108 protein-coding genes, 1 tRNA gene and 1 pseudogene (2 of these 110 running past the window's edge) are annotated in these 112663 nt (G+C 65.8%); 55 read left to right on the plus strand and 55 right to left on the minus strand.

Annotation, left to right across the window (positions count from 1 at the left end; translation table 11 throughout):
- A protein-coding gene (gene trhA, locus AC1RAA_RS01560) for a PAQR family membrane homeostasis protein TrhA (RefSeq protein WP_070059305.1) crosses the window boundary here: on the minus strand, positions 1–223 show its beginning. The gene continues 401 nt to the left of window position 1, outside the view; 223 of the gene's 624 nt are visible here — the first part of the coding sequence; the start codon lies at positions 221–223; its stop codon lies beyond the left edge, outside the window.
- A gap of 205 nt (positions 224–428) precedes the next feature.
- On the opposite strand from trhA, the gene AC1RAA_RS01565 reads away from it, so the two are divergent.
- Positions 429–1424: a sialic acid TRAP transporter substrate-binding protein SiaP gene (locus AC1RAA_RS01565; RefSeq protein WP_492726137.1), complete on the plus strand. Its 996-nt coding sequence runs from the start codon at positions 429–431 to the stop codon at positions 1422–1424.
- On the opposite strand, the gene AC1RAA_RS01570 is transcribed toward AC1RAA_RS01565, so the two are convergent.
- Positions 1421–2440 (minus strand): AraC family transcriptional regulator, encoded by a 1020-nt coding sequence (locus AC1RAA_RS01570; protein ID WP_369632415.1) that lies wholly within the window; start codon positions 2438–2440, stop codon positions 1421–1423. The two genes, AC1RAA_RS01565 and AC1RAA_RS01570, sit on opposite strands and share 4 nt — an antisense overlap.
- Positions 2441–2581: 141 nt before the next feature.
- On the opposite strand from AC1RAA_RS01570, the gene AC1RAA_RS01575 reads away from it, so the two are divergent.
- Positions 2582–3373: a crotonase/enoyl-CoA hydratase family protein gene (locus AC1RAA_RS01575; protein ID WP_255221122.1), complete on the plus strand. Its 792-nt coding sequence runs from the start codon at positions 2582–2584 to the stop codon at positions 3371–3373.
- 9 nt (positions 3374–3382) lie between these two features.
- On the opposite strand, the gene AC1RAA_RS01580 is transcribed toward AC1RAA_RS01575, so the two are convergent.
- Positions 3383–4807 carry a GTPase/DUF3482 domain-containing protein gene (locus tag AC1RAA_RS01580; protein ID WP_492726140.1) on the minus strand — a complete coding sequence of 475 codons (1425 nt, stop codon included), beginning with the start codon at positions 4805–4807 and terminating at the stop codon, positions 3383–3385.
- Complete coding sequence (locus AC1RAA_RS01585; protein WP_492726142.1) at positions 4804–6192, minus strand: DUF2868 domain-containing protein; 1389 nt, start codon at positions 6190–6192, stop codon at positions 4804–4806. Before AC1RAA_RS01585 ends, AC1RAA_RS01580 begins: the two co-directional genes overlap by 4 nt.
- Before the next feature lie 435 nt (positions 6193–6627).
- Here AC1RAA_RS01585 and tssE point away from each other — a divergent pair, with 435 nt between their 5' ends.
- The gene (gene tssE / locus AC1RAA_RS01590) at positions 6628–7218 is read left to right on the plus strand and encodes a type VI secretion system baseplate subunit TssE (protein WP_492726145.1); all 591 of its coding nucleotides are present in this window, start codon (positions 6628–6630) and stop codon (positions 7216–7218) included.
- A gap of 62 nt (positions 7219–7280) precedes the next feature.
- Entirely contained in the window at positions 7281–9161 is a 1881-nt protein-coding gene (gene tssF, locus AC1RAA_RS01595; RefSeq protein WP_062475631.1) for a type VI secretion system baseplate subunit TssF, read from the plus strand.
- On the opposite strand, the gene AC1RAA_RS01600 is transcribed toward tssF, so the two are convergent.
- Positions 9158–9751 (minus strand): TetR/AcrR family transcriptional regulator, encoded by a 594-nt coding sequence (locus AC1RAA_RS01600; RefSeq protein ID WP_492726148.1) that lies wholly within the window; start codon positions 9749–9751, stop codon positions 9158–9160. The two genes, tssF and AC1RAA_RS01600, sit on opposite strands and share 4 nt — an antisense overlap.
- Before the next feature lie 85 nt (positions 9752–9836).
- On the opposite strand from AC1RAA_RS01600, the gene AC1RAA_RS01605 reads away from it, so the two are divergent.
- Positions 9837–10265: a VOC family protein gene (locus tag AC1RAA_RS01605; protein WP_492726150.1), complete on the plus strand. Its 429-nt coding sequence runs from the start codon at positions 9837–9839 to the stop codon at positions 10263–10265.
- Between the two features lie 7 nt (positions 10266–10272).
- On the opposite strand, the gene AC1RAA_RS01610 is transcribed toward AC1RAA_RS01605, so the two are convergent.
- Together AC1RAA_RS01610 and AC1RAA_RS01615 are read right to left on the minus strand one after the other, a co-directional pair.
- Positions 10273–12129 carry an ABC transporter ATP-binding protein gene (locus AC1RAA_RS01610; RefSeq protein WP_172438282.1) on the minus strand — a complete coding sequence of 619 codons (1857 nt, stop codon included), beginning with the start codon at positions 12127–12129 and terminating at the stop codon, positions 10273–10275.
- Positions 12130–12223: 94 nt separating this feature from the next.
- Positions 12224–13159 (minus strand): LysR family transcriptional regulator, encoded by a 936-nt coding sequence (locus AC1RAA_RS01615; protein WP_159277324.1) that lies wholly within the window; start codon positions 13157–13159, stop codon positions 12224–12226.
- Between the two features lie 100 nt (positions 13160–13259).
- Between AC1RAA_RS01615 and AC1RAA_RS01620 the strand changes: the two genes are divergently transcribed.
- On the plus strand, positions 13260–14087 hold the full coding sequence (locus AC1RAA_RS01620) for a DODA-type extradiol aromatic ring-opening family dioxygenase (protein WP_492726152.1): 828 nt from the start codon (positions 13260–13262) through the stop codon (positions 14085–14087).
- A gap of 31 nt (positions 14088–14118) precedes the next feature.
- Positions 14119–14997 (plus strand): alpha/beta fold hydrolase, encoded by an 879-nt coding sequence (locus AC1RAA_RS01625; protein ID WP_492726154.1) that lies wholly within the window; start codon positions 14119–14121, stop codon positions 14995–14997.
- A gap of 3 nt (positions 14998–15000) precedes the next feature.
- Here the strand turns inward: AC1RAA_RS01625 and AC1RAA_RS01630 are convergent, their stop codons facing one another.
- Entirely contained in the window at positions 15001–15840 is an 840-nt protein-coding gene (locus AC1RAA_RS01630) for an aldo/keto reductase (protein WP_492726156.1), read from the minus strand.
- 170 nt (positions 15841–16010) lie between these two features.
- Positions 16011–17138 (minus strand): ABC transporter substrate-binding protein, encoded by a 1128-nt coding sequence (locus AC1RAA_RS01635; RefSeq protein WP_492726158.1) that lies wholly within the window; start codon positions 17136–17138, stop codon positions 16011–16013.
- Between the two features lie 111 nt (positions 17139–17249).
- On the opposite strand from AC1RAA_RS01635, the gene imuA reads away from it, so the two are divergent.
- The 4 genes from imuA to AC1RAA_RS01655 all read left to right on the plus strand — a co-directional run bounded on the left by imuA (position 17250) and on the right by AC1RAA_RS01655 (position 23699).
- On the plus strand, positions 17250–18047 hold the full coding sequence (imuA, locus tag AC1RAA_RS01640) for a translesion DNA synthesis-associated protein ImuA (protein ID WP_307693945.1): 798 nt from the start codon (positions 17250–17252) through the stop codon (positions 18045–18047).
- Positions 18016–19359 (plus strand): Y-family DNA polymerase, encoded by a 1344-nt coding sequence (locus AC1RAA_RS01645; RefSeq protein ID WP_307693944.1) that lies wholly within the window; start codon positions 18016–18018, stop codon positions 19357–19359. Before imuA ends, AC1RAA_RS01645 begins: the two co-directional genes overlap by 32 nt.
- Positions 19352–22702 carry an error-prone DNA polymerase gene (locus AC1RAA_RS01650; RefSeq protein WP_492726160.1) on the plus strand — a complete coding sequence of 1117 codons (3351 nt, stop codon included), beginning with the start codon at positions 19352–19354 and terminating at the stop codon, positions 22700–22702. The genes AC1RAA_RS01645 and AC1RAA_RS01650 overlap by 8 nt, the downstream gene beginning before the upstream one ends.
- 70 nt (positions 22703–22772) lie before the next feature.
- Positions 22773–23699, plus strand: a complete 927-nt coding sequence (locus tag AC1RAA_RS01655; protein WP_492726162.1) for a hypothetical protein — start codon at positions 22773–22775, stop codon at positions 23697–23699.
- 10 nt (positions 23700–23709) lie between these two features.
- Here the strand turns inward: AC1RAA_RS01655 and AC1RAA_RS01660 are convergent, their stop codons facing one another.
- The 4 genes from AC1RAA_RS01660 to AC1RAA_RS01675 form a co-directional block, all read right to left on the minus strand.
- On the minus strand, positions 23710–24726 hold the full coding sequence (locus AC1RAA_RS01660) for a phosphotransferase enzyme family protein (RefSeq protein WP_492726164.1): 1017 nt from the start codon (positions 24724–24726) through the stop codon (positions 23710–23712).
- 78 nt (positions 24727–24804) lie between these two features.
- Complete coding sequence (gene thpR / locus AC1RAA_RS01665) at positions 24805–25410, minus strand: RNA 2',3'-cyclic phosphodiesterase (protein WP_492726166.1); 606 nt, start codon at positions 25408–25410, stop codon at positions 24805–24807.
- Positions 25411–25446: 36 nt separating this feature from the next.
- Positions 25447–25683, minus strand: coding sequence for a hypothetical protein (locus AC1RAA_RS01670; RefSeq protein ID WP_070059288.1), 237 nt, complete (start codon positions 25681–25683; stop codon positions 25447–25449).
- A gap of 78 nt (positions 25684–25761) precedes the next feature.
- Entirely contained in the window at positions 25762–27030 is a 1269-nt protein-coding gene (locus tag AC1RAA_RS01675) for an SGNH/GDSL hydrolase family protein (RefSeq protein WP_492726168.1), read from the minus strand.
- A gap of 110 nt (positions 27031–27140) precedes the next feature.
- Between AC1RAA_RS01675 and AC1RAA_RS01680 the strand changes: the two genes are divergently transcribed.
- Positions 27141–28049 carry a LysR family transcriptional regulator gene (locus AC1RAA_RS01680; RefSeq protein ID WP_492726170.1) on the plus strand — a complete coding sequence of 303 codons (909 nt, stop codon included), beginning with the start codon at positions 27141–27143 and terminating at the stop codon, positions 28047–28049.
- Positions 28050–28051: 2 nt separating this feature from the next.
- Here the strand turns inward: AC1RAA_RS01680 and ku are convergent, their stop codons facing one another.
- Positions 28052–28966 (minus strand): non-homologous end joining protein Ku, encoded by a 915-nt coding sequence (gene ku / locus AC1RAA_RS01685; RefSeq protein WP_095947520.1) that lies wholly within the window; start codon positions 28964–28966, stop codon positions 28052–28054.
- 33 nt (positions 28967–28999) lie between these two features.
- Positions 29000–31543 carry a DNA ligase D gene (ligD, locus tag AC1RAA_RS01690; protein ID WP_492726171.1) on the minus strand — a complete coding sequence of 848 codons (2544 nt, stop codon included), beginning with the start codon at positions 31541–31543 and terminating at the stop codon, positions 29000–29002.
- 246 nt (positions 31544–31789) lie between these two features.
- On the opposite strand from ligD, the gene AC1RAA_RS01695 reads away from it, so the two are divergent.
- From AC1RAA_RS01695 to AC1RAA_RS01725, 7 genes are all read left to right on the plus strand, one after another.
- Positions 31790–32050, plus strand: a complete 261-nt coding sequence (locus AC1RAA_RS01695) for a hypothetical protein (protein WP_492726173.1) — start codon at positions 31790–31792, stop codon at positions 32048–32050.
- A gap of 7 nt (positions 32051–32057) precedes the next feature.
- Entirely contained in the window at positions 32058–33233 is a 1176-nt protein-coding gene (locus AC1RAA_RS01700; RefSeq protein ID WP_492726175.1) for a DUF3182 family protein, read from the plus strand.
- Complete coding sequence (locus AC1RAA_RS01705; protein WP_354347656.1) at positions 33217–33993, plus strand: alpha/beta hydrolase family protein; 777 nt, start codon at positions 33217–33219, stop codon at positions 33991–33993. Before AC1RAA_RS01700 ends, AC1RAA_RS01705 begins: the two co-directional genes overlap by 17 nt.
- Positions 33994–34105: 112 nt before the next feature.
- Positions 34106–34381: a hypothetical protein gene (locus AC1RAA_RS01710; protein WP_492726177.1), complete on the plus strand. Its 276-nt coding sequence runs from the start codon at positions 34106–34108 to the stop codon at positions 34379–34381.
- Between the two features lie 152 nt (positions 34382–34533).
- On the plus strand, positions 34534–34758 hold the full coding sequence (locus AC1RAA_RS01715; RefSeq protein ID WP_062472399.1) for a hypothetical protein: 225 nt from the start codon (positions 34534–34536) through the stop codon (positions 34756–34758).
- Between the two features lie 46 nt (positions 34759–34804).
- Positions 34805–34878 (plus strand) — tRNA-Gly (locus AC1RAA_RS01720).
- Between the two features lie 173 nt (positions 34879–35051).
- Positions 35052–36278, plus strand: coding sequence for a tyrosine-type recombinase/integrase (locus AC1RAA_RS01725; RefSeq protein WP_159277301.1), 1227 nt, complete (start codon positions 35052–35054; stop codon positions 36276–36278).
- 487 nt (positions 36279–36765) lie between these two features.
- Here AC1RAA_RS01725 and AC1RAA_RS01730 read toward each other — a convergent pair whose 3' ends face one another.
- The gene (locus AC1RAA_RS01730) at positions 36766–37665 is read right to left on the minus strand and encodes a LysR family transcriptional regulator (RefSeq protein ID WP_159277300.1); all 900 of its coding nucleotides are present in this window, start codon (positions 37663–37665) and stop codon (positions 36766–36768) included.
- Between the two features lie 99 nt (positions 37666–37764).
- Between AC1RAA_RS01730 and AC1RAA_RS01735 the strand changes: the two genes are divergently transcribed.
- From AC1RAA_RS01735 to AC1RAA_RS01745, 3 genes are all read left to right on the plus strand, one after another.
- Positions 37765–38094, plus strand: coding sequence for a nuclear transport factor 2 family protein (locus tag AC1RAA_RS01735; protein WP_159277299.1), 330 nt, complete (start codon positions 37765–37767; stop codon positions 38092–38094).
- Positions 38091–38873, plus strand: a complete 783-nt coding sequence (locus tag AC1RAA_RS01740; protein ID WP_062472393.1) for an SDR family oxidoreductase — start codon at positions 38091–38093, stop codon at positions 38871–38873. The genes AC1RAA_RS01735 and AC1RAA_RS01740 overlap by 4 nt, the downstream gene beginning before the upstream one ends.
- A 266-nt stretch (positions 38874–39139) precedes the next feature.
- On the plus strand, positions 39140–39919 hold the full coding sequence (locus AC1RAA_RS01745; protein WP_139701817.1) for an alpha/beta fold hydrolase: 780 nt from the start codon (positions 39140–39142) through the stop codon (positions 39917–39919).
- Between the two features lie 861 nt (positions 39920–40780).
- Here the strand turns inward: AC1RAA_RS01745 and AC1RAA_RS01750 are convergent.
- Positions 40781–41269 carry a hemerythrin domain-containing protein gene (locus AC1RAA_RS01750; protein ID WP_139701815.1) on the minus strand — a complete coding sequence of 163 codons (489 nt, stop codon included), beginning with the start codon at positions 41267–41269 and terminating at the stop codon, positions 40781–40783.
- Positions 41270–41502: 233 nt separating this feature from the next.
- On the opposite strand from AC1RAA_RS01750, the gene AC1RAA_RS01755 reads away from it, so the two are divergent.
- A complete protein-coding gene (locus AC1RAA_RS01755) occupies positions 41503–41721 on the plus strand; it encodes a hypothetical protein (protein WP_062472384.1) in 219 nt (72 codons plus the stop codon).
- A gap of 142 nt (positions 41722–41863) precedes the next feature.
- On the opposite strand, the gene AC1RAA_RS01760 is transcribed toward AC1RAA_RS01755, so the two are convergent.
- From AC1RAA_RS01760 to AC1RAA_RS01790, 7 genes are read right to left on the minus strand one after another with little or no spacing between them, the layout of a single operon-like run.
- Positions 41864–42301 (minus strand): ester cyclase, encoded by a 438-nt coding sequence (locus tag AC1RAA_RS01760; protein ID WP_235926634.1) that lies wholly within the window; start codon positions 42299–42301, stop codon positions 41864–41866.
- A 41-nt stretch (positions 42302–42342) separates the two neighbouring features.
- Complete coding sequence (locus AC1RAA_RS01765; RefSeq protein ID WP_159277297.1) at positions 42343–42897, minus strand: VOC family protein; 555 nt, start codon at positions 42895–42897, stop codon at positions 42343–42345.
- A gap of 23 nt (positions 42898–42920) precedes the next feature.
- The gene (locus tag AC1RAA_RS01770; protein WP_070059279.1) at positions 42921–43688 is read right to left on the minus strand and encodes an SDR family NAD(P)-dependent oxidoreductase; all 768 of its coding nucleotides are present in this window, start codon (positions 43686–43688) and stop codon (positions 42921–42923) included.
- Entirely contained in the window at positions 43681–44652 is a 972-nt protein-coding gene (locus AC1RAA_RS01775; RefSeq protein WP_159270766.1) for a Bug family tripartite tricarboxylate transporter substrate binding protein, read from the minus strand. Before AC1RAA_RS01775 ends, AC1RAA_RS01770 begins: the two co-directional genes overlap by 8 nt.
- A gap of 37 nt (positions 44653–44689) precedes the next feature.
- Positions 44690–45472, minus strand: a complete 783-nt coding sequence (locus tag AC1RAA_RS01780; RefSeq protein WP_070059277.1) for an SDR family NAD(P)-dependent oxidoreductase — start codon at positions 45470–45472, stop codon at positions 44690–44692.
- Positions 45469–46521, minus strand: a complete 1053-nt coding sequence (locus tag AC1RAA_RS01785) for a LacI family DNA-binding transcriptional regulator (RefSeq protein WP_159277296.1) — start codon at positions 46519–46521, stop codon at positions 45469–45471. Before AC1RAA_RS01785 ends, AC1RAA_RS01780 begins: the two co-directional genes overlap by 4 nt.
- The gene (locus AC1RAA_RS01790; protein WP_159277295.1) at positions 46518–47138 is read right to left on the minus strand and encodes a carboxymuconolactone decarboxylase family protein; all 621 of its coding nucleotides are present in this window, start codon (positions 47136–47138) and stop codon (positions 46518–46520) included. Before AC1RAA_RS01790 ends, AC1RAA_RS01785 begins: the two co-directional genes overlap by 4 nt.
- A 790-nt stretch (positions 47139–47928) precedes the next feature.
- On the opposite strand from AC1RAA_RS01790, the gene AC1RAA_RS01795 reads away from it, so the two are divergent.
- The 3 genes from AC1RAA_RS01795 (at position 47929) to AC1RAA_RS01805 (ending at position 49178) form a co-directional block, all read left to right on the plus strand.
- Positions 47929–48264 (plus strand): hypothetical protein, encoded by a 336-nt coding sequence (locus AC1RAA_RS01795; protein WP_159277294.1) that lies wholly within the window; start codon positions 47929–47931, stop codon positions 48262–48264.
- Positions 48265–48314: 50 nt separating this feature from the next.
- A complete protein-coding gene (locus tag AC1RAA_RS01800; protein WP_062472360.1) occupies positions 48315–48752 on the plus strand; it encodes an Hsp20/alpha crystallin family protein in 438 nt (145 codons plus the stop codon).
- Between the two features lie 63 nt (positions 48753–48815).
- Positions 48816–49178 carry an Hsp20/alpha crystallin family protein gene (locus tag AC1RAA_RS01805; RefSeq protein WP_070059545.1) on the plus strand — a complete coding sequence of 121 codons (363 nt, stop codon included), beginning with the start codon at positions 48816–48818 and terminating at the stop codon, positions 49176–49178.
- A gap of 198 nt (positions 49179–49376) precedes the next feature.
- Here the strand turns inward: AC1RAA_RS01805 and AC1RAA_RS01810 are convergent.
- The 5 genes and pseudogenes from AC1RAA_RS01810 to AC1RAA_RS01830 form a co-directional block, all read right to left on the minus strand.
- Positions 49377–49523 (minus strand): annotated as a pseudogene (locus AC1RAA_RS01810) (IS3 family transposase); the annotation flags it as partial.
- An 81-nt stretch (positions 49524–49604) separates the two neighbouring features.
- Positions 49605–49877 carry a hypothetical protein gene (locus AC1RAA_RS01815; RefSeq protein WP_095744407.1) on the minus strand — a complete coding sequence of 91 codons (273 nt, stop codon included), beginning with the start codon at positions 49875–49877 and terminating at the stop codon, positions 49605–49607.
- Between the two features lie 10 nt (positions 49878–49887).
- Entirely contained in the window at positions 49888–50196 is a 309-nt protein-coding gene (locus AC1RAA_RS01820; protein ID WP_139701812.1) for a hypothetical protein, read from the minus strand.
- A gap of 227 nt (positions 50197–50423) precedes the next feature.
- Positions 50424–51227 (minus strand): alpha/beta fold hydrolase, encoded by an 804-nt coding sequence (locus AC1RAA_RS01825; protein ID WP_070059271.1) that lies wholly within the window; start codon positions 51225–51227, stop codon positions 50424–50426.
- Positions 51228–51245: 18 nt separating this feature from the next.
- Positions 51246–52268, minus strand: a complete 1023-nt coding sequence (locus AC1RAA_RS01830; RefSeq protein WP_159277293.1) for a tripartite tricarboxylate transporter substrate binding protein — start codon at positions 52266–52268, stop codon at positions 51246–51248.
- Positions 52269–52333: 65 nt separating this feature from the next.
- Here AC1RAA_RS01830 and AC1RAA_RS01835 point away from each other — a divergent pair, with 65 nt between their 5' ends.
- The gene (locus AC1RAA_RS01835; RefSeq protein WP_159277292.1) at positions 52334–53269 is read left to right on the plus strand and encodes a LysR family transcriptional regulator; all 936 of its coding nucleotides are present in this window, start codon (positions 52334–52336) and stop codon (positions 53267–53269) included.
- 325 nt (positions 53270–53594) lie between these two features.
- Here AC1RAA_RS01835 and AC1RAA_RS01840 read toward each other — a convergent pair whose 3' ends face one another.
- Complete coding sequence (locus AC1RAA_RS01840) at positions 53595–54488, minus strand: LysR family transcriptional regulator (RefSeq protein ID WP_139701809.1); 894 nt, start codon at positions 54486–54488, stop codon at positions 53595–53597.
- A 394-nt stretch (positions 54489–54882) separates the two neighbouring features.
- Here AC1RAA_RS01840 and AC1RAA_RS01845 point away from each other — a divergent pair, with 394 nt between their 5' ends.
- Together AC1RAA_RS01845 and AC1RAA_RS01850 are read left to right on the plus strand one after the other, a co-directional pair.
- The gene (locus AC1RAA_RS01845; RefSeq protein ID WP_492726185.1) at positions 54883–56772 is read left to right on the plus strand and encodes a hypothetical protein; all 1890 of its coding nucleotides are present in this window, start codon (positions 54883–54885) and stop codon (positions 56770–56772) included.
- A 40-nt stretch (positions 56773–56812) separates the two neighbouring features.
- Positions 56813–57271, plus strand: a complete 459-nt coding sequence (locus AC1RAA_RS01850; protein ID WP_159277290.1) for a LysE family transporter — start codon at positions 56813–56815, stop codon at positions 57269–57271.
- Between the two features lie 253 nt (positions 57272–57524).
- On the opposite strand, the gene AC1RAA_RS01855 is transcribed toward AC1RAA_RS01850, so the two are convergent.
- Together AC1RAA_RS01855 and AC1RAA_RS01860 are read right to left on the minus strand one after the other, a co-directional pair.
- A complete protein-coding gene (locus AC1RAA_RS01855) occupies positions 57525–57905 on the minus strand; it encodes a VOC family protein (RefSeq protein ID WP_082818216.1) in 381 nt (126 codons plus the stop codon).
- A gap of 50 nt (positions 57906–57955) precedes the next feature.
- Positions 57956–58366, minus strand: coding sequence for a hypothetical protein (locus AC1RAA_RS01860; RefSeq protein WP_159277289.1), 411 nt, complete (start codon positions 58364–58366; stop codon positions 57956–57958).
- Positions 58367–59110: 744 nt separating this feature from the next.
- Here AC1RAA_RS01860 and AC1RAA_RS01865 point away from each other — a divergent pair.
- A complete protein-coding gene (locus tag AC1RAA_RS01865; RefSeq protein WP_235926633.1) occupies positions 59111–59464 on the plus strand; it encodes a DUF4148 domain-containing protein in 354 nt (117 codons plus the stop codon).
- Positions 59465–59571: 107 nt separating this feature from the next.
- Entirely contained in the window at positions 59572–60975 is a 1404-nt protein-coding gene (locus tag AC1RAA_RS01870) for an MATE family efflux transporter (RefSeq protein WP_159277288.1), read from the plus strand.
- Between the two features lie 164 nt (positions 60976–61139).
- Here AC1RAA_RS01870 and AC1RAA_RS01875 read toward each other — a convergent pair whose 3' ends face one another.
- The gene (locus AC1RAA_RS01875) at positions 61140–62609 is read right to left on the minus strand and encodes an efflux transporter outer membrane subunit (RefSeq protein WP_492726186.1); all 1470 of its coding nucleotides are present in this window, start codon (positions 62607–62609) and stop codon (positions 61140–61142) included.
- Between the two features lie 96 nt (positions 62610–62705).
- On the opposite strand from AC1RAA_RS01875, the gene AC1RAA_RS01880 reads away from it, so the two are divergent.
- From AC1RAA_RS01880 to AC1RAA_RS01900, 5 genes are all read left to right on the plus strand, one after another.
- A complete protein-coding gene (locus AC1RAA_RS01880; RefSeq protein ID WP_139701802.1) occupies positions 62706–63323 on the plus strand; it encodes a TetR/AcrR family transcriptional regulator in 618 nt (205 codons plus the stop codon).
- Between the two features lie 84 nt (positions 63324–63407).
- Positions 63408–64523, plus strand: a complete 1116-nt coding sequence (locus AC1RAA_RS01885) for an efflux RND transporter periplasmic adaptor subunit (RefSeq protein ID WP_159277286.1) — start codon at positions 63408–63410, stop codon at positions 64521–64523.
- Positions 64520–67597: an efflux RND transporter permease subunit gene (locus AC1RAA_RS01890; RefSeq protein WP_159277285.1), complete on the plus strand. Its 3078-nt coding sequence runs from the start codon at positions 64520–64522 to the stop codon at positions 67595–67597. Before AC1RAA_RS01885 ends, AC1RAA_RS01890 begins: the two co-directional genes overlap by 4 nt.
- A 40-nt stretch (positions 67598–67637) precedes the next feature.
- Positions 67638–68444, plus strand: a complete 807-nt coding sequence (locus AC1RAA_RS01895) for an oxidoreductase (RefSeq protein WP_159277284.1) — start codon at positions 67638–67640, stop codon at positions 68442–68444.
- A gap of 59 nt (positions 68445–68503) precedes the next feature.
- Entirely contained in the window at positions 68504–69418 is a 915-nt protein-coding gene (locus tag AC1RAA_RS01900; protein ID WP_070059261.1) for a LysR family transcriptional regulator, read from the plus strand.
- A 532-nt stretch (positions 69419–69950) separates the two neighbouring features.
- On the opposite strand, the gene AC1RAA_RS01905 is transcribed toward AC1RAA_RS01900, so the two are convergent.
- The 6 genes from AC1RAA_RS01905 to AC1RAA_RS01930 all read right to left on the minus strand — a co-directional run bounded on the left by AC1RAA_RS01905 (position 69951) and on the right by AC1RAA_RS01930 (position 75766).
- The gene (locus AC1RAA_RS01905; RefSeq protein WP_070059260.1) at positions 69951–70952 is read right to left on the minus strand and encodes an NADP-dependent oxidoreductase; all 1002 of its coding nucleotides are present in this window, start codon (positions 70950–70952) and stop codon (positions 69951–69953) included.
- A 108-nt stretch (positions 70953–71060) separates the two neighbouring features.
- Complete coding sequence (locus AC1RAA_RS01910; protein WP_159277283.1) at positions 71061–71891, minus strand: alpha/beta fold hydrolase; 831 nt, start codon at positions 71889–71891, stop codon at positions 71061–71063.
- A gap of 11 nt (positions 71892–71902) precedes the next feature.
- Positions 71903–72889: an acrylyl-CoA reductase (NADPH) gene (gene acuI / locus AC1RAA_RS01915; RefSeq protein ID WP_159277282.1), complete on the minus strand. Its 987-nt coding sequence runs from the start codon at positions 72887–72889 to the stop codon at positions 71903–71905.
- A 34-nt stretch (positions 72890–72923) separates the two neighbouring features.
- The gene (locus AC1RAA_RS01920) at positions 72924–73712 is read right to left on the minus strand and encodes an SDR family NAD(P)-dependent oxidoreductase (protein ID WP_070059257.1); all 789 of its coding nucleotides are present in this window, start codon (positions 73710–73712) and stop codon (positions 72924–72926) included.
- A 60-nt stretch (positions 73713–73772) separates the two neighbouring features.
- Positions 73773–74867 carry an alkene reductase gene (locus tag AC1RAA_RS01925; protein WP_139701796.1) on the minus strand — a complete coding sequence of 365 codons (1095 nt, stop codon included), beginning with the start codon at positions 74865–74867 and terminating at the stop codon, positions 73773–73775.
- Positions 74868–74920: 53 nt separating this feature from the next.
- Positions 74921–75766 (minus strand): alpha/beta fold hydrolase, encoded by an 846-nt coding sequence (locus AC1RAA_RS01930; protein ID WP_159277281.1) that lies wholly within the window; start codon positions 75764–75766, stop codon positions 74921–74923.
- A gap of 132 nt (positions 75767–75898) precedes the next feature.
- On the opposite strand from AC1RAA_RS01930, the gene AC1RAA_RS01935 reads away from it, so the two are divergent.
- The 7 genes from AC1RAA_RS01935 to AC1RAA_RS01965 all read left to right on the plus strand — a co-directional run bounded on the left by AC1RAA_RS01935 (position 75899) and on the right by AC1RAA_RS01965 (position 83708).
- Positions 75899–76504, plus strand: a complete 606-nt coding sequence (locus AC1RAA_RS01935) for a TetR/AcrR family transcriptional regulator (RefSeq protein ID WP_159277280.1) — start codon at positions 75899–75901, stop codon at positions 76502–76504.
- Between the two features lie 146 nt (positions 76505–76650).
- On the plus strand, positions 76651–77670 hold the full coding sequence (locus tag AC1RAA_RS01940) for an AraC family transcriptional regulator (protein ID WP_159270786.1): 1020 nt from the start codon (positions 76651–76653) through the stop codon (positions 77668–77670).
- Between the two features lie 149 nt (positions 77671–77819).
- Positions 77820–79214: an MFS transporter gene (locus AC1RAA_RS01945; protein ID WP_492726188.1), complete on the plus strand. Its 1395-nt coding sequence runs from the start codon at positions 77820–77822 to the stop codon at positions 79212–79214.
- Between the two features lie 13 nt (positions 79215–79227).
- Positions 79228–79968: a nitroreductase gene (locus tag AC1RAA_RS01950; RefSeq protein ID WP_159277278.1), complete on the plus strand. Its 741-nt coding sequence runs from the start codon at positions 79228–79230 to the stop codon at positions 79966–79968.
- Positions 79965–81617 carry an AMP-binding protein gene (locus AC1RAA_RS01955; RefSeq protein WP_159277277.1) on the plus strand — a complete coding sequence of 551 codons (1653 nt, stop codon included), beginning with the start codon at positions 79965–79967 and terminating at the stop codon, positions 81615–81617. Before AC1RAA_RS01950 ends, AC1RAA_RS01955 begins: the two co-directional genes overlap by 4 nt.
- A complete protein-coding gene (locus AC1RAA_RS01960) occupies positions 81610–82056 on the plus strand; it encodes a MaoC family dehydratase (RefSeq protein ID WP_159277276.1) in 447 nt (148 codons plus the stop codon). Before AC1RAA_RS01955 ends, AC1RAA_RS01960 begins: the two co-directional genes overlap by 8 nt.
- Positions 82057–82115: 59 nt before the next feature.
- Positions 82116–83708 (plus strand): tannase/feruloyl esterase family alpha/beta hydrolase, encoded by a 1593-nt coding sequence (locus AC1RAA_RS01965; RefSeq protein WP_159277275.1) that lies wholly within the window; start codon positions 82116–82118, stop codon positions 83706–83708.
- 493 nt (positions 83709–84201) lie between these two features.
- Here AC1RAA_RS01965 and AC1RAA_RS01970 read toward each other — a convergent pair whose 3' ends face one another.
- Genes AC1RAA_RS01970 through AC1RAA_RS02000 form a run of 7 tightly spaced genes read right to left on the minus strand, consistent with a single transcriptional unit; the run spans position 84202 to position 91912 of the window.
- Positions 84202–85062 carry a fumarylacetoacetate hydrolase family protein gene (locus AC1RAA_RS01970; RefSeq protein WP_492726191.1) on the minus strand — a complete coding sequence of 287 codons (861 nt, stop codon included), beginning with the start codon at positions 85060–85062 and terminating at the stop codon, positions 84202–84204.
- Positions 85063–85083: 21 nt separating this feature from the next.
- Positions 85084–86016 carry a VOC family protein gene (locus tag AC1RAA_RS01975; protein ID WP_062472329.1) on the minus strand — a complete coding sequence of 311 codons (933 nt, stop codon included), beginning with the start codon at positions 86014–86016 and terminating at the stop codon, positions 85084–85086.
- The gene (locus tag AC1RAA_RS01980) at positions 86013–86996 is read right to left on the minus strand and encodes an alpha/beta hydrolase (protein WP_492740531.1); all 984 of its coding nucleotides are present in this window, start codon (positions 86994–86996) and stop codon (positions 86013–86015) included. The genes AC1RAA_RS01975 and AC1RAA_RS01980 overlap by 4 nt, the downstream gene beginning before the upstream one ends.
- An 8-nt stretch (positions 86997–87004) precedes the next feature.
- Entirely contained in the window at positions 87005–88342 is a 1338-nt protein-coding gene (locus tag AC1RAA_RS01985) for an amidohydrolase family protein (RefSeq protein WP_492726195.1), read from the minus strand.
- Positions 88339–89850, minus strand: a complete 1512-nt coding sequence (locus AC1RAA_RS01990) for an FAD-dependent monooxygenase (protein WP_492726197.1) — start codon at positions 89848–89850, stop codon at positions 88339–88341. Before AC1RAA_RS01990 ends, AC1RAA_RS01985 begins: the two co-directional genes overlap by 4 nt.
- Before the next feature lie 13 nt (positions 89851–89863).
- The gene (locus AC1RAA_RS01995) at positions 89864–90838 is read right to left on the minus strand and encodes a Bug family tripartite tricarboxylate transporter substrate binding protein (RefSeq protein WP_390344562.1); all 975 of its coding nucleotides are present in this window, start codon (positions 90836–90838) and stop codon (positions 89864–89866) included.
- 30 nt (positions 90839–90868) lie between these two features.
- On the minus strand, positions 90869–91912 hold the full coding sequence (locus tag AC1RAA_RS02000; RefSeq protein WP_159277269.1) for a porin: 1044 nt from the start codon (positions 91910–91912) through the stop codon (positions 90869–90871).
- A gap of 135 nt (positions 91913–92047) precedes the next feature.
- Here AC1RAA_RS02000 and AC1RAA_RS02005 point away from each other — a divergent pair, with 135 nt between their 5' ends.
- Positions 92048–93001, plus strand: coding sequence for a LysR family transcriptional regulator (locus AC1RAA_RS02005; protein ID WP_492726198.1), 954 nt, complete (start codon positions 92048–92050; stop codon positions 92999–93001).
- A gap of 662 nt (positions 93002–93663) precedes the next feature.
- Here the strand turns inward: AC1RAA_RS02005 and AC1RAA_RS02010 are convergent.
- Complete coding sequence (locus tag AC1RAA_RS02010; protein ID WP_492726200.1) at positions 93664–95094, minus strand: carotenoid oxygenase family protein; 1431 nt, start codon at positions 95092–95094, stop codon at positions 93664–93666.
- Positions 95091–96155: a MerR family transcriptional regulator gene (locus AC1RAA_RS02015; RefSeq protein ID WP_492726202.1), complete on the minus strand. Its 1065-nt coding sequence runs from the start codon at positions 96153–96155 to the stop codon at positions 95091–95093. The genes AC1RAA_RS02010 and AC1RAA_RS02015 overlap by 4 nt, the downstream gene beginning before the upstream one ends.
- A gap of 343 nt (positions 96156–96498) precedes the next feature.
- Here AC1RAA_RS02015 and AC1RAA_RS02020 point away from each other — a divergent pair, with 343 nt between their 5' ends.
- The gene (locus tag AC1RAA_RS02020) at positions 96499–96813 is read left to right on the plus strand and encodes a hypothetical protein (RefSeq protein ID WP_492726204.1); all 315 of its coding nucleotides are present in this window, start codon (positions 96499–96501) and stop codon (positions 96811–96813) included.
- Positions 96814–97300: 487 nt separating this feature from the next.
- On the opposite strand, the gene AC1RAA_RS02025 is transcribed toward AC1RAA_RS02020, so the two are convergent.
- Entirely contained in the window at positions 97301–97621 is a 321-nt protein-coding gene (locus AC1RAA_RS02025) for a helix-turn-helix domain-containing protein (protein WP_235926630.1), read from the minus strand.
- Between the two features lie 177 nt (positions 97622–97798).
- On the opposite strand from AC1RAA_RS02025, the gene AC1RAA_RS02030 reads away from it, so the two are divergent.
- From AC1RAA_RS02030 to AC1RAA_RS02065, 8 genes are all read left to right on the plus strand, one after another.
- The gene (locus tag AC1RAA_RS02030; RefSeq protein WP_159277263.1) at positions 97799–98212 is read left to right on the plus strand and encodes a zinc ribbon domain-containing protein; all 414 of its coding nucleotides are present in this window, start codon (positions 97799–97801) and stop codon (positions 98210–98212) included.
- Between the two features lie 37 nt (positions 98213–98249).
- Complete coding sequence (locus AC1RAA_RS02035; RefSeq protein WP_159277262.1) at positions 98250–99458, plus strand: toxin-antitoxin system YwqK family antitoxin; 1209 nt, start codon at positions 98250–98252, stop codon at positions 99456–99458.
- Positions 99459–99673: 215 nt separating this feature from the next.
- Positions 99674–100129: a hypothetical protein gene (locus tag AC1RAA_RS02040; protein WP_216850712.1), complete on the plus strand. Its 456-nt coding sequence runs from the start codon at positions 99674–99676 to the stop codon at positions 100127–100129.
- Positions 100130–100275: 146 nt separating this feature from the next.
- Positions 100276–101112: a YqaJ viral recombinase family nuclease gene (locus AC1RAA_RS02045; protein ID WP_492726206.1), complete on the plus strand. Its 837-nt coding sequence runs from the start codon at positions 100276–100278 to the stop codon at positions 101110–101112.
- A 390-nt stretch (positions 101113–101502) separates the two neighbouring features.
- Positions 101503–102030 (plus strand): hypothetical protein, encoded by a 528-nt coding sequence (locus tag AC1RAA_RS02050; protein ID WP_159277260.1) that lies wholly within the window; start codon positions 101503–101505, stop codon positions 102028–102030.
- On the plus strand, positions 102027–102257 hold the full coding sequence (locus tag AC1RAA_RS02055) for a hypothetical protein (protein WP_159277259.1): 231 nt from the start codon (positions 102027–102029) through the stop codon (positions 102255–102257). Before AC1RAA_RS02050 ends, AC1RAA_RS02055 begins: the two co-directional genes overlap by 4 nt.
- Positions 102258–102387: 130 nt before the next feature.
- Positions 102388–103134 carry a DUF7227 family protein gene (locus tag AC1RAA_RS02060; protein ID WP_159277258.1) on the plus strand — a complete coding sequence of 249 codons (747 nt, stop codon included), beginning with the start codon at positions 102388–102390 and terminating at the stop codon, positions 103132–103134.
- Positions 103135–103540: 406 nt separating this feature from the next.
- Positions 103541–103981 carry a helix-turn-helix domain-containing protein gene (locus AC1RAA_RS02065; RefSeq protein ID WP_159277256.1) on the plus strand — a complete coding sequence of 147 codons (441 nt, stop codon included), beginning with the start codon at positions 103541–103543 and terminating at the stop codon, positions 103979–103981.
- Positions 103982–104413: 432 nt separating this feature from the next.
- Here AC1RAA_RS02065 and AC1RAA_RS02070 read toward each other — a convergent pair whose 3' ends face one another.
- Positions 104414–105172 (minus strand): helix-turn-helix domain-containing protein, encoded by a 759-nt coding sequence (locus AC1RAA_RS02070; RefSeq protein WP_492726207.1) that lies wholly within the window; start codon positions 105170–105172, stop codon positions 104414–104416.
- A 53-nt stretch (positions 105173–105225) separates the two neighbouring features.
- On the opposite strand from AC1RAA_RS02070, the gene AC1RAA_RS02075 reads away from it, so the two are divergent.
- The gene (locus AC1RAA_RS02075) at positions 105226–105648 is read left to right on the plus strand and encodes a VOC family protein (protein WP_492726208.1); all 423 of its coding nucleotides are present in this window, start codon (positions 105226–105228) and stop codon (positions 105646–105648) included.
- Between the two features lie 63 nt (positions 105649–105711).
- On the opposite strand, the gene AC1RAA_RS02080 is transcribed toward AC1RAA_RS02075, so the two are convergent.
- Both AC1RAA_RS02080 and AC1RAA_RS02085 read right to left on the minus strand, forming a co-directional pair.
- A complete protein-coding gene (locus AC1RAA_RS02080) occupies positions 105712–106920 on the minus strand; it encodes a lactonase family protein (protein WP_492726209.1) in 1209 nt (402 codons plus the stop codon).
- 709 nt (positions 106921–107629) lie between these two features.
- Positions 107630–109045, minus strand: coding sequence for a DUF3987 domain-containing protein (locus tag AC1RAA_RS02085; RefSeq protein WP_159277253.1), 1416 nt, complete (start codon positions 109043–109045; stop codon positions 107630–107632).
- A 951-nt stretch (positions 109046–109996) separates the two neighbouring features.
- Here AC1RAA_RS02085 and AC1RAA_RS02090 point away from each other — a divergent pair.
- Entirely contained in the window at positions 109997–111112 is a 1116-nt protein-coding gene (locus AC1RAA_RS02090; RefSeq protein ID WP_159277252.1) for a YagK/YfjJ domain-containing protein, read from the plus strand.
- Between the two features lie 192 nt (positions 111113–111304).
- Here AC1RAA_RS02090 and AC1RAA_RS02095 read toward each other — a convergent pair whose 3' ends face one another.
- The 3 genes from AC1RAA_RS02095 to AC1RAA_RS02105 all read right to left on the minus strand — a co-directional run.
- Positions 111305–112045, minus strand: coding sequence for a hypothetical protein (locus AC1RAA_RS02095; protein WP_492726210.1), 741 nt, complete (start codon positions 112043–112045; stop codon positions 111305–111307).
- A gap of 154 nt (positions 112046–112199) precedes the next feature.
- The gene (locus tag AC1RAA_RS02100) at positions 112200–112457 is read right to left on the minus strand and encodes an AlpA family phage regulatory protein (protein WP_159278343.1); all 258 of its coding nucleotides are present in this window, start codon (positions 112455–112457) and stop codon (positions 112200–112202) included.
- Between the two features lie 26 nt (positions 112458–112483).
- A protein-coding gene (locus AC1RAA_RS02105; protein WP_235926620.1) for a helix-turn-helix transcriptional regulator crosses the window boundary here: on the minus strand, positions 112484–112663 show its end. 843 nt of this gene lie beyond the right edge of the window; 180 of the gene's 1023 nt are visible here — the last part of the coding sequence; the start codon falls outside the window, past its right edge; its stop codon occupies positions 112484–112486.

The following is a 112663-nucleotide window of genomic DNA, read 5'->3' on the forward strand; positions in this document are numbered from 1 at the left end:
GGTCGGCGCGCTCCCACAGGCGCTTGCTGCGGCCGCGCGTGCTGTGAAAGAGCGTGGAGGCCGCGTACAGCGCCACGGCCGAGAGCGAGAACACCAGCCCGCCCGCGATGCGCGCCGGATCGCCCGTGGGCAGCGTCTTGGCGAGCAGCAACGCGGCCGCCGGCAGCGCGAGCAGCAGGCCGAACAGGTGGCTGTAGCCGTTGAGTCGTTCGCCGGGGTACATGAGGTGCTGAGGTGCGGTGAGGAGGTGGGCGCGTCGGGCGCACGCGGATGCTAGGGAAGGGCCATGACTGCCCCGTGACCGGGCAAACCCTCTCTGGCTTCTGGTTGCAAATGTTTACATTCAGCGGCCGGGATGCGTTCCCGACACCCGCCGCGTGCTTTGGCGCACCCGCGCCGGCGGGCCTTCTCACCGCGAGGGACTGCCGATGAAAAAACGTTTGATGTCGTGGCGCCGGGCTGCTGTCCTGTGCGTCGCCATGGGGAGCGCCGCTGTCGCTGGTGCGCAAGTGCAGCAGTTCAAGTGGGGCCATATCTACGAGCCCGCGAGCATCTTTCACCAGCAGGCCGAACTGGCGGCGCGCAAGATCGCCGAGCAGTCCGAGGGCAAGATCAAGATCGAGGTGGTGCCCGCCTCGAAGCTGGGGCAGGAGCGCGACTACGCGCTGATGCTCGCCAACGACGCCATGCAGATCGCCTACGTCGGGCAGGCCACGCTGGCCGAGGGCTATCCGCCGCTGGGCCTGGGCAGCTACCCCTTCGCCTTCAAGGACCTGGACCACGTGCGCAAGTACCTCGCGAGCCCGCTGCTCGCGGACCTGATGAAGGGCTACAACGAGCGCAGCGGCAACCGCATGGTCGCGTCGGTCTACTACGGCGCGCGGCAGGTGACCTCGGGCAAGCCGCTGCAGCGCCCCGAGGACTTTCGCGACCTGCGCCTGTACGTGCCCGACGCCGCGGCCTACCAGCTCTTCGCCACCGCGCTCGACGCCAAGCCCGTGTCGCTGCCGTTCAACAGCCTGTACGGCGCGCTCAAGAAGAACGAGGTCGAGGCGCAGGAGCATCCGCTGGGCACGGTGCGCGCCAAGCAGCTGTACGAGGTGCAGAAATACGTGCAGCTCACGGGCCACATCTACGACACGCTGGGCATCGTCATCGGCAAGGCGGCCTGGGCCCGGCTCACGCCGGCGCAGCAGGCGATGGTGGAGAAGACGCTGGCCGACACGGCCAAGTGGACCAACGTCGGCGTGATCGCCAGCGAGCTGGAAGACGAGCAGTTCCTGCGCGGCAAGGGCATGACGGTGCAGCCGGTCAACCGCCTGCCGCTGCTGGAGCGCGTGACGAAGCGCTCCACGCCCGAGCAGATGGGGGCGCGGCCGGGCGACTTCGCCAAATTGCAGGCGCTGGCCGGGGCGGCGAACTAACCCGCGCGCTGGCGGTAGCCGCGCGGCGTGCTGCCGGTCCACGTGCGAAACGCACGGTGGAAGGCCGGCGTGTTGTCGAAGCCCACCGAGGCGGCGATGCGGTCGATGGGCTCGCGTGTCTTCACGAGGCGCTGGATCGCCAAGTCGCGCCGCACCTCTTCCTTCAGTGCGCGAAAGCTGGTGCCCTCGGCCGCGAGCTGGCGCGACAGCGCGCGCTCCGACATGTGCACCGCGCGCGCCGCCGCGCCCAGCGTGGCGTCCGAGGCGAGGTGCGCGGCGACGAACTCGCGCACCGTGGCGCTGGTGGTGTCGTGGTCGAAGGTGACGAAGATCCAGTCGTCGGGCGCGCGGCGCACGAAGTCGAGCAGCTCGGCGCGCGTGCGCTGGAAGGTCTGGCGCAGCACCGGTTCGGCAAAGCGCACGGAAGAAGTGTCTTGTTCGAACTGCAGCGGGCCGGGGAACAGGTTGGCGTATTCGTCGAAGCGCGCCGGACGCGGGAACGCAAAGCCGACGCCCAGCACCGGCAGCTGCCGCCCCATGAGCCACGAGGCCACGCCGTGGATCAGCTTGACCATCAGCGCATGGCCGAAGGGCGTGGTGGGCCGCGCGGCCGCTTCGGGGTGCGGCGCGATGGCGATCGTGGCCACGCCGTGGGCGCGCGTCATGCGCAGGCGGTGGTCGTCCAGCAGCAGGTTCCAGAAGCGCGTGAAGCGGTACATGGCGACCATGAGCGAGGGCGCATCGAGCAGGCTGAGCCCGAGGTACTTGAGCGCGCCCGCGCGGATCGGGCGCGACCACAGGCCCAGCATCTCGTCGCCCATGAAGAGCGACACGCACTCGTACATGCGAACGAACTGCTCGCGCGTGACGCGCGCGCCGTCCTGGCGCAGCAGCTGCGGCGAGAGGCCGGCCTGCGCGGCCAGCATGTCGATGTCGCGCGGGCTCAGCTGACGGCGCGCGCCGCTCAGCAGGTGCTGCAGGAAGCTGACGGCGACGGTGGCGCGCTCTGGCGGCATGGCGGGTTCAAAAAGACGGTTGGCGGAATCTGCAAATGAATGGGCGCGATCTGCAAGCAATGGCGCGGCGCCCAGGGCTATCGTAGCCCTGAAGCGCCCCATTCCGGTGGCGGAACCCGCAACAACCCAAGGAGCCCTGCCGTGATCGAACGGAACGTCACCCTGCACATGGACGAAGAGGTCGCCGTCGTGACCCTGAACCGTCCCGCCAAGCGCAACGCCATCGACGAGGCCACGCTGGCCGCGCTGGACGCCGTGTTCTCCGCACTGCCGCGCGAGGCCAAGGCCGTGGTGCTGACCGGCGCGGGGCCGCATTTCTGTGCCGGGCTCGACCTCAAGGAACACCACGACAAGGAGCGCACGGCGGTCGACTTCATGCGCGTGTGCCAGCGCTGGCACAGCACCTTCGACAAGATCCAGTACGGCGGCATCCCGGTGGTCGCGGCGCTGCACGGCGCGGTGGTCGGCGGCGGGCTCGAACTGGCGGCGGCCACGCATGTGCGCGTGGCCGACCCGTCGACCTACTTCGCGCTGCCCGAGGGGCAGAAGGGCATCTTCACCGGCGGCGGCGCGACGGTGCGCGTGGCGCGCATCATCACGCCGGGCCGCATGGTCGAGATGATGCTCACCGGCCGCGTGCTCGACGCCCGCGCCGGCAAGACGCTAGGCCTGGCGCACGAGATCGCCGCCCCCGGCGAGAGCCTGCGCGCCGCGATGGTGCTGGCCAAGCGCGTGGCGAAGAACGCAGCGCTGTCGAACTACGCGATGGTGACGTCGATCAGCCGCATCGCCGACATGTCGGCCACTGACGGCATGTTCGCCGAGTCGCTGATGGCGGCGGTGGTGCAGACCGGCGGGGAAGTGCAGACGCGGCTGGGGGCGTTCGTCGACAAGTCGCTCGCCAAGGTCACGCCCGAACAGGTCGCGGGCTGAGGCGAGGCCTCAGGCGTCGAAGGCGCGCCGCAGTTCGATCGACAGCGTGCCCGCCAGCGCCTCGCGCTGCGGCGCGGGGCGCCAGGAGCTGCGCGTGAGGGCACCGGTCGATTCCCATTCGGGATGGCTGCGCGCGGGCTGCACGGCGCGCACGGCGCCGGCGGCAGCACGCATCAGCGTGTCGTCCTCGTCCGCCGACGGAGCCTCGGCCCGGATGCGTTCCACGGCCGCATGGCCGCGCCGTTCCAGCGCCTGCGCCAGCTGCAGCTGCCAGGCCGCGAGCGTGAACAGCACGCTGTCTTCCACCGTGAGCTCGTGCATGTCGCGCAGCTTGTTGGCCAGCTTGCGCCCGAGCGGCCCCCAGCCCTGCGACACCGCGCCGCCGATGGCGCCGCCCAATGCCGCGCCCGCGCCCAGCGACAGGCCCGCCACTGCGAGGTCGGCCACCACGCCCACGGCGGCGCCGATGACCGCGCCCTTGCCCAGGCGCAGGCCCGCGTCCTTCATCGCCTCGGGGTTGAAGAAGTCGAGCGTCCAGCGGCCTTCGATGATCGGCAGCGGCGCTTCGTCGGCGTCGCCCTGGCGAAAGCCGTAGAGCGCGAGCAGGTCGTCGGTGCAGCGCTGGGCCTTGTCGAACACGTCCTTCTGCACGCTGGCGACCAGCGCCTGGCGGCGCGTGGCGTCGGCGAACTCGGTGGCGGGCACGGTGCGGCGGATGGCCGCGGCATCGACCAGCAGGTCCGCGATGCGCGTGCAGGCCGACTGGCGGCGCGCGTCGGCCTCGGCGTCGAGCGCGTCGACCACGCCGCGCAGCGCGTCGCGGCGGTCGCGCAGCAGCGTGGCCAGGTCGTTGTAGAGGTCGTGCTCGGCGCCCACGAAAGGCGCCGCCGCATCGAAGCGCACCTGCACATGCAGGCCGTAGGCCGAGAGCAGTTCCTTCCAGGCCGGCTCGCGGCTGGCGGCATCGCGCACGAAGTTGAGCACCGGCAGCACCGGGCGCGCGCAGGAGTTCAAGAGCTCGATCTCGTCGCGGAACTTGGGCAGCACCGGCTCGCGCACGTCGATCACGAGAAAGGCGGCGTCGATGTCGAGCATCGCGCGCAGCACCTTGGCCTCCTGCTCGAACACGCCCTGCGCCTCGGGGCCCTGCAGAAAGCGGCGGATGCGCTCGGGCGGCGTGGCCTGCTGGGCGGTGTCGAGGCCGGCCAGGTGCTCGCGCAGCGCGACCGCGTCTTCCAGGCCCGGCGTGTCGAGGAAGCGCACGGCCGGCTCGCCGTTCACCTCGAGATCGACCGACTCGACATGGCGCGTGGTGCCGGGGCGCTGCGACACCTCGCCGAAGTTCACGCGCCGCGTGAGCGTGCGCAGCAGCGAGGTCTTGCCCGCGTTGGTGTGGCCGACGACGGCAATGCGGATCGGAGTCGGGGAGGTCATGCGGTGGCGGTGCCTTCCGTGAAGACGGCATCGAGCCGGTCGCTCGCGACCACGTGGGCGAGCCCTGCGTCGCGCAGCCAGTCGCGCCAGCGCTGCGTGGCAGCGGCGTTGGGCGCATCAGCCAGCCAGAGGCGGCATTCGCCGCAATGCGCCAGCACCTCGCGCAGGAAGCGCTCGGTGCCGCGGTCGGGGCTCGAGGCCGCATGGCAGACCAGCAGCACGGTGCGCGGGTGGACCTGCGCGAGCTGGTCGAGCAGCGCGCGGCGCGCCGGGGCGCTGCCGTCGATGCGGACCGCCGGTGCGGGCAAGCCGGCGGGCGGCCAGGGCAGGTCGGGCGGCAGTTCGAAGCCGACGACGAACAGGCCGTCGTGCTGCTCGGAGGCCGGCAGGCCCGTGGGCGCGGCGGGGTGCGCGCGGCCCGGGTCGGCATCGACGATGGCGGGCGGCGCCAGCGCGGCGAAACGGGCCAGCAGCTTGCGGTAGTAGGGCGCCTGCCAGTCGGGCTGCAGCGCGGGGCGGCGGTGGCGGCAGACGGCGGCGCTGAGCAGCACCAGCGCCAGGCGCGGCAGCAGGCCGTACACCGCGATGCAGCCGGTGAGCCACAGCGCCCAGGTGCGCTGGGCCGCTGCGACTGGGGTGGCCGATTGCACGGTGGCCGCATCGGGCACCGGAAAACCGAACTGCGCCGGCAGCCAGCCCAGCGCCTGCACCACGCGCACGAAGAAGGCCGGCTCGAGGATGGTGGTTTCCCAGCTCAGCGTGTAGCTGCGAAAGGCGAGGGCGAACAGCATCGCGGCCAGCACCACGGCGAACGACAGCGCCCAGATGCCGTGGCTCACGAGCCCGAAGGCCCAGGGCAGCAGGCGCGCACGCGTGAGCAGCCCCGTGGCCGCGCGCACCAGTTGCGGCGCCTGGCCGCGCTGGCCGCCCGCCACGCGCGCCGTGAGTGACAGCCACAGCCAGCCCAGCGAGGCCGTGCCGAAGGTGCCCGACGGCAGCCACAGGCCGGCCAGCCACAAGAGCAGCGTGAGCGCATGCAGGCCCAGCAAGCTGACGAGCGCGACGATCACGTTGATGTGGCGGTCGTTGCCGCCGACCACCTGGCCCGCGAGGCCCAGGCCCGCGATCACGACCAGTGCCACCAGCGCCAGCAGCACCCACGGCGCCCATTGCCGGCCGCGCGCGAGTTCGGCCTGCAGGCCCATGCGCTCGCCGAGCTGGCGGGCGCGTTCAACGATGCGGGTGGGGCCGTCGGCTGCGCGCGAGGCCGCGGTGCGAAGGGCCGACGCGTCGTCGAGCGGGCCGTTCTGTTCGGACCATCGGACCGCCTCGGTGATCACCGCATCCGGAAAAGCAGGTGCGCGCAGCGCGGTGGTGGTGATCAACAGGGTCCCTTCTTCTTCGCCAATGACGCCCCGGCGCAGCAAAGCGGCGGGGCGCGCAAATTATGCCCGGCGCATGCAGAAGGCCTGCCCAAGAGAAACGGGGCCGCGAACGGCCCCGTGGCGCTGCGCTTGCGGATTCAGCGCAGGCCGAAGAACGACAGCACGGCGACGACGACCACGACCAGGCCGACGATGTAGATGATGGAATTCACGCGAAGGCTCCTTGTGGTTGGCGATGACCCAGCATCGGGCGCCCGCCGGCGCGCGGGTGTCGGCGGGGGGCGGTGCGTGCTGTAGGACTCGCGAAGCGCGGATGCGACGACAAATGCCCGGCGCGGGCGTCCGCATTCGAGCTAGGCCCGCTGTGTGACCATTGTTTGCAATGAGCGGCGGGCATCCACGCAAGACTCTGCCCCTTCCAGAAAAGGCCAGGTCATGCGGCTCACCGAGCAATCCCCGTTCACAGGTTCCCACCCCGCGCACCCCGGCGCCCGCGCGCCCCGCGGGCCCGATGCACCCGCCGCACCGCGCGTCAACGCGCAGCTGCTGCCCACGCTGTTCGACCGCCTGCGCGACGAGGCGCCCGGCCGCGGCGCCGAGCCGCCGTCCGAGTACACGGCCACGCCGGCCCGGATGCGCGAGATCATCCAGCGCGACCTGGCCCTGCTGTTCAACACCACCAACGCCGAAGACCTGATCGACCGCACGCGCCATGCCGATGCGGCGTCTTCCACCGTCAACTACGGCGTGCCGCCGCTGGCCGGCAGCTACCTGTCGGAGCGCAAGTGGGCGGACATCGAACGCATCATCCGCCGCGCGATCCGCGACTACGAGCCGCGGCTGATTCCCGACAGCGTGCAGGTGGTGCCGCTCATGAAGGAAGACGGCGCGGCCGAGGCCTACAACGTGCTGCTGTTCGAGATCCGCGCGCTCATTCATCTGAAGCTGTACCCGCTGGCGTTCACGGTGCAAAGCGCGGTCGATCTCGAAACCAACCGCATGCGCATCGTCGGCGCGGCGGACTGAAGCCTGTCTGTCTCTTTTTCATTTCTCCTTTACTTCAACCACGCCAGGGAAGGCTCACCGTCATGGACCCGCAACTCCTCGAGTACTACAACCGGGAACTCGTCTACATGCGCGAGGCGGCGAGCGAGTTCGCCGCCTCGCACCCCAAGATCGCCCGCCGCCTGGGCATGCACGGCATCGAGGTGGCCGACCCGTACGTGGAGCGGCTCATCGAGTCGTTCAGCTTCATGTCGGCGCGCATGCAGATCAAGCTCGACGCCGAATTTCCGCGCTTCACGCAGCGCCTGCTCGAGGTGCTGTACCCCAACTACCTGAGCCCCACGCCGTCGATGGCCGTGGCGCAGCTGCATCCCAGCGTGAAGGAGGGCGACTTCACGCGCGGCTTCGTGGTGCCGCGCGGCACGGCCTTCCATGCACGCGTGCCCGCGGGCGAACAGACGCCGTGCGAGTTCCGCTCCAGCCAGGACGTGACGCTGTGGCCCTTCGAGATCGCCGAGGCGCGGCTCACCGGCGCACCGCCCGACATCCCGGCGCTGGAGCGCTACGTGCCGCCGCATGTGCAGGTGACGGGCGCGCTGCGCCTGCGGCTGCGCATCGTGGGCGAGATGGGCTTCTCGGCACTGTCGGGGCTCGACCGGCTGCCGATCTACCTGCGCGGCAACGAGCAGGTGGCGTCGCACCTGTTCGAGCTGCTGCACACCTCGGCGGTCGCGACTTTCATCGGCGAGCCCGGCCAGCTGATGGACCGGCCGCACGTGGTGACCGAAGGCGCGCTGGTGCACGAAGGGCTGGGGCCGGGCGAAGGCCTGCTGCCGCTGGCGTGGAACACCTTCCACGGCCACAACCTGCTGCATGAGTACTTCGCGTGCCCCGAGCGCTTCTACTTCTTCACGCTCACGCAGCTTGCGCCGGGGCTGGCGCGCATTCCCGGCAAGGAGGTCGAGATCGTCGTGCTGCTGAGCAAGCCGCCCGGCGCGCTGGGGGCGCTGGTCGATGCGGCGCAGTTCGCACTGTTCAGCACGCCGGTGGTCAACCTGTTCGAGCGGCGCACCGACCGCATCGAGCTCGACAGCGCGCAGACCGAGTTCCATCTCGTGCCCGACCGCTCGCGGCCGATGGACTTCGAGGTGTATTCGGTGCAGCGCATCGCCGGCCAGCAGGCGCGCACCACGGCCGAGATCGACTTCCGTCCGCTCTACCAGACGCTCAACGAAGACGAGGGCAACCACGGCCGCTACTTCTCGGTGCGGCGCGAACCGCGGCTGGTGTCCGAAACGGCGCGCAAGTACGGCACGCGCACGCCGTACATCGGCACCGAGGTGTTCCTGTCGCTGGTCGACCAGCAGGAGGCGCCGTACCCCGAGAGCCTGCGCTATCTGTCGGTGAAGGCGATGCTCACCAACCGCGACCTGCCGTGCCTCGTGCCGCGCAACGGGCAGGCCGACCTCGCGGTGGCCGATTCGATCCCGGTGTCGGCCGTGGGCCTCATCCGTGCGCCGAGCACGCCCAAGTCGCCGTTCGCGCAGCGCGAGATCGCGTGGCGGCTGATCCGCCAGCTGGGCTTCAACCACCTGCCGCTGGCCGATATGCCGCACCGCGAAGGCGCACAGGCGCTGCGCGACATGCTGCGGCTGTTCGTCACGGCCGACAACGACGTGCTGCGCCGGCAGATCGACTGCCTCGTCGGCTCGCGCATCGAGCCCGTGACGCGGCGCCTGCCGGGCGCGGGGCCGCTGATCTACGGGCGCGGCGTGCAATGCACGCTGAGCGTCGATGAAGAAGGGTTCTCGGGCACGAGTCCGTACCTGCTGGGGCTGGTGCTGGAGCACTACCTGGCGCGGCACGTGAGCATCAACGTGTTCACGCAGACCACGCTCGAATCGATGCAGCGCGGCACCGTCGCCAAGTGGCCCGTGCGCATGGGCGGTCGAGGCGCGGTCTAGTTCCTCTTGGGCGGGAGCGCCTGCTCCAGCAGCCACAGCATGGCCGCCCGCACCTTGGCGGCATCGGCGCCGGCGTCGATCTCCAGCGCCGCGCGGTCGAAGGCGGCCGACAGCAGGCGGGCGAGGGCGTCGAGCGACACCTCGCCGCGGCCCATGCCGGCGCGCGCCAGCCCCTGGCGCAGCGAGTTCGCCGAGGTGGCGTCGTCCATCGACATCATTTCCGCCAGGCCCAGCACGGCGGGCCCGTCGATCAGCAGCAGCCGGGTGCGCCCCGGCACCGTCATCGCCTTCAGGTAGGCCTCGCTGCCCACGAGCAGGGCGTCGCGCGGGCCGAGCTCGTCGGGCGTGGCGGCATCGATGTCGGCCGCGACCGCCTGCGCCTCGAGCAGCAGCACCTGGCGGAACAGGTCGCGCTTGTCGTTGAAGTGGTGGTACAGCGCCCCGCGCGTGATGCCGGCGGCCATGGCGATCTCGGGGGTCGAGGTGTCGCCGTAGCCCTTGCTGACGAAGAGCGTGCGGGCCGCCTCGGTCAGCGCGAGGCGGGTGGTTTCGGTGCGTTCGCGGTTGGTGCGTGCCGGGGTTTTGACCATGCCCCTAATTTACATGCAGTCTGTTTGTGGATTAATATTTAACTTACATGCAGTTTGTATGTTTAATCCACGAAGGAGCCACCCCATGAAAGTGACGAGCTATTACCCGGTGATCATGACCAACGACGTGGCCGGCACCGCGGCCTTCTACCAGGCGCATTTCGGGTTCATGTCGCTGTTCACGACCGACTGGTATGTGCACCTGCAGCTGGCGGACGATGCCTCGGTGAACCTTGCCGTGCTCGACGGCAGCCACACGACCATTCCCGCCGAAGCGCGCGGGCAGGTGGCGGGCGGGCTGCTGCTGAACTTCGAGGTGGAAGACCCCGACGCGGAGCACGAGCGCCTGAAGGTGGCCGGCCTGCCGATCCTGCTGTCGCTGCGCGACGAGGCTTTCGGCCAGCGCCACTTCATCACGCGCGACCCGAACGGCGTGCTGATCGACATCATCAAGCCGATCCCGCCGAGCGGGGAGTTCGTGCAGCAGTACGAAGCCGGCGCGCTGCCGACCTGACGCCTGCTCAGGCGCGCAGGGCTTCGTCTTCTTCCAGCCCGTCGCCCAGGAAGCCGCCGCTCTGGTGCGCCCACAGCCGCGCATACAGGCCGCCCTGGGCCATCAGCGTGCGGTGGTCGCCTTCCTCGACCACGCGGCCTTCGTCGAGCACGATGAGCCGGTCCATCGCGGCGATGGTCGAGAGCCGGTGCGCGATGGCGATCACGGTCTTGCCTTCCATCAGCGTGTACAGGCTCTGCTGGATCGCGGCCTCGACCTCGGAGTCGAGCGCGCTCGTGGCCTCGTCGAGCAGCAGGATCGGCGCGTCCTTCAGCATCACGCGCGCAATGGCCACGCGCTGGCGCTGGCCGCCCGAGAGCTTCACGCCGCGCTCGCCCACGTGCGCCTCGTAGCCGCGCCGTCCGCCCGCGTCGCCCAGCGTCTGGATGAAGTCGTGCGCTTCGGCACGCCTGGCGGCGGCTTCGATCTGCGCCAGCGTGGCGTCGGGCCGGCCGTAGGCGATGTTGTCGGCCACCGAGCGGTGCATCAGCGAGGTGTCTTGCGTGACCATGCCGATGTGCATGCGCAGCGAATCCTGCGTGACCTTCGAGATGTCTTGCCCGTCGATGAGGATGCGGCCGCTTTCCAGGTCATGGAAGCGCAGCAGCAGGTTCACCAGCGTCGACTTGCCGGCGCCCGAGCGGCCGACCAGGCCGATCTTCTCGCCGGGCTTGACCACGAGGTTCAGGTCGTCGATCACGCGGCGGCCTGCATCGCCATAGCGGAAGCTCGCCTGCTCGAAGCGCACCTCGCCGTGCGGCACGTCGAGCACCGTGGCATGGGGCGCGTCGAGCACCGTGCGCGGGCGCGACAGCGTCTTCATGCCGTCCTGCACCGTGCCGATGTTTTCGAACAGGCTGGTCATCTCCCACATGATCCAGTGCGACATGCCCTGCAGCCGCAGCGCCATCGCCGTGGCGGCGGCCACCGCGCCCACGCCCACCGTGCCGTGCGACCACAGCCACAGTGCCATGCCGGCCATGCCGGCCGTCAGGCCCATGCTCAGCGTGTGGTTGACGATCTCGAAGGCGCTCACCAGCCGCATCTGGCCGTAGCCCGTCTTCATGAACTCGCGCATCGCGTCGCGCGCAAAGCCGGCCTCGCGCTGCGTGTGCGAGAACAGCTTGACGGTCGCGATGTTGGTGTAGGCGTCGGTCACGCGCCCGGTCATGAGCGCGCGCGCGTCGGCCTGCGCCTTGCCGACCTTGCCCAGGCGCGGCACGAAGTACACCAGCGAGGCGATGTACAGCGCCAGCCAGATGACGAAGGGCCACACCAGTTGCGCGTCGAGCACGCCCACCAGGATGATCATGGTGGCCACGTACACGCCCATGGCCACGAGCACGTCGGCCAGCACGAACACGGTCTCGCGCACGGCCAGCGCGGTCTGCATCACCTTGGCCGTGATGCGGCCCGCGAACTCGTCCTGGTAGAAGGCCATGCTCTGGCCCAGCATCAGGCGGTGGAAGTTCCAGCGCAGGCGCATCGGCAGGTTCACCGCCAGCGTCTGGTGCTTCACGATGGTCTGCAGCGCCACCACCCCGATGCTGATCACCAGGAATGCGGCCAGCCACAGCAGCGTGTCGCCGCGCTCGGCCCACAGCTTGGACGGCACCTGGCCGCCGAGCCAGTCGACGATGCGCCCGAGGATCGCGAACAGCGCGGCCTCGAAGGTTGACATCACCGCCGTGAGCACCGCCATCGCGGCGATCTTGCCGCGCACGCCGTGCGTGCAGGCCCACAGGAAGGCAAAGAAGCCCTGGGGCGGCAGCGTCGGTTCGGCGGCGGGGTACGGGGGAAGGAGTTTTTCGAAAAAGCGGAACAAGGAATCGGTCTCCAGCAGAGCCTTCGAATGTAGCCCTGCATGCATGACCTTGCCCCGAAAAGGTGCGTTCGCGGCCGGTGCCTTCAGCAACCCTTCAGCTGCGTCGTGTCTTGGTGTCGTCGGCGCGTGCTGCCTTTGTTTCCATGCCCCCCAGGCGCGCGCTCAGGAAGTCGATGAAAGTTCGCAGCTTGGGCGACATGTACTGCCGGCTCGTGTATACGGCGAACAGCGTGACCGGCGTGGCCTCGAACGCGGGCAGCAGCCGCACCAGCCGGCCCTGCGCCAGGTCGTCGTCGATGAGCCAGACGGGCAGGTACGCGATGCCCATGTCGGCGCGCACCGCGTGCAGCGTGAGCGTGGTGTCGTCGGAGCGCATCGCGGGCGTGAGCCGCAGCGGGAACATGCGCCCGCCAGGCCCCTTGAGCGCGAGGTTGTCCAGGTTCACGTAGCTGGGCACGATCGCGCCCAGCTTCGCGAGGTCGGCCGGCACCGCGGGCAGGGCGCCGTGGCGCTTCAGGTAGGCCGGCGTGCCCGCAAGATGAAAGGGCACGCGGCACAGCGGCCGCGCGATGAGCGCGGGCGAGGGCTCCTGTGTGGCGCGCAAGGCCAGGTCGTAGCCGTCGGCCGCGAGATCGACCTTGCGGTTCTCCAGGTGCATGTCGACCAGCACCTCGGGGTACGCCGCACGGTAGTCGGCCAGCACGCGCGCAAAGCGCGGCGTGGCGCACCACACGGGCGCGCTCACCTTGAGCTGGCCGCGCGGCGCGTCGCTGGTCTGGCCGATGGCGGCTTCGGCCGCATCGAGCAGGTCGAGCGCGCGGCGGCTCTGTTCGTACCAGGCGGTGCCGGCCTCGGTCAGGCTCAGGTGGCGGCTCGAGCGGTGCAGCAGCCGCGCGCCCAGCGATTTCTCGAGCTGCGCCACGTGCTTGCTGGCCATCGGCGCCGACAGGCCCAGGCGCTCGGCCGCCGCCACGAAACTGCCGGCCTCGACGACCTCGCGGAACACGCGCAGGCTGGTCATGCGGTCCATCGATGATTTCCTGTGAAGAAAGGATTCGATGCATCGTAGCCTGTCGATTTCCTGAAAGGAAATGTCTACAGTCGATCCAACGCCTTCAAGGAGCATCGACTTGACCCACGACAACACCACGCTTTCCCGCCTGCCCACGTACTTCATCTCGCACGGCGGCGGCCCCTGGCCCTGGATGAAGAAGGAGATGGGCGCCACCTACGACCAGCTCGCTGCCTCGCTGGCCGACATGCCGCGCCAGATCGGCCGCACGCCGGCCGCCATCCTCATGGTCTCGGCGCACTGGGAGTCGCCCGTGTTCACGGTGCAGGGCAACCCCAAGCCGCCGATGATTTACGACTACGGCGGCTTCCCGGCCCACACCTACGAGGTGCGCTACGCCTCGCCCGGTTCGCCCGAACTCGCGCAGCGCGTGCAATCGCTGATCGCCGCCGCCGGCCTGCCGGCGCAGATCGATCCCGAGCGCGGCTACGACCACGGCATGTTCTCGCCGATGGCCGCGATGTACCCGAACGCCGAGGTGCCGGTGGTGCAGCTGTCGCTGCGGCGCGGGCTCGACCCGGCCGAGCACCTGGCATTGGGCCGCGCCATCGCGCCACTGCGCGACGAGAACGTGCTCATCGTCGGCAGCGGCCTGAGCTATCACAACCTGCGCAACTTCGGCCCGCAGGCGCACGGCGTGTCGAAGGCCTTCGGCGACTGGCTCGACGAGACGGCTGTGCAGGCCACGCCGCAGGCGCGCGTGCAACGCCTGCAGGACTGGGCCTCGGCCCCGTCGGCGCGCATGGCGCACCCGCGCGAGGAGCACCTGATTCCGCTGATGGTCGCGGTGGGTGCGGCCGAGGGCGACGTCGGCGAGCGCGTCTACCACGAGGACGCCTTCATGGGCGGGCTCGTGGTGTCGAGCTACCGGTTCGGCACGGCCTGAAGGCACGCGGGCCGCGCGGCAGAATGAAGCCATGCCCACGCCCGCTCTTCCCACCCCCGACGAATCCGCCGAAGCCCGGCGCCAGATCGCCCGCATCGAAGCCCTGTCCACCTCGCACGACCCGGTGCACGACGGCATTCGCGTGCGCTGGCGCCGCTTCGGCACCGACACGACGAAGCCGCCCATCGTGCTGCTGCACGGCGGCCACGGCAGCTGGATGCACTGGCTGCGCAATGCCGAGGCGCTGTCGGCGCAGCGCACGCTGCTCCTGCCCGACATGCCCGGCTTTCACGATTCCGACGCGCTGCCACGCGTGGCGCCCGGCGAAGACGCCCTGGTGCCGCTCCTGGCCGCGCTCGGCGGCACGCTCGATGCGCTCATCGGCGCCGGCACGCCCATCGACCTGGGCGGCTTCTCGTTCGGCGGGCTCACCGCCGCGCGCTTCGCGGTGCGGCGCGGCGCCATCCGCCGGCTGGCGCTGATGGGCAGCGGCGGCCATGGCACCTTGCGCCGCATGACGGTCGAGATGATCAACTGGCGCGCCGCCCCCGACCGCGAGACCGAGCGCGCCGCGCTCATGCACAACCTGGGCGCGCTGATGCTGCATGCGCCCGCCGCCATCGACCCGCTGGCCTTCGAGATCCACGACCTCTCGTGCCACGGCACGCGCTTTCGCAGCAAGGAGGTGTCGCTCTCGGGCGGGCTGCAGGCCGCGATCGACACGCTGGGCGTGCCGACGCTGCTGCTGTGGGGCGAGTTCGACGTCACCGCCGATTCGCGTCCGCTGGTGGCGCAACTGGCCAGCGAAGGCCCCGGCCGCGAAGGCGTGGTGATCGACGGCGCGGGGCACTGGGTGCAGTACGAGCGCGCCGACGCGGTCAACGCGCAGCTGGTGAAGTTCTTCGGCTGAGGTTCACAGGCCCAGCGCGCCTGCATGCTGGCGCCAGAAGGCCGCATCGGGGAAGGTGCCGACCCCGACCCCGACCCCGGCCGCGGCGTTGTCGGCCATGTGCTCCGCACGGCTCGTGCCCGGGATCGTGCATGTCACCGCCGGGTGGCTCAGCACGAACTTCAGCAGCACCTGCGCCCAGCTCGTGCAGCCGATCTCGCCGGCCCAGGCGGGCAGCGGCTTGTCGCGCAGGCGCCGCAGCAGGCCACCGCCGCCGAAGGGCATGTTGACGATCACCGCCACGCCGCGCTCGGCCGCGAGCGGCAGCAGGCGCTGTTCGGCATCGCGCGCATCGAGCGAGTAGTTGATCTGCAGAAAGTCGAGCGTCTCGGCGCGCAGCACGGCCTCGACTTCGTCGTAGGCCGAGGCGGTGTAGTGGGTGATGCCGATGTAGCGCACGCGGCCCTTCTCCTTCCAGCCGCGCAGCGTGGCGAGGTGAATGCGCCAGTCGACGAGGTTGTGCACTTGCATCAGGTCGATCTCTTTCGTGCGCAGCCGCGCGAACGATTGCTCCATCTGCGCGATGCCGGCTTCGCGGCCCGAGGTCCAGACCTTGGTCGCGAGGAAGGGTTTGGCGCCCGGCCTGGCGGCGGCCAGCAGTTCGCCGGTGGTTTCCTCGGAGCGGCCGTACATCGGCGAGCTGTCGATCACCGTGCCGCCGGCCGCGAAGAGCGCGTCGAGCACGCCGGGCAGGCGCTGGTACTCGTCGGTGCCGGGGCGCTGGTCGAAGCCGATCCAGGTGCCGCAGCCGACGACCGGCAGGGCTTCCTTCGTGGAGGGAATGGGGCGGGTGGTCATCTGCATCGCGGGCCTGCGGGGTGGCTGCTGGGCGAAGGAGGGGAGCGCGGCACCTGCGCACAGGGCTGCGCCCAGTCGGAGCAGCCGGGCGCGCGTGAGGGCGTAAGGGTGTGCGTTCGTGAGGGGCGTCGTCACGAACGAAATTCTGCGCCCGCGAGGCCGGCGGGCGGAAGGGCTCAGCGCAGGTAGCGCCCGTCGGCCTTGAGCATCGACAGCTCGGAGAAGGTCAGCCCGCGGTGCTCGCCGGGCCGGTACGACACGGCGATGCCGCCGAGGTCCAGCGTCTTGAACGACTCCAGGCCCTTCTGCAGCGACTCGGGCGTCGGGTTGGCGCCCGCGCGCTTCAGGCCTTCGACCATGACCTTGGCCGTGACGTAGCCCTCCAGGCTGGCGTAGCTGAACTCGGTCATGCCGATCTTCTTCATCGCCGCCTGGTACTCGGCAATCACCGGCATCGCGCTGTTCCACGGATAGGGCACGACCTGCGAGATGACCACGCCGGCCGCGTCCTTCTTGATGTCCTGGAACAGCTTCTGCCCGTTCAGGAAGGAGAACGAATAGAAGGCCGTCTCGCCGCCGGTCGCGCGGTAGGCCGCGATGAATTTCGCCGCCACGTCGTTGGTGGCCGACAGCACCACGGCCTTGGGCTTGAGCTTGGCCAGCTCGGCGGCGCGTTCGGCCGCGTCGGAGCCGTCGTTCTTGATGGCCACGCTGCCGACCATCTTGTCGCCGCGTTCGGCAATGAACTTCTGCGTGCTCTCCATCGCCGAGCGCGCGCCGGGGTTGTCGTTGTGCGCGAAGGCGATGCGCGACAGGCCGATGGTGAACAGGTGGTTCACGATGCGGCTGTATTCCTCGTCAAAGCTGATGCGCACCGGAAAACCGAACTCGCTGAACTTCACCACCGGGCCCGCGCCCGTGTACGGGCCGACGACGGGAATCTTCAGCTCGTTGGCCGCCTTCAGCGCGCCGACCGCCGACGAGGTGCCGATGGGCATCAGCACGCCCACAGCGCCGTCGCGCGCGAAGGTCTTGACGTTCTCGGCGCCCTTGGCGGGGTCGTAGGCGTCGTCGAGCTGGCGCAGCTCGACCGGGCGGCCGTTGACGCCGCCGCTCGCGTTCAGCGCGGTGAACATGGCACGGATGCCCACCAGCGGCTCGGTCGACAGCGATGCGAGCGGGCCGGTCTGCACGTAGGTCTGGCCGATCAGGAGCGGCTTGGCGGGCTGGGCCGAGGCGGGCGCCCCCGCGAAGACGAGGGCGGCGAGGGCCAGAAACCGCAGGTGAATCTTTTTGTGTCTCATGGTCACTAATTGTTAATAAACCGATCTTAAGGCGCGGGCCTTCGCAGGTAAATCGATCGCTGGTTGCGACCTGGGAAATACTGTATAAAAATACAGTTAACAACTGCAATCATGGGCCTCCCTTTCCTCGACTCCTTTTCCACCGCCGCGGGCCGCGGCGTCTGGCACGCCGACGAACTCGGCCTGGCCGACGCGCAGGTCGTGGCCACCGGGCATGCCGCGCTCGACGCCGAGCTGCCCGGCGGCGGCTGGCCCGTGGGCGCGATGACGGAGCTGCTGCAGGCCACGCCCGAGGCCCATGTCTGGCGCCTGCTGCTGCCCGCGCTGGCGCAGGCCGTGGAAGCGCGCGGCGGGCCGGTGGTGCTGGTCGGCGCACCCTACGAACCCTGCGGCACCGCGCTGGCGGCGCAGGGCTTGCCGGTGGAGGCGCTGATGTGCGTGCGCAGCGACGCCCCGGCCGCGCGGCTGTGGGCCTGCGAGCAGGCGCTGCGCTGCGCCGAGATCGCTGCCGTCGTCGCCTGGCTGCCGCAGGCCCGCGTGGGCGAGCTGCGGCGGCTGCAGCTGGCCGCCGCGCAGCACGAGGTGCTGCTGTTCGTGTGCCGGCCCGAGTCGGTGGCGCTGTCGGCCTCGCCCGCGCGTCTGCGCCTGCGCGCCGAGCGCTGCCCGGACGACCCGGCGCAGATCGCGCTGCACCTGCTCAAGCGCCGGGGGCCGCCGCTGGCCGCGCCGGTGCGGGTGCCGGCGCGCAATGCCCGCATGAGCGCGTTGCTGGCCGCCGCCCGCGTGCGGCGCCAGCTGCGCCTGCAGCCGGCCGTGACGCCGGCCGCCGCGCCGTCGGCCACGGTGGTGCGCATCGACGCATGGAAAGGAGGCCCGGATGCACTGGATCGCCTTGCAGTGGTCGTCTGAAACCGAGGACGCCGACGCCCCCGACATGCCCCCGCCCGAAGCCCTGGGCTGGTGGGCGCTGCAGTTCACGCCGCACGTCGCCTGGCAGGACGAGGCGCTGATGCTCGAGGTCTCGGCCTGCGAGCGCCTGTGGGGCGGTCGCGCGCCGCTGATGCGCCAGCTGCTGGCCCTCAACCCCGCGCCCGACGCGCGCATGCGCGGCGCGCAGGGCGCCACCAGCCTGATCGCGCTGGCGCGGCTGCGCCTGTTCGCGCGCAACGAGCACCGGCCCGCCGACGTGCCGGCCGGCCTGCCGCTGGACACGCTGACGGCCGCGCAGGGCCACCTCGACCTGCTCGCGCGCCTGGGCTGCCGCACCTGGGGCGAGGTGGCGGCGCTGCCGCGCGGCGGGCTGGCGCGGCGCTTCGGTGCCGGGCTGCGTGAGGCGCTCGACATCGCCTGGGGCCTGCGCCCCGAAAGCCACGCCTGGCTCACGCTGCCCGACGTGTTCGAGCAGAAGCTCGAACTGCCCGCGCTGGCCGAGACCGGGCCCGAACTCATGTGGTCGGCCAACCGCCTGCTCTCGGCGCTGCAGATCTGGCTGCGCGCCCGCCAGCGCGGCGCGCGCGCGCTCGAGCTGCAGTGGACGCTCGACCTGCGGCGCCTCAACGGCGTGACCCTGCCGCCGCACCAGCAGCTCACCGTGCGCACGGCCGAGCCCACGCAGGACATGGCGCACCTGCGCCGCCTGCTGTCCGAAAAACTCGCGCTCACCACGCTGGCCGCGCCCGCGAGCTGGCTGAAGCTGCGCACGCTCGAAACCGATCCGCTGGCCGGCGCCAGCACGAGCTTCCTGCCCGAAGACAACCGCAAGGGCGACAAGCTGCACGAGATGGTCGAACGGCTCAGCGTGCGGCTCGGCGCCGACCAGGTGGTGGTGCCGCTCGCGCAGGCCGACCACCGGCCCGAGCGCCAGCAGCGGTGGCGGCCCGCGCTGCAAAAAGAGAAAACGCCTGCACCCGACAAGGCCCGCAAGGACGCCGCCTCGCAGCCCGATGCGATCTACCCGCCCTGGCTGCTGCCCGAGCCCTTGCGGCTCGAGATGGACGGCGAGCGCCCGTGCTACTGCGGGCCGCTGCGCAAGCTGGTCGGGCCGCAGCGCGTCGAGGCCGGCTGGTGGGGCGGTGAAGAAGACGGCGGCCAGCCCGCGATGCGCGACTACTACGTGGCCGAAAGCCCCGAGGCCGGCCTGGTGTGGATCTTTCGCGAGCGGCCCGCCACGCGCTTTTCGTCGGGCGAGGTGCGCTGGTACCTGCAAGGCTTCTATGCCTGACCTGAGCGGCAAGGAAGAGCGCAAGCGCCAGCCCGCCAAGGTGCATGTGCTGCCGCAGCGGCTGCGCCCGGCGCCGGGCCTGCCCGGCTATGCCGAGCTGCACTGCCTCACGAACTTCAGCTTCCAGCGCGGCGCGTCGACGCCCGAAGAGGTGGTCGAGCGCGCCTACCACCTCGGCTATGCGGCGCTGGCCATCACCGACGAGTGCTCGGTGGCCGGCATCGTGCGCGCGCATGTCGCGTTGCGCGATCTGCCCGTCAAGCTGGACACCTACGAGCGCGAGCACCCGGACGAACCGCCGATCCCGCGCCACCCCGAATTCCGTCTGCTGTTCGGCAGCGAGTTCCGCTTCGAGCGCTTCAAGCTCGTGGTGATCGCGAACGACACCGAGGGCTGGGGCAACCTCTGCGAGTTCATCACCGCCGCGCGCAACACCGAGCTGCCCAAGGGCGAGTACCGCGTCGATTGGGACACGAGCGACGTCGCCTCGCTGCAGCGCTGCCAGGTGCTTTTCGTGCCGCACCGTCCGCCGGGAGGCATGCCGGATGCGGCCACCGTGCAGGAGGACCTGGCGGCGGCCAGGGCGCTGTACGGCGACAACCTCTGGCTGGCCGTGGCGCTGTTCAACGAACTCGACGACGACCTCTGGCTCGTCACGCTGATGCAGGCGGGCGAGCAGGCCGGCGTGCCGCTGGTCGCGGCCGGCGACGTGCACATGCACGCGCGCGGGCGCAAGCCGCTGCACGACGTGCTCACGGCGGTACGCGAAGGCCGCACGGTGGCCGAGTGCGGCTTCGCGCTGCAGTCGAACGCCGAGCGGCACCTGCGCCAGCGGGTGCGACTGGCCGAGCTGTACCTGCCCGCGATGCTGGCGAACACGCTGGCGGTGGCGCAGCGGTGCCGCTTCGATCCCGAGGTGATCCGCGAGACCTACAAGTACCCGCTGGAAACGCTGGGCAGCAACGAGACGGCGACGCAGACGCTGGCGCGCAAGACGTGGGAAGGGGCGCAAAGGCGCTACCCGAACGGGATTCCTGATGGCGTGCGAGCCCAGGTGCAGAAAGAGCTGGACCTGATCAGGGAGCTTGAATACGAGATGTTCTTCCTCACCGTAGAGAACATCGTCCGCTTTGCGCGCTCACAGAAAATTCTTTGCCAGGGTCGCGGGTCATCGGCCAATTCCGCTGTCTGCTATTGCCTCGAAATCACCGCAATCGACCCCGAGAAAGGCCACCTGCTGTTCGAGCGCTTCCTGAGCCGCCACCGCAAGGAACCGCCCGACATCGACGTCGACTTCGAGCACCAGCGGCGCGAAGAAGTCATCCAGTACATCTACGAGAAGTACGGCCGCGAGCGCGCCGCCATCGCCGCCGTCGTCATCTGCTACCGCTCGCGCAGCGCCTTGCGCGACGTTGGCAAGGCCATCGGCATCGACGAGCGGCTGGTCGACGAGTTCGCCAAGGACCACTACTGGTTCGACGACACCGTGCTTGGCGAGCAGCTCGACAAGGCTGCCGCGCGCGTCGGGGTGAAGGAAGACCGGCTCAAGCTGATGCAGTGGATCGAGCACACGCAAAAGCTCAAGGGCTTTCCGCGCCACCTGAGCCAGCACGTCGGCGGCTTCGTGCTCACGCACACCAAGCTCACGCGGCTGGTGCCGGTCGAGAAGGCGTCGATGAAAGACCGTTCCGTCATCCAGTGGGAGAAAGACGACCTCGAAGCCATGGGCATGCTCAAGGTCGACGTGCTCGCGCTGGGCATGCTCAGTGCGATTCGCCGCGGGCTCGATCACATGAACCGCTGGCGGGGCTCGATGATGGAGATGCACCACATCCCCAACGACGACCCCAACGTGTTCGACATGATCTGCGACGCCGACACCATCGGCGTGTTCCAGATCGAGAGCCGCGCGCAGATGTCGATGCTGCCGCGCCTGAAGCCGCAGACGTATGAGGACCTGGTGATCGAGGTGGCGATCGTGCGGCCCGGGCCCATTCAAGGTGGCATGGTGCATCCGTACCTCAAGCAGCGTGAGCGTGTGGCCAAGGGCTTGCCGATCACCTACGAAAAGGAAGAACTCCGACCTGCCTTGGAGCGGACCTTGGGCATTCCGATCTTCCAGGAGCAGGTGATGCAGATCGCGATGATCGCGGCCAAGTTCACGGCAGACGAGGCCGATCAGCTGAGGCGCGCCATGGCTGCATGGAAGCGCAAGGGCGGACTCGGGAAGTTCCACAAGAAGCTCGTCGATGGCATGAAGGACAACGGCTACAAGGAAGCCTTCGCCGAAGCCATCTTCAAGCAAATCATGGGCTTTGGTGATTACGGCTTTCCCGAAAGCCACGCAGCGAGCTTCGCGCTGCTGGTCACCATCAGCAGCTGGCTCAAGAACTACGAACCCGCCTGCTTCCTCGCCGCACTGCTCGACTCGCAGCCGATGGGCTTCTACAGCCCCTCGCAGCTGGTGCAGGACGCGCGCCGCCATGGCGTCGAGGTGCGGCCGGTCGACGTCACGTGCAGCGAGATCGACACCACGCTCGAAGCCCGTACGGCCGATGCGCCGCGCATGCCGCCTGGCACCGACACGCGCTACGCCGAGCGCCTGGGCAACGAGAACCAGCCGGCGGTGCGGCTGGGCCTGAACCGGGTCCTGAGCCTCAGCGAAGCCGGCGCCAGGCGTTTGCTCGCAGCGCGCGCACAAGCGCCTTTCACCAGCACCGAAGACCTGGCCCTGCGCGCCGAACTCGAAGGCAAGGACATGGCCGCGCTCGCGGCGGCCGATGCGCTGATGTCGCTCTCGGGCCATCGGCGCCAGCAGGTGTGGGATGCCACGGCGCAGCATCGCTCGTCGGCCCTGCTCAAGGGCGTGCCGATCCACGAACAGGCGCTGCTGTTGCCCGCCGCGCCCGAGGGCGAAGAGATCGTCGGCGACTACGCGGCGCTGGGCCTCACGCTGCGCCGCCATCCGCTCGCGCTGCTGCGCCCGCGTCTGGCGCGCATGCGGCTCCTGAGCGCGGTGGAGTTGCGCGCCGCGCGCAGTGGCCAGACCGTACGCGCCTGCGGCATCGTCAAGGGCCGGCAGCGGCCCGGCACCGCCAACGGCACCATCTTCGTCACGCTGGAGGACGAGACCGGCAACGTCAACGTGATCGTGTGGAGCCACGTCATCGAGGCCTGGCGCGAGCCGCTGCTCAAGTCGCACCTGCTCGCGGTGCAGGGCACCTGGCAGCGCGACGACGACAGCGGCGGCAAGGTGCAGCACCTGATCGCCACCGGCTTCAAGGACCTCACGCCGCTGCTGGGCCGGCTGGCGCAGAGCAACACCAGCCGCGACTTCCACTGAGGCATTGCGAATGCAACCGATCGTTCCATGCCTCGCGCCGCCCCTCACTTTTCGCTAACCTGTTCCTCCCATGTCCGCACTCGCCGCAACCGCCGGATTTGCCCTTGCCGATGAGGTCGTCGCCACGCCGATCGGCCCGCCGCCGCCCGCGCCCGATGTGCCCATGCCACCACCGCCGCCGCCCGTGCTGCCGCCCGAAGGCGATCCGCCGCCGGTCATGCCCCCGGTGACGGACCCCGGTTTTCCGCCGCCGGTGACCGACCCACCGCCCCTGCAGACGGCCGTGCCCTTCGGCAAGCCGCACGCACGGCGCCTGCGCGAGATCTACCGCTCGGCCGGCTGGCCCTGCTGCGACACCATCGAGGTCGAACTGCTCGCGGGCGGTTTTCTCGAACGCGTGCGCAGCGCGCTGGGGCACGAGACGCTGCGCGTGACCGACGCGGGGATTGCGCGCATCGCCACCACGCTCACCGTCAACCGCGCGGCGCTGTCGCCGCACGAGGCGCTGGTGGAGCGCGTGGCGCGCGAGATGACGCGCGGCGGCCGCATCGCCTGGCGCGGCCTGGGCCTGCGCGCCCGGCTGCCGCCGCTGGAAGAGGGCGGCAAGCCGCGCTGGTGCATGGCGCGGCCCGACGTGTTCTCGATCCGCAACACCAGCGTCGAGGCCTATGCGCATCCCATCGTGCACGAGGTGAAGGTCAGCCGCGCCGACCTGCTGGGCGACCTGCGCAAGCCCGACAAGCGCGCGGCCTATCTCGACCTGGGCGGCGAGTGCTGGTACGTGCTGGGCAACGACGCCAAGGGCCGCTGCATCGCGTCGCCCGACGAGATCCCGGCCGAATGCGGCGTGATGGTGCTCGAGGGCGAGCGCCTCGTGGTGGCGCGCGCCGCGGTGCACCGCGCCTTCGAGCGCATTCCTTTTTCGGTCTGGCTGGCGCTGGCCAAGGCGCAGCCCGTGGCGGGCTTCGAGGACGACGCGCAGGACCTGCTGATCTGACGGATGCTCGTCAGGTGATGGCGTCGTAATCGCGGTGCGCGACGGCGACCACGTTGCCCGGCTCGAACTGGCTCGCCATCTGGCGCAGGCCTTCCTCGCGGTCTTCGCGGCTGGCCTGCGGGTCGAACATCTGGTCGCAGAACTCGAGCAGGTCGCGCACGATGCGTTCGTGGCGGTAGTAGGCGAGGGCGAGCGTATCGACCGCCTCGCTCGTGCCGTAGCCCTGGAAGAACAGCGCTTCTTCGCGCGGCTGGTTCCACACGCCGCCGACCCCGCCGCCGATGAACATCAGGTCGCGCTCCTTCGGCGCGAGGATCAGCGTGTCCCAGTCGACGATGCACAGGCGATCGTCGTCGCCCAGCAGCACGTTGCCTGCATGCAGGTCGGCATGGCACAGCACCTGCGGCAGCGACTTCTCGAGCAGGATCGAGGCAAGCTGTTCGCTGCGGTAGACGATCGAATCGATCTCTTCGTCGTGCGCCTCCCAGAAGGCGAGGAAGTGCGCCACCAGATCGTCGCCCGCCACGCCGTTGATGAAGCGGCGCTGGTAGCGGCGCACGCCTTCGCGCCAGTGGTGCGAGTAGCTTTCGCGCGGCAGGCCCGCCCGCAGCGATTCGGGCAGCTCGGTGCGGTGGATGGCGCTCAGCGCGGTGCCGAGCAAGGTCCATTGCCGGTCGGTCGGCGTGCGCGTGAAGCCGTCGACGCCGTCGAAGAAGGGGTAGAGCGCCCAGTCGAAGCCATGGTCCTGCACGCTGAGTCGCCGCGTGCGCGTGAGCAGCGGGGCCATCACGGCGTCGATGTCATAGGTGTGGTGCAGCACGGCCGGCACGTCGACCACGGCGGGTGTGAAGCCGCCTCGGCGCAGCTTGAGGAAGTACGTGCGGCCGTCCGATGCCTCGATGCGGAACGCGGCCGAATCGACGTCGGCGCCCAGCGGCAGGAACTCGGCGCGTGTCGCCTGCAGGCCGTAGGTTTCGGCGAGACGCGCTTGAATGGCGTCGGGGGCGATATCGGGTGGTGTCAGCATGCGGCGGGCGTGGCGTGGGTTCGATGGGCGCCGAAAATTGTCTCACCCGATAAGGCCACGAAAGCCGGCCCGCCGTTGTCAGACGGCGTCTTCTTTGTCTTCTTCGTCGGCCTCGTAGGTGGCCAGCACCTTGTGCTCGACGGGATGCGAAGTGAACGAGCGCACGAGCAGGAATTTCCTCACGCGCCACGGGATCGGCGGCAGGCGCATCGGGTAGGCCGCGCCCTCGGTGCGGCGGGCGATGGTGATGTGCGGTGTGAACGTCGGCGTTTCCGTGACGATGCCCGCCTTCTGGACGGCACGGCCGATGTCCGCATGCAGGGTGCGCAAGGCGCCGTGCTCGGCGGGCTGCAGCACCGCGATGTCGTTGCGCCATGTGCGGGAGCTGTCCAGCACGAGGCTCATGGGCCGCACCCGAACCTGGGCGAGCGCTTCACGCAGGCGTTTCTCGACCTCCTTGGACTGGTCGCCGAAGCAGTGGAGCGTCAGGTGCAGTCGCGGGCTGCGAGGAAAGTAGTGGCCCTTGGGCCAGATCCATTCCTTGCGGTGCGCTTCGATCGCCGCTTGCACCTCGGGCTCGGGAAACAGCGCGATGAGAAGGTGGCGTTGCCTCTCGAAAGCGGGGGAGTCCCAGTCGGGTTCGGGCCCGTTCGCAAACGCATCGCCACGGTTGAAGTCGTCCATTGCAGTTCTCCGGGGGAAGAAGGATGAAAAGGCGGCTCAGGGCTCCGGCGGCCACCAATGCGCGGCCGTCGTCCGGATGACGCGCGCCGCCTGAACGCGGATGTCATCCTGTTCGTTGCTGTCGTCGTGGCCGTGCTCCCGCGTCACGCGGAAGGGCCAGTTCGAAATCCGGCCTGTCTTGCCGGTGGTGCGCGAACGCGACTGCAACGGATGCTGTCGCGAGGAGAAAAAAAGCACCTGCGCCGAGGGCGCAGGCGGGTTGGCGGTGGTCATGGCGTCGCCTCGAATGTTGTTCTTGGAGACGAGCCATTCTAGAGAAAAGACTGTATTTATGTACAGTATATTTGCAGTCTATCGAAGATCGTTGCCCAGCAAGGCGTCGAGGTCGATGGCCGCCGCCATCGCCTTGTAGCCGGCGTCGCCGGGATGCAGGTGGTCGCCCGAATCCATGGCGGCTTTCAGCCGGGTCGGCCGGGCCGGGTCGCGCAGCAGGGCGTCGACATCGACCACCGCATCGAAGGCACCGCCTTCGCGGATCCAGCGGTTGACGGCCTGGCGCACGGTGTCTTTCTCGGGCGAGTGGTGGCCGGCCAGCGGCGTGCCTTCGAGCGCACGTTCATTGGGCGGAATGGTGACGCCCACGATGCGCACGTTGTGGGCGTGGGCCATTTCGATCAGCTGGCGAAAGCCCTGGATCACGGCCTCGGCGCGCACCGCGGGTTCCTGCGGCGCAAAGGGACCACCGGGCCAGCCGATGTCGTTGGTGCCCAGCAGCACGACCATCGCGCGCACGCCGGGCTGCGCGAACACGTCGCGGCCCGCGCGTTCGAGCGCCGCGCGGCCCATGCCGTCCTTCAGCAGCCGGCCGCCCGAGATGCCGGCGTTGAGCACGCCCACGCCGCGCGGCGCGAGCCGTTCGGCCAGCGCGTCGGGCCAGCGCGTGTGGGCGCCGGGCGTCGAGCCGTTGCCGTCGGTGATCGAGTCGCCCAGCGCGACGACGGTGACGGGCGCTTGCGGCGTCTCGACGATCAGGCCGCTCACGTAGACGCGCGTGCTCCACGGTGTGGCGGCGGCCGGCAGTCGCGCCGCGGCGCTCAGGTCGCCGTCGGCGATGTACAGCGTCTGCCGCGCGTCGAAGTGAAAGCCCGCGGGCTGGCTGGATTCCGGCAGGTAGAGCGACACGGCCACCTCGCTCAGCGCGGGCAGCGGCAGGTCGACCGGGTCGCTCACGAGGCGCGCACCGGGCGGCAGCGTCACGTCGCTGCGGCCGCTGAAGCGCAGCACGCGGTCGCTGCCTTCGACGATGGCCGAGCCGCTCGCATGGCGGGCCACGCGCGCCGCGCCGATGCGCAGCGGCGTGGTGCCGCCTTCGTTGCTGATCACCACGCGCAGCCGCGTGCCGCCGATGCTCAGGCGCGCCACCTGGCGCAGCGTCTGCCGCTCGAAGCGGGCGGGAATGCCCAGGGGCAGCACGAAGCTTTCGTCCCACAGCGGCTGGGTGGCGGCCATCCAGCTGGGGCTCCAGTGAGTGGGCGCGGCCATGGAAGCGGTGGCGGCGCCCGCGAGGGAAAGGGCGAGCGCGCCCTGGCGCAGGAGGGAGGTGAGTCGCGAAGCGGTCATGTGAATGTCCTCAGGTGAAAGAAGTGTCGATGGGCGAACTTTCTTTCATTCGAATCGCGAGGGGTAGAAGGCAGAATGGCATGCATCAAATTCCTGATTCGAATGACCCCATGGACACCCTTCGCGCACTCTCCGCCTTCGTGCACAGCGTCGAGATCGGCAGCCTCTCGGGCGCGGCCCGCGCGCTCGACACCACGCAGCCCACCGTGAGCAAGCTCGTCGCGGGGCTGGAGCGATCGCTGGGCGTGCGGCTGCTGCGGCGCGCGGCCACCGGCCTGAGCCTCACGGAGGAGGGCCAGCGCTTTCACGAACGCGCGCGCCGCATGCTCGAGGACTACGGCGACGCCGTGGCCGATGCGCGTGCGCAGGTGCAGCAGCCGCGCGGCCTGCTGCGCCTGAGCGCGCCGGTCACGCTGGGGCAGCGGCACCTCAACGCGATGGCGGTCGAGTTCCTGCGGCTGTACCCCGACATCGAACTGGAGCTGGTGCTCGACGACCGCTTCGTCGATCCGCGCGAGGAGCGCATCGACGTCTCGCTGCGCGTCGGCGGCGCGCTGCCGCCCGACCTCGTCGCGCGCCACCTGGGCAGCTGGCCGCGCGTGCTCGTCGCGTCACCGGACTACGTGGCCGCACGCGGCAAGCCGCGCACGCCACAGGACCTGCTGGTGCACGACTACCTGCGCTACGCGGCGGGCGACGACGGCGTGCTGCTCACGGGCCCCGACGGCGCGGTGGCCGTGCCGGTGCGCAGCCGCTACCGCGTCAACAACGCCGTGGCGCTGCTCGACAGCGTGCTCGCGGGCGCGGGCGTGTCGTTGCAACCCACGTGGATGGTCGCGGACCTGCTGGCGCAGGGGCGGCTGGTGCGCGTGCTCGCGCGGCACACGGGGCCGGCGCAGGAGCTGCACCTGCTCTATGCGCCGCGCCGGCAGCTGCCGCTGCGCGTGCAGGTGCTGGTCGACTTCCTGGCGCAGCGCGTGGCGGCGCTGCCGGGTGCGGCGAAAGCGCCGCGGCGTTAAGCCTAAGCCGCCTTGCGGGCCACGCTCTTCGCGCGTTTGGCCGCCGCAGGCTTGTGCGCGGTCTTGCGTGCAGAAGCCGTCGACTTCGCCGCACGCTTCTTCGCCGCAGGCGGCGTGCGCTTGCCGCTGCGCAGGCTGCGCGCGAGCAGCTCGGTCAGGTCGATCACCTCGGCGCCGCCCTCAGGTGCTTCTTCTTCCGGCTGCACCACCGTCTCCGTGTCGCCCGCCTTGACCTTCTTCTCGACGATCTTCATCACGGCGTGCTTGAACTCGTCCTTGAATTCGTCAGGGTTCCACGGGCCCGACATGTCGCCGACCAGCTGCTCGGCCATCTTCATCTCGGCGGCCGACAGCTTCGCGCCCTTGATGCCGGCGGCCGGCAGGTCGAGCCCGTCGGCGTCCTTGATCTCGTCACCCCAGCGCAGCAGGTTGAGCACCAGCACCTTGCCGAAGGGAATCAGCAGCGCCAGGTGCTGCTTGGTGGCGATCACCACCTTGGCCAGGCCGACCTTGCCGGTCTTCACCAGCACCTCGCGCAGCAGTGCGTAGACCTTCTGGCCCTTGTTGATCGGCGCGAGGTAGTAGGGCCGCTCCAGGTACACGAAGGGAATTTCTCCGACGTCGAGAAAGCGCTGGATCTCGATGGTCTGCGTGGTGCGCGGGTAGACGGCCTCGATCTCCTTGGGCGAGATCACGACGTACTTGCCGTCTTCGTACTCGAAGCCCTTCACGATCTGCTCGCGCGCGATCTCCTTGCCCGTGCGCTTGTTGATGCGCTTGTAGCCCACGGGGTCCATGCTGCGCTTGTCGAGCCAGTCGAAGTCGATGCCCTGTTCGGTGCTGGCGGTGTGCAGGCCCACGGGGATGTGGACCAGCCCGAAGGTGATGGCGCCTTTCCAGAGGGTTCTCGTGGCCATGGTGTGCTTCCTTCCTTGTTCGTGGGTTCGTGGCTATCGCTTGAAGCCGAGCCGCTTCATCGCCTCGCCCAGCGGCTGGCGCGTGGTCCAGTAGTCGGCCCAGGGGTCTTCGGACTGGAACGACAGGTGTTCGCGCGCGGTGGAAATGGTCCAGTGGGCGCCGCTCTTGAGGCCGGCGAGGTCGTCCCAGCGCACCGGCATCGACACGCCCATGCCGGGCCGCGCCCGCGCCGAGTAGGCCGCCACCGTGGTCGCGCCCACGCCGTTGCGCAGGTAGTCGGCAAAGAGCTTGCCGACGCGGTTCGAGGGCCCGCTCTTGGCCACGAACTTCGACGGGATCACCTGGGCCATGTGCTGCACGATGGCGCGCGAGAAGGCCTTCACCGTGTCGTTGTCGTAGTGCATGCGCAGCGGCACGACCACGTGCAGGCCCTTGCCGCCGCTGGTCTTGAGCCATGACGCCAGGCCCAGCTCGGTGAGCAGCGTGCGCATCAGCAGCGCGCCTTCCTGCACATGCGCCCACGGCGTGCCTTCGCCCGGGTCGAGGTCGAAGATCATGCGGTTGGGCCGGTCGAAGTGCGTCGAGGTCGCGTTCGAGGTATGGAACTCGATCACGTTGAACTGCGCCGCGTTCAGCAAGGCCTCGCGCGTGCCGACCTCGAGCATCGACGGATGGCCGGGCCACAGGGCCGGGTCGAGCTGCTTCACGCCGGCGATGTGGACCTTCTCGGCATGCTTCTGGAAGAAGATTTCTCCGCCCACGCCCTGCGGCCCGCGCACCAGCGCGCAGGGGCGGCCCTTCAGGTGCGGCAGCATGTCGTCGGCCACCGATTCGTAGTAGCGCGCGAGGTCGAGCTTGGTGCGGCCCGAGGCGGCATCGATCACGCGCTCGCCGTGGCTGACGGCGACGCCGCCGACGGTGGAGGCTGTTTTCTTCGATGAGGTCTTCATGGCCTTCGTGCCCTTTGCACGTGAAGCAGGGGCGATGTCGCGGGGTTCTTCATGCACGATCTCCGAGGCCGGCTTGTCGTCGCGCATCGCCACGAAGGACGCGTGGCGGACCTGCCCGTCCGGCGTCCATGCGGCGAAGCGCACCTCGGCCACGAGCCTGGGCTTCACCCAGTGCCGCGTGCCGCCCGGCCGGCGGCGGCCGGGCTTGGCCTCGCCGCCGGTGAACGGCGCGTGGTCGGTGTCGAGCGCGGCGAGCTGGCGGCGGATGTCGCGCGCTTCGCGGTCGTTCCAGCCGGTGCCGACGCCGCCGACCGACACCAGCTCGCCGTTCCTTGCGTGCACGCCCAGCATCAGGCTGCCGATGCGCGTCGGGCTGTCGGTGCGCAGCGTGTAGCCGCACACCACGAACTCTTGGCGCCGGATGCACTTGAGCTTGAGCCAGGTGTCGCTGCGGCGCGAGACATACGGCGCGTCGGCGCGCTTGGCGATCACGCCCTCGAGGTTCATGCGGCAGGCCGATTGCAGGATCGAGTCGACATCGGCCTCGAAGTCGCTGCTGAAGCGCAGGCGGCGCGTGGCGCGTGCGTCCATCAGCTGCTTGAGCAGCCCGCGGCGCTCGGCAAGCGGTGCGTGGCGCAGGTCGAAGCCTTCGAAGAAGGGCACGTCGAACAGGAACATCACGATCGGGTCGGCGCGCTCGCGGTCGAGTGCGTTCTGCAGCGCGTTGAAGTCGGGCGTGCCGTCTTTGTCGGGCACGACGATCTCGCCGTCGAGCCAGGCGTTGCCGATGCCCAGGCGCTCCAGCTCGGCCACCAGCTTCGGCAGCTTCGCGCTCCAGTCGTGGCCGCCGCGCGTGAGCAGGCGGGCCTTGCCGTTGCCGATGCGCGCCATGAGGCGGTAGCCGTCGAACTTGATCTCGAAGATCCAGTCGCCGGGCGCGCCTTCGGGCACGCCGGTGGCGAGCGTCGCGAGTTGCGGTGAGAGTTTGGCGGGCAGGCGTGCCTTCACCGCGCCCGTGGCGGGCAAGGCGGGCGATGTGGGCGCGGCCTTGGCCTTGGCCTTGGCGGTCTTGCGCGCTCCGGCCACGCTGTCGGGCAGCGCGGACACCACGTCGTACTCGGCATGCGAGCGCGCGAAGGCATCGCGCTTCTTGAACAGCAGCCAGGGCTCCTGCCGCTCGCCGCCCTTGGCGATCCTGACGAGTTCCCACAGCCCTTCGAGCTTCTGGCCACGCAGCCGGAACGCGAGCTTGCCCGCGGCCAGGCCCTTGCGCGGATCGCCCACGGGCTCCCAGGTGCCGTGGTCCCACACGATGACGTCGCCCGCGCCGTAGTGGCCTTCGGGAATCGTGCCCTCGAAGCCGGCGTACGACAGCGGGTGGTCTTCCACATGCACGGCCATGCGCTTGTGCGCGGGGTCGAGGCTCGGCCCCTTGGGCACGGCCCACGATACCAGCACGCCGTCGAGTTCGAGCCGGAAGTCGTAGTGCAACCGCCGCGCCGCGTGCTTCTGGATCACGAAGGCGGGCGCGTGCGGCCGGGCCTTGCCGCCTTCGGCGGGTTCGTCGGTGACGGCGAAGTCGCGCTTCGCCTGGTAGGTTGCGAGGGGCGTGTCGGAACGGGCCATGGCCTCTGGTGTGCCCGCATTCGGGCCGCGCCGCATCGGCCAAGTGCCCGGTCTTCGTGTGGGCCAAGGCCGCACGCGCGCGCGAAGGCGGAGCGAGGCGCAGGCGGGTGCCAGACGGGTCCCACGCGCAGGCGCTGTGCCCTCCGACCGGCGTGCCGCGCGATCCGCAGAACATGGAGGCACTGCAGCCGCCAACCCGGAGGAGGCAGCCATGTGAGCCCGTGTGCATCGCACCAAGGAGACCCCATGACTTCGAAGCAGACCCCCGACCCGAAGCCGGCGAGCCTGGACCAGAACCCGCCGGAGAAGTTTCCGTTTCCCACGTCCGAGAACCACGGCAAGCCACCCACCGAGCCCGCCAAGCCGACCGAGCAGCCGTCCAGCGAGGAAGCGCTCGACAGCGGCGTGGAAGAGTCCTTTCCGGCGAGCGACCCGGTGTCGGTCACCGTCACGAAGGTCAAGCTGCCATCGGGCGATGCGGACAAGGACAAGAAGGCCGACGCCTGAGGCCCCGATGGACCTGCGCCTGAACACCGTCATGGCCGCGGAACCCGCCACCGGCCCGGCCACGCGCCGCGTCGTCACCTGGGACGTGCGTCCGCAGGGCTACTGCAGCGAACACGAGCACGCCACGCGCGCCAACGTTGCGCAGCGCCTGGCGGCGCTCCAGGGCTGGGCGTTCGCGGGCGCCTACGACGCCAGCCAACCGGGGCCGGACCCGCTCTACTTCGTGCCGAGCGACACGCTCACCGACCCGCACCAGGCGCGCGCCATGGGCATCGCCGGCGTGGACGACCTCTTCGGCGGCGTGGTGCCGCATGCCTTCGTCGCCACCAAGGCGATCAGCCATCCGCTCGTCGGCCCCGACGCCGTGCGGCCCCTGGGCTGGTCGGCGCGCGTCGCGGTGGAGATCGGCGATGCCGCCTTGCCCGGCTTCACCTGCTTCAGCCTGGACGAGGCGCGCGTTGCGGGGAGGGCGCTGCTCGACATCGGCCGCGTGCGCCTGAAGCCCGTGACGGCGACCGGCGGGCGCGGCCAGCAGGTGGTCGACGGCATCGATGCGCTCGAGCGCTGTCTCGATGCGATGGACGACCGCGCGATCGCCACCGAAGGCCTCGTGCTCGAAACCAACCTGGAACAACCCCAGACCTACAGCGTCGGGCAGCTGATCGTGGCGCAGCGCCTCGTCAGCTACTGCGGCGAACAGCGCCTCACGCGCGACAACGCCGGGCAGGAGGTCTACGGCGGCTCCGACCTGCTGCTGGTGCGCGGCGACTTCGACGCGCTGCTGGCCCGCGTCGATCCGCCGCCACCGCTGTGCCGCGCGATCGAGCAGGCGCGGCGCTACCACCGCGCGGTGATCGACTGCTACCCCGACTTCTTCGCCTCGCGCGTGAACTACGACGTGGCGCAAGGGCTCGACGGCCAGGGCGACTGGCGCTCGGGCGTGCTGGAGCAGTCGTGGCGCGTCGGTGGCGCCACGGGCGCGGAGATCGCGGCGCTCGAAGCCTTTCACCAGGACCCGGCGTGCCAGCGCGTGCACGCGTCCTGCTTCGAGGTGTACGGCGAGGCCGCCCGCGTGCCCGCCGGTGCCATCGTGGCCTACCAGGGCAACGACCCCGAGACCGGGCCGCTGTGCAAATACACGGTGATCAAAACCACCGCCACCCCGCATGCCGACACGCCATAGTTCCATCGACATTCCCGTGGACGGCCATCACATCGAGGGCACGCTGTTCGCCGCGTCCAGCATGGTGCCGGGCGTGCTGCTGGTGCACGGCTGGGACGGCAGCCAGGAGCAGTACCTCAAGCGCGCGCAGGAGATCGCCGCGCTCGGCTGCGTCTGCCTGACCTTCGACCTGCGTGGCCATGCGCGCCATGAAGGGCTGCGCCAGCAGGTGACGCGCGAAGACAACCTGCGCGACGTGCTCGCCGCCTACGACGCGCTGGTGGGCCACCCGACCGTCGACCCCGCGGCCGTCGCCATTGTCGGCAGCAGCTACGGCGGCTACCTGGCCGCGCTCGTCAGCGCGATGCGGCCCGTGCGCTGGCTCGCGCTGCGCGCGCCCGCGCTGTACCGCGACGGCGAGTGGGACACGCCCAAGGGCCTGCTGAGCCGCTCCGACCTCGTGGCCTACCGCCGCACGCTCGTCGGGCCCGACGACAACCGCGCGCTCGCGGCCTGCGCGGCCTTCACCGGCGACGTGCTCATCGTCGAATCGGAAGACGACCAGACCGTGCCGCACCCCGTCATCGAGAACTACCTCGCCGCCTTCAAGCGCGTGCGCTCGGCGACCTACCGCACCTTGTCCGGCGCGGACCACGCGCTGTCGCGCCTGGAATCGCGCCAGGCCTATGGCGCGCTGCTCGTGTCGTGGATCACCGAGATGACGCTGGGCGCCAAGGCGACGTCGACGCTCACCAGGCCGGTGTCGAGCGGCTCGGCCTGAGGCACGCGCCGAGGCTGTAGGCCGCTTCCTTCCCGAACATGCGCGCCAGTCCATCACCATGCGCCGCGTCGCGCGCGCCGAATCTTGACCCCATGGTGACGGAGACAAAGAGATGGACTTCGAAGGCATCTACTGCTTCGATACGGCCACGGTGCGTTTCGCCGTGTACCCCGACGGTCCCGACGGCGCGCGCGTGCTGGCGCAGATTTCGCAAGACGTGCTGCACGATGCGCTCGGCGCGAAGGAAATCGGCGAGCACACGCTGCATGCCTGCAAGCGGCATTTCGACGTGATCTCGGCGGCGGCGGTGGCGCGCTTCAGGGCCGATCCGCACGGGCCCATCGTGCTGGCCTGCGGCGATTTCGCACGGATGCGTGCACGGCGGTGAGACGCGGGCGGCGAGGCGCTGTCGGGCGAAAGTTCTCGCACGCCGCTCGCACCGTGCGACCTGTCGATTTGGTTACAAAAGCAGCCCATCCGGGCTGCATTTTCGGGGGTGCAACGACCTAGACTGCGCCTCGTTTCCTCAGGAGCCTTCCCATGCCCATGGACTTTCTGGAGCGCATCGAAGACGCGTCGTTCCCGATGGCGGTCCGCGACGAAGCCGACATCCACTGCGCGACGATGCTGGTCGCCGCGCACCTCATCGAAGCCGTGCTGCCACCGGCCGCCAGCGGCACCGGCCCGCGCGTCGCCGTCGTCCTGCTCATCACGCCGCAAGGGCGCGCGGCGCTGCGGTTGCGAAGGGATGCGCTGCAGACCTGAGCGTGTGCCGTGTGCGAGTGAACTGACGTTAGAATCCGCGCCTGCTGCGGGTGTAGTTCAATGGTAGAACGGCAGCTTCCCAAGCTTCATACGAGGGTTCGATTCCCTTCACCCGCTCCAGTTGACGTTCCGAGGCATTCCTAGAGGATCCAAGAATCTCTTGAAAATCAAGGGGTTACGGTTAAGAAGGGTCCGAGAGAAGCCTACGCGATCCAAGCGAAGCCAACGCCTCCACGGGGCACGGCACGGGGAACATCGGTATATTTGGCTCAGACCCAAAGCCTTGTTCCCCTATGCTCACAGAACTCGCCTGCAAAAACGCTTCGTGCCCCTCTGACAAGAAGCGCGCGCGCCTCAGTGATAGCGGCAATCTCTACCTGGAAGTCGCGTCCAACGAATCCAAGCGCTGGTTTTGGAAGTACACGGTTGGCGGCAAGGAGAAGCGGCTCGCGATTGGCAGCTACCCCGCGGTCAAGCTCAAAGATGCGCGAGCGGCTCGTGATGACGCGCGCAAAGTGCTGCAAACCGGTGCTGACCCCACCCAGCGCCGCCGCCTAGACAAGGCAAAGGTCCGCGCGACCGCAGTGACAACCTACGAGAAGGTCGCTCGTGAATTTCACGCGCTCAAGCAGCGGGAGTGGAGTGAGGCGCACAGCACCAAGTGGTTGCGCCTGCAAGAGAGCAATCTTTTTCCCTGGATTGGTGGATTGCCTCTGGGCGAGATCACCGCAAACGTCTTGTTAGAGCCGCTGCGCCGAGTCGAGGGGAAGGGGTTGAATGAGACGGCGGTTTCCCTGCGCCAGTACGCCGGGCAAGTCTTTCGGTATGGCATCGCGACGGGGCGCTGTGAAGATGATCCGGCCACCAAGCTGCGGGGAGCGTTGGGGGCGGTGATCGTAAAGAACATGGCTGCTGTGCTTGATCCCCAGAAGGCGGGGGACCTCATGCGCGCGATTGACGGCTATCGCGGACTGCCCGCAACAAGAGAAGCGCTGCTCTTGTCCGCTCTACTTTTTCAGCGGCCCGGCAACATCCGCGCGATGGAATGGAGTTGGGTCGACTTCAGTGGCAGCCAGGTCGTCATACCGGCAGCATCGATGAAAAGGACGAAGCAGGCAAAGCTCAATGGCGAGCCTCACCTCGTTCCCCTCGCCCCTCAAGCGGTTGATTCGTTGAAGCGTATGAAAGTCCTGACCGGACATGGGCGCTACGTTTTCCCCAGCTTGCTTACAGGCGAGAGGCCGATGTCGGACAACACGGTTAATACCGCACTGCGACGGATGGGGTTCAATAACACGGAAATGACTGCGCATGGTTTTCGCGCGATGGCGAGAACGATCATGGTTGATCAGCTCCGCGTCAATCCTGAGGTGATTGAAGAGCAGCTGGCGCACGGCAAAAGCGGGCCTTTGGGGACCGCGTACAACCGCACCCAGTTGAAGGAACAGCGCCGCGAAATGATGGTGCTCTGGGCGAATTACTTGGATCAACTCCGTCTGTCCAAGCCGGCTCTCTCTTGAGGGCTCGTGTTTGCGAAAAACACGGTGCTGATATCACGCAATGCTTCGCTTTTTCTCGTGAAGCTTGCCAAGAGGCTGAGGCTGTATCAGCGCCCCGCGAGCGGCGCCTGCTGAAAGACGCTTTCAGACTGGTTGCAGTCAGTCGGTATGGCCCGCTGAACGTCTGCTGTGCGTCTCAATCGAGTCCTCCGGCAGCGCGTCGATCCGCCTCGCCGCGGCGGCAAGGCGGACGGATCTGCGCCGCTCAATCGACGCTCGCTCAGATTTCCGTCTGCTCCGAGATCTCTAGGGAACGTCTGATCAAGTCCGCCGATGAACGATCGGAACGTTGATCACGCCTCGCAGCCGGAGATTGCCAAGCTGCTCACGAGCCATGCGGAGTTCCGGCTGCCCGGCTCCTATCCGCGGAAATATTGAAGTCACCATCGAGCGACGCCGGCAGGGCCTGCCCGGCCCCCGGTCTGATCGCCGGGAAGAGAAAGTCCGCTCAGGGGTCTTTCTCCAGCATGCAGTCGATGAAGGCGCGCAGTGCGGCAGGGAAGTGGCGCCGGCTGGGGTGGTACAGGAACAGGCCAGGCCTTGCAATCGACCAGTCGGCGAGAACCTCCACCAGTCGCTCCTGGGCGAGCAGTGCATCGACGCGTTCGCGATCGAAGGCATAGACGATCCCCAGCCCTTGGAGTGCCGCAGCGACGCCAGTGTCCGAGTGGTTGGTGACCAAGGGTCCTTCCACCGCCACTTCGATCCGCTTGCCCTTTTTTTCGAACTCCCAGCGGTAGGCACTCCCGTCGCCCTGCAGGCGCCAGTTGATGCAGGCGTGGCCGTGCAGGTCGGCGGGGGACCGCGGTTTGCCGCGACGCTCCAGATAGTCCGGGGATGCCACGGCCACCATCTTCACGTCCGGCGTCAAGCGCACTGCGATCATGTCCTTCTCCAGCTTGCCCCCGACGCGGATGCCCGCATCGAAGCGACCGGCGACGATGTCGCTCAGGCCGTTGTCGACCACGATGTCCAGTGTCACTTCCGGGTGCGTCCGGTGAAACCGGCCCAGCCGGGGGCCGATCACCTGCCAGGCGGCCATGCCGAGGGTGTTGATGCGCAGCGTGCCGCGCGTCTGACCCGCCATCGCGCTGGCTTCATTCACCGCATCGGCCATGTCCCGGAAGAGCGGCGCGATGCGCCCGTACAGCTGCGCCCCGGTAGCGGTGGGGGCCACGCTGCGGGTCGTGCGGTTCAGCAGCCGCGTACCCAGCCGGGTTTCCAGCTGTCGGATGGTCTGACTCAGCGCCGAAGCAGACAGCCCCAGATGCTCGGCGGCGCGGGCAAAGCTCGCGCGTTCCACCACGGCAGCAAAGGCCTTGAGCTCGGCAAACTCCGATCCGCGCATTCTGTATTTCCTTCTACATAGCTCGTGAAGATTCTAGGCGATTCACTTATTGATGATCGACGCGCATCCTGAGGTCTTCACATCCAAGGAGTCGTCACCATGAGTACCCTGATCCTTCCCGCTCCGATCGCCGCCTACTTCGCGGCCGATCGGCAGAACGCCGAGGCCCTGGCCCGCTGTTTCACGCCTCAAGCCATCGTGAAGGACGAGGGCCGCACCCACACCGGCCGCCGCGCCATCCAGGAATGGAAGAGCGCGACATCCACGCAGTACGCGTACACGGTCGAGCCATTTGCGCTGGACTACGCGGGGGAGTTCCAGGTCGTGCGGGCGCACGTGGCCGGCAATTTTCCCGGCAGTCCGGTCGATCTTCGATATCGCTTTCGCCTCGAACGCGGCCTGATTGCGTCGCTGGAGATCACGGCATGAGCTTCGATCTTCAACTCCAGGGCCAGCGCGCGCTGGTCACCGGCGGCACCAAAGGCGTTGGCGCCGCCGTCGTTCAAGGCCTGCGCGACGCCGGTGTGCAGGTGATGACCACGGCCCGCGCCGCGCCCGCGCGGCCCATCGGGGGCGTGGTCCATGTGACCGCCGATCTGGCGACGGCTGAAGGCGCCGCCAAGGTGGCGCACTCGGTGCTCGGGCATTGGGGCGGCCTCGACATCCTGGTGCATGTGGTCGGCGGCTCCAGCGCACCGGGCGGCGGCTTCGCGGCCCTGGACGATGCCCAGTGGTTCGCCGAACTGAACCAGAACCTCATGCCGGCCGTGCGGCTCGATCGTGCGCTGCTGCCCGCCATGCTCGCGCAGGGCTCTGGCGTCATCGTCCACGTCAGCTCGATCCAGCGCCTGCTGCCACTGCCGGAATCGACGACCGCGTATGCGGCGGCCAAGGCGGCCTTGTCCACCTACAGCAAGGCGTTGTCGAAAGAGGTGACGCCCAAGGGCGTGCGCGTGCTGCGCGTGTCGCCCGGATGGATCGAGACCGAAGCGTCGGTGGCGCTGGCCGATCGCCTGGCCCACCAGGCCGGCACGGATTACGAGGGTGGCAAGCAGATCATCATGCAATCGCTCGGCGGCATTCCGCTGGGTCGACCGGCCAGGCCGCAGGAAGTTGCCGACTTGATCACGTTCCTTGTGTCACCCCGGGCGGGCTCGATCTCAGGGTCGGAACACCTGATCGATGGCGGGACCGTCCCGACGGTCTAGGCAAGGCCGCGGCCATCACCGGCACGGTACGAAAGCAGCTGGCTGCACACGCGTGCGATGGCGAGGGACTGCGTGCGTGGCAACGCTTCCCGCGCGCCATTCGGACCGAACAGCTTTATTGCGCATCTGCAGCGTGTCACGAAACGCAGTTTTGAAGAACAGCAATTCTTGCGCGCAAAGCTTCAACTTTGGCGTGATATTCGCAACCCTGTTCAACACGTTCTTTCCTACCATTTCGCTTCTCCCATCCACTCATAGGACATCCCATGAACTCACTGATTCGCAAGCTTTTGATCGCAGCTGCGACAACCGCCAGCATCGTCGGTCCCGGTGGCGGCGCCCATGCCCAACAGGTGCAGGCGAAAAACGTCGTGCTGGTGCATGGCGCCTTTGCCGATGGTTCGGGCTGGCGCGGCGTCTATGACGAGCTCATCGGCCGAGGCTACCGGGTCACCATCGTTCAGAACCCGCTGACGTCTCTGGCCGACGACGTGGCGGCGACGCAGCGCGCGCTCGCGCGCCAGGACGGTCCTACTATCCTCGTGGGTCACTCGTGGGGGGGCACGGTCATCACCGAAGCGGGCATCCATCCGAAGGTGGTGGGTCTTGTCTATGTCTCCGCGCTGTCGCCCGACGCCGGCGAGACCACAAGCGAACAGTACGCGGGATTCACGGCCCCCGACTTCGTGATCGACACGCAGTCGGACGGATTCGGATTCGTCAATCGGGAGAAGTTCAAGATCGGCTTCGCCGGCGATGCCAGCGATGCGGACGCCGCGTTCCTGCGTGATTCGCAGGTGCCGATCAACATGTCGGTGTTTGCGACCAAGCTCAATCACGCCGCATGGCGGACCAAGCCAAGCTGGGCGGTGATCGCGACCGAGGACAGGGCCTTCGACGTCCGGATGTTGCACAAGATGGCCAAGCGCATCGGCGCCACGGTTCAGGAGGTCAAGGCAAGCCATGCGGTATTCATGACCCAGCCGAAGGCAGTCGCCGACGTGATCGATCGAGCTGCCAGGGAGGGAGGGCGCCGGGCCCAGTGATTCCCTTGAATGCGAGATGGCCGTTGCGCGCTCGCTTCGTCTAAAGCTTGGCCATCAGCTCTCGAAGCTTCACTTCGTCAGAAGCAAGCGCAGCAAGTTCCAGCGGGGTGCGTCTTTGGCTGCCATCCAGCTTCCGCGGACGAAAGTCGATGACGCAGATTGACCCGAGTGCAAAGCCGTCGGTGTCATGGACCGGCGCCCCTGCATAGAAGCGAAAATGGGGGGTACTGGCGACCCCAAGGTTGCAGACTTGCACGGCTCGGCCGTTCACTATCTCGAAGGACGCTGCGGCGTCCCCCAACCGCACGCGGTTCAAGAAGTTTGTGACTGCGAGCCTGCCGGGCCACGTGCCACCGGATAACCAGCCACCCGCCGAATTTGCGAGGACGGTCCTCGAGCTCAGGGCCAACCAGCGTGGGTGGAAATTGGTGCCCGTACTCAGCCCCTGACCGCGGAATTGGCTCCGGCGTTCGGTCTCGCTGCCCCATTGGGCGCGCCCGGAGCATCAGTGCGGTGGACGATGGCGCATCCCATCCAGTTCTCTGGAGCTGGCCGGTTGAGCATCTTGAAGGGCCAGGGCTCGATCGATGGAGCGCCGCGAAAACACTTGCGATTGCCCGCAGTTCATGCAGCGATACATCTGAACCCGGGGTAACAGGCGAAGCCATGCCTGCCCCGGGACACTTTCCAGATGCTTGATGTTGCACGAGCATGCAAAGTACGGAAGCTTCATCGCGATACCGGGTGGGCGCAACATTCCTGTGGAATTGCGAAGTTGCGGCTTGGTGAGGGCCAGCATTGACGGCTGCGTCTTTGCGAAGGGGCGGCGGAACGCTTCCAGGAAGGGGGCCTAGGGGCAGTCTAGGCCGTGAGGGCCATGTCCGCCATCAATTCTTCTTTGCGAGTGGTGAGTTGCTCGCGCATGGCAACCAGGTCGAGTCCCCGCGCGGCACGCGCTTTGGGGAACATCTCGTTGCGCTCTTCCTTGACGTGGTGGTCGATGTACTCGCCCAGGACCTTCACCTTCGCATCGAACATCTCATCGACTTCGGTCGAATCCTGGATCTGCGCAATTAAGTCTTTGGCGCTCGCATGTTCAACCTCGGCTTCGTCGAGCAGTTCAGTTTCCTTGATGGCTTCGCGCACTGCTGGATAGAGGATCTCTTCTTCGAGTTGCGTGTGAACGGTCAACTCCATGCAGATCTGCAGTGCAAGATCTCGCTTCTTCTCCGAGGCGCTGGCAGCTTTTGAGCTGGCAAGCTCCTCGTAGGCGGCGAACATCTTCTTGACGTTCTTGTGATCGGTGTCGAGTAGCGAGCATGCATCGGGTTCATGGCGCTTGGCTGTCATCGGGGTCTCCTGGTCGGTGGGTCCCCAACATCTCAGGGGTGGGTGCTTGTGGGCGTAGGACGGCGTCGCTGCGGGAAGCCGTCAATGTGCTGAGGCTCTCCGGTGCGTGAACTGTGGGCTCAGCCCCAGGAGCGGGAGAAGTCCGTTCTGCTCATGGAAGAGAGAAGGGCCTTGCGGGGATTGAGGGAGGTCCTTTGACCTAAACTGAGCCGCTTCGAGAAAGGGAGCGCTTCATGCCGATGGATTTCCTCAAGAAGGTCGAACACGAAACGTTGCCGCTGACCGTGACCGACCCCATGGACATCCGCAACGTCGCGGTGCTGGTTGCCGCGGGGCTTGTCGAGGCGATCCTTCCAGAAGAGGCTGAAGCCCATGACCTGCCAGCGGTTGTTCTGCGAATCACGCCTCATGGCCGGGGCGAGCTTGAGCGGATGCGCGACAGGCCGCTGTGAGAGCCTGCGCAGCGCAGGAGAAACATCACTCGGTGTTGAGTGCAAGCCGCCAAGACGATAGCGCACAGCCAGTGAGCAGGAGGTTGGGTGGCTTCCCGCCTCCTCTCGACGCGCGCAGCCGAGGCGAAGCGCGAGAGGGTCGTCAGATCAACCCGAGCGCGCGCAGCTTCGCATCGGGTGCGGAGTAGGGCCGCTCGCACACGATCTTGTCGGAGCCTGGTGCGAACTCGAAACTTGCCGCCAGGCGGATCCGGAATTTCCGGCCTGTGGCATCGAACACCTTGTCGTTGGCATGCAGCGGCCCGAGGTGCGTTCCGCTGAGCCAGAACTCGACCAGTACCGTGTCCTGGTCGGCGGCGATGGCGATGATCTCGTTGGCCAGGTCGGGAAAGGGCGTGCGCGAGCTGCGGAAATAGCCGCGCACTTCTTCCTCGCCGTCGAACACCACGCCGCTGCCGTGCATCTCGTAGCGGGGATGCTCGAAGGTGTCGATCACCGCATCCCACTCCTGCGTGCACTCGAGCGCCATGTGATCGCGTACCGTCTTGATGCGTGCCGCTTGAAGGGTTGTGGTCTGCACGGAATCTCCTGCTGGTTGCTGAGCGGGGTATGCCATGGCCGTCATGGCGTGGGCGCGGCGCCGGTTGCGCCCATGCGGCGTATCGGATCCTTGCCGTCCCACCCTTCGGCTGCACGCCGGATCTGATGGAAGTACTCGCCCTTGCCGCCGGCCATCTCGGAGATTTCGAACATGCCACTGGGCAGGTCGGGATGGACGAAGTAGGCGAAGCGCCCCCGCATCCCCATGCGGCCGCTGTGCCCCTCCATGTAGCCCATCGACAGCAGGTGTTGCACGGCCTTGTCGAAGCCGTCGTCGGTCCAGTAGGCCAGGTGCTGGGCGCCCTCGCCGCCGCGGCGCAGCGAATCGAGGTAAAGCGACGGTGCGTCGTCGCGCTGCTGGATCAGTTCGATCTGCAGGTCGCCGGAATTGGCCAGTGCAATGGACAACCTGGGCAGGCGCGAGGGCTTGCCGTAGTAGGTGAACTCGGTCGTGCCGACTTCTTCCTTGTAGAACCACGGACCCACGCCCAGCGTGCGTGACCAGTGGGCCATGGCCTTCTCAATGTCGTGGACGACATAGCCGACCTGGCGGGCGCCGCCGAACAGCATGCTCATTGAATGGACTCCTTGGGGCGTGGTCAGCGCATGTACGCGCCGCCGTTGACGTCGAGCGTTGCGCCGGTCACGAAGGACGACAGGTCGCTTGCCAGGTACAGGCACGCGCCCGCGATGTCTTCGGGCTGGCCGACACGGCTCAGTGGAAAGGTCTTGCCCAGCGCGTGCTTGTTGTCGTCGGAGTTCGCGCCGCGCGAGAAGTCCGTCATGATCAAGCCCGGCGTGATGGCGTTGGCGCGAATGCCTTGGGGGCCCAGTTCCTTGGCCATGGCGCGCATGAGGCCCAGCACGCCGGCCTTGGCGGCGCAGTAGTGGCTGCCGCCGAACACGCCACCGCCTTGCTGCGCGGACATCGACGAGATGCAGATGATCGAGCCGCTGCGTTGTTCGATCATGGTGGGGATCACGCACTGCGACATCTGGAGGGTGCCGCGAAGGGCAATGCCCACGACCTGCTCGAAGTCCTCGGCGCTCACGTCCAGCACACCGCGTTTTTGTGTGATGGCAGCGTTGTTCACCAGCACGTCGATGCGGCCCGCCCATTGCAGCACGCGCGCCACGGCCGCCTTGCAGGCGCCGGCATCGCGCACATCGCAGCCGATGCCGATGTGCTCGACGCCGAGGGATTCGGCAGCGACCTGTGCCTGCCCTTCGTCGAGGTCGAGCAGCGCCACCCGGGCACCGTGGCGGGCGAACAGCCGTGCGGTCGCCAGGCCGATACCGCGCGCACGGGACGCACCGGTGATCAAGGCCACGCGGCCCTGCAGCAGGGGAAGGGCCGCGTCACTCATTGCTGATGTTCGCGGCCTTGGCGATCTGCCGCCAGCCCTCGATGTCTGCGGCGGTCATGGCGCGCAGTTCGTCGCCACCGACGAACGCGGCGGTGATGCCCAGGTCCAGAAGACGCGCCTTCACGTCCGGCATCTCGACGACCTGCTTCAGCGCGGCGGAGAGCTTGGCGACGATCGGCTTGGGGGTGCCCGCGGGTGCGTACAGCGCCCAGCGCAGCGCGCCCATGCGCTTGCCCGCGAAATCGATGCCTTCGTCGTCGTAGCTCGAGACGTCGGGCAGACTGGGCGAGCGCGAGGTGCAGGCGGTGATCGCCTTGACCTTGCCGGACTTGACCATCGGCGAGCCCGATGCCATGTCCACGTAGGCCAGCTTGACGTGGCCACCCAGCATGTCGGTCTGGATCTGCACCACCGATTTGTAGGGGATGTGGCTCATCTGTGCCTGCGTGCGCAGATTGAAGAGCTCCCCGCAAAAGTGACCGGTCGAGGCGATGCCCCAGCTCGCGTATTGCACGCTGCCGGGCGACTTCCTGGCCAGCGCAATGAGCTCCTTGGCGTTGTTTGCCGGGAAGTCGTTGGTCGCGATAAGCAGGATAGAGGCGGTGCCGACCTGCCCGATGGGTGCGAAGTCCTTGACCGAGTCGTACGAGAGCTTGGGATTGCTCGCGGGCAGCAGCACGTGCGTGGTCGCGCCGCCCAGTCCGATCGTGTAGCCGTCGGCCGGCGCCTTGGCGACGAAGTCGGTGGCAATGGCACCGCTGGCGCCCGGCTTGTTGTCCATCACGAAAGCGCCCTTGACCAGGGGCGCCATCTTGTCGGCCAGGAGCCGGCCGAGCGCGTCGCCGCCACTGCCTGCGGCCGAGATCAGGACGAAGCGGATCGGCCGCGACGGATAGTCCGAGGGCGCCTGGGCATGGGCGGCGAATGCGAGGCCCGCGAGCGCGGCAATCCACAGTGTGCGCATGGTGTTGTCTCCTTGTCGTTGATGCTCGAATACCCGTCTACAGGGACAGTCCGCCGTCGACCACAAGCTCCAGGCCCGTCACGTAGCTCGATTCGTCGGAGGCGAGGAACAGCGCCGCGTTGGCCACGTCCCAGGCCGAGCCCTGGCGGCCCATGGGGCAGCGCGCGTTGCGTGCCTGTCGGCCGGCCTGCGCCTCTTGTTCGCTCTTGAAAAGGGCCGCGGCATGCGGCGTGTCGATCAGGCCCGGAACGATCACGTTGCAGCGCACCTGGTGCTGCGCGTACTGGCGCGCCACGACGCGCGTCATGTGGTTCAGTGCCGCCTTGGAGGTGCTGTACGACAGGAACTGCATCGGGCTCCACTTGCGGCTCGCGATGGAGGAGACGTTGATGATGGCGCCGCCGCCTTGTCGGATCATGTGAGGCACTACGGCGCGCGCCGTGAGCATGGGGCCCTTGAGGTTGATGGCGTGCACGCGGTCCCAGGACTCCTCCGTCACCTCGATCAGCTCGCCGAATTCCTCGATGCCGACGTTGTGGTGCAGCACGTCGATGCGGCCGAAGCGCGCCAGGCAGTGGTTCACCATCCGCTCGATCTGCTCGCTGCTGCGCACATCGGCCTCGAAGGCCTCGGCGATGCCGCCGATGTCATGAATGCGACGCACCGACGTCGCCGCAGCTTCGGGCGACCGGTCGACGCAGATCACCGTCGCGCCTTCGCGGGCGAAGGTGACGGCGCAGGCGGCGCCGTTGCTGATGTCGGTGCCGATGGAGCCGGCGCCGACCACGATGGCCACCTTGTCTTTCAGACGCTGCGTCATGAGGCCGCTCTCGTTTTCTTGCGGACGGCAGCGGGTGCCTTGGCGACCGGACCGCAGGATTCGCGCAGCACCATCTGGGTGGTGAGCAGGATGCGCTCCTGCTCAAGGGGGGCTGTGCTGTCCAGCCGCCGCAGCAGCAGCTCGGCCACGGCGGTGCCGACCGCTTCCAGGTCCCAGGTCAGCGAGGTGATGGCGGGACTGAAAAGCTGCGACAGGTCGGTGTCGCCGATGCTGACGACACTGACGTCATCGGGCGCCAAACGGCCCGAGTGACGCAGTGCCTGCAGCACGCCCGACAGGATGCGGGTGCCCAGGCACAGGAAGGCCGTGGGCGCCGTGGGGGAGCCCAGCAGCGAGAGGGCCTCGCTGAAGGCGAAGTCCATCGCCGACTTCTCGGCGCGGATCAGCTTGGGGTCGGGCTGCAGACCACGCTCCAGATAGGCGTCCCTGTAGCCCATGATGCGCTCGCGACCCGGACGCAACACGCTGCCGGGCGTCAGCAGTGCGATGCGCGTATGACCGAGGTTCAGCAGGTAGCGCGTGGCCTGAAGCGCGCCGTGGTAGTGGTCAACGTGCACGCCCGCGTTGTTGCCCTGGAAGTCGCGATCGAGCGCGATCACCGGGCCGTGCGCCGCCAGCTGGTCGAGGTAGGCCGGGGTCTCGGCCTGGCAGGGACCGAGGATGAGCCCGTCCACGCGCCGGCGCCGGAACAGGTCGATCAGGGTTTTCTCGCGCTGGTCGTCGTTGTGGGTGCTGGCCACCAGCAGCGCATAGCCCGCCGTCAGCAGGCGCGATTCGACCGCCGTGATGATCCGCGCGTACAAGGGGTTGGCCAGATCCGACACCAGTAACCCGACCACGCCTGTCGAGCGGGTGCGCATGCTCTGCGCCACCGAATCCGGCGTGTAGCCGAGCTCGCGCGCCGCCTTGGTGACCGCTGCGATGGCCTGCTCGCTAACGCGCCCGCTGCGGTTCAGGGCCCGCGAGGCCGTTCCAATCGCAACGCCGGCGGCCTTGGCCACTTCGCGGATGGTGATCTTGGCCTTCATGCCGGCACTTTCGCCTGTGCAAGCGGGGCAGGGAAACGCTCGGCACCGGGCTCGAGCGGCACGGCCGCGCTGTTCAGGAACAGCGCGGCCATGTGATAGAAGCTCGACGCGAAGATCAGCTCGATCACCTGCTCCTGCGGCCAGCCCGCGCCAAGGGACTGCCAGGTCTGATCGGACACCGTGCAGTGGTGGTGCAGCTCATCCACCATGCGCACGATCAGGCGTTCCTTGTCGCTCCACAGGCCTGGCGACAGCGCATGCCAGTCGGCACTGCCGGTGAGCTCGCGCACCTGCGCGGCATCCAGGCCGCACCTGTCCGCGTAGATGCTGATGTGCATGCCCCATTCGTACTCGGACCGCGTGAGCGCGCCGGTGCGGATGATCGCGATCTCGCGGTCCCGTTCGGGCAGCGCGCACTGGAACAGCACCACATGTGCCATGGCCTGGAAGGCCGGGCCGAGCTTGCTGTGATTCGCGAGCGCCAGTCGAAGGTTCAGGGGTGACAGGCCCTTGAAGGCGGTGCTCTGCACGGCTGCTGCCACCTCGGGTTCGTAGGGGGGCGGCCGCAGTGGCAAGCGTGTGGAGGGTGCGAGAAAGGGCGATGCAGAACCGGTCATGACTGCAGTTTGCGGGGGGCGTGGAAACGTTTCTACAGTGATAACCCTGAATTCCCAAAACGAAGGAAATTACGAAGGAGAAAGAAGTGCCGAACGAATGAAAACGGTTCTACATCTTTCCACCGCCTTAGGATCGACTTCAGCCGGATGGCCTTCGCCCCGGAAACAGACGTGGTCCGGCGATGGGAATCCCTGCGACGCCGCGTGACGTCAAGGGCCGGCTCAAGCTGTTTGCAGATGGCCGTTGCGCGCTCGGCCAGCATCGGATGAGCTGCGCTGGACGCGACGCATGTCAGTCTCCGGCCAGCAACCGCTTTCGTTTTCCGGGTTGGGCCGAAGCTCTTGATGTCCGCACACCTGGCGCAGCCTGCTGCAGGCAGAGGGTGCCCGTCGAAAAACGGCTGACGCAGCGACCGCGGCCCCTGGAAAGTGCTTGACCCTCTCGCAACGGCACGGTCTAGGATGCCTTCAACTTGAGAGGGATGTTGCCCGAATACGCCCTGCAGAATCGACGCGCCCAGGCGCGTTAGCGCGTCGGTCCGGCCATTGCGCTGGCGTTCAAGAATCAGAAGTTGTCTGACATGCCTGCGTCGGCGCGGCGCGGTAGCTTTTTGTCTCCGCGGCACCACCGCGGACTTGCTGTAAACCTCAGCCCGGTCGCGTGCGGCCGGGTTTTTTTCGTGTCGGCCTGCGTCTCGCGCGGGTGTCGAAAACCGCCTCTTGAAAATCGATTCGAAGGCTCCTATGTTCGCTTGCGTCGGAAATTGGTCAACCGAAAAGGAGGTATTCAATGGCCATGAACTTGCTCAAGCAAATTGCCGGCTCTCGCTTGCCTGTCTCGTTCTATCGCGCCGCGGACATCGATCAGGTGCGGGTGCTTCGGGCCGCCGGGCTCGTCGTTGCCCTGATCCCCGCGCCCTCGAACTCGCTCGCTCTGTCTGGCTCCCCTTCGGCCGCCCAGGTGCTGGCCATCACGCAGAAGGGGCGCGAGGAGTTGGCGAAATTCTCGTACCCGCAGTCGCGCACCGCGCGCTGGCGACAGCGACCCTCCAGGATCTTTGCACGGCACCGCGCGGACAGCGATGGCGCTGCGCGGCCGACGGGCACGCACGGCCTGCCCCAGTGAGGGGCGGCTCGATTCTGTTCAGGTTCAATTGATTTGACAGGAGGTTTCCCATGTACCGATCTTTCTTCCCGCGCGACATGCTGGCCGAGATGGATCGCCTGCAACGGGACATGCAGCAGGCGTTCGATCTGTCACCCACCATTCGCGGCTACGGCAGCAACGGATTTCCCGCGTTGAACGTGGGCGCCACGCCGCAGGCGCTGGAGATCTTCGCGTTCGCCCCCGGCGTCGACCCGGCCACGCTGGAGATCAACCTCGAGCGTGGTCTCATGACCATCGCGGGCGAGCGCAAGAGCCTGCTTCCCGATGCGCAGGCCAAGGCGGCCGTGCACATCAACGAGCGCTTCGAGGGGCCGTTTCGCCGTGTCCTCACGCTGCCGGACGATGCCGATCCGGAGGCCGTCGAGGCCCGGCTGCGCGACGGTGTGCTGCGCATCACGGTCCGCCGCCGGGCCTCGGCACAGCCGCGGCGCATCGCTGTCCTGTGAAACAAGGAGGTGAACATCATGAGCAATGACGTACAGACCGCATCGCCCAGCGCGCCGGAACCCATGGATCGTGGGCAGGCGCCACGCTATCAGGGCGCGGCCCTCACACCGCCTGTCGACGTGGTGGAAGACGCCGGGGGCATCACGCTCTACGCCGATCTGCCCGGCGTGTCGCGCGACAAGCTGAATCTTCATGTCGAAGCGGAGACCTTGACCATCGAGGCGGAGTCGGGCCTGAGCGTGCCGGATGACCTGAAGACCAGCCACACCGAGGTCGGCCTGGGCCGGTTTCGCCGCGTCTTCACGCTCAGCAAGGAGCTGGACACCGAGAAGGTGTCCGCCGAGCTGGCGCAGGGCGTGTTGAAACTGCGTATCCCCAAGGCCGAGCATGCCAAGCCGCGGCGAATCAATGTCGAGGTCGGATGAGTCGTAAGGCGAGGGCGCCCGCGGGCGCCCTCAAGAGAGCGTCAACCCGCATGGGCGGCAAATGTGCAGCGCTTGCGCTCGCCGGCCGCCCGCGAAGGAGCGTCAGTCCAGACGGACGCGGTTCAGCTCCATCGTGATTGCTGACCGCCCCCGACCCCACAGCGGGCATGGTGGCGCGACCCTGCTCGCTGACCCGGTTACCTTTCTGGCCGTGCGCTTAGTCTTCAGTGAACTGAAGAAGCTCTCCATGGCCGAGCTGCCCCAGACCTCGCCCGCACGGCTCATACTGCAGGAAATACTTGGTTCCTTGAGCAGCTCCTGGAAGTGCTCGCTGGTAACAGCGGACGGTCGGCGCCGACCGCCAATCAAAGGAATCCAGTTGTTCAATTAAGCAGCGCTGCGCGCCGGCCGTAGCTCACCCGCGCATCACCCCGGACTCGGCCGTGCATCGCCGGGCGCGGCAGCGCTCCGCGCGGACCCCGTGATCGCCCACACGTCGACCTTGGATTTTGCGAGGCGTCTCAGCCGGTCTCGGACTTCCTTGGTACGGCGGCCCTGGGTGCCGACGGCGAGCCGGGCCTTGAACTCGTCGTCGGCGAACAAGTCCGCGTGGCCGAAGATCTGGTCGCCGGCGCGGTCGACCTGGATCGCGATATTGAAGCCCCGGTAGGGGATGCGGCTGGACGTCTTCGAACGCATGGCGGCCTCCCTACATCAGGCGGGTGCGGATTGCGTGGGGCAGCTTCGCGCGCCACCGCGACGCGGCACCGCGCCACGGGCCCTGTGCGGCCACGGGGTAGTGGATGCGTTCGAGTTCGGCGCGGCCTTTTTCGGTGATGGCGAGCACCTGGGCGGCGTCGGGGCTGCCCGAGAGGGTGAGGGGATCCGACGGCGCGGGCGTCAGCGCGATCACGAGGCCGGCGGCCCGCAGCAGCTTGATCTGGTCGATCTCCGCCCGGGTCCGGAAGGTCGCCGGCAAGGGGGAGCCGGCAAGTTGTTTGAGCATGTCCATGGCCATGGCTTTGTCCTCCATTTCTCTACGACCAACTTGGAACGGGAGAAAAATAGGACGTCTCAGCAGCGTCTTCAAGGGGCGGTTGCGGAGCGCAAGGCAACAGAATGTATCGGAGCTTTCGAGCACAGGCGAGAGAAGAGCTCCGAGCTGCTCGCCAGCGTGGGCCGGGTCGTGAGCGCGCTTTTGCATGGAGGCAAGCTCCGAGATTCAGAAGTCGCTGCACAGCAGACCTAGGAGTCGGCGCGTCGTCTCAAGAAGTCGAACACCGTCTGATTGAACTCCAGCGGCTTCTCGAAGTACGCAGAATGCGCGGCCTCCTCGACGACAACGACCTCGCTTCCTGGCAGGCGCTGGCCGAGTTCGCGCATGACCGCCGGCGGAACAATCGGGTCTTCGGCGCCAACGAGAAACATCGTCGGGCAAGCCAGCTGGTCGATCTCAGCGACGGCAAGCAGGTTCTCGGGCTGGTTCAGACGCAGTACGGCCTCGCGCCAGGCTTCGGGCTCAATACTGTGAGCGCTCGGGTTGAAGTGGTTGATCTGCGCGTAAAGCGCTGCAAGCGCGGGCTGCGCCTTCAAGAACCAGGCGCCCAGCGAGCGCTGCTCGATGCTTACCGCGGAAACTGTCTTAAAGCGCCGCTCGATGCTGTCGACCAGCGTCGGGTGGTCGATGGCCAGCGACGTGTCGCAAGCGACGAACGCGGCGACGCGCTCGGGATGGCGCAGCGCGAGCCGCAGCCCGATCATCCCGCCAAGCGATTGGCCGACGACCGTCGCACGCTCGATGCCTTCGCGCGCCAGTACCGCCAAGGCATCGCCGACAAAGAGCTCCAGCGAGAACTCCTCCGGCGGCGCCACCGAACGACCGAAGCAGCGGATGTCCATCGTGAGACAGGTGTACTGCGGCGTGAAGGCCGGCAATTGCTGCCACCAGGTGGCGGCGTTCGATCCGGCTCCGTGCAGGAACAGGATCGCCGGGCCGGCGCCGTGGCGCTCGTAGTAGATGTCGCGTTTGTTCGATGTGACAAAAGGCATGAGGGATGGGCTTGGGTTTCAGTTGGCCTTGAGTTGCAGGCTGCGTGTGAGTGCACCCCAGCGCTCGGTATCGCTCTTGACGACGCGCGTGAACTCGTCGGGCGTCATCGTCATCGGCGTGATGCCTTCGGCGTCGAGCTTCTTTTGCAGCTCCGGCCTCGTCATCGCTTCGCGCACTGCTTCGTTGACCTTGCGCACGACTTCGGGCCGCGTCTTCCTCGGTGCCGACAGGCCCACCCAGGAGATCACCGTCAGCTGCTTGTAGCCCAGCTCCTCGAAAGTCGGAACCTGAGGGAGCTCGGGGCTGCGCTTCGGGCTGGACACCGCCAGCACCCTGAGCTTGCCGCTCTGGATGTACTGCATCGACCCGCTCGGCGGAATCACGGTGACAGCGACCTGGCCTCCCAGCACATCCATCAGCGCCGGCGCGCCGCCCTTGTAGGGGATGTGCACGAACGAGGTTTGTGTCGCCTTCTGCAGCAGTTCCATCAACAGATGGCCGGTGCTGCCGGCGCCCGAGCTCGCGTAGTTGATCGCGCCCGGCTCGCGTCTGGCGCGGGCGATCAGATCGGCGAAGGACTCGATGCCGGACTGGCTGTTGACCACCAGCCATTGCGCGCCGCCGCCGATCATTGCGACGTGGGTGAAGTCATTGACGATGTTGAAGGGCACGTTGTCGTACATGCCTTGGGCGATCGTGTTCACCATGCCCGTCATCGTGAGCGTGTAGCCGTCGGGTGGGGCCGCGGCGCCCGCCTGGGCGCCGATGATGTTGCCGGCACCAGGCTTGTTGTCGATCACCACCGGTTGTTTGAGCAACGACGCCAACTCCTGCGCAAGCGGTCGCATGGTGCGGTCGTAGGCGCCGCCGGGCGGGGTCGGCACGATCATTCGGATCGGCTTGGATGGCCAGACCTCGTCCTGCGCATGGGCCGAAAAGGCGCCGAGCAGGCAACAGACAACCGCGAGCAGCGGCCATTTTTTTTTCACGTTTTGTCTCCTGTCGCGTGGCTTGCTGCCCGCCGTTTGTGGAGTTGCCATCATTCCTGAGCAAGCCATCGGCGACAAATTAAAAATGACGCTCTTCCATTAGACTTTCCGATATCTTGAGCCATGACGCGTCCGTCCTCTTCAACCGCCTGCTCGCGCGCGGCAAGTTTCGGCATGTGCAGATCCTCTTGAAAGTGGCAGAGCTGGGCAGCCTCCAGCGGGCGGCGGACTCGATCGGCATGACGCAGTCGTCGGTGACCCAGGGCCTCGCGTACCTGGAACGGCTGCTGGAAGTTCAGCTCTTCGAGCGGCATGCGCGCGGCGCGCGACCCACGCAGGCGTGCGAAGACCTCTTGCCCGTTGCGCGTCGCATGCTGATCGGCGTCGCCGACGGCGCCGAGGTCGTCACCGCGCGACGGCAACGCATCGGCGGCGCCATCCGCCTCGTCGCCTCGGTCGGCGCGATGAACGGGCTCCTGCTCAACGTGCTGCCTCGCTTCGCGCAACGGCATCCGGATGTCACCGTTCACCTCTCGGAAGCCGAAGGGGACGATCAACTGCTGGCCATCGCACGTGGCGAGGCAGATCTCGTGGCATGCCGACGGCCTCCCGTGATCCCGGAAGGCTGGCAGTTCATGCCGGTGCGCGAAGATCGTTTCGCGGTCTTGGCGCGCGCAGACCATCCGCTGGCGCGCAAGCGTTCCCTGGGCTGGCCGCAACTCGCCGACGAGACCTGGCTACTCGCCCCCACGGGTTCGGCCGCCCGTGAGCGATTCGACGAATTGACCGCGAATCTGCCTCACCCGATCCGCACCTATCCGGTCGTCACTCGTTCAACGGCCATGTTGTGGTGGCTCTCGCAGCAAGAAAACCTACTGTCGTTCCTGCCGCTTAGCTTCGTGCGGCCTCTCCTCGATGCCGGTTTGCTGCGCGAGTTGAAGCTACGGCCGCTTTACATGCTCGAGCCACTCGGCTTGATGTTCCCGATCGCAGGACCGTTCGGGGCGTGGCGGCAACTGGTCGACTTTATGAACCCTGAAGTACCGCATTGACAGAGTTTGCGGTGGGCTCGCGGCGCTGCTGTCGATCTGCACCATGGCGCGTGGGGCCAGCCTCGGGTGCCTTGCAGGCAGCGTCCCCTCAGTGCGCGATATCGTGACGTCCTTGGTGTAGCCCGGCAATGAACAGAGGGGATTTGCTTGCAAGCCATGCTGCCTTCGACTGAACCCATGAGTAACTGCTCCGTCTCGCGTCGCTGCCGCGCGCCCCGATGTCCAAGGTTGGCGGCCGTGTCGATCGCGGAAGGGATGATGCCTTCGAGAAGGCCCGGGGGAGCATCAGCACCTTCGACGTTTGCGCCATCCACAACGATGCCGTTCACCCGCTGAGCATCCGCGTCGCGCCCTTGACCAGGGCGTTGTGCAACTCCTGCGTCACGCGCGACGCAGTCAGTACCACCAGCGGCACCATGATCCGCTCCCGCAGCGGCCTGGGCTGTACGCCCGCGTAGCGATGCAACGCAAAGGGCGCAGGCAGGCAGGTGCAGCCACGGCCGGCGCCGATCTGGGCGAAGACATGCAACGGATCGGGTGCTGGCGCCTCGGCCTTCGGCCGAAAGCCATGCGCCGTGTACTCGCGCGTGAACTCGTCGTACATGCGTGTGTTCACGCTGCGACTGAAGCGGAAGAATGGCGGCAGGGACTGCAGGTCCCGCACTGCAATGCGCCGCTGGCGCGCGAGATCCGACGTCGCAGGAACGAAGGCCATGAGGGGGACCTCATCGACCAGGTTGCCACGCAGGCGGTACATCGAAGCCGGCCAGAGCACGATGGCGGCATCCAGCTCGTTGCGCCGAAGGGCCGAAGCTGCGGCAATCGTCGTTGTCGTTTGTACGTCGATCCCGCTCGCATGCCCCGATTCCACCAAGCTCCGTTCCATTGCGGATAGTCGGTTCAAGTGAACCCAGTTCAGAACGCCCAGGCGAAGACGCGGCAGCTTGTTCGCGGACTGGGCCACATGCTCGAGCGTCGCGTCGAAACTGTGCATCAGCTCCGCGAAGCTGCGCATGGCCAGCTCTCCGGCGCTGGTCAGCCGCACGCCGTGCGTATTGCGCTCGAGCAGTTGCAGGCCCAGTTCAGCCTCCAGCTCTGCGATCTGCCGCGACAGGGGCGGCTGCGTGATGGCCAGCCGCTCGGCGGCGCGCCTGAAGTTGCGCTCCTCGGCAACGGCGAGGAAGTAGCGAATCTGGCGGACGGTGACTGGTCTGGTCATCCAAAAAAGGTATCACAAAAAACGCAATTCCCAGTGCGGCCAGCGCTGCCTACAGTCGCGGCCGCAACAAACCGTTGCTGGCCGCGTCGCCTAGGAATGGGCGCCGGCATTGCCTTTTTTGCACCTGACGATGACAACCAAGAAAAGCCCTCTTCCTTCGATATCCGCCTCCCTCTCTTCCCTGGCTCCTTCCCGTGGTCGCCGGAATTTCCTCGGTCGCGCATCCACGGCCGCGCTGTGGCTCGGTGCTCCTTCGCTGCTTGTCGCCTGCGGCGGCGGAGGGGGAGGAGGCAGCGGCCCGCTTGCGGTAGGCGGTGGAGAAGGCCCCCGGACGGACGGAGGGCTTGCGCCCGCAAGCCGCTTCGCCAGCATCCGGGCCGTGGAAGCTGCATGCTTGGATCTCGAATCGCGCAAACTCGAGCCGATCGCCTACCTGACCGAGTTGACGGGGATCATGGCGAAAGACCCGAACTATGTGGAGACAGGCTTTGACGAACGCTCACTGACGGCCTGGGGCACTTTCGCCGATGGCCGCGTGCACATGGTGTCGCACAACTTCAAGCCCACCGGAACTTCGACGCTGACCGCCGCCATCGCTGATACGGGCCAAGCACAAAAGGCGGCGGGGCTGGCTGCCGCCAAGCCGCCGGAACTGCCTAGCGAGCGCAAGGCACGTCTGATGCATTCCTTCTTCACGCCTTTCGACGGCCAGGCAGCTATCGCGGAAATGTCCGGCTGGCTCAGCGCGCATGACTACGCGCTGCAACCAGGCGTCGAGGGTGACGCGCACATTACGACCCTGCGCCAAATCAAAGGGGACGGCTTCTTCTACATCAACACTCATGGCGGCGTGAAGCACACGCGCCATCAGGATACGGGCTCACCGCAGATGTACTCCATCCAGTCGTCCACGCTGATCGACCCCACCCTGGAGGCACAACCCGATTTCCAGGCCGATCTCGCCGCCTTCCGGCTGACCTACTTCACGGCCTACAACGGCCTCGCCACCGTGGACAGCAAGGGCGAGGAGATCATGCTCAAGGACACGCGCTACGGCATCACCGCTGCCTTCGTCGACACCTATTGGGAGTTCGCGCAGGACAGCGTCGTCGTCATCAACGCCTGCAACAGCGCCAACAGCGCCGACAACGACCGGGTGATCGACTTTCTCGTCGCCTGCCACCGTAAGAACGCGGGCCTCTACCTGGGCTGGACGGAGATCTGCTCGCCGCCGGCCGCCTTTGACATACCGAAGTACTGTGTTGACCGGATGCTGGGCGCCAACCTCTTCAAGCCGCACACGCCGAAGCAACGCGCCTTCACGGGCGAAGAAGTGATCGCCCATATGCAGCGCAAGAATCTCAACCACGACACCGGCAACGGCACCAAGACCGGCGCCTACTTCATCGCCAAGCCCAATCCGCGCAGCGCGGTGAGTCACATCCTCTCGCCGTCGATTCACCATGTCGAGGTCGATGAACTGAACGACCAGCTCAACCTCATCGGCGCTTTCGGTCGCAGGCAGGGCAAGGTCTTCGTCGACGGATCGCAGCGCCAGGTGGTGCGCTGGGAGCATGAGCTCGTCGTCTGCGACCTGCCGCGCGTGGGCGCGGGCTCGCGCGGACCGGTGTGGGTGGAGCTGGGTGCGGATCGCAGCAACCGGCGCACCGTCAGCCAGTGGAACATCCGCATCGACACGCACTGGTTCAAGCAAAACTACCCGGGCCTCGCCGTCGACGGGCCGATACGCACGCGCTGGCGAGCCGACGTAGGGCCGGTGCGCGACACCTGTGGCGAGGATGTGAAGCGGCCCGTGCGCTATGCGATCGGCACCTATGACTCCACCATGGAGCTGGCGGCAGGCGGCGCCTTCCACGTGCCGCCGGACTGCACGATCACCTGGAGCGGACAAGCCAGCTTCGCCTCGCAGGTGAAGCTGATGCGAGAGCCCAGCGCCGGCGACCGTGTGATCTTCACCTACCTGCGGATCGACCCCGAATCGAAGCTTGGCGCCATGGGCCTGGCGATGGGCGCGAGCACCGGGCCGTTCGTGGAGCACGGTTGCCGCTCCACCGATACCTTCGCTTCGGCGCTGGGCCTCTTGGATGGTCCGCAGGATTTCGAGGTCACGGGCGCAGCCGCGACGATCCCTCTGCCCGCCAAGAACATTGTGCTCGGCAACGATCTTTCCATCCTCGGCGACGGCCACCTGGACGACAGCCTGCGGCTGCAATGGAGCACCGCGCCGATCGAGTCGCCGCCTGCGGATGCCGAACTGATCTGAGTCTCAGCGACACCCAAACGCTACCAATCCGCATTTCGAAGTGAGCGACACAGGCATAGGAATTGACCTGAGCCAGCAGGTCGATATTTTCGGGCAATTCCAACAGGTCCAGGCTGCCAGCGGCAGTGCAGGCTTGGGATTGTTCATCGCTCAGCGCATTGTCTCGGCCATGGGCGGATCTCTGAACGTCGCAAGCGTCATCGGGCAAGGCACTACGTTTTCTTTCACGCTGAATCCAAAGACCACCTTGTTCTTCGCCGCCTTCCTGCCGCAGTTCATGGACGCTCACGGCAACCCGCTGATGCAGACCGTTGCGCTCGGTGGTGTTTTCGTTGGTATCGCTTGCTGCACCGACGTCATCTACGTGCTAACGGCAAGTCTCGTCGCACCGCGCCTGAGACGAGCTGCTTGGGGCGGCCGCTGGGGTAACCGGCTCGCGGGAACATCATTTATCGGGTTGGGCGTGCTCACGGCCATGGGCACGCGCCCAACACGCTGACGCGCGCTCATCCGCGCCGAACGGCGGCTTATGGCCGACTGTAGCCGGTCGCGCCGCCGTCGTGAACGGGCCCGGAGCGGCCAAATCGCTGAGCGATTTCAAGGTCGTACAGCGGTCGCTCAACGTTTGAGCTAACCGGACCGTTGCGGCGTGTGGCTAAAGGCCCAGAATGAAATGGCGGGACTTTGGCCGCACGCCGCAATGGGTCCGGTTGAGCGAATGCTTAGGCCGCAACCACGCAGTTTCAGTACGGCTAGACCTCATTGCTTACCTCGATCAGGTTCTCGTCGGGATCATAGAAGTAGACGGAAACCAATGCGCGTTGCGCGCCAGTAGCTAGGACTGGCCCTTGCACGACCGGAACGCCTTCGTTTTGTAGGTGCACAAGTACCTGTTCTATAGGTGTTACGGTCAAGAAGCATAGATCCGCAGAACCTGGAGTAGCGTGCTTCACATTCGGATCGACAACAGTCCCCAACTCGTGCAGGTTGATCTTTTGTTGTCCAAAGTGCACTGAGAATCGCCCGGCCTTGAACTCTCTGGCTTCAAAGCCTAGGACACGCTGATAGAAGTCAAGTGTCCTTGGGATGCTTGCAACCGTTAATACCAAATGATCTAGCGCTTCAATCTTCATGGGGGGGGCGGGCTTTCGGGTGACGAGCCACAGGTAGTCGGTTTTGCGGCCTAACGCAAAGGTGAGCGGATGCCGTAGGCGGTCCGCTCGACTGAATGGTTAGGTTGAGCGCCAATAAGAAGAAGCGTACCTAATTTTCGTTCGAGGAAACGAACTATGGAGTTACGCATATGGTTGAAGAAGTCCGTCGTGGATGAGAAAACTATCAAAATTCCGAAGACTCCCACCATGACACGCACCGGTTGTCGATCGGATCGACTACGAAATAGCGACGCTAGAAAGCTTGGCAGATATACCAAGATGGCGGCAACGGTAGCGACTTGAACGGCAAACACGACATTGGCCAACAGGCTCAGGTTGAAGCCCAAGTCCTCATGTACGCGATCCGCAAGACAGGTCATCAGATAAACAACGCTGAAGATACCTTCGGCCAATTTCAAGCTGCGGTATGAGTCTTTCATGCGGATTTCTTCTCTGATAAGACTACTTCTGGGGCGGGTCCTGCTGCTATCGCCAATGACTGGTCTTGGCCGATAGTAGCCATTCGCGCGAGGCCGAGGGATGTCGGGTGTCGCTGCGTACCTGCCACTCGCAGGGACGAGCTGCCGGCCTGGGTGCAGCATGTTCCTACCGTTTGCGGTGCGTTCTCAGCCGCCGATAAGGGAGCATTGACGTGCCTTTGGTTATCGTCGGTTAGGTCTGCGGCGTTCGGCTTCGGGCTCCGGTGCTGGCAGTCCACTGCTCGAGAGAGTCAATGTGCGAATGAGCACTAGCATGGCGACGCGGCGTTGATATCTACGAGCAGATGGGTGCACCCGGGCGAATCGAAGATCTCGTTACAGCAGACAAACGTAAGAGGTTTGATCGCGATGTGACGTGTGAACTAGTTTTCCGATCCGCGCCTGATGTGCGCATGCCGATTTTACGAGCGCAGGTCTTTCCGATTCCTCTCTGGCGATCAATCTCAGGACGAACGACTGGAACGCGCGCTCCAGACGTTCGGGCGCGCGACTTGATTCTCAAAGCCCGCCGGGACGGGCATGCTGGAAGGCCCGTTGCTGCGATGCAGAAGGTTTCGGCTACGGAAACGTGGCGTGTCTTGATCGCATGACTGCCGAAGTCGAATTTGGCGCAAGACTTGATCTGCAGGTTCTCGAGACGAGACCCGCAAGCGTTTTTCTCCAACCTTTTTCTTTGGAACCTCCATGAATCTCACGACAGCCATGAAGATCGTATCGGCCCCTGTTCTGACCCTCCTGGTCGCGGCCGGCGCCCACGCAGAGGCGTACGACGGTGTGCACAAGGCCTTCTCCAGCAAGACGCGCGATGAGGTGAATGCCGAGGCCGTGCGCACCGCCAAAGCGCCCGACCAGAACGTGGTTCGCGGTTCTCGCGGTCCCGAGACCATGGCTGTTTCGACGGCGCGTTCTCTCGTTGAAGCCGAGGCCGTTCACTACAACCTGCGGCCCGACCAGAATGTCGGCTCCGGCTCTCGTGTGAACAGCAAAGTTATTTCGACGATGCCGCACCCGGCCGATCTGCGCGCCAAGGCCAATTGAGCAACGACTGCTTCACGCTCCGCGTGCGGTAAGAAAAAAACGGTCGGCAGGAGAGCCCGAAGTTGCGGGTGCCCATCACGCACATGCCAGCCAAAGGTGGACACCTGATGACAACTTCCCTCACTGCTGACGCCGCCAGAGCCTTGGAGCCAGCCCCTTTGCCCGCCAAGGTCAACTCGGGCGTCGCCAACCCCTTGCTGCACGCGCCGCTGCTGCCGCTGTTGATTCGCCTCGCGGTGCCCACGGTCGCCGTGATGCTCATGCAGACGGTGCTGAGCGTGGCAGAAACCTACTTCGTGAGCGGGCTGGGTGTCGACGCTATCGCAGCGGCCTCGTTAGTCGTGCCCGTCATGTTGCTTATGACCATGGTCTCCAACGGCGGTGTCGGAGGCGGGGTTTCTTCGGCGGTCGCGCGGGCGCTCGGCGGCGGGCGGCAAGACGAAGCCGAAAGTCTCGTGTGGCACAGCGTCGTGATCGCGATCATCGCAGGCGGACTGTTCGCCTTGGCTGTGATCGCCGCGGGTCCGATGCTCTACCGTGAACTGGGTGGAACAGGCGCGTCCTTGCAGCAGGCGATTCGATACTCGGACATTCTCTTTGGCGGCGCGGTGCTGTTCTGGATTCCGACGTTGCTGCAGTCAGCCTTGCGAGGTGCGGGCAACGTCAGAACTCCAGCACTGATCATGCTCGGCGGCGTTGGCGTCGGGCTCATTATTTCTCCCGTCCTGATCCTGGGTTGGCTGGGGTTTCCGCGGATGGGCGTCGCCGGTGCGGGCGTGGCGCAGGTGCTGTGCAGTGCAGGCTCGCTCGTGGCGATCGTTGCCTCCATGCGATCCGCGGGCTCGAGGCTTCGACTTCGTCGGCACCCGCTACGGCGTGATCACTTCGGTGCCATCCTTGGCGTTGGCTTGCTGTCGACCCTCAACGCGGCGATGACGACGCTTTCAATTGCCGCGATCACGGCGGCTGCAGGCGCCTTCAACGTGTCGACGATCGCGGGCTACGGTATCGCGTCTCGACTGGAAATGTTGCTGGTTCCCGTGATGTTCGGCTTCGGCACCGCCGCCGTCGCCGTGGTTGGAACCTGCATTGGCGCCGGCGATGTGGTGCGTGCGCGGCGCGCTGCGCTGGCGAACGCATTGTTCGTTGCTGGGTTGCTCGAAGTGCTGGGCCTCGGCGTGGCATTCTTTCCTGGACTGTGGATGTCTCACTTCGCGAGCGACCCCGACGTATTGGCCGTCGGGGGGCAGTACCTGAGGGTGATGGGCCCGGTGTTCGGCTTCATTGCCGTCGCGTTGTCACTGTATTTCGCGGGGCAGGGCGCGCGGCGCGTCGGCTGGCCGCTTGCGGCCGGTGTCTTGCGCTTCGTGTGCGCGCTGTCCGCAGCGGCGCTGGTGTTCGCGGGGAGGCTCAGCCTCGAGTCTGCCTTCCTGCTGGTGGCTGGGGGCGCCATCGTCGGCGCCGCAGTGACGGTGTGTGGCTTCGCCCGGGGAGATTGGGGAAGACGCTAGAGTCACTCGCTTCGTGCTGCGGCACAGGAGGTTTGTAGCTGTACATCTGTGCGATGTCGCTGCGTCTCTCTGTCCTTCGGCGTGGAGGTCGGACGAACCGGTGTTTTCGAACGCAACGGGTGAGTCTGTCGGATCGCCCGGGTTGCCGGGACGTATTCAGTGTCTCAATGCGGACGGATTGCCACCGCTTCGAGGGGTTCAGCCTGCCAGCCGCCACCCAGCGCCTTGAACGCGCTGACCGCCGCGCGCGCCGACTCCGTTTGCGCTTGCGCTCTTGCATCGGCCACGCGCAGCAGGCTCTCGTCCGCTTGCAGCACTTCGATCAGGCTGATGACGCCTCGCTGATAGGCCGCGAACGATGCCCCTCGCGCGCGACCGAGCGATGCCTCGCCCTGCGCGAGCAAGGCGGCTTGTTCTTCACGCTTGACCAGGGCGGAGAAGGCGTTCTCCACGTCTTCGGTCGCACGCAGTGCAGCGAGCCGGTAGGCTGCGAGCAACTCCGCGTCCTGCCCCTTGGCGAGTGCAATCTGCGCGTCGATGCGCCCGAAGTCGAACAGCCGCCAGCGCAGGCCGAGCAGGGCCGCAGCCTGGCTGGCGCCGCCGGTGAACAGATTGCCGCTGGCCACGGACGTGGCGCTGCCGATCGTTCCCCCCAGTGAGAGTTTCGGGTAGTACTCGGCCATGGCCACGCCAATGCGCGCGTTCGATGCCGCAAGGCGCCGCTCGGCAGCGATCAGGTCGGGCCGCCGCCGCAGCAAATCGCCGGGTGTTCCGGTGGCGCCGATGCGCGGTGCGACAGGAATGACACCCCCCGCCGCCAATTCGGAGCGGTGCGCGCCCGGCGTCGCGCCCAGCATCACGTCGAGCGCGTTCATGGCCGCGGCCTCGCCCGCCTCCAACACTGGCACAGATGCACGGACCTGCGCCAGGGCACCTTCGGCTTGCCTCAGTTGGAGTTCGGCGGCCAGCCCCTTGCCGTAGAGGAGGTTGATCTTCGACAGCAGGTCCTGCTGCGTGGCGACTTGCCGCCGTGCCACGTCGAGGCGGGCCTGTAGACCGCGCAGCGTGATGTAGATGTCTGCGGTCTGCGCGGCCACGGCCAGGCGCGTGGCGGTCGCGCCGGCCTCCGATGCCTGGTAGTCGGCCAGCGCTGCCTCGCGTCCCCGGCGCAGGCCGCCGAAGATGTCCAGCTCCCAGCTTGCGCCGAGACTCGCTTCGTAGGCGTTGCCGTAGCGATCGAACCCTGGCTGCGAGTTCAGGACCTGGCCCAGTGGCGTCTCCACCGACTGGTAGGCCCTGGCAGCTTGTCCGCCGAGATTGCCCGAGGGCAGCAGCGCCGCATTCGCCGCACCGAGCCCGGCCCGGGCCTGCGTCACGCGGGCGGATGCCTGCGCAAGGTCAAGATTCTGTTTCAGCGCGAGTTCGACATAGCGGGCCAGTCGTGCATCTCCGAAGCCGGTCCACCAGGCCACCAGCTCGGCGGTGGCGGTGGCGGTGGCGGATCGCTGGTCGAGGGCTGTCGCGCCGATGAATCGGTCCGGCAGGCTCGGGGCAGGTCGGACATAGTCAGGCCCGACAGCGCAGCCTGCGAGGAGGCTGAACAGCAGGGGCAGGGCAAGAGTACGTTGGGACATGGGTTGCTCCGGGACGGCGGACAGGAAAAGGTGTGTGACTATAATTCAATATGGTCACTTGTTGTCGTTTGTTTGTCCGGGCGGTAAGCTCTGGTCATGAGCAATGCAACTTCTTCTCCGCCTGTAGCGCGGGGGCCGGCCGATCACGACGTGCGCGCGCAGATCGTCGTCGCGGCCACCGAGCACTTCAGCCAGTACGGGTACGAGAAGACCACGGTTTCCGACCTCGCCAAGGCCATCGGCTTCTCCAAGGCGTACATCTACAAGTTCTTCGAGTCCAAGCAGGCGATTGGCGAAATGATCTGCGCGAACTGCCTGCGCGAGATCCAGGAGGGCATCCGCGTGGCGGTCGACGGGGTCGAAAGCCCGCCCGAGAAGCTGCGCCGTATGTTCAAGGCCATTGTCGATTCGGGCCTGCGCCTGTTCTTCCAGGACCGCAAGCTCTACGAGATCGCCATCTCGGCGGCCAGCGAGCGCTGGCCTTCGGCCATTGCCCATGAAGAGTGCATCCGGCAGATGCTCATCGAGCTGCTGAAGCAGGGCCGCGAGTCGGGCGACTTCGAGCGCAAGACGCCGATCGACGAGGCGGCGGCGGCCATTTATCTGGTCATGCACCCCTATATCAACCCCGTGATCCTGCAGCTCAGCGCTCATTACACGGACCAGGCGCCGGCCCAGCTGTCGGGTCTGGTGCTGCGCAGTCTGTCTCCTTGAAGATATAAATCGACTGTGACCATTGACTAAAATGGTCACTGTTATCAGAATCGGGGCCCTGATCGATTCGTCTATGGGCCCCTCATGCACTCGCGCCGCTTCCTTACATCTGCACTTGTCTGCGCCTTGCCGTTCGCGCTGGCCGCCTGCGACGACAAGGCGCCGCCCGATCCGCGCACCCAGGCGCCGTTGGTGCGCGCAGCCACCGTCCAGACGGCCGCGTCGGCATCGCGCTCGTTCACCGGCACCGTGGCCGCGCGGGTTCAAACCGACCTGGGTTTCCGCGTCTCCGGAAAGGTGCTGGAGCGCTTCGTGGACGCGGGCCAGACGGTCAAGCGCGGGCAGTTGCTCATGCGCATCGACCCGGTCGACCTGAGGTTGGCGGCGCGTGCCCAGCAGGAGGCTGTCAGCGCTGCACGGGCGCGTGCAAAGCAGGCGAGCGACGAAGAAGCGCGTTACCGCGATCTGCGCGGCACCGGCGCCATTTCCGCCTCGGCGTACGACCAGGTCAAGGCGGCGGCGGATGCGGCCCAGGCCCAGCTCGGTGCGGCCGAAGCGCAGGCCGAGGTTGCGCGCAATTCCAGTCGTTATTCGGAACTCGTTGCCGACGCGGACGGCACGGTGCTCGAGACGCTGGCCGAGCCTGGCCAGGTCGTCAACGCCGGGCAGCCGGTGGTCCGCTTGGCGCAGGCCGGGCGCAGGGAGGCCGTGGTCCAGTTGCCGGAAACGCTACGTCCGGTCATCGGCTCCGTCGGCCAGGCCACGCTGTTCGGCAGGGAAGGTGTTGCGGTGGCCGTCAAGCTCAGGCAACTCTCCGATGCAGCCGACAAGCTCACGCGCACCTTCGAGGCGCGCTATGTGCTTGATGGCGAGATGGTCAACGCGCCACTCGGGGCCACGGTGACGGTTCACGTCGGGGATGGCAAGGTCGTCGCGAAGAACGGTGTGCAGGTGCCCATCGGCGCCCTGTTCGACGCCGGCAAGGCGCCGGGGGTCTGGGTCATCACCGGTGATCCGGCGAAGGTGCACTGGCAGCCGGTGACGGTGGAGTCGCTGGAAGACGACCGCGCCCAGATCACGGGCGAGCTCAAGCAGGGCGATCGCGTGATCGCACTCGGCGCGCACCTGCTGCGCGAGGGTGAAGAGGTGCGCGTTGCCGGCGCGGCCGCGGCGCCTGCGGGTGGCGGAGCCCGTCCATGAGCGAAGGCCGTTTCAATCTGTCGGCGCTCGCAGTCCGTGAGCGCGCGATCACCCTGTTCCTGATCCTGCTGATCTCGCTGGCCGGCCTCGTCGCTTTCTTCAAGCTGGGGCGCGCGGAAGACCCGGCCTTCACGATCAAGGTGATGACCATCATCACGGCCTGGCCCGGCGCCACGGCGCAGGAAATGCAGGACCAGGTCGCCGAGAAGGTCGAGAAACGCCTGCAGGAACTGCGCTACTACGATCGCGCCGAAACCTACACGCGGCCCGGTCTCGCGTTCACCACGCTGACCTTGCAGGACAGCACGCCACCCTCCAAGGTGCAAGAAGAGTTCTATCAAGCACGAAAGAAGGTCGGCGACGAAGCGGGCAATCTTCCGGCGGGCGTGATTGGCCCGATGATCAACGACGAGTACGCCGACGTCACCTTCGCCCTCTTCGCACTCAAGGCCAAGGGAGAGCCGCAGCGCGTGCTGGTGCGCGATGCGGAAACGCTGCGCCAGCGGCTGCTGCACGTGCCGGGCGTGAAGAAGGTGAACATCGCCGGCGAGCAGCCCGAACGGATCTACGTCGAGTTCGCGCACGACCGGCTGGCCACACTGGGCATCGGCCCGCAGGATGTGTTCGCCGCGCTCAATGCCCAGAATGCGCTGAGCCCGGCCGGGTCGGTAGAAACCAAAGGTCCGCAGGTCTTCATTCGCCTGGACGGTGCCTTCGACACCTTGCAGAAGATCCGGGACACGCCGGTGGTCGCGCAAGGGCGCACCCTGAAGCTGTCGGACGTCGCCACGGTCAAGCGCGGCTATGAAGACCCAAGCACCTTCATGATCCGCAGCGGCGGCGAACCGGCCCTGCTGATCGGCGTCGTGATGAAAGAGGGTTGGAACGGGCTCGACCTGGGCAAGTCGCTGGACGCGGAAGCCCGCGCCATCAATGCCGAACTGCCGTTGGGCCTGAGCCTGTCGAAGGTCACGGACCAGTCGGTCAACATCGCCGCATCGGTCGACGAATTCATGATGAAGTTCTTCGCGGCCTTGCTGGTCGTGATGCTGGTGAGCTTCCTGAGCATGGGCTGGCGCGCGGGCCTGGTTGTCGCTGCAGCCGTGCCGCTCACGCTGGCCGTGGTCTTCGTGGTAATGGCCGCCACCGGCAAGAACTTCGACCGTATCACGCTCGGTTCGCTGATCCTGGCGTTGGGCCTGCTGGTGGACGACGCCATCATCGCCATCGAGATGATGGTGGTGAAGATCGAAGAAGGCTACAGCCACATCGCTGCATCGGCCTATGCGTGGAGCCACACGGCGGCGCCGATGCTCTCGGGCACGCTGGTCACCGCCGTCGGCTTCATGCCCAACGGCTTTGCGCCGTCGACAGCGGGCGAGTACACGAGCAACATGTTCTGGATCGTCGGCATCGCGCTGATCGCCTCCTGGGTCGTCGCGGTGGTGTTCACCCCGTACCTGGGCGTGAAGCTGCTGCCGAACTTCAAGAAAATCGAAGGCGGCCACGCCGCGATCTACGACACGCCGCGCTACAACCGCCTGCGTCGCGTGCTCGAGCGCGTGATCGCACGCAAGTGGCTGGTCGCAGGCGCCGTTATCGCGCTGTTCGTGCTGTCCATCCTCGGCATGGGTGTCGTGAAGAAGCAGTTCTTCCCGATCTCTGACCGTCCCGAGGTCCTGGTCGAGGTGCAGATGCCCTATGGCACGGCCATCACGCAGACCAGCGACGCGACGGCGAAAGTCGAGGCCTGGCTGTCTAAGCAAGCCGAGGCACAGATTGTCACCTCCTATATCGGCCAGGGCGCACCGCGCTTCTTCTTCGCCATGGGCCCGGAACTCCCGGACCCGTCCTTCGCCAAGATCGTCATCCGCACAGCCAGCCAGGAAGAGCGTGACGCCCTGAAGCTGCGGCTGCGCGAGGCCATCGCGCAGGGCTTGGCGCCCGAGGCGCGGCTGCGGGTGACCCAACTGGTGTTCGGCCCGTACTCGCCGTTCCCGGTGGCCTACCGTGTCACGGGGCCGGATGCAAACGAATTGCGGAAGATCGCGGCCGACGTGCGTCAGGTCATGGATGCGAGCCCGATGATGCGCACCGTCAGCACCGACTGGGGCACCCGCACGCCCGCGCTGCACTTCACCTTGAATCAGGACCGTCTGCAGGCCGTGGGCCTAAGCTCCAATGCCGTGGCGCAACAACTGCAGTTCCTCTTGAGCGGCGTGCCAGTGACGACCGTGCGCGAAGACATCCGCACCGTGCAGGTCGTCGCCCGTTCGGCGGGCGACACGCGTCTCGACCCGGCCCGCATCGCGGACTTCACGCTCGCCGGTGCCGGCGGTCAACGCATTCCGCTGTCGCAGGTCGGCCAGGTCGAGATGCGCATGGAAGAGCCGGTCATGCGGCGACGCGACCGCGTGCCCACCATCACGGTGCAGGGCGACATCGCCGACGGAACGCAGCCGCCGGACGTGTCGAACGCGATCACCAAGCAGCTGCAGCCGATCATCGAAAAGCTGCCCGCGGGCTACCGCATCGTCCAGGCCGGCTCCATCGAGGAATCGGAGAAGGCGACCGCGGCGATGCTGCCGCTGTTCCCGATCATGCTGGCGGTCACGCTTCTGATCATCATTCTCCAGGTGCGCTCGATGTCGGCGATGGTCATGGTGTTCCTTACCAGCCCGTTGGGACTGATCGGTGTGGTGCCAACTCTGCTCATCTTCCAGCAGGCATTTGGCATCAATGCGCTGGTTGGGCTCATCGCGCTGTCGGGGATTCTGATGCGCAACACGCTGATTCTGCTGGGGCAGATCCACCACAACGAGCAGGAGGGGCTGGACCCTTTCCACGCGGTGGTCGAGGCGACGGTGCAGCGAGCGCGGCCCGTGATCCTGACGGCGTTGGCGGCGATCCTCGCGTTCATTCCGCTGACGCATTCGGTGTTCTGGGGCGCATTGGCGTACACGCTGATCGGCGGCACTTTCGCGGGGACGATCCTGACACTGGTGTTCCTGCCGGCGATGTATTCGATCTGGTTCAGGATCAGGCCAGGCAACGCGACCCAGCCCGCGCACTGATGCGCTTCATCATCATTCATCAAGATCGAAGGAACCAGTCATGTCGAGTTCATCAGTCGTCGTAGTGACTGGCGCGTCCTCGGGCATCGGACGTGCCGCCGCGGAAATGTTCGTGGCGCGAGGCTGCCGGGTTTTCGGCACCGTTCGCGAGTTGCGCAAAGCACCCGCGCTGCCTGGTGTGGAGTTCATCGAAATGGACGTCCGCGACGAAGGCTCTGTCCAGAGGGGCATCGAATCCGTCATCGACCGGGCCATGCGCATCGACGTGCTGGTCAACAACGCGGGAATGATGATCATCGGCGCGGTCGAGGAAACCGCGACAGCCGAGGCTGCAGTGCTGTTCGATACCAACGTTTTCGGCATGCTCCGCACGACGCGCGCGGTGCTCCCGTACATGCGTGAAAAACGCCGCGGGCGAATCGTCAACGTGAGTTCCGTGCTCGGTGTGCTTCCGGCTCCGTACATGGGACTCTATGCGGCCACCAAGCACGCAGTGGAAGGGCTGTCGGAGTCGCTGGACCATGAAGTGCGCCAGTTCGGCATTCGTGCCACGCTGGTGCAGCCGGCCTTCACCCGGACCAACCTCGATGCCAATGCGCCTCGTGTCAAGGCGCGGATCGCGGGCTATGACCGCGAACGCGAGCTGGTGACGCTCTCCGTGGCCGAGAGCGTGAGCAGTGCGCCCGAGCCGCACGGCGTGGCGAGCACCATCGTCGAGGCGGCGCTGGGCCCGTGGCGAATGCGTTGCACGCCGCCGGGGGAGGCGTCTCTGTTGACGAAATTGCGCCGCTTCATGCCGGCGGGACCGGTGGATGCGAGCCTGAGGAAAAAACTCGGGCTCGTCTGAGCACCTGTCCGAGATGCTTGTACCGAGCGTCGCCCTGACCAACAAGAAGGAGAACATTTGTGGACAGCCTGGATCTCCTGCGCACATTCAGCGAGGTCGCCACTTCGGGGAGCTTCTCCCGCACGGCCAAGCATCTTTCGCTGTCCAAGGGCACCGTCAGCAAATACATCGCGGCACTCGAGAGCCGGTTCGGTGTCAGATTGCTGAACCGGACCAGCCATGCCGTCAGCCTGACGGACGCTGGCGCCTTGCTGCTCGAAAGAAGCAGGCCCATGCTCGAACTGGCCGACGTCACGCAAGCCGAGCTCCAGGACCGCGCGCGGATCCCCAGCGGGCGCGTGCGCATCTCGGCGCCTTACGGCATGGAACTGACCGAATTGCCGGCATTGATCAACGCCTTTCTTGGCCACTATCCGGAGGTCAGCATCAGTCTCGTGCTCACAAACCGCATGGTCGATCTTGCGGAGGAAGGCGTCGACATCGCGCTTCGCTTCGGCGCGTCAGCCAATGAGAACCTGATCGTTCGAAAACTGGTATCGATGGAGCTCACTGTCTGCGCGGCTCCCGTTTACTGGCGTAAGCATGGTGTGCCAGCTCATCCGGGCGAACTTGCGCATCACATCGCGCTGTTCAGCAGCCATCTGAATCCGCTGCCCAAGTGGCGCTTCGAAGTCGACGGTCAGCCACTCGAGGTCCCGGTCCGTGGACCGTTGGATGCGACGGAAGCCAGTCCGCTCATCCAGGCGGCGCTGCTTGGCGCAGGCGTCGTCTACTTGCCCTCGGTGATGCTCGCGCCTTACGTCGAGAGCGGGCGACTGGTGCCCGTGCTGTCGGAGTTCGTTCGCAGCGACATGTGGCTGTCCGCTGTGTACCTGGAGCGCCGGCACAGCACGGCGGTGCATCGGGCACTGCTGGATTTTCTAGTGAGCCGGTTGAAGCCTACAGGTTCGCGGATGAGGATCGACGCGCAGTGAGCTGGCAACGTGCGAAGGATGCGCGCCTCCCTGCGGGTTGTCACTGAAGCGAGCAGGATCGCGCAACCAGCTTGCTGCGGCGTGACCAGGCGCCCTGATGTCGTCCGCTGGGACGGCCACGTCGTAGTCCAAGTCCTTCGGGATCTCGAAGGTTTCGAACTCCGCGTTTCTGCGGGAGGCCTTTGATGTGGATTCCCACGCTCATTGGCCCCACTTTTCCATCGAACGCTGACCCGCTTCTGCGCACCGATGCGCAGAACCACAGGCGTGCGCGTTGGAATACAGGCGGTTCAAGCGTCAGCGAAAATGTGGGTCCACGCGTCGATGGCCGCACCGATGCCGCTAGATGCGCCGGTCACCAGTGCGCGCTTGCCGATGCGGGCGGTTGTGTATGAACTCAAGGTCGATCTCCTGGTCATGCAGAGCGGGTACAGAACGCCAAGGCCACCGGAGGCTTGCGCGTCGGCCGTGCGATGGCCTGAGTCGGCGGGGCAAGGGCCTGATCAAAGACGCTAGCGCAGGCAGGCGGCAGCTACACCACTTGCACCACGACCTTGCCCTTGGCGCGCCCACTGTCGACGTAGGCCAGTGCTTTGTGGGTGTCCTGAAATGGGAACACTTTGTCGACGACCGGGCGGATGGCGCCTGACTCGATGAGGGCGGTGATCTCTCGCAACTGCGCCCCATCGGCCCGCATGAAGACGAAGGTGTAGTGGCCTCCGTTCTTCTTTGCCTTGTTCCTGATGCTGAAACTCAACAGGCGCAGCACTTGCCTGAGCGGCCAGGCCAGTCCTCGCGCGATGGCGAACGCCGGGGTGGGCGGCCCCGAGATGGAGATGAGATGCCCGCCCGGCTTGAGAACCTGGAGGGATTTGTTCAGCTCGCCGTTGCCGAGGCTGTTCAACACCACGTCGTAGTCGCGGAGCACCGTGGCGAAATCCTGCTGCTTGTAATCGATGACGACGTCCGCGCCCAAGGCCTTCACCCAGGCGACGTTGGCCGTGCTGGTGGTCGTGGCCACGAATGCCCCGAGATGCTTGGCAAGCTGGATGGCAATGGTGCCGACGCCGCCGGAGCCGGCATGGATCAGGACCTTCTGCCCCTTTTTCAGCTTGGCGGTTTCGACCAGCACCTGCCAGGCGGTCAGGGCCACCAGAGGAACGGATGCGGCCTCGACCATGCTGAGATTCTTGGGCTTCAGCGCCAGCGACGATTCCTTGACGGCGATGAACTCGGCGAAGGTGCCGATGCGATCGTCGTCGGGGCGCGCATAGACCTCGTCGCCCGGTTTGAAGCTGCGAACGCGAGCGCCGACCCGCTCAACCGTACCGGCCAGGTCGTTGCCCAGGATCAGGGGGAAGTGGTAGGGAAGAATCAATTTGAATTCGCCGCTCTTGATCTTCGAGTCCAGGGCATTGATGCTCGCCGCGTGGATCTGGATCAGGACGTCATCGTCCCGCACCTCGGGCTCGGGCGTTTCGCCGATGCGGCCAACTTCATTCTTTCCGTAACGATCGATGATGAACGCTTTCATGGGCGACTTTTTTCCAGAGTGTTTGATTGAATGCGCTTCGGGCAGCCCCGCACTACAGGGGGCGGTCGGGAAAGTCGGCCTGAAGCCGGTTGCGAAAGATGCCGTCGTTCAGTCATTGAGAAAGGCCAGCGCCTTGGGCACGAATTCGCCGTGGTACTGGAAAATCCCGCCATGCCCAGCGTCTTTGTAGATGACCAGTTGCGAGCCTGGGATGCGACGCGCCATGTCATGGCTGTTCACAGTGGGCACCATGATGTCGTTGTCGCCATTCGCAATCAACACAGGGATGCGGATGCCGCCCAGATCCTGGGGCACCTGCCGGCCCCAGGCCTTGATGGCCTTCAGCTGTCGCAGGAAGGCAGGGGGCGTCGGCCCCTTGTCCCGATCCGCCTTGCGCTCCTTCAGTCGCTCCAGGAAGGCTTTCGCGGCTTGACGACCGTTGGCCGTGGAGGTGAAGAACAGAAAGGTCTTCGGATCCCGCAGCGTCAGCAGGCCTTTGACTATCAGCGGCCAGGAGACCGCTCCGACCCGTTCGATGCCTGTGCCGCCTGCCGGCCCTGTGCCGGTCAGGATGAGTCGGCGCACCAGGCCGGGGGCTTTCAGCACGATGTCCTGCGCCACGAATCCTCCGAGGGAGAAGCCAAGCAGATCAATCTTCTCGAAGCCCAGTGCGTGGACCAGCGCGATCGCATCCCGCGCCATCGCATCGATGGTCACAGGCGCTGTTCCGCCTGAAGCGCCGATCCCTCGGTAATCGATGGCGATGATGCGATGCCTGCGGGCAAGTCCATCGACGATCCGCGGGTCGAAATTGTCGAGGACCGCGCCCCAGTGGTTGAGCAGGACCAGAGGCACGCCATCGCGCGGCCCCAGGTCGCGGTACGCGAATGCAGTCCCGTCGACATCGATCGAGAGGTTGGGAGCGTCGATGAAGGGCATGCGCGATCCGGTCAGGCGTTCACATCCACGATGGTGCGCCCCTGGACCTTCCCTGCGAGTACCTGGCTGGCAACGTCAGGAACCTCTGCCAATCCGATCACCTTGGTGGTCCGTGCCAGCTTGTCCAGGTCCAGGTCGCTGGCCAGACGCGACCACGCCTGCAGCCGCGCAGGCTGCGGCGCATTGACCGAGTCGATACCGGCGAGGGTGATGTTGCGCAGGATGAAGGGCAGGACAGATGCCGGCAGGTCCGCGCCCTGTGCGAGCCCGAAGGCCGCGACCACGCCGCGATACCGGGTCTGCGCCAGGACGTTTGCCAAGGTATGGCTGCCGACCGAATCGATGGCCCCGGCCCATCGCTCCTTGGCGATCGGTGCGCCCGCTTCGGACAGGGTGTGACGGTCGATGATGTCCGCCGCGCCCAGCGCACGCAGGTAATCGGATTCCTCGAGACGCCCGGTCGACGCGATCACGCGATAGCCCAGGCTCGACAGCAGCGCGATCGCCACGGAGCCGGCGCCGCCATTGGCGCCCGTCACCAGGATGTCGCCGTGCTCGGGCGTCAGGCCACCATGCTCGAGCGCGAGCACCGACAGCATGGCGGTGTACCCGGCGGTGCCGATGGCCATGGCATCCCGGGTCGAAAACACCTCGGGAACCTTGACCAGCCAATCACCGCTCACCCGCGCCTTTTGCGCAAAGCCGCCGTGGTGCGTCTGGCTCAGTCCCCAGCCGTTGGCCAGCACACGGTCGCCGGCTGCGATGCCGGGATAAGTCGACGACTCGACGACACCGGCAAAGTCGATGCCCGGAATCAGCGGAAACTGGCGAATGACCGGTGACCGGCCACTGAGCGCCATCGCGTCCTTGTAGTTCACCGTCGAGTACTCGACCGCGACGGTGACGTCGCCCGGCATCAGGTCCTCTTCCTTGAAGTCGACCAGGCTGCTTGAAATGGTGTCGCCGGTCTTGCTGGCGAGCAGTGCCTTGAATGTCATGTGCTGTTCCTTCCGTTCTGGCGTTCTTGCCGTTTCAGGCGGCGGTTCGATAGCGCTCCGCCACGTGCGCCTGCCGAATGTCCGCGACCAGGGCCTGACGTGCCGTGTTCAGCACCTCCCAGCGCGCGGCATCGTGCAACGGCGGGATGGTCACGAGTTCACGGCGGTCGAATCCGGTCAGCGCGGCATCCACCAGCTCTTCTACTCCCATCAGGTCGGGCATCGCACGGGTATCGATGCCCGCGCGCTCCCAGATCTCGGTGCGGGTGCCGGCCGGCAACACCGCCTGCACGTAGACGCCCTTGGGCGCGAGCTCCAGGCTCAACCCCTGGGACAGGAACAGCACGAAGGCCTTGGTCGCGCCGTAGACCGACATGCCGAACTCGGGCGCCAGGCCGACCACCGAGCCGATGTTGACGATCGCGCCTTTGCCGGCCTGCACCAGGCGCGGGGCGATGGCGCTCGCCAGCCTCACGAGTGCGGTGGTGTTGAGGCTGACCAAGCGGGCGACATCGTCTGTCGACTGGTCGATGAACGGGCCGGACAGTGCGGCCCCGGCGTTGTTGATCAGGGTCTCGATCCTGGCGTCCTCGCGCAGTCGCGTCTCGACGGCGGCCAGGTCGCCGGGTTGGGTCAGATCGGCCGCAAGGATATCGACGGCAGCGCCGGTTTCCTCACGCAGGCGCGCCGCGAGCGTTTCCAGCCGCGCCTTGTCGCGCGCCACCAGCACGAGGTCGTGGCCGCGGCGTGCGAAGCGGTCGGCATAGATGGCGCCAATGCCGGTCGAGGCGCCCGTGATGAGAACAGTGGAATGAGAGGTCATGTGTTTTGCTCGTGATCGAAAGGGTGAGTCCATGCCGCGACATGCAGCGTGGAAAAACGACTACCGGACGCTGGAATCAGCGAGGGTCGGATAGTCGATGTAGCCTTTGGCGCCACCGCCATACAGCGTGGTGGGGTCCAGCGCGGCGAGGGGTGCGCCGATCTCCAGCCTTTCGACCAGATCGGGGTTGCTGATGAAGGGGCGGCCGAAGACGAACAGGTCGGCCTTGTCCTCGATCAGGCGGGCGTTGGCCAGTTCGAGGTCATACCCGTTGTTGGCCAGGTAGGTGTTCTTGAAGCGAGTGCGCAAGGCGTCGAAATCGAACGGTGCGGCATCGCGCGGCCCCCCGGTGGCGCCTTCGACCACATGCAGGTAGACGATGCCCATCGCATTGAGTTGCTCGGCGATGTAGTCGTACTGCGACTGCGGATCGCTGGACGAAATGGCGCCGGCCGACGACACCGGCGAGAGGCGCACACCGGTGCGCTCGGCACCGATTTCCTTCGCCACGGCGGCCGTGACTTCGAGCAACAGGCGCGCGCGGTTCTCGATGGAGCCGCCGTACGCGTCCGTCCGGGTGTTGGCACCGTCCTTGATGAACTGCTCCAGCAGGTAGCCGTTGGCACCGTGGACCTCGACGCCGTCGAACCCCGCAGTGATCGCATGGGCCGCAGCCTGGCGGAAATCCTCGACGATGCCTGGAATCTCATCCAGGGTCAGGGCACGTGGCTCGGAGACGTCATGAAAACCGTTGTTGACGAAGGTCTTGGTCGCGGCGCGGATGGGGGAGGGGGCCACCGGCGCGGTGCCACCAGGGCGCAGGTCGACGTGGGAGATGCGGCCCACGTGCCACAACTGCACGAAGATCCGCCCGCCCTTGGCATGAACGGCGTCGGTCACCTTGCGCCAGCCGTCGATCTGCTGCGGCGTGTACAGGCCCGGGGTGTCCTGGTAGCCCTGGGCATCGGCCGAGATCTGGGTGGCCTCGGTGATGATCAGGCCCGCCGAGGCGCGCTGACCGTAGTAGGTGGCGGCGTACTCGCTGGGCACCAGACCCGCGCCTGCCCGATTGCGCGTCAGCGGCGCCATCACGATGCGGTTGGACAGTTGGAGTGAGCCAAGTGTGTAGGGCTCGAAGAGCGTCTTGTCAGTCATGCTTGTTTGCTGTGTCGTCGTTGATCGGGCGGGGACGGGGATGCGCTACGGCATCACTCCTCGAGGAACTGGATCGCGTGTTGCAGGAAGCGCTCGGGATACTGGAACTGCGCGCCGTGTCCGGCGTCGGGATAGATCAACAGCTGCGCGTTGGGAATGTTCTGCGACAGATGCCAGGAGTTGATCGTGGGAATCATGATGTCGTCGACGCCGTTGAGCACCAGGGTCGGCTGCGTGACGGCGTTCAGGAAGGCATAGGGGTTCGCACCCGGTAACGGCTGCAGGTAGGCGGCGTGCGCCTCGGCTTGGGCTTGAGCGACGGCCATCGAGCTGGGCGGGTCCTGATCGACGCGCTGGTGGCGGCGCTCCCAGAAGGCCAGGCCTGCCTGCTTGGCAGCCTCCGAGCGGCCGAAGAACAGGTAGAGAAAGTCATCCGCGGTCGGTACGGGGTTCGGCGCGACCTCCAGCACCCTGGGCTCCATCTTCGGATCGCCGCCGCGCAGTCCGGTGCCGAGCAGGACGAGCTTGCGAACCAGTTGCGGGTGACGCAGCACGACCTCCTGCACCTGGAAGCCCCCGATTGAGAAACCAAGCAGATCGACCTGGGACAGACCCAGCGCCCGGATCACCAGGGCGATGTCGTCCGCCATGTCTTCGATCCGGTTGCGGGGCGTGCCGGTCGAGGAGGCAATGCCGCGACCGTTGTAAAGGATGACCTCGCGGCCTGCGGCCAGACCATCGGTCAACAGGGGATCCCAGTGGTCCAGGCCGCCGCGGAAATGTTGGACGAAGAACAGAGGGGGCTGTCCGCTGGAGGTGTTGCCCCAGCGGCGATAGGCGAATTTTTCGCCATCCACTTCGACGAAGCGGGTGGGTGCGGTCAGGTGGGTATCGCTCATTTTCGGAAGCCTTCCAAGGTAAGTTGGCTTAATGATGTCGATCATCATCTTTGATGTCAAGGACTTTGATGATGATCGACATCAATGTATATTCATGGCTTCACCGATGGCACATCTAGAGAGGTCCTGGACATGAAGGTCACCAAGGCGCAGGCACAGGCGAACCGGGCGCACATCGTCGAGACGGCCTCCACGCTGTTTCGCGAGCGTGGTTACGACGGGGTGGGGATTGCGGACTTGATGGCGTTCGCAGGCTTCACCCACGGCGGGTTCTACAAGCACTTCGAATCCAAGGCCGACCTGATGGCGCAAGCCGCGACCTGCGGTTTTGCGCAGACGGCCGCCAAGGCCGAAGGCGTCGATGCGATGGCATTTGTCCATCACTATCTGTCCCGTGAACACCGAGATGCACCGGGTGACGGTTGCACGATGGCCGCCCTGTGCGCAGATGCTGCGCGCCAACCGGAGTCGATCAAGACGGCGTTTGCGACCGGCATTGAAAACCTGCTGATGACCCTGGGAAACCAGTTCGACGCGCCAGAGGAGGACGATCAGGGCGGCGACGCACGCGCCAGGCGGATCGACCTCATTGCGCAGGCAGTCGGTGCCATCGTGCTGTCGCGGGCGTGTCCTGACGACTCGCCACTGGCCGATGAAATTCTGGATGTCTGCCGCAGCGCCGTCCTGTCGAGGCTTTCCTCGATGACGCCTGGCGCTTCCGGTTCCCAGAGCACCTAGTCGCACAACTTCCGCGACAGCCCACGACAGAGGTCGGCGGCATCTCATTGCTGCGGACGCTGCGGGTCCCCTGAGGCCGCATCCTGCACAGCGCGAAACGCGCTTATAAAGAGCTCGCCCCACCACTGATTCTTGAGCGAGTGCGTATGAAGTCTGCAGGCTTGAAGGGAACCGTGTCCATTGAACTGGTGCACGAGGCGATCCACGCCGCGGCGCTGAGAAACATGGACATCAGCAGCGTCCTCGAAAGCGCCAAGATCGACCGCGAGCTGTTGAACGCGCCGCGCGCGCGCATCTCGGCGGCGGCGTACTCGCAGATGTGGGTGGCGCTGGCCGACCTGATGGACGACGAGTTCTTCGGCCTGGACAGCCACGGGCTTCGCCGCGGCAGCTATGCGCTCATGACGCGCGCCGCCGTCAACGCCGACAACCTCGCGCACGCATTGCGCCGCATCCTGAGGTTCCTCCACGCCACGCTGGACGATTTCCGCGGCGAGCTGGTCTGCGACGGCGACGAGGCGCGCGTCGTGCTGCATGACGGCGGCGTGCTGCGCCGGCTGTTCGGCTACGGCACCTGGTTCATCTTGGTCCATGGCCTGGCCTGCTGGCTCGTGCACCGGCGCATTCCCCTGCGCGAGATGCAGTTCCGATGCCCGCCGCCCGGCGACGACAGCCACTACCGAACGCGCTTTTGCGAGAGCGTGAAATTCAATGGCGAGACCACGCACATCAGTTTCGCAAGCGATCTGCTGGACCTGAAGATTGCGGAGTCGCCCGCCACGGTCGACAACTTCCTGAGGGAAGCGCCGGCCAACCTGCTGGTCAAGTACCGTAACGACGCCAGCACCAGCGCCCAGGTGCGCAACAGGTTGCGAAGCCAGATGCCCGAGGCGTGGCCCGAACTCGAAAAGCTCGCACAGGAACTCTGCGTTTCCGGCACCACGCTGCAACGCCGCTTGCAGCAGGAGGGCGTGAGCTACCAGCGCGTGAAGGACGACCTGCGGCGGGACATCGCCATCGACCTCTTGTCGAGCGCGTCGCTGACGGTGGCCGAAGTCGCTGCCCGCACCGGCTTCCAGGAAACCAGCGCCTTCCATCGCGCCTTCAAGAAATGGACAGGCGTCAGCCCGGGCGCCTATCGCTCGTCCGCACCCGCGCCGCAATAAGCCGAAGCTCCGGCGTCCGGCAGGGATGCCGACATGTCCGAACGCCCCATCCAGATCGAGACGCGCGGGCATGGAAGCGTGCCGCCTGCAGAACTAACCTCCCGTCGACATCGCATCTCGCGACAGATCAAACGACAGGAGACGAAAACATGCAGCAGGCCGGCAAGCAGGTCGATATTCACGCGTTGGCGGGGCCCTCCCGGTTCAACGGCTTTCACGGGCTCGTGCTCTGGTGGTGCGTGTTGATCCTGGTCATCGACGGCTATGACCTGGCGGTCGTGGGCGCCGCGCTGCCATCGATCATGAAAGACATGGGCGTCGATGCCACGAGCGCCGGCGTCATGGCCGGGTCGGCGTTGTTCGGAACCATGCTGGGCGCGATCTTCCTGGGCACCCTGGCAGACCGCATCGGCCGCCCTCGCATGATCGCGGTGTGCGTGGCGCTCTTCAGTGTCTTCACGGCGCTGACTGGGCTGGCCACCGAACCCATCGGCTTCAGCGTCGCCCGCTTCATCGCGGGCCTCGGCATCGGCGGGGTGTTGCCCATCGTGACCGCGCAGATGGGCGAGTTCGCACCGGCGAAGCTGCGTACGCGCCTGGTGACGATGGTTTTCGCGGGCTACTCCGTGGGCGGCATTCTGGTCGCGCTCACCGCCAAGCAGCTCATCGAGAGCCATGGATGGCAATGGGTGTTCTATGTGGCCGGCTTGCCCGTGCTGCTGATTCCGCTCATCCTGAAAACGATGCCCGAATCGCTGTCGTTTCTTCTCAAGAAGGGTGACCAGCGGCAGCTCGGGGAGATCGCGGCCAAGCTCGCGCCGGAGCAGCCGAACGCAGCCGGCACCGTGTATGTCGGCGCGTCCACCGACCGCCTGCACGACGCGCCGGTGCGCACCCTGTTCGACGCCGGACGCGCGTTCAGCACCGTGATGATCTGGGTGGCTTTCATGACGGGGCTGTTCATGGTCTACGCGCTGAACTCCTGGCTGACCAAGCTCATGGCCATGGCGGGATACAGCTTGGGCTCGGCCCTGAACTTCGTGATCGTCTTCAACGTCGGCGCGATCGTGGGCGCGATCGGCGGCGGTCTGCTGAGCGACAAGTTCAACATCAAGCATGTGCTGGTGGCGTTCTACGTGGTCGGGGCTGCGTCGCTGGCCGCGCTCGCGTACACGAAATCGACCGAGCTGCTGTTTGTTGCCGTGTTCGTGGTGGGTGCGTCCACGCTCGGAACGCAACTGCTGGCCTATGCCTACGCTGGCGATTTCTATCCACCGGCCGTGCGTTCGACCGGCGTCGGCTTCGCCTCGGGTGTCGGCCGCATCGGCGCCATTGCTGCGCCGATTCTGATCGGCTGGCTCGTGTCGCTGAGCCTGCCCATCGAGCAGAACTTCATGGCGATCGCGCTGGCCGGCGTCATCGGCGCGGCAGCGGTCTCGTTCGTGAACCAGTCGCGCGCCGCGTCGACTCAGGCCAAGGCCGCGCGCGCAGCCACCGGCGAAGCGAGCCGTGTGGACGGGGCGATTCGCCCGGCTTCGAAATAGCAAGGAAACCTCAATGAACCGAATGATGGCGCCGCCGCTGGAGGCACACGCGCTGCAAGGAGCGGTCGACTGGGCCATTGCCACTCGGCGCAGCGTCAGGGCGTTCTTGCCCCGGCCGGTGCCCCGGGAAGAGGTCGAGGCGATCCTCTCGACGGCGCGCTACAGCGCCTCCGGAATGAACATGCAGCCCTGGCATGTGCATGTGCTGACGGGGCCTGCCAAGGCCCGTCTGTCGGCGGCGATTGCCGTGCTCGACGACGATCCCGGCCGGTCGGGCGAGCTGCTTGAGCCCTACGACTACTACCCGCGGGAATGGTTTTCGCCGTACCTGGAGCGGCGCCGCAAGGTCGGCTGGGACCTCTACGGATTGCTCGGCATCGCCAAGGGCGACAAGCAGCGCATGCACCTGCAGCACGGTCGCAACTACCGCTTCTTCGATGCGCCCGTGGGCCTGTTCTTCACGGTGGACCGTGAACTCCAGGAAGGCAGCCTGCTGGACTACGGCATGTTCCTGCAGAGCGTGATGGTGGCCGCACGCGGCCGCAACCTTCACACCTGCCCACAGGCCGCGTTCCTGAAATTCCATCGCCAGATCGCGGACCTGCTGAACATTCCCGTCGGCCAGATGCTGGTTTGCGGCATGAGCCTGGGCTACGCCGACACCTCGTCGGTCGAGAACTCACTCGTCACCGAGCGCGAGCCAGTCTCCGCGTTTACGACCTTCCACGACACCTCCAAGGAGACCACCGCATGAGCGCGCCATCCTATGCACGGGGCCTCGAACGCTGCGCGGCAAATCATGTGCCGCTCACGCCGCTGGGCTTTCTCGACCGCGCGGCGCTCGCGCATCCGAACCGCGTGGCGGTGGTGCACGGCGAGCTGACGCGAACCTGGGCGCAGACGCGCGAGCGCTGCCATCGCCTGGCGTCCGCGCTGGCGATGCGAGGCATCGAACCGGGCGACACCGTCTCGGTGCTCGCGCCCAACACGCCGGCCATGCTGGAGGCCCACTTCGGCATTCCGCTGGCCGGCGCGGTGCTCAACGCAATCAACCATCGCCTGGATGCCGAAGGCATCGCGTTCATCCTGCGCCACGGCGAGTGCAAATTGCTGATGGTCGATCGCGAGTTCGCCGCCACGGTGGCCGCAGCGCTGAAGCTGCTCGACCGTGCGCCTGCGGTCATCGACATCAACGACCACCTCGCACCACCCGGCGAACCCATCGGCGAGACCGACTACGAATCGCTGCTGGCGAACGGAGACCCGGACTTTGCCGGTCGCTGGCCCAGCGACGAGTGGCAACCCATCGCCCTGAACTACACCTCCGGCACGACCGGAGACCCCAAGGGCGTGGTCGCCAGCCATCGCGGCACCTACCTCATGAGCCTGCTGCAGATCACGAACTGGGCGATGCCACGGGCGCCGAAGTACCTGTGGACCTTGCCCATGTTCCACGCGAACGGATGGTGCTTCACCTGGGCCGTGACTGCGGCGGCGGGCACCCATGTCTGCCTGCGCCGGGTGTCTGCCGACGCCGTGCTGGAGGCCATCGAGCGCCATCAGATCGATCACCTCTGCGCAGCGCCGGTCGTGATGGCGATGCTCGCGGACGCGGCGAAAGATACCCGGCTGCCGCGCCCCGTGCGCGTGCTGACGGCCGGCTCACCGCCGCCGCTCGCCGTGCTGAACGCGGTGCTGGCGATGGGCTTCGACGTGGAGCACGTCTTCGGAATCACGGAGGTTTCCGGCACGCCGGTGAGTTGCGTGTGGCAGGACGGCTGGGACGACCTAGCGCCCGCCGAGCAGGGGGCGCTGCGCGTGCGCCAGGGCGTGCGCGCCGCCATGTTCGAAGGCCTCATGGTCGGCGATGCCGACACCCTCGAACCCGTCGTGCCCGACGGCAAATCGGCGGGCGAGCTCATGCTGCGCGGCAACACCGTGATGATGGGCTACTTCAAGAACGAGGCGGCAACGCGCAAGGCGCTCGCCGACGGCTGGTTCCGCACCGGTGACGTCGCGGTCCTGCATGCCAACGGGTATGCGCAGATCACCGACCGGTCGAAGGACGTGATCATCTCGGGCGGCGAGAACATCTCGTCGGTCGAAATCGAAGACGTCGTCCATGGACACCCGGCGGTGCTGCATGCCGCCGTGGTGGCGCAGCCCGACCCCAAGTGGGGCGAGGTGCCGTGCGTGTTCATCGAGCTGAAGGCCGGTGTCGCCGCGCCCACCGAGCAAGAGATCATTGCGTTCTGCCGCGAGCGGCTGGCGCACTTCAAGTGTCCGCGCCGCGTGATCTTCATCCCCTTGCCGAAGACGGCCACGGGAAAGATCCAGAAGTTCCGCTTGCGCCAGCAGGCCGGAAGCCAGGACGCCATCACCCGGCTCGCGAGCCATGGTTGAGTGCGAAGCGGCCGCGGCCCTGGGGCCTGTCGGGCCCGGCTATCGCTTCTCGCGACCCCACACCTTCGACGAAGCGCAAGTGCGTGCCTTCGCGCTGGCCGCGGGAGACGAGAACCCGCTGCACCACGATGCCGCGTTTGCACAGGGCACGCGCTTCGGCGGCTTGATCGCCAGTGCGACCCACACCACCTCGCTGCTGATGGGGCTGACCGCCAGTCACTTCGCTACGAGGGGGGAGGTGCTGGGCATGAACTTCTCGGTCGACCTGCTGCGTCCCGTACGGGCGAGCGAGACGGTACTCATCGAGTGGCGCGTGACGTCGATGGCCGCGCATTCGAAGGGCGGCTGCGTTCTCGAATTGCAAGGTGCGATCAAGAGCGCAGACGACAGGACCAGCGTGCTCGCGCAGGGCACGGTGCTTTTCACGCCCGCCGCATGAGTGCTTTCCGCGCCAGCGTGCGCGTTCACGGGGGCATTGCCCCAACAAGGAGACAAAGAATGAAGATAGCCCCTCTCACATGCCGACGCGACACCCACCGGCGCATCATCTCGTGGTCCGTGGTGGCTGCTGCGGCGCTGCTTGCTTCCTGCGGCGGCAGCGGCAGCGGTGGTGGCAACTCGCCACCCGCGCTGTTCCCGTCCGCTGCCGGAAGCGCGCAGGCCGCGTGCAACAGCTTCCTGAGCCGGGCCTTCGAAGGCGCCACGATCACGCAGGCGACGCTGACGCCCCAGACAGACACCACGCCGGAGACCTGCATCGTGCGCGGCGAGATGCCGCCGGAACTCGCCTTCGAAGTCAAGCTGCCCAGCAGCTGGAACCAGCGTGTCCTGTTCATCGGCGGCGGCGGCTTCGACGGCGCCATCTACCCCAGCGCCTACAGCCCTGGCGTCGCGGAAAGCGGCTACGCGACCATCGCGACGAACCATGGACACGATGCGGCCAAGCATCCCAATGGCTCCTTCGCTATGGACCCCCAGTTGCTTCAGGACTACGCAGACGGTGCCGTGCCCAAGGTGCTTGCATCGGCGAAGGCCGTGCTCCGCTCGCGCTATGGCGAATCGGTCGGCCGCTCGAAGTTTGTCTACGAGGGCTGTTCGGGCGGTGGGCGTCAGGCGTTGATCCAGGCGCAACGGCATCCCGACCTGTTCGACGGCGTGATTGCGCGCGCCCCGGCCAATGCCTACACGGGCCAGTTCCTCTGGTATCAAAAAATACTCAAGCAGCTGGCCCAGCCCGAGGCGGGCCTGAGCATCCCGAAGGTCAAGACCCTCGCGAACTTCATGCAGTCCCAATGCGATGCACTCGACGGCCTGAAGGACGGCATCATCAGCCACCCCGAGGCCTGCAAGCCCGATCTGGCCAAGCTCCGATGCACGGGCGCCGACGCAGACTCTTGCCTGACCGACGCGCAGCTGGCGTCCGCCAAGGTCCTGTACGAGCCCACCGATGTGGCGGGTGGTCGCTACACATGGCCGGCCTTTCCCTATGTCGGCGGCGAGACCGCCGACGACGCATCGTGGCAGGCCATCGGAGGCACCACGTTTCAGATTCTCGGCGGCGACTACATGAAGTACTTCGTGGCGCAAGACCCGTCCGCAGACCCGCTGAACGTCGACCCGCTGCAGTACACGAACCGACTCGACCACCTCGCCCGATTGATCGATGCAGTCAACCCCGACCTGAGCGGGTTCCGGGCCCGCAACGGCAAGATGCTGCTCATGCACGGCACCACCGACTGGCTGATCACGCAGAACAACACCACGGACTACTACCGCAAGGTCGTCGCCGCAGCGGGCGGGCAGGCCGCGGCCGACCGGTTCGTCGAGTACTACGTGCTGGCAGGCAACGACCACTGCGCCGCCACGCCGGCAGGCGGCAAGGGCCCGGACAGCGTCGACCTCATCACCCCGATGTTCGACTGGATCGAAACCGGCACCCATCCCAGCGCCCGCGAGATCGTGGCCACGCGCAGCGTCGAGCCGGGCAAGGGCATGCAGCGGCCGATGTGCAGGCACCCGCAGTTTCCAAAGTACAACGGCACCGGCGATCCCGACGCGGCGTCCAGCTTCACCTGCACGTCACCTAGCTAGGCGTCGTGGCGCTGTGTACGCAGCAGTGTTGGCACAGGCTGGTCTGTGAAGGCATTCGCGAAGAGAACGCGCGTCGCCCGTTCTGGGTGGCGCGGGAAGGATTCGACACGCGCTGATGCATTCAATGGATACGGTGTCCTCCTGCTGGTTTCTCGCACCCTCTGGCCGCCGAAGCGCGCAACTTCGGCGGGCGGCGAGGGCATGCGTCGCGGCGTACTGACCCTACCTACGAAGCCCGATCTGGACTGAGCCCCGCAGCGATTCACACTGCCTTGGTTGTCGGGTATTGGCCTCGTTGCAGACATCGATTGTTCCGATCCCGACTAGGGCAATCGCTGCATAGCCGCCCTTGGGGTATACCCCCTTCAAATGGGTTGCCGACGTTCGAGAGGCTCGGCTTGAGAGGAGCTGTCCGTCAAGAACGAGCCGCTCCCCATTTGCGCGCGGCACGCCTGCCATTGTTCCCGCGGCTGCGGAGCAGGGCGATCAGGCCTCAGGCCCACACTTCGTCGATCACGGGGTTTTGCAGAATGCCTATGCCTTCGATCTCCACTTCGCAGACGTCGCCCGGCTTGAGCCAGATCTGCGGCGTGCGCGCCAAGCCCACCCCCGAGGGCGTGCCGGTGATGATCATGTCGCCCGGCTGCAATTCCATGCCTTCCGAGCACGCAGCGACCAAGGTCGCCACGTCAAAGATCATGTCGCGCGTGTTGGCACTTTGCAGCACCTCGCCGTTCAGGCGACAGGTCAGCTGCAGGCCGCTGGCGCCCGTCGGCAGTTCGTCTGCGGTGACGAACTCGGGGCCGAAGCCGCCGCTGCGATCGAAGTTCTTGCCCCACAGCCATTGGCCGGAGCGGAACTGGTAGTCGCGGATGGAACCCTCGTTGAAAATGGCGTAACCGGCCACGTGCGCCAGCGCATCCTCCTTGGCGATATAGCGGCCGGCCTTGCCGATGATGGCCACGAGTTCCGCCTCATAGTCGAACTGCGTGGAGACCCGCGGGCGCACCAGGGGCTCGCCGTGTGCGACCCATGAAGAGGGAAAGCGCTGGAACAGGACCGGGTGCTTGGGCGGCTCGAAGTTGCTTTCCGAGGCGTGATCGACGTAGTTCAGGCCGATGGCGAAGGCCTTGGAGGGGTTCTGAAGCGGCGGCAGCAGTTTCAGCTCGGCGAACGCCAGGTGCTGCGTCGCGCGGGCGGCGGCATCCTTCACTGCGCTCAGTCCGTCGGGGTGCTTGAGCAGCGCGTCCAGCGTCGACGGCAATCCGACTTCGGTGAGGTTGACGACCTGCGAACCGGTTCGCAGCCCCAAGGCGGGCAGGCCGTTGCTGGCGATAAAGGCGATGAGTCTCATGGTGTGGCTTTCAAGGCCGGCTTATGCCGGCTGCTCCAGGTTGGTGATGAAATCGGGGGGGAGCGAAGGCCCCCACACATACAGCGAGTCTTCTGGCGGATGGTCTGCCGCGGGCCACTCGCTGTCGGCCGGCACGTAGTCGATGTCGTGCGAATACTCGGCATAGCTGCCCCACGGATCGCGCACGTAGTAGAAGTAGTTCGACCCGAGCACGTGCCGCCCCACGCCCCAGCCTCGCCCATGGCCGGCATTGCGCATCTGCTCGGAGCCGCGCCCGACCTCGTCGATGCTGCCCACGTCCCAGCTCGAATGGTGCAGGCCGGCCGCGTGCGACTTTGCGAAGGCCACCAGATGATGATCGGAGCCATGGGCTCCATGCAGGAAGGCGATCAAGTCGCCGGAATGATCGGACAACCGCAGGCCCAGGATTTCCTGCGAGAAGCGGATCATTCGCGGCACGTCGGGCGTGAAGAAAAGCACGTGCGACAGGTAACGGGGGCGAACCTGCAGCGCGCGGCTGCGCGCTGGCGCGGCGCCATGGCCCGGTGCGACGGGCGGTGTCACGACCGGGCGGGACTTGTGCGAGGGCGACACCTTCGACGCTGCCACGAGCTGCAGGTGTGTGCCGTCCGGGTTGCGCAGCCAGACGCCCTCGGCATCGCCCAGCGGGTGCGGCTGTGCCTCGAGGCCAGCCGTGACAATGCGTTCCCGCAAGGCATCCAGCTGATGCGCATGCACGCCATAGCGCACGTACTCGAGCTGCTTCGACCGGCCCGATGCATGGACCCAGGCCCAGCAATGCGGATGGCCGAAGGTGTGCAGCGCCAGGCGGTTGCCTTCGCGGCGCACGTCCAGGCCGAAGGCGCGGTAGAACTGCTCGGCCTCATGCAGGTCGGGCACGCTGAACACGAAGCGGTCGACCGAATGGACCGACGCATGGGGGGCTTGATTCATACCTCAGCCTCCTTTGTGTCGTCGGGGCGGGCACGCAGGGTCGCTGCGAAGCAGCTGCAGATTTCGTCATTGGCGCGCCGTGCAGCCTCTGAGACCTCGAAGAACCCGAAGAAGGGATGGAACATGTCTTCGTAGCGCAGCACCTGCGTGGCAATGCCAGCCGCCTGCAGCCGCGCCGCATAGGCCAGCCCCTCGTTGTACAGGGGGTCGCACCCTGCCACGGCAATGACCGTGGCGGGCAAGTCGCCCAAGTCTGCGCAGTGCAGGGGAGACGGAGGAAAGTCCGTCGCACGGTCCGCTGCCGTGCCCAGGTAGAGCCGCGCCACCTCCCGCAGGTCGTGCGGCGTGAGCATTGGATACGCACACCCATCGTTTCTCTCGAGCCTGACCGTGTCGCGTGCGAAATCGACGCCGGGCACGATGAGCAGCTGACCCGCGAGCGCAAAGCCGCGGTCGCGAACCTGGATAGCCGACGAGGCAGCGAGACTGCCGCCCGCGCTTTCCCCTGCCACGGCCACGCACGCAGGATCGCCACCGAGGGCCACGGCGTTGGCCAGCGCCCACAACGTGGCAGCCAGCGCGTCGTCGTGCGCGGCGGGAAAGGGATGCTCCGGCGCGAGTCGATAGTCCACGGACACCACCACCGCCTCGATGTCGCGACACAGCTTGCGCGCGATGTCGTCCATCAGCTCGACGCTTCCGAGCACGAAGCCGCCGCCGTGGAAGAAGACGACGGTCGGCAGCGACGGCCTGTGCGAATGCGGGCGGTACACGCGCACCGGAACGCGCACGTCTGCGTGCGCGGCAATCGTGTCCTCCACAGACTGCACATCCGGCAATCCGGAGCGCTCGCGCGCGGCAAGGACCGCGGCGCGCATGCGACCGCGCGCCTCGTCCGGCGTGCCGCTGAACGGTGGGGGCGCACCGCGTGCCTGCAGGGCAGCAACCACCACGGCGAGTTGGGGATCAAGCTGCGGCATGGCCGGCATCACATCTCCCCCAGCACGTGTCGTTGCGAGTTGAAGGCGCGGGCGCGCAGCGCGTCGACATCGATGTGCAGCATGCGGCCATTGCGCTTCACCGCGCGTCCGGCGACGTAGACGGAATCGACATTGCCTGGGTGCGCGGCCAGCACGATGGCCCCGACGGCGTCGGACACGGGGGTGAGGTTCAGGTCGTCCTGCCGCACCAGAATGAGGTCGGCCTGCTTGCCCGGCGTCAGCGATCCCGTCTTGTGCGCCAGCCCGGTGGCCTTTGCACCGGCGATCGTGCCGAACTCGAGCACGTCACGCAAGGTGATGGTCGGTGGTGCGTTCGCGGCCTTCGAATGGCCGCCACCCATCCAGGAGCGGTAGTGCGCAAAGGCATGGCGCATCTGCGTGAACATGTCGCCAGCGCATTTCGTTTCGGTATCGCCGCTCAGGCTGGGACGGATCCCGGCGGCTAGCAGCCGGTCGAATGGGATATCGCCGATTCCCTGCGCGTTCAGTTCGCAGTGCACGCCCAACGAGGCCGTCACGCCCGCGTCGGCCATCATGGCCAGTTCGTCGTCCCCGCAGAAGCAGCAATGAACGAAGGTAAGGTCGTCGCCCAGCACGCCGGCCTGGTGCATCTGGGCGATCGCGCGGACCGGTGCATTGCGCGCATACGCGCCCATGTGGATGGTGGAGCGAATGTCCAGTTCGCGCGCCAGGCGCAGGTCCTGCAGCCAGACCTCGCGGCGTGCCATTTCCGGGCCGCGCCCGGCCATCGCCAGCGTCAGCAACTGGTCGTCTGAAGAGAAGTACTGGCTGCGCAGCCTGCGGATGTCCTGCGGATGACCGCGTTCGCTGTCGAACATCCAGGAATGCCCCTCGACCAGCGGCCAGCCATGGGCGAAGACACCCCGGATGCCGGCGTCGCGCAAGGCCAGGATCGCGGCGTCCGCATGCTCCGGTGTGTTCTGGACATGCGACCAGTCCAGCATCGTGGTCGTTCCGCTGTCCAGGGCCGACACCGCGCCCAGCAGGGTGCCGGCATAGACGTCCTCGGTGCGGAAAGCAGCGCCCTTGGCGCCGAGCATTTCCGCGAAGTAGATCTGAGGATCGATGTCCGCATAGCGATGCCGCACGCAGGTTTGCCAGGTGTGCCGATGGGTGTCTACGAAGCCCGGCATGACGATCATGCGTTGCGCGTCGATGCGCTCGGCCGCTTCGGTCTCGATGTGGGGGGCGACCGCGACGATGCGCTCGCCTTCGATCAGGACGTCGCCGCGGCGCAGGTCGCCGATGGTGGGGTCCATGCTCAGGACCCAGCCACCGGCCAGGAGGGTGCGGTGGGTGTTCACTGCTTGCTCCGCGTGAGCCAGCGGCCCAGTTGCGCCTCGACCTCACCGGCCCGTGCCAAGGCGCTGCTGGCCCAGGCGACGTAGCCGTCCGGGCGCACCAGGATGCCCGTCACGCCGTCCATCTCTGCCGGTACACGGCCGACGCGGGCGCTGACGACGTTCAAGGGCAGGCCAGCGCACTGCAGCGCTTCGAACTGGCGGCTCTGGCCTTCCAGATCGAGCAGCAGGAACTTGCGATCGCGCAGGAGCTCGGCCGGCCGAAGCGACCGGCCATCGAGCGTGAGGAGGTCGAAGTCGGGTAGGCGGCAACCGGTCAGCGCGTGGTTGCCTGCTTCGTGCGGATACGGCGCTTCCAGCCCGCACAACTCCAGCACCAGTTTGCGCTGCACGTCCGGCAGCGGAATGATCTGCTCGGCCATGCGCCGCTTGAGTGTGAGGCCGCTTTCGTCGAAGTTGAACTGCAGCACACACTGCGCCTTGACGCTCTCCAGCAGGGCGCGCATGACAGGCAGGCGCTCCGCGTCGTAGCTGTCCAGTGTCGACTCATCGGCATGGCCGTTGACCACGTTGGCCAGCTTCCACCCCAGGTTGAAGGCATCCTGCAGGCAGAAGTTCATGCCGACGCCGCTGGCTGGATAGTGGATGCGGGCCGACTCGCCCACCAGGAACACGCGACCCTTTCGCAGCGACGGCACCGAACGCATCTGGTCGTCAAAGCGCGATGCCCAGCGGTGGCTGGTGATGCCGTAGTCGGTGCCGTGCACGTCCGCGATGCATTTCAGCGCTTCTTCCAGGGTGACGGGTTCATTCTTCGGTGCCACGCGTCGGTCGCGATGGACGATGTTGAAACGGGTGATGCCTTCACCGAAGGCGTAACCGCGGACCCAGCCCATCTCGTTGTCGACGTTGATGCGTCCTCCGGGCCAGGGCGCATCCAGGTGCGCATCGATGACGATGCCGCGGAAGGTGCCGGAATGGCCATCGAACGGGATGCCGGCACCGGAGCGCACCGTGCTGCGGCCGCCGTCCGCGCCGACGAGGTAGCGCGCGCGCAGCGTCGCTGGCGCCCCCTGGGCATCGGTGACCGACACGGTCACGCCGCTGCCATCCTGCTCGAAGGACTGCAGTTCCGTGCCGCGGCGAATTTGCGCGCCGCTCTCGGTCGCCCATTGCCAGAGGATTTCTTCGGTGAAGTTCTGTGGCAATCCCAGTGTGAAGCCGAATCGGCTTTCCAGGTACTGCCAGCGAATCGGATGAAAGCCGGCCCATATGTGCGAAGGCCGAAACGGGTACGGCACGATCTCGCGCGTGCGCTCGATGAACCGATCCGCAATGCCACGCGCATCGAACAACTCGAGCACGCGCGGCAGGATGGTCCCCGCCCGCGACTGCACGCCCTCGGTCCTGCGTTCGAGCACCAGCGTCTTCGCGCCCGCACCCGCCAGTTCGGCGGCTAGTGTCAAGCCCGAAGGGCCACCCCCCACCACGATGACATCCCATGACTGCATGTTTGTTTGCTCCCTATTCAGGCTGGATGCCCGCTGCCTTGATGGCCGCTTCGACCATCGGGCGATCATTCGAAATCAGGCGCGCCAGGTCTTGCGGCGAGCCGCCCATGACGCGCCACTGTTCTTCCTCGATCTTCTTTCGCACCTCCGGCAGCTGAAGCGCCTGGGCGAAGGCGGCGTTGAGCTTGCGCACGATCGGCTCCGGCGTGTTCGCCGGTGCGACGAAGCCCATCCAGTTGCCGAACGGGCGGAACGACGGGAACACTTCCGTCATCGTCGGAACGCCCGGCTGCGATGCCAGGCGCTTGTCCGACATGAAGGCCAGCACCCGCACCTGTCCCGCTTTCCATTGCCCCAGCACCGACCCGACGCTAAGCACCGTCACGTCCACGCGACCGCTGAGCAGTTCAGGGATGATGGGCGCGGCGCCCTGGTAGGGCACGTGGAGCATGTCCACGCCCGCCACCGCCTTGAACTGCTCCATCAGCAGGTGGTTGAAGGAGCCGATGCCGACGCTCGCATAGGGCTGCCCCGGCTGCTTCTTCAGCTGCTCTACGAGTGCGCGCAGGTCGGTCGCGGGCAGCCGCGAGCTGACGATCAGGCCCACCGGGATGTCAGCGACGGCAATGACCGGCGTGAAGCTGCGCACCGGGTCGTAGGGCAGGTCCTTGCGCTGCAGGCTGTTCAGGAGCAGGGCCGAGGTCGTCGTCAGTGCCAGCGTGTAGCCGTCCGGCTTGGCCCGGGCCACCTGGGTGGTGCCGAGGATGCCGTTGGCGCCGGCCTTGTTCTCGAAGACGATCGGTTGGCCGAGGATGCGCGAGGCGCGTTCCGACACCAGGCGTCCCACCACTTCCAGCGAAGAGCCTGCAGGATAGGGAAACACGACATGGATGGGCTTGTTGGGATACGCCGTCTCTTGCGCGAAGGCTGGCGTGAGCGCCAGCAGTGCGGTGGCTGCGGCGCAGAAGGTCAGGAAGGTTCGTCTCATTGGGATGTCCTTTTTTCTTGAAGGGCCGCGTCAGAAGCTGTGGCGAACGCCGAGTTGCGTGCCCATGACGTCTTCGCCCTTGGCGAGAACGGGCAGCGCTGGATTTAGTGTTTCGGAGAAGCCCGCGCCATTGTTCAGGCGTGCGATGCCGGCAAAGACGGCCGTGCGCCGAGAGAGGAAGTGCATGTACTGGAGGGCGACTCTGGAGGCCTTGCTTGCCCCTTGCCGCTCGACCAGGTAGCTCGCGCGGATTTCACCGGCGCCGAGCGGCCAGTTTGTGCCGACCAATGCCGAGGAACGTCGGGGTTGGCCCGGATCGTTGCGCTGGATGTAGAAACCGGTCAGGCGCGGACCGCCGAACTTGTAGTCGCCGCCCACCATGAATTCCTTGCGATCGCCGGCGGGCACCGCGTTCTTCTGGATGGTGTAGGCCGCGTGTAGGTCGAAATTCGTGTCGTTGTAAGAGACGCCCAGGCCGGTGTATTGCGCACCCCTGACGCCTTCGCTGGCACTGGCAAGCGCACGCACTTGAAAGCCGCCCATGCGCGGGCTGAGGTACTTGACCGAATTGTTGATGCGCGGCGTGAAGAGGGTCATCGGCCAGGCTGCGCCGATGCCGGTGAAGTAGAAGGGATCGAGCGGCCCGGTGAGGTCGTCCATGGGGATGTAGTTGCGACCCAGCCGCAATTCGCCATAGGGCGTCACCAGCCCAACCATGGCCTCGCGGCCGAAGTAGATTCCGCCGAAACCCACAGTGCCGGTGTCTGCGTTGAAGCCATGATCGAGCTTGAACTTCGCGCCCCAGCCGCCACCCAGGTCCTCGACGCCTTCGAAGATCAGGCGCGACGAGTCGCTGGACAGCGCCGTCAGCGTGCGGGAGCTGCCGTTGGGCGAGGAGATGCGCAGGTGGTCGACGGACATTTCCACCTTTCCGGACAGGGTGATGGAACTCTGGGCGCCCGCGCTCGTGGCAGCCCATGCCGCGCACGCGGCCACCAGATGGATGTGCCTGGCAGGCGAACGGCGCAAGCCGGATCTTGGCGCAGCTGCATGCCGCGCGAGCGATGAGGTCATTCTTGTTTGTCTCCGGGTGAGTGAGGTGACGGACCGAGGCGTCCCTCGATGGGCTCGATTGTTCGCAGCCCACATCCATGCGACAAATGAATTGTTTAAAGTATTGTCATTTGCCGCGCAAATGGAAGAACCGACATGCGATTCGACAAACTCGACCTGAATCTCCTCGTCGTGCTCGACGCACTCCTGACCACCCGCAGCGTGACGCGCGCCTCGGAGCGCGTCTTCCTCAGCCAGCCTGCGACCAGCTTGTCTTTGCGGCGCCTGCGCGAGTACTTCAAGGACGAGTTGCTGCAGCCGATCGGCAAGTCATTCGTCCTCACGCCGCTGGCTGCCGAACTGGTCAAACCGGTCCACGACGTGCTCCTGCGTGTGCAGGCCATCGCCCGGGCGCAGCCGACGTTCGACCCGACCACCTCGCAGCGGCGCTTCGTCATCGATTCCTCGGACTACGTCATCTCGGTGTTGCTGTCGGAGGTGGTCAGGCGTGCGGCCAGCGCAGCGCCTCGGATGGAGTTCGACCTGCGCGCCAGAAGCCCGCAGTCTCGCGACCTGTTGCAGGCCGGAGAGATCGAGCTGCTCATCACGCCGCAGTTCGCCATCGTGCCCGGGCATCCTTCCGAGTTGTTGTTCGAGGACACGTTTTCATGTCTCGTGAGTCCCGAGCATTTCGGCATGACGAAGAAGCTCACGGCGGAGCAGTATTTCGAGGCCTCGCACATCGGTGTCGAGTGGGGCGGTGGTCGGCGCCTGACCTATGACCAGCAGTTGATCGCCGTGGGCAAGCGCGCCCGCAGGCAGGACGTCATCGCGCCCAGCTTCACCCTGGTGCCGCCGCTGTTGGTCGGAACGCCGCGCATCGCCACGCTGCCGACACGGCTGGCGCAGCAGATCGCCGAGCGCTTTCCGCTGCGCGTCGTCGAGTGTCCAGTGGAGATCCCTGCGTTTGCCGAGCACATGCAATGGCACAAGTACCAGGAGCGCGATCCTGCGATCGCTTGGCTCCGCAGCTTGCTACTCGAAGTCGCGCAGGGCCTGCAGCCGAGCCGGGCGACAGCGACGCGTGGCAGAGGGGCGAGTGGGAAGTGACGCGGCCTTTCGAATCGCGGTGCGAAGAATGTCGCTCGGATGGCCGCGATGCGGATGAGCTCCTGCGTTCATCGTGCGACTGCCGCGGGCGACAACTAGCGCCCGATGGATCGAGCCTGAAGCGCCGCGTAGCCTCCGCCGAGCGCGATCAGGCTCATGCCCATCTAACTGGTGGCATCGGGCCAATGGCCGAAGACCATCCATCCGAGCAATGCGGCCCATAGCATTTTCTATGACGCCGCGGAAGGCTCCAAGACTACCAGTCAGTGCGCACGCGCTTCGGGAGGCGGAGTCAAACGTCCGGACCTGGCCGTTCTACGACTTCGCGGGCAAGGTTCTTACCTGGCCTTGACGGACGAGAAAGTCCTTTGTGGCCCGAGCTAGGGAATCGTCTTCGATGACACGCGCCATGAATTGACCGGCATCGTTCTCGTAGCACGGTAGCAACCCGTTCAGCACAAAGTGCTGTCTCCACGTTACGCCGTCGCTCTGCAAGGCGGCCATGACTACTTCGTCAGTGTGTTCCATCGCGGTGTTGCATTTGTGCGGTCGTCCGACTGACCGCTTCTGGTCGACTTTAGCCGGTCGCGCGAAAGAACTTCGAGCCGGTTCCTGTATCCTGACCTTCTTGAAGGCAGTCACTGGCTGATGGCCTGAAGGGGTCAAATTCGCGCAGGTCGCCAAGTTCCGTGGAAGCCGAACGGTACGCGATGCGGCAAACGGGCGACCGCGACGGGTTCCGCCGCCAGGTCCATTGCATCGAGTACCAGTAGGTCGCTGCGCCTGTCCTGTTTACGCCAGGCCACGGCGAGCAGCCAGCCGTCGCCCTCGGCTGCGTCGGTGGCGCGCGGCACGAACACTGGTTCCGACACCACGTCTCCATGCGGCAGCGTGTGCATGCTGCGCTCGCCGGTATCGAAATCGAAACGGGCGAGGCTGTCGTAAAGCACGCTTTCCGAGTCATCCCTTGCTCGCGCCGTCGCATGGCAGGTGTAGAAGCCATAGCGGTTGCGCCGGCCCGCGTAGCGCTCGTCGATGCGCGGAAACTCAGCCACCAAGTCGTCGAGGTACTCGCGCCGGAATCCCGTGTCCGTGCCGCTTAAATCGAAAGTCCAGCGGCACAGGCGTGCAGCCATGGCGGCGGGGTCACCGGCGAGGCCTTCGGCATCGGGCAGTCCGGGCGCCGTTTCCGACTGCATCACATACGCCACGACAGTGGCGCCGTCGTCCCAGGCATTCATCACATGGAACACGTGGCAGGCGTCGGAGTCGAACCAACGCAGTGTGTCCGCAGTGCCACCGCGCTGCATCACGCCAACATGGGTCCGCAGGGCGGCATCCCAGGCCAGCAGTGGCTTGCCGCGCATCGCGCGTTCCACGCTGAGCGTCAGCGGCGTAACGGGAAAGAGCACATGCCCGCGCGTCACCATGAAGTCGTGCGCCATGCTGGCATGCGGCGCTTTGAAAGACTCTAACCGTGTGACCTCGCAGTGCTTGTCCATCACGCCGTAGAGCATGGTCGGCGAACAAGGGCCGTCTGGCGAGTAAGCAAAGAAGTGCAGTTCGCCGCTCTCGGGGTCCACCTTCGGATGCGCGGTGCATCGCGAGGTCACCCGGTCGCCGAAGCTCTGGTGCCCTTTGGAAGCCAGCGTGTAGGCGTCGAGCTCAAAGGGTTGATGCGACTCTTCGAGGGCGAACAACCGGTCGCCATGCCACAGCATGCTGGTGTTGGCCGTGCCACCGTTTTGGCCCTGCGCCAGCGGGTCGCTGGTGGCAGGGTTGCCGAAAGTGCCGAAGAGCGCGCGCCCGGCTTCATGTTCGAGCTGCCATTTCGGCGTGCGCGCCCAACGGTTGCTGTACGACACGCCGCCCTTGTCGACGTGGAAAGCATGCACCATGCCGTCGCCAGAGAACCAGTGGTAGTTGTTGTCGCGCGGCGCGTACTGCGGGCTTGGGCCGACACGGTACAGGCTGCCCGACAGCCCGAGTGGCATCGTGCCTTCGATGTGGAGGTGCGTGATGTCGTGCTCCTCGGCGAGCGGTGCGTAGTTGCCGGCGAAGAAGTGAGGGTTCGTTTGTGCTTCTGCGTTCACGTGGGGCCTTTGGGGTTCATTTGTGAGGTCGATGTGTCGTTCAGGCGCGCGATGGCTTGCCCGACGTAGGCGGCCAATGTCTCGTCGATGCCTGAGCCAACCCGCAGCGCCGAATCGTGGTGAAACGCGCGCTGCAGCTTCGCGCCTAGCGCGGCATCGCCGCCCACCTTGGCGAGCGAGAGCTCCTGCCAGCGCCGGGCCAGCGCACGCATGGCTTCGTCATCGATGGGGGTGCCTGCCAACATCTGTTGCCGAACTTCGGCGATGAGCGGCGGCCATGCATCGGTCTGCGCAACGTAGTGCTGGCGCAGCTTGGCCATGTCGCGGGCGCTGCAGTAGGGCGCGTAGAGCTGGAGGCGCGCAAAGGCCATGGCGTGCGAGATGTAGCGGATGCCTGCGCGGTCCACACCGGTCAGCGCGTGGAGCGACGGCTCGCTCCAGTGCATGGTGTAGAGCTTTATCAGCAAGCCCTCGTCGCCGCCAGCTTCTTCGAGCAACAGCTCAATCCAACGTTGAGCCAGCGCCTGCGCTTGCGGGTTCTCGGGCGATATGCCTGCGGCGACCAGACGGTGCAGCCACACCGACAACTCCGTGCGCTCGGGCGCCATTGCGTCAGTGAAACCGTCGCGCTGCGCCTTGAGCGTGCGCTGTTCGTCTTCGCTGAAGTACTTCGAGCCCGCGACCATGCTTTCGAGTGCCAGGAGCCAGTCGTCCATGCCGGGTTCTTCGCTGGTTTGCAGCTGGTCCTGCACCGCGAGCAGATGGGTGCGCAGCGCCGACGCCTGCAGGATTTCGCGGTCGAGCTGCGCCACCTGCTGCGCCACGACTTCCGAGATACCGCCGGCTGCGTTGTCGAGCAGGCCTTGTATGTCGGCAAGCGACAGGTCGAGTCGCCGCAACGCCTGAATGCGGTAGAGACGCGCCACGTCTTTCCGCCCATATAGGCGGTAGCCGCCACTGGACCTTTCGGACGGCACCAGCAGGGCAATATCGTCATAGTGCCGCAACGCGCGCACTGTCAGCCCGGTGCGCCGGGCCAGTTCACCAATCCTCAGAAACATGCCTTCCCTCTCAAGTTGAAAGGCATCCTAGACCGTGCCGTTACGAGAGGGTCAAGCACTTTTCGTGGCCCGCGGTCGCTCCGCCATCAGCTTTGTCGCTTCCGAGGCGACTCTGGCAAGAAACTGGACCGCCGCGCCGAACTTCCGCTATTGGCCGATAGTAGCCATTCGCGCGAGGCCAAGGGATGTCGGAAAACGCTGCAATGCAGACGTCGCCGATGTCCGCGCTGACCGACAGTTCGGGTTGAAAGCTCTGCGCCTCTCCAGCCGACGCAACTTCGTCGAAACGCCGCGGACCATTAGAGTTCGGTCTCAACACCATGGCCACAACGAGGAGCGGAAAATGGAAAGAGAAGACGTACTGGTTTTGCTAGACGCCAGTTTGCAACCAATCTTCGAGGAGCAATTCGAGCAATCGGCCCGAATCACCTCCCTGCGCTTCTTGCTTGAAGACCTGTTCGCGGACCAGTATTCGGCCAGGCTGCCAGATTTCAGTGCACGCATGGATCGGCTCCTGGAGCTGACACGTATCGCGTCGGTGAAAGGCGGCCCCGCGAGTGCTGAGCGCTTGCGTGAGATGAAGGTGCGCGTTGCGACACATCTCGAGCGGTTCCGAAGCGAGACTGAACGGAAAATCGTGGCGCGATCTTCGGGATAGACCTGCTCGAAAGGGCGCCTAATCGTCGAAGGCGGGCTTGTCGCAAGCTAGAAGAATCGCGTCCAAAACTGCGTCTCTAGCGGCTTCGTCGGCATTGTCTCGACAGGCAGCGCACACATGGATTTCGGTCCCCTCTGCCGAGACGATTTGGACAACTCCCTCCCACGCGCCACCCGATTTTCGTTGCCGGGATGTCGCGAAATACAAGGCGTTTGCACCACGGACGACGTCGAACATGCGACCAGCGTAGCCCAAAATTCCTGCCGATTCCATAGGGGGAGGCGGCTCCCTTTCGACATCATTTGCCCCGCCTGCCGTTCCTGGTGCCGCCGGTATAAGGCTAGCGCGGCCGTCGGCAATGCCGCCGACGCGGTCATGGCATCGCTGATGTAGCGCTGGGAGCGACCCGATGTTGAAAATCTAGCCAAAACTTCTGGATTCCAGAATTTTTCAGACCCATATGACTAAGGTGAGCACGCAGGAGAGCTCAGCTCTTTCGCGTTGGCTTTCGTGCATGGCCGACGGACTTGTCCAGGTCCTTAAAAAACTCTGACGGTTGGACGCCGAGGCCCTCGATGATTTTGAGGATGTTGATGAGTGCGAGATTGTGCTCGCCGCGTTCAATTCCACCCATATAGCTGCGATCTATTCCGCAAGCATCGCCAAACGCCTCTTGCGAATAGCCAAGGTCCTTTCTGCGGCGGCGAACGGCTTCTCCGAAAGCCACTAGCTCCGAGGCTTTCTGCTTGTCCGATGTACCAGTTTTGACCATCCGCCAATGGTCTTGTCCTCCTGCATAAAGCTCCACGGGATAAGATTGCGCGGGATATGGTTACCATTTGAGAAAAGAGTTTCAAGGAGCGTAGGGACGCCTTGGGAGCTTGCTGTCGCTTGGAGATTCGCAGAGACACGTGAGGCTCTACGTCCGGCGTTCTCTCGCGCCTTTCACGACCTTTCAGTTCAGTCAGAAATTAAGGAGAACCCAATGACCAACTTCGTCCACTGCCGCGGCTGCGGCCACCAGATCCACGAAACCGCCCCGACGTGCCCCAAATGCGGCGCGCCTCAAGCTGTCGCACCGCAGCTTGCATCCACCACTCATGCGCCATTGGCGGGAGCTCCTGGTCCCTACGGCGCCATTCCCTGGTTCCGCCAGCGCTGGGCCTTGGTCTGCATGTTCCTGGTCTTCGCTCCAGCAGCCGTGGTCGTCGCCTGGAGTGGCGAGATTTACTACTTGGCGGGCACAGCCATCAAGACTTTCCCGAAGAGCGCCAAGATCATCATGACGGTGATCACCGCACTGCTGCTGATCGCCCTGGCGGGCGATGACGAGGCCTTCCAAGGCTTCGCCGGCATGACTCTCATCGGCGGCGCCATCGGCTTGTCAGTCCGCAAGTGAGCCGAGCGGACAACCAATTCCTTCCTCCCCACACCCCATGAAAACCATCATCAAGGCGCTTCTCGCGCCGTGCACGTCCGTGGCCGCCGCGCTCCTACTGGTCGCCTGCGGTCCTTCGACCTTGGAGTTCCGCAACGCGGAGATCGTCCAAGGCAAGTTCTACCGCCAAGGCGCCGACAAGCCTTTCAGCGGCAAGATCGACAACGTGCCTAGCAACACAATCCTCGTACGCAAAGAGTTCGATGTTGTCAGCGCGCTTCCCACAAACGTGTTGGACAAGGCGGCTCCGGACATTCTGCACAACGCCATGGGCCAAGTCTGCGAAGTCCGGGTTGACGAAGGTGTCCTGGATGGCGCCACGACCTGCACCACAGGCTCAGGGAAATTCAAGGCCTACGAAATGACGTTCGATCAAGGCGTGCTCACGGGCGAGTTCAAGTTCTATTTCCCAGGGACGAACAAGCCCAAGGCAGTGGTCCGCACCGACCACGGTGTACTTGATGGACGCTCTATCGTTTACGGTCCCGAAAGCGGCCGGGAGGTGCTCAATGTGACCTTCAAACAGGGCAAGCTCGCCCAGACCGAAGAAATCTTCGATGACCAGTCTGGCAAGCTCGTGCGCCGCATCCCGGTCGAAGACGGGGCCATCACGGGCGAGATCGTCGAGTACGTCAAGCATGGCACCCAGCTGTACTACCGATCGCATGTGCAGATGGGGGTGAAGCACGGACTCGAAGAGCAGTATGTCCATGAGAGCGGAATCCTCGAATACCGCCAAAACTGGGTGATGGGCCAGCTGAACGGCGATGTGTTGCGTTCAAAGCGCGACCCCAAGACCGAACGGACCGTGAACGAGCAGTACGTCGCTCAGCGCTACGCAAACGGCAAGGTGGTCTATGCGGCGGATCCCAGCGATGGGTATATCCCTGATCTGGAGAGGATTGCTGAAGACGCGCGCCGGGAGAAGGTCCGGGCTTGCGTCAAGGAGCGCCGCGACAAACTGGCTCAGGAGGGGCGAGATTTTCTCAATGATTCAGCGATCGATCAACTCAACGCCGAGTGTTACCACGCGGTGGTAGCCGCCACCTCGAGTACATCAGTCGCGGCACCCACGCCAGCCAAACTCCAGGGGTGCATCGACGCCCGCATCGTCGCCTTTCGGATCCAGCATGGAGACGAAGAAGTGATCACCGCTGACCAGCTCTCCGAATGGGAGACCGAATGCCGTGAAGGCAAACGCTCCTGACGCCACAACAGGAGCTCTCTCGCTCCAAGGGAGCCATCTCTCCGCTCACCACAAGCCGCCCTCGGGCGGCTTTTTCGTTTCCGTCTTCCGAAGCGCCCGGCGCGGCCACCGCCCGCGTCGGGCTCTATGCCGCCGCATCGCCACAGCTCCCTTGATTTGTCCCTTGCTTCCTTTCCATCCCAACCCCTCAACCTCAACAAAAGGACCCATTCACCTTGTCTTATCTTCAATGTCCCAACTGCGGCTCTGACCGTATCGAGACCCGCGACATCGCCCAGCGAACCGGCGGCACGCTCGGTGGCCTGGCCGGTGCCGCCGGCGGCGTCGCCGGTGCGCTTCGCGGCGCGCGTGCCGGCTTCGCGATCGGCATGGCTGCCGGCCCGGCCGGCGGAACGCTCGGCACAGTCATCGGTGTCGTGCTCGGAGGCCTGGGTGGTGGTGCTCTCGGCACCGAGGTCGGCGCCATCTTCGGCCGCGTCGTCGACGACCGGGTCCTGAACAACTGCAGGTGCGCCACCTGCGGTCACACATTCAGTGGTCGACGGGGCGCGTCCGAAGGGCCGTGGTCGCCACCGGATTCATCACCTGTGTCGTCGTCGTTCCGACCGACCGATCCGTCCCCAACGAGCACCCCGTACTACGACGACCCCGAGGACCCGGACCTGGACTGATGCGGTTTCGCCGATCTGCGACCTCCCAGACTTCTACATCCGAACTTTCCGCATTCGATCCCTCGTCAAAGCCCCGCCTCTCCATTGAGAGGGCGGGGCTTTTTGCTGGATGGAGATCGATTCCAACCCTTTCATGGAGAGAACTCATGAAGAATCCAAACAGCGAGACCACGCAACGCACTCTGGCAGCGCGCGTCCGGCGGCGCGGCCCTGCGTTGCAACTGGTTCAGCGCGCCCATCCGCAGACGCCGACGCCCGAGCGATGGCCGAACATGCGCGAAGCCGGCCTCGGACACCTCGACGCCGCTGCAGCCGTCGGTCGTGATCCCTTCAAGATGCCAGTCCGGCTCTGGAGGGAGAAGACAGAGCGGCATGACCTGCTGCAGCCTGCCCAGAAGCACCGCTCGCAGCTTGAGGACAGTGCTTCCTACTGGAATCGACTGCTCGATCCCATCGTCGCGGCGCACTACACCTTGCGCACCGGCCGCAAGGTGCAGCGCACGAGCACCTTGTTGCGGCACCCGCAGCATCCTTGGATGTTCGCCCACCCCGGTCGCGAGGTTGTCGGTGCTGCCGACGTCCAACTCCTGGAGTGCCGATGCGTCGGGATGGATGCCGCGGCAATGTGGGCTGAAGGCCTTCCCGGCTACGTGCGGATTCAGGTCCTGCATCAACTGGCCGTTGCCGGTGTCCAGGCCATCGACGTCGTCGCGCTGATCTGTGGGCAGGATCTGCGCATCTATCGCGTCGAGCGGGACGAAGTCGAGATATCCCGGCTCATCGAGGCCGAGCGCGAGTTCTGGCACTGCGTGGAGATCGATCAGGCACCGCTCGACCAAGGCGAGATGGTCGCACCGTCATCTCTGAGCCCTGAAAGCTCCCGCCCGTCAACCGACCCGCCAGAACCGCCACCACCGACGCTGCGTTGCTGTCCGCAGCTCCAGAGGGCGCAGGTCCAGGGTGTCGTAGTTCGTGAACGGTGAGCCGGCGCGGCGGCGCATTTCTGTCTCGAACTCGTGAGCGGTGCCGCGCGCGTAGAGGTCTCCCTGCAGCGCCTTCTTGCGCCACTCGCTCGCCAGTGCGCCCAGCTCCTCGTCGGACAGCCTCTCCTTTGTCGTCATGTGCGCAATTGTGCCGTGCCAGGCGCCGGTAGATGAGCGCGCACGCGACAACTTGCCCTGGGACTGGCTGCGGCCATGCCCGGAATTTCTCTTCCCTCCCTACAGCCCGCCTTGCGCGGGCTTTCTTCATCAGTCACATGCCACACAACACTTTTTTCGCGGGGATCGGCGTGCCCGTCGCGCTCGTCCCCACATTCCACCCGCCTTGCGCATGCGTTGCCACGCTCGGCTCATCCAATCGGAGCAACTGACATGGGGAGCATCGTCTACCGGGCTACCAAGGACCAAGCCGTCCATGACGAGCTGCAGAACGTGGGAGCTTTCGCCGCGGTGCTTGCTCATCGCGCGATCGGCAACCGACTGTGGTTCCTGGCGCAAACCCGCTCGGGGAAACATGCCGGACGGATCTGGATCGGCTTGACTCTCATCGACTGCAGGAGCGGCCAAGCGGCCGTCAAGAGCATGGACGAGAGCTGCGGCCCGTGCTACTTCGACTGTCCTTTGGCCTTTCTGGATCGCGCCGATCCTCCGATTGGTCCCTACGCAGGACCTTGGCGCGAGAAGGTGCGTGAGTTCCATACCAACCGAATGGCCAAGCGAGCAGCCATTCGGCAGGGGCTGCGCGTCTCGTACGACGGGCGTACCTACGAACTGCGCCACAGCCTGGGCCGGCGTGGTTGGGAGGTGCAGCGCGAGGACGGGGTGATCTTCCGCATGAAGGCAAGGCAGCTGCAGCAAGCGGCGCTGCTGCCTGCGCCAGAGGCGAGGGCGCGCGCATGAAGCAATCTCGATCTCAGACCAACGTCGAGTTCGTGGTGGACCTGATGGAGTTCAGCGCGCATGGGGCGTTGATCCAGGCCTTCGTGCTGCAGGCATTGACGTACTACGCGCAGAAGGTGGCCGCAGCCGATCCAGAAGCACTGGATACCGGAATGGTCAGCGGCCATGCCTGGCACGGCTGCGCCGTCGAGATCCAACGAAAGCTCAAACAGCGCCTCGATAGCTAGGCCCTTCCTTCTCGGGCCCCGCGAGCCCGAACCATCCCTTCCATCCCGCAGGCCCGGACTTCTTCTCGAGCCCATGCAGTGGGTAGGCGAGGGCGGTGCGCTGCGGCATCGACTCTCAAAGGAGAAAACCTTGGTCACCACGATCTCACGAGGTGGTCCGGCGCTGCGCGCTGCGTCGACTGCCCCCGCCGAACCATTCATTTATCACTTCACCCGCGTCAGCCGCAATGAGAAGACTGGGCCGATGGCTGTCACGACGACGAGCGCGAACACGTGTCCTCCGAACTGTGGCCTACGGCACAACGGCTGCTATGCCGAGAGCGGGCCGCTGGCGATTCACTGGAGAGCCGTCTCGGAAGGCTTGCGCGGCTCGACCTTCGACGCGCTGCTGCAGGAGATCGGCACGCTGCCTCGCCGTGCGCTGTGGCGCCACAACCAAGCCGGGGACCTGACACCATCGTCGCCCGGCGTGATCGATGCGGGGTTGCTGGTCAGGCTCGCGAGGGCAAACAGGGGGCTGCGCGGATTCACCTACACCCACTACCCGCCCACGCCAGCGAACAGCGCAGCCATTCAGCAGGCGAATCAACTTGGCTTCACGGTCAACCTGAGTGCACAGACGCTGGCTCAGGCCGACAGCTACGCCAGCCTGGGGATCGCACCCGTCGTCGTCACTCTGCCGCAGGGCACCATCAAGCCAGTGCGCACGCCAGCAGGCCGTCAGGTCGTTGTGTGCCCAGCGAGCCTGGGCAACATCGATTGCCTGAACTGCGGCATCTGTCAGCAGCGTGACCGCTCGGTCATCATGGGTTTCCCTGCCCATGGAACAAGGGCCAAGCGCGTGGAGGCGATCTTCCTCAAGGAGGCCTTCCGATGAGGCAAGTCGATGAGACACGAGCCTCAAGCGCACAGTCTCAGGACGCGGAGATCTTGTTCGACGAAGAGTTTCTCAGCCAGGTAGACCGTGCAATGCTTGCACGCAAGCAAGCTGATCCCTCTCGCTTGGAGGAAGTGCGGCGGGCTGTGGAGGTTGAGAGTCAGCTAGCCAACTTGACGAACGCATACGGGATTGATCGGCGAAGCGATCGCGGCCGCAAGGAAATCGGTTGAAAGAAAGTCTGGGCACTCCTTCACGAAACGAATTCGTGAAGGAGTGCCCAGACGGTCAGCTACGACTTCTTTTTGGCAGTTCTCGTATCGTCCTAGAGCGGAAGGGTCTAAGGCACTCGAAGCGGCCATCTTGGCCGAACTGCCAACTAAGCAAGAAACGGCACAATGCGCTCATGCCAAATATCGCCTCGATTCTCAAAGCTGAAATTTCCCGCGTAGCTCGCAAAGAAGTGCGCGCCGAGATTGAAACGCTGAAGAAAGCATCGGTCGCACATCGTTCGTCCATTGCCGACCTCCGCCGTCAAGTGAGCGCGCTGGAAAAGGAGCTGCGACGCGTCGCGAAGGGCGCGGTACGTTCTTCTGCGGCTCCGGATTCGGGTGGTGATGCAGGCGAGGTGACGAAGCGCCGCTTCAGTGCTTCAAGGTTGGCGGCACATCGCGCAAAGTTGGGACTATCTGCCGCGATCTATGGACAACTGGTGGGCGTGTCTGGACAGACGATCTATCACTGGGAACAAGGCAAAGCGCGTCCGCGGGCTGCGCAACTCGAGAGTCTTGCGGCAGTGCGAGAGCTTGGTGCGCGCGAAATTGCGGAACGTCTCACCACTCAATAGCACAGAGCTTCTGCAAGCGCGGGGCTACGTTCTGAACATGAACATGGATACTCGCCGGGCGGCGATCCTCCTGTTGGTACTTGCAGTCATAGCAGGATTGCCATGGCTTGTCGGGTATCTAAGACGCGACTTGCCCACGCCGCAACAGGCCTGTATTCAGAAGTGCTCAGAGATCAAGAGAGATGGCTACCTCGTTTACCGAGGGCCCGCGACCCCAAAGGATAAGACGGCCGACCTCGAGTGTGAGTGCCGATGATGAGGTAAGGAGCGCACCAGACGGCACTACTTACAAGATCGGCTCAGTTTCCGGTCGGCGCCAGTACGTTGAGAGGGATCTACGAAGGATCCACTCTCCAAAGTACAACCGCGTCTGGGCCTCTCGGCGCAAGCGCGTGCCCGGTCCCAAGGGGTGGGTGGTGGCCGCGTGCTGAGTCAATCGCGTGGCAGCGTGGAGGGCGGACGTCCCGCGAGGTGACGGCTTTCGCGCGCCAGGTGCGGTTGATCGGCGTAGCCGGCTTCGGCGGCCAGTTGGGCCAACGGTGTCGATGGCTCTGCGCGCGCCAACTGCAGGAAGCGCTGGTAGCGCAGCAGGCGTGCCAGTGTTTGCGGGCCGTAGCCGAAGTGCTGCACGAAACGGCGACGCAGCGTGCGCTCGGGCTGCTGCAAGCGCTCGCAGAGCCAGCGCAGCGGCGAGTCTGCGGGGGCCATACCGGCCTGCAGCAGGCAAAAGGCTTCGGCCATTGCGGCATCGGGCGTGAGGTCCGCGACTGGCCGCGCGGCCACCCTGTGTACGAATTCTGTGGACGAATCGGCGGCGAGACATGCCGCACGCGAACCCCACAGATCGTCCAGTGCAACGCGGCAATCCGTCAGCGCATCCATGTCGATGCCCAGCCATGCGGCCGCCGCACCGGGATGGAAGCGCAGGCCCAGCACCTGCGCGCCGGGCCGTAGCGCTTCGGCGTGCGGTTGCCGGTCGGGGCCGGCCACGCGCACCACGCCATCGATCCACTGCAGGTCGATCGAGCCGTCGGGCACCACCAGCAGCGGCGTGCCGTCGGCATCAGTAGGCAGCACATGCATCCACTGACAGGCAAAGATGCCACGCAAGGGCGGCGGCACCGGGATTTCGGCGTAGTGACCCACCTCCTGGGCGAGCGGTGTGGCCGTTTTGTTCAAGTCGGCGGGCATGACGTGCTGCAAGCTGGAGGCTTCGATTGGACAGCAAACCAGGAGCCCCACACATGAAAGCCCGCATTTCCGTTCTCACCCTCTGCGTCGACGACCTGGAGCGCGCGCTGCGCTTCTATCGCGACGGCCTGGGCCTGGCGACGCCGGGCGTCATCGGCCAAGAATTTGAACACGGCGCGGTTGCCTTCTTCGACCTGCAGCCCGGCCTGAAGCTGGCGCTGTGGCCGCGCGAGAGCCTGGCGCACGACAGCGGCATCGCGCGCCGCGGCAGCGCCTCGCCCGACTTCACTATTGGCCACAACCTGCGCAGCGAAGCCGAGGTGCTGGCCACGATGGCGCAGGCCGAGGCGGCCGGCGCGACCATCGTGAAGCCGGCGCAGAAGACTTTCTGGGGTGGCTTCGCGGGCTACTTCCAGGACCTGGACGGGCACCTGTGGGAGGTGGTCTACAACCAGGCGTTTCTGCCGGAGGACTGACGCGGACATGGCGCCAGCACCTCGTGCCGGACGGGCCACGTACAGCGATTCAATGACACTTCTTCACCTCGACAAGAAAATCTTGTTCGGCGAGCGTCCTGCCATGACTGTCAGTGCAGCTTGTGGATTCAGCACGCCCGACACCACATCGATGGAGTAGACCGACACGTTGTTGTCAGTGTTGTCCGCCACATACGCGAACTTCCCGTTCGGTTCTATCGCAATCGAGGCAGGACGATTTCCTGTGGGAATGGTTGGCGTCACTGCGGGTGCCAGCGCACCGGTCGAGGCGTCCAGGGTATAGGCCGACACGTCATGGCTGTCCAGGTTCGCCACGTAGGCAAAGCGTCCCTTCGGGTCCACGGTGATGCTAAATGGAGCGCGACCTGTCGCAGGCGGTGTTGTTGCGAGCGGCGCCAGTGCCCCCGACACGGGATCGATGGAGTAAGCCAAGATGTTCCAGTCGCCCTGATTCAACACGTAGGCGAAGCGGCCGGAGGGATCCACGGCAATATCGCGGGCTCCGGCCCCGGCCGCCACGGTGGGGATCGCCATGGGACTCAGCGCACCGGACGTGGCATCGATGTTGAATGCCGACACGGTGGCGTCGCTGATGTTCGCCACATAGGCGAAGCGGCCCGTGGGGTCGATGGCAATACCGTAAGGCGCTCTGCCGGTCGCCACGGACGGCACCGCCATCGCGCTCAGCGCACCCGTCTCGGGGTCGATGTTGAAAGCCCGTACGCTGTTGCCCACCAAATTCACGAAGTAGGCGAAGCGACCAGTGGGATCCACCGCCATCCCCGCTGAGATTCCCCCCGCCGCCACAGTTGGGGCGGCGATGGGGTGCAGGTCGCCCGTCGTGCGATCGATCGCGTACGCCGACACGCCGTTGCCCAAAGCGCTCGACACGTAGACGAATCGGCCCGAGGGCTCGATGGTCAACGCGTACGGACTTGGCACCGACAGCGTTGCTGCCGGGCGCAGGGTGCCGGTCGTCGCATCGACGGCGTAGGCCGACACGCTGTCGCTGTTGCCGTTCGACACGTAGGCAAAGCGTGAAGGAGGCTCGGCGCAGACGACCTGGATGTCGCTCACCGTGGCCGCCGCGATCGTTCCGCTGCCGTTGCTTACGGTACACACGCGCGTCAGGATCTTCGACTGGGATTTGATCGACACAGCGTAGCTCGCACCATCGGCAAGCGGGGTCACAAAACTGAAGTGGCCATCGGTGGCGATGGGCAGGTCGTCACCTGCGTTGTTCTGCAGCACAAGCCCGGCGCCGAGCAGCCCCGTGACCTTGCCGCCGATCGTATAGGTCGGTGCGGGGGGAGTTGGGGCTGGGGGCGCTGGGGCAGGAGAGGGCGCGGGGGCAGGAGAGGGCGCGGGGGCGGGGGCGGGGGGCGGCACCGAGATCGGGGAAAAGCCGCCACCTCCACCCCCGCCGCACCCTGAAACGACTAGCGCCACCAGCGCGCCTGCGACGCGGAGAAGAATTTCGCTTGAGTGGAGCCGAGGCTCCGATCCGTGCCATCTCATGTTCTCGCAAGGCCCTGCCATTTGTTACGGCCGGCGATGTTAGTGAGCAACAGCGCAAACGGCCATACCCGAGAACTGGTAGACGCACCCTCACAGATTGCCCCTCAGGTCGGGGACGGCGGCGCCACGCCAAGGCGATCGACTGCAGCCTGAGGCGCCGGCCGCCGCCGAGATGTCGCAGTGCTGCCGTGCAACACCACGAGCCCTCGTACGACAGCGGCTGAGGGCGGGTGTCGGACAACCTTTAACCGTTGCAGCCGGTCGGCCCATCCGCAGCCTTGATACATTGCTGCAGTTCCTCATTCACCAGCCGCACCAACGTCCCCAACTGAACGTTCCCCGGAGGGCGGATTGATGACACACCATGGGAAGCATCGATGTCGAAATACACGCGGCGGGGAGCTGCCTACTTATCGCTGAGTGACGCTTTTCGCCCCTTGCTTCAGGGGGGAAGAAGCTGCGGCATTGAGGTCAACTGGACGTACGAAATGCGTCGAAATTGCCTGAGGCAAGCGCGCCCGGAGTACTGAAGCACCTGCCAAGCCTGGATGCGTCGCGGACGCCCCCAGTCCGGGGGGGCGATGTGCGACAAGTCTGCGAGTCGAATCATCTCTCCACGGTAGATGGCGTGCCCAATCAACTGCTCCAATTGCATCGCGTCGTGCTGAGCTCGTGTCTGCGGTGACGTCTCTGTGATCATGCGCACGAACTGGCGTGAGTGCCACTGGACGATGCATTCAGCATGGGCGAGTGTTTCCGCATTGATGAAGCCCGGAAAATCGTTGAACGTGTGGATGATGCATGCATATCGGGCTACGCGTTCCGCAAGCTTGGCCGCGTAGCCTCCGAGGTGTTGAAGAGCCCCTCCAGGTGCAGACATCGAGACGGTGCGTTGACGCAGGTCGCGGAAATATGCGGCCCCATCCCTCGTGAATGGGATTGCACGCCGTGGCTTGTTTCCTGCCCTACGGGTGCGGATGCGTTCCTCCAACAAGTAGCTGGTGCGCGATTGGTACGCCGGAACGGCGATGTGCCTCTTCGGTCCCGAATACGGGGGGTGATCGTTTGCTCTTTTGGGCAGTAGGTATGCCCATTCCACCCGTGCAGAAAAACCTGTGTCTAGCGCTTCTTCGCCGCGACGCTTGAAGTACCGAAGCGTGGGCAACGGCTGCACGAAGCTCAGAGCCGAAAGACGAGGGCCATAGATGGTGAAGGCGTGCTCGGCGGTTGCAGACCGGTTCGTGTCGCCATCCCACGTGGAATCCATGAAATCGAAGTCCTTGCCCATTGCTCCATTGAGCATCTGACCTGCGTCCATGGAGACGATGAACCCGGATGGCCAGGCTGCAAGGCCACGTCGCAAACCGGTTGGGGTCGGGTTTTGGTAGAGCAGCTGAATTTGCGGCGGCGCCTTTGGCTCATTGCGCAGGTGCGCGACGATGGCTGCTTGCGCCTGCGCGGTCGACTTCTCTTCGGCGAGAAGGCGCCGCACCTCGGAACGCTTGTGGGCCAATTCCTCCTTCCACACAAGCCGCGAGGCTTCGAGTTCATGGAGATCCTGTGCTTGCTCGTCCAACTGCATCTGCACGCGCTCGTGAGGCTCCAGGAACACTTTGGCTCCCGTGCTCTTGCCTTCACCCGATTGGGCGCAAATGAAGGAGATCATGGCGATGGGCGACGGCGCCAGATCCGGGCGCTGGACATCAAAGTGATCCTGAACAGCCGCAGCAGCGGAAGTCATTGCAGCGATGGCCGGAATGGCCTGTGCGGTGTCGGTGTTGTGGCTGTGCTCGATGGCTGCGCTGGAGATCAGCGGCCCGCTCGAAAGCACCGGGTAGGGGTCATCGGGGAGATACATCAATACATTCCGAGGTCGATTACAGATACACCAAGCCGCATTCGCGATACGGGCCGCGTTGTCATGTGGCACCCCGAGAAATTTAGATGAATGCACCTCCTCGTTCTAGTTGCTTCAGCTGAATGGACGTGTGCTCGTTCAGCACCTCCCCTAATTTCATGCAGGACTCCGAATCTAGTGGGGGATGGACGCCCGAGGCGGGAATGCGAAGAAATGGCTGCCGTGCATCCACCAAGCAGGAACTAGATCAACAAGCAACTTTTCATTTTTGGAGTTCTCGATCGTCCGTGATCCGCACCTTCCCCACTTTTTGGGGGGCTGCTCAAAACACATCGATGGATTTAGTTGCAGCCCTGTTCTTCCGAAATCGAATGTCTCAGAATTCCTCTCAACGCTGTTGATCGATCCACGTGCAGGGGAGGTCGACTGCATGTTTGGTCAGCCGGTCGGTGACCAATTCAACGACGAGTGGAAGGAGAAGAAACGCGCGTTAGGCCGGGGAAATCTGAGGGCAGTGCTGATTGCGATCACACTTCTGCGCAGGCCGAGATCCGGTATCTATGTTATTGCTCGATAAGAGATGGGGATAGGAATCTTTCGACTGTCCAATGACAGTCGAAATCTGAAGACGAACGAGGTGAATTCATGCTCCTCAAGAGCATGAATTTAGGATCATGAAGATCCACGTCCATCAACCAATCAGCCTGCTTGGAGATATCAGGAGAAATCGAAGTGAAATGCACTGTCGTTAATCAGTGCGGTAATGAGGAAAAGGGAGAGATGAAATCGTCGAGAGACGAAAGAACTTGCAATCATCAAGGGCGAGGAGCTCTTGAACCTCAAATCCCCCCACAAGGTGGGGCACAACGCTACTTGCTATTTTCTTTTCGGCAAGGCGGAACTGTCAGTCCATGAGAAGGACCTCATGGGCCGAAGCGATAGGAGAAAAAAGTGATCTCGAAAGGCTACGAGCGCAAGCTCTTTGATCGCCGTGCGCCTGAGCGCCATGCGTACATCTATGGACTGAACAAGAACGGCGGGCGCACCCAGACGCTCGTTCTGGGAAAGGAGCACGAATACGCCTCGGACGTCAAGCGCGCCGCGCAGGTGGCGCACGCGGTTGCTCGCTCGCAGGGCGCGGTCTTCTGGCTGGAAAAGGAGCGCGGCGGGACATGCCAGGTAATCCGCGCGAGCCACGATGGAAAGCGCTTGCTGCAGGCCCTGCAGTTGCCTTTTGACGACATCCAGGCGACGCTGCCACAGCATCACATGAACCCGCTGTACGAACTCTTGCAGCGCTCTCGTGAGAAGCACACCCCGGACCCTATGGCGCTGAGCTTTTGGAACGCGCATACCGACGACGCGGCACATGTGTTGCTGGGCTCGTTGGAGGCGGTAGTGCGAGATATCCGCGAGGGCTGGACGTCCGGAGGGGTACGCAAGGCATTGGACACCGCGCGACGTCGCTCGGACAAGCGCTGGAAGTCGGTGAAGAAGGCAGAAGAAGAGTCGTTCCAAGACTGCGCTGATCTCCTGACGATTCGCTTGGACCTGCACTTCCACTCGCAGTTGGATGGGTATCCCTACGCACCGGCTGTGTCGGAGGATGAGGCGTACGGCTATATCGTGAAGTTTGAGCGCTATCTGCGTGAGCGCCACCCCTTGGTGCGCTACATGCGCAACATGGAGTACGGGACCGAGACCGGGTTCCACTTTCACATGCTGGTGTTCCTGAACGGAAGCCTCGCCCAGGACGGCGTGGGGACCGCAAAGGCGATGGGCGAGCACTGGGAGTGGGTGATCACCGAAGGGAAGGGGCGTTACTTCAACTGCAACGCGCAAAAGTACGTGAAGCCCGTCTTGGGGCGCATCCACTACTCCAATGTGGTGGCGCGTCACGCGCTGCTTGAATCGGCAGCCTCCTACCTGACCAAGACGGACTTCTGGATGCGCTATGACGCATCGGGCAAGTCATTCGTGATCAGCCGTCGCTACAAGCAGCCCTACCCGGGGGGCGCCAAGCGCAAGTTGTGGCCGGAGGCTGAAGGCGCCGCTGCATCCGCGTGAACAAGTGGTCGCGCTTTGGTTGCTTGCTGTGCTTCGGGTGCGCTACTTCCAGGGTGCTGTCGTGATGCGCCGAAGGCTGAGAGAGCTCGCCATTGCGCTGCAACGAATGCGCGCCATGCGCATTCGTGCATCCCGGTTGGCGTCCGGAAATGGATGAAGGTTGGCGTAGAGAGGAGGGCCTCACGAGCGTTTCTATCGGGAGGGTTGGCTCAAGCGTTTGATAAAGCGTTCGTGGGCGTAGCGCCGACAAACTTCCAATGCGCGCGGATCATTCCGAATCAGTAGGTCAACCTTATCGATCCAAGTCTCCTCGGATAAGGCGACATTGATTTTCCCCTTGTACTTGTGAGCGATCTCACTCAAGCGTTCACCGATGCTCTCCGTTGCGTGGCGCTTGTACCGCCACTTTTCGGGGGGAGCCATGGTGCGCAGAAAGCGAATAGCCAAACGCAGGAGGCGGGGGGTGTCCTTGTACCCCTTGTCGCTGTTCTTGCCGCCTTTTTTGCGGGCCTGTTTCGCTGCTTCTTCGATCTGCTCGTGCTTGGCCCTGAGCTCATCGTGGAGCACCAGGCGCGAAATGGTACTGTCCACGAAAAGGTCATGGACCATCGAGGCAGGGTACGACGCCAGGATATGCCAGGTGATTGCCTGCTCCAGTTCGCGGACCATGCCCTCGATCCGCTTTACCTTCGCTGTCGGCATTTTCTTGGGCAGCCGCAGCTTCACATGTTGCTCGAAGAAGCTCGGCTTTATGAGGCAAGACAACTCGATCATTGAGCTCGTCCGACCAGTTTCTCGCAGTTGCTCGAGGGCGAAGCTGCGCATCTGATCGTAGTTGATCGGAGGTGAGACAGGGATTGCTTCGGCGCCCCTGCGCATGGAGCGCGCAATGTTCTGCAATAACTCTTGGAGGCTGTCCCGATCGCTGTTCAACCGCAATCCTTTAGGTCAACGTCACGGTCCGTCGAAGGGACAATGGAAAAGATGGAGCTATTCATATTCGTTTTCACTTCTGCATGCGTTCAGAGAGAGCTATCGCTTCGTCATTCGTCTTGGCGATGGTGTCCTGAAAACCGTTGAGCTAGGCTCATTGTTCTTTCTGGAGCTGTGATGCAATCCATGCATCGAGCTTATCCTCTCGGTAGCCAATGGCACGTTGCTCGATCTGCACTGGGCTGGGGAACGTCTTGTCGTGGTAGCGGCTCTTGGGGTTTTGTCGCTCATGGAGACTTGAGCGCGAGACACCATACGGGCGACGGCTTCCTTGGAGTGAAGCAGTCGTGTTTCGAATCTGTAGAGTTGCGGCATGGGCGCCAGTGCTTGCAGTACTACATACTGCATGAATAGCTCAGCGTGGTGACCATCGTTGCCTCATTGGCGCGACGCGCGGGTCCTCGCTGCGAGCCAACTTTCAATTTCGCTTTCCAGCCAGCCAACGCTTGAACTGCCGAGTTTCACCTGTTTGGGAAAGGCGGGGTCATAGCGCGGAGAGTTTGCGTCGAGTCGGTCATAGATGGCCGAGCGCGACAACGAGGTTCGCGCCTCGACTTG

This window comes from Variovorax sp. GW823-FHT04F07, from assembly GCF_058795995.1.

Bases quoted from the DNA above. Each gene is read 5' to 3' on its own strand.
- AC1RAA_RS01565 (WP_492726137.1), top strand. From the start codon at position 429: ATGAAAAAACGTTTGATGTCGTGGCGCCGGGCTGCTGTCCTGTGCGTC.
- AC1RAA_RS01570 (WP_369632415.1), bottom strand. From the start codon at position 2,440: ATGCCGCCAGAGCGCGCCACCGTCGCCGTCAGCTTCCTGCAGCACCTG.
- AC1RAA_RS01580 (WP_492726140.1), bottom strand. From the start codon at position 4,807: ATGACCTCCCCGACTCCGATCCGCATTGCCGTCGTCGGCCACACCAAC.
- tssE (WP_492726145.1), top strand. From the start codon at position 6,628: ATGCGGCTCACCGAGCAATCCCCGTTCACAGGTTCCCACCCCGCGCAC.
- tssF (WP_062475631.1), top strand. From the start codon at position 7,281: ATGGACCCGCAACTCCTCGAGTACTACAACCGGGAACTCGTCTACATG.
- AC1RAA_RS01600 (WP_492726148.1), bottom strand. From the start codon at position 9,751: ATGGTCAAAACCCCGGCACGCACCAACCGCGAACGCACCGAAACCACC.
- AC1RAA_RS01605 (WP_492726150.1), top strand. From the start codon at position 9,837: ATGAAAGTGACGAGCTATTACCCGGTGATCATGACCAACGACGTGGCC.
- AC1RAA_RS01615 (WP_159277324.1), bottom strand. From the start codon at position 13,159: ATGGACCGCATGACCAGCCTGCGCGTGTTCCGCGAGGTCGTCGAGGCC.
- AC1RAA_RS01625 (WP_492726154.1), top strand. From the start codon at position 14,119: ATGCCCACGCCCGCTCTTCCCACCCCCGACGAATCCGCCGAAGCCCGG.
- AC1RAA_RS01630 (WP_492726156.1), bottom strand. From the start codon at position 15,840: ATGCAGATGACCACCCGCCCCATTCCCTCCACGAAGGAAGCCCTGCCG.
- AC1RAA_RS01635 (WP_492726158.1), bottom strand. From the start codon at position 17,138: ATGAGACACAAAAAGATTCACCTGCGGTTTCTGGCCCTCGCCGCCCTC.
- imuA (WP_307693945.1), top strand. From the start codon at position 17,250: ATGGGCCTCCCTTTCCTCGACTCCTTTTCCACCGCCGCGGGCCGCGGC.
- AC1RAA_RS01645 (WP_307693944.1), top strand. From the start codon at position 18,016: ATGCACTGGATCGCCTTGCAGTGGTCGTCTGAAACCGAGGACGCCGAC.
- AC1RAA_RS01650 (WP_492726160.1), top strand. From the start codon at position 19,352: ATGCCTGACCTGAGCGGCAAGGAAGAGCGCAAGCGCCAGCCCGCCAAG.
- AC1RAA_RS01655 (WP_492726162.1), top strand. From the start codon at position 22,773: ATGTCCGCACTCGCCGCAACCGCCGGATTTGCCCTTGCCGATGAGGTC.
- AC1RAA_RS01660 (WP_492726164.1), bottom strand. From the start codon at position 24,726: ATGCTGACACCACCCGATATCGCCCCCGACGCCATTCAAGCGCGTCTC.
- thpR (WP_492726166.1), bottom strand. From the start codon at position 25,410: ATGGACGACTTCAACCGTGGCGATGCGTTTGCGAACGGGCCCGAACCC.
- AC1RAA_RS01670 (WP_070059288.1), bottom strand. From the start codon at position 25,683: ATGACCACCGCCAACCCGCCTGCGCCCTCGGCGCAGGTGCTTTTTTTC.
- AC1RAA_RS01675 (WP_492726168.1), bottom strand. From the start codon at position 27,030: ATGACCGCTTCGCGACTCACCTCCCTCCTGCGCCAGGGCGCGCTCGCC.
- AC1RAA_RS01680 (WP_492726170.1), top strand. From the start codon at position 27,141: ATGGACACCCTTCGCGCACTCTCCGCCTTCGTGCACAGCGTCGAGATC.
- ku (WP_095947520.1), bottom strand. From the start codon at position 28,966: ATGGCCACGAGAACCCTCTGGAAAGGCGCCATCACCTTCGGGCTGGTC.
- ligD (WP_492726171.1), bottom strand. From the start codon at position 31,543: ATGGCCCGTTCCGACACGCCCCTCGCAACCTACCAGGCGAAGCGCGAC.
- AC1RAA_RS01695 (WP_492726173.1), top strand. From the start codon at position 31,790: ATGACTTCGAAGCAGACCCCCGACCCGAAGCCGGCGAGCCTGGACCAG.
- AC1RAA_RS01700 (WP_492726175.1), top strand. From the start codon at position 32,058: ATGGACCTGCGCCTGAACACCGTCATGGCCGCGGAACCCGCCACCGGC.
- AC1RAA_RS01705 (WP_354347656.1), top strand. From the start codon at position 33,217: ATGCCGACACGCCATAGTTCCATCGACATTCCCGTGGACGGCCATCAC.
- AC1RAA_RS01710 (WP_492726177.1), top strand. From the start codon at position 34,106: ATGGACTTCGAAGGCATCTACTGCTTCGATACGGCCACGGTGCGTTTC.
- AC1RAA_RS01715 (WP_062472399.1), top strand. From the start codon at position 34,534: ATGCCCATGGACTTTCTGGAGCGCATCGAAGACGCGTCGTTCCCGATG.
- AC1RAA_RS01725 (WP_159277301.1), top strand. From the start codon at position 35,052: ATGCTCACAGAACTCGCCTGCAAAAACGCTTCGTGCCCCTCTGACAAG.
- AC1RAA_RS01730 (WP_159277300.1), bottom strand. From the start codon at position 37,665: ATGCGCGGATCGGAGTTTGCCGAGCTCAAGGCCTTTGCTGCCGTGGTG.
- AC1RAA_RS01735 (WP_159277299.1), top strand. From the start codon at position 37,765: ATGAGTACCCTGATCCTTCCCGCTCCGATCGCCGCCTACTTCGCGGCC.
- AC1RAA_RS01740 (WP_062472393.1), top strand. From the start codon at position 38,091: ATGAGCTTCGATCTTCAACTCCAGGGCCAGCGCGCGCTGGTCACCGGC.
- AC1RAA_RS01745 (WP_139701817.1), top strand. From the start codon at position 39,140: ATGAACTCACTGATTCGCAAGCTTTTGATCGCAGCTGCGACAACCGCC.
- AC1RAA_RS01750 (WP_139701815.1), bottom strand. From the start codon at position 41,269: ATGACAGCCAAGCGCCATGAACCCGATGCATGCTCGCTACTCGACACC.
- AC1RAA_RS01755 (WP_062472384.1), top strand. From the start codon at position 41,503: ATGCCGATGGATTTCCTCAAGAAGGTCGAACACGAAACGTTGCCGCTG.
- AC1RAA_RS01765 (WP_159277297.1), bottom strand. From the start codon at position 42,897: ATGAGCATGCTGTTCGGCGGCGCCCGCCAGGTCGGCTATGTCGTCCAC.
- AC1RAA_RS01770 (WP_070059279.1), bottom strand. From the start codon at position 43,688: ATGAGTGACGCGGCCCTTCCCCTGCTGCAGGGCCGCGTGGCCTTGATC.
- AC1RAA_RS01775 (WP_159270766.1), bottom strand. From the start codon at position 44,652: ATGCGCACACTGTGGATTGCCGCGCTCGCGGGCCTCGCATTCGCCGCC.
- AC1RAA_RS01780 (WP_070059277.1), bottom strand. From the start codon at position 45,472: ATGACGCAGCGTCTGAAAGACAAGGTGGCCATCGTGGTCGGCGCCGGC.
- AC1RAA_RS01785 (WP_159277296.1), bottom strand. From the start codon at position 46,521: ATGAAGGCCAAGATCACCATCCGCGAAGTGGCCAAGGCCGCCGGCGTT.
- AC1RAA_RS01790 (WP_159277295.1), bottom strand. From the start codon at position 47,138: ATGACCGGTTCTGCATCGCCCTTTCTCGCACCCTCCACACGCTTGCCA.
- AC1RAA_RS01795 (WP_159277294.1), top strand. From the start codon at position 47,929: ATGGCCATGAACTTGCTCAAGCAAATTGCCGGCTCTCGCTTGCCTGTC.
- AC1RAA_RS01800 (WP_062472360.1), top strand. From the start codon at position 48,315: ATGTACCGATCTTTCTTCCCGCGCGACATGCTGGCCGAGATGGATCGC.
- AC1RAA_RS01805 (WP_070059545.1), top strand. From the start codon at position 48,816: ATGGATCGTGGGCAGGCGCCACGCTATCAGGGCGCGGCCCTCACACCG.
- AC1RAA_RS01815 (WP_095744407.1), bottom strand. From the start codon at position 49,877: ATGCGTTCGAAGACGTCCAGCCGCATCCCCTACCGGGGCTTCAATATC.
- AC1RAA_RS01820 (WP_139701812.1), bottom strand. From the start codon at position 50,196: ATGGCCATGGACATGCTCAAACAACTTGCCGGCTCCCCCTTGCCGGCG.
- AC1RAA_RS01825 (WP_070059271.1), bottom strand. From the start codon at position 51,227: ATGCCTTTTGTCACATCGAACAAACGCGACATCTACTACGAGCGCCAC.
- AC1RAA_RS01830 (WP_159277293.1), bottom strand. From the start codon at position 52,268: ATGGCAACTCCACAAACGGCGGGCAGCAAGCCACGCGACAGGAGACAA.
- AC1RAA_RS01840 (WP_139701809.1), bottom strand. From the start codon at position 54,488: ATGACCAGACCAGTCACCGTCCGCCAGATTCGCTACTTCCTCGCCGTT.
- AC1RAA_RS01855 (WP_082818216.1), bottom strand. From the start codon at position 57,905: ATGAAGATTGAAGCGCTAGATCATTTGGTATTAACGGTTGCAAGCATC.
- AC1RAA_RS01860 (WP_159277289.1), bottom strand. From the start codon at position 58,366: ATGAAAGACTCATACCGCAGCTTGAAATTGGCCGAAGGTATCTTCAGC.
- AC1RAA_RS01865 (WP_235926633.1), top strand. From the start codon at position 59,111: ATGAATCTCACGACAGCCATGAAGATCGTATCGGCCCCTGTTCTGACC.
- AC1RAA_RS01870 (WP_159277288.1), top strand. From the start codon at position 59,572: ATGACAACTTCCCTCACTGCTGACGCCGCCAGAGCCTTGGAGCCAGCC.
- AC1RAA_RS01875 (WP_492726186.1), bottom strand. From the start codon at position 62,609: ATGTCCCAACGTACTCTTGCCCTGCCCCTGCTGTTCAGCCTCCTCGCA.
- AC1RAA_RS01880 (WP_139701802.1), top strand. From the start codon at position 62,706: ATGAGCAATGCAACTTCTTCTCCGCCTGTAGCGCGGGGGCCGGCCGAT.
- AC1RAA_RS01885 (WP_159277286.1), top strand. From the start codon at position 63,408: ATGCACTCGCGCCGCTTCCTTACATCTGCACTTGTCTGCGCCTTGCCG.
- AC1RAA_RS01890 (WP_159277285.1), top strand. From the start codon at position 64,520: ATGAGCGAAGGCCGTTTCAATCTGTCGGCGCTCGCAGTCCGTGAGCGC.
- AC1RAA_RS01895 (WP_159277284.1), top strand. From the start codon at position 67,638: ATGTCGAGTTCATCAGTCGTCGTAGTGACTGGCGCGTCCTCGGGCATC.
- AC1RAA_RS01905 (WP_070059260.1), bottom strand. From the start codon at position 70,952: ATGAAAGCGTTCATCATCGATCGTTACGGAAAGAATGAAGTTGGCCGC.
- AC1RAA_RS01910 (WP_159277283.1), bottom strand. From the start codon at position 71,891: ATGCCCTTCATCGACGCTCCCAACCTCTCGATCGATGTCGACGGGACT.
- acuI (WP_159277282.1), bottom strand. From the start codon at position 72,889: ATGACATTCAAGGCACTGCTCGCCAGCAAGACCGGCGACACCATTTCA.
- AC1RAA_RS01920 (WP_070059257.1), bottom strand. From the start codon at position 73,712: ATGACCTCTCATTCCACTGTTCTCATCACGGGCGCCTCGACCGGCATT.
- AC1RAA_RS01925 (WP_139701796.1), bottom strand. From the start codon at position 74,867: ATGACTGACAAGACGCTCTTCGAGCCCTACACACTTGGCTCACTCCAA.
- AC1RAA_RS01930 (WP_159277281.1), bottom strand. From the start codon at position 75,766: ATGAGCGATACCCACCTGACCGCACCCACCCGCTTCGTCGAAGTGGAT.
- AC1RAA_RS01935 (WP_159277280.1), top strand. From the start codon at position 75,899: ATGAAGGTCACCAAGGCGCAGGCACAGGCGAACCGGGCGCACATCGTC.
- AC1RAA_RS01940 (WP_159270786.1), top strand. From the start codon at position 76,651: ATGAAGTCTGCAGGCTTGAAGGGAACCGTGTCCATTGAACTGGTGCAC.
- AC1RAA_RS01945 (WP_492726188.1), top strand. From the start codon at position 77,820: ATGCAGCAGGCCGGCAAGCAGGTCGATATTCACGCGTTGGCGGGGCCC.
- AC1RAA_RS01950 (WP_159277278.1), top strand. From the start codon at position 79,228: ATGAACCGAATGATGGCGCCGCCGCTGGAGGCACACGCGCTGCAAGGA.
- AC1RAA_RS01955 (WP_159277277.1), top strand. From the start codon at position 79,965: ATGAGCGCGCCATCCTATGCACGGGGCCTCGAACGCTGCGCGGCAAAT.
- AC1RAA_RS01960 (WP_159277276.1), top strand. From the start codon at position 81,610: ATGGTTGAGTGCGAAGCGGCCGCGGCCCTGGGGCCTGTCGGGCCCGGC.
- AC1RAA_RS01965 (WP_159277275.1), top strand. From the start codon at position 82,116: ATGAAGATAGCCCCTCTCACATGCCGACGCGACACCCACCGGCGCATC.
- AC1RAA_RS01970 (WP_492726191.1), bottom strand. From the start codon at position 85,062: ATGAGACTCATCGCCTTTATCGCCAGCAACGGCCTGCCCGCCTTGGGG.
- AC1RAA_RS01975 (WP_062472329.1), bottom strand. From the start codon at position 86,016: ATGAATCAAGCCCCCCATGCGTCGGTCCATTCGGTCGACCGCTTCGTG.
- AC1RAA_RS01980 (WP_492740531.1), bottom strand. From the start codon at position 86,996: ATGCCGCAGCTTGATCCCCAACTCGCCGTGGTGGTTGCTGCCCTGCAG.
- AC1RAA_RS01990 (WP_492726197.1), bottom strand. From the start codon at position 89,850: ATGCAGTCATGGGATGTCATCGTGGTGGGGGGTGGCCCTTCGGGCTTG.
- AC1RAA_RS01995 (WP_390344562.1), bottom strand. From the start codon at position 90,838: ATGAGACGAACCTTCCTGACCTTCTGCGCCGCAGCCACCGCACTGCTG.
- AC1RAA_RS02000 (WP_159277269.1), bottom strand. From the start codon at position 91,912: ATGACCTCATCGCTCGCGCGGCATGCAGCTGCGCCAAGATCCGGCTTG.
- AC1RAA_RS02005 (WP_492726198.1), top strand. From the start codon at position 92,048: ATGCGATTCGACAAACTCGACCTGAATCTCCTCGTCGTGCTCGACGCA.
- AC1RAA_RS02015 (WP_492726202.1), bottom strand. From the start codon at position 96,155: ATGTTTCTGAGGATTGGTGAACTGGCCCGGCGCACCGGGCTGACAGTG.
- AC1RAA_RS02020 (WP_492726204.1), top strand. From the start codon at position 96,499: ATGGAAAGAGAAGACGTACTGGTTTTGCTAGACGCCAGTTTGCAACCA.
- AC1RAA_RS02030 (WP_159277263.1), top strand. From the start codon at position 97,799: ATGACCAACTTCGTCCACTGCCGCGGCTGCGGCCACCAGATCCACGAA.
- AC1RAA_RS02035 (WP_159277262.1), top strand. From the start codon at position 98,250: ATGAAAACCATCATCAAGGCGCTTCTCGCGCCGTGCACGTCCGTGGCC.
- AC1RAA_RS02045 (WP_492726206.1), top strand. From the start codon at position 100,276: ATGAAGAATCCAAACAGCGAGACCACGCAACGCACTCTGGCAGCGCGC.
- AC1RAA_RS02050 (WP_159277260.1), top strand. From the start codon at position 101,503: ATGGGGAGCATCGTCTACCGGGCTACCAAGGACCAAGCCGTCCATGAC.
- AC1RAA_RS02055 (WP_159277259.1), top strand. From the start codon at position 102,027: ATGAAGCAATCTCGATCTCAGACCAACGTCGAGTTCGTGGTGGACCTG.
- AC1RAA_RS02065 (WP_159277256.1), top strand. From the start codon at position 103,541: ATGCCAAATATCGCCTCGATTCTCAAAGCTGAAATTTCCCGCGTAGCT.
- AC1RAA_RS02070 (WP_492726207.1), bottom strand. From the start codon at position 105,172: ATGCCCGCCGACTTGAACAAAACGGCCACACCGCTCGCCCAGGAGGTG.
- AC1RAA_RS02075 (WP_492726208.1), top strand. From the start codon at position 105,226: ATGAAAGCCCGCATTTCCGTTCTCACCCTCTGCGTCGACGACCTGGAG.
- AC1RAA_RS02085 (WP_159277253.1), bottom strand. From the start codon at position 109,045: ATGTATCTCCCCGATGACCCCTACCCGGTGCTTTCGAGCGGGCCGCTG.